Source organism: Streptomyces showdoensis (assembly GCF_039535475.1).
Taxonomy (GTDB): Bacteria; Actinomycetota; Actinomycetes; order Streptomycetales; family Streptomycetaceae; genus Streptomyces; species Streptomyces showdoensis.
Window position 1 is genome coordinate 362,135 of sequence record NZ_BAAAXG010000027.1, and the last position, 81,176, is coordinate 443,310.

69 protein-coding genes and 2 pseudogenes (1 of these 71 cut by a window edge) are annotated in these 81,176 nt (G+C 74.5%); 27 read left to right on the forward strand and 44 right to left on the reverse strand.

The features are described from left to right. Window positions 1-483, forward strand: partial view of a geranylgeranyl reductase family protein gene (locus ABD981_RS34460; RefSeq protein ID WP_240495151.1) — the 3' portion only. Its footprint begins 939 nt before the window's first position; only the last 483 of its 1,422 coding nucleotides appear in the window; its start codon lies beyond the left edge, outside the window; its stop codon occupies window positions 481-483. Window positions 484-561: 78 nt separating this feature from the next. On the opposite strand, the gene ABD981_RS34465 is transcribed toward ABD981_RS34460, so the two are convergent. Continuing rightward, window positions 562-1,035 carry a nitroreductase family deazaflavin-dependent oxidoreductase gene (locus tag ABD981_RS34465; protein ID WP_046906773.1) on the reverse strand — a complete coding sequence of 158 codons (474 nt, stop codon included), beginning with the start codon at window positions 1,033-1,035 and terminating at the stop codon, window positions 562-564. Between the two features lie 147 nt (window positions 1,036-1,182). On the opposite strand from ABD981_RS34465, the gene ABD981_RS34470 reads away from it, so the two are divergent. The 3 genes from ABD981_RS34470 (at window position 1,183) to ABD981_RS34480 (ending at window position 3,927) form a co-directional block, all read left to right on the forward strand. Then, entirely contained in the window at window positions 1,183-1,887 is a 705-nt protein-coding gene (locus ABD981_RS34470) for a TetR/AcrR family transcriptional regulator (protein ID WP_046906772.1), read from the forward strand. 157 nt (window positions 1,888-2,044) lie between these two features. Next, window positions 2,045-3,265 (forward strand): sensor histidine kinase, encoded by a 1,221-nt coding sequence (locus ABD981_RS34475; RefSeq protein WP_046906771.1) that lies wholly within the window; start codon window positions 2,045-2,047, stop codon window positions 3,263-3,265. Then, window positions 3,262-3,927, forward strand: coding sequence for a response regulator transcription factor (locus ABD981_RS34480; protein ID WP_046906770.1), 666 nt, complete (start codon window positions 3,262-3,264; stop codon window positions 3,925-3,927). The genes ABD981_RS34475 and ABD981_RS34480 overlap by 4 nt, the downstream gene beginning before the upstream one ends. 17 nt (window positions 3,928-3,944) lie before the next feature. On the opposite strand, the gene ABD981_RS34485 is transcribed toward ABD981_RS34480, so the two are convergent. Beyond that, the gene (locus ABD981_RS34485; RefSeq protein WP_382748562.1) at window positions 3,945-4,682 is read right to left on the reverse strand and encodes a maleylpyruvate isomerase family mycothiol-dependent enzyme; all 738 of its coding nucleotides are present in this window, start codon (window positions 4,680-4,682) and stop codon (window positions 3,945-3,947) included. 115 nt (window positions 4,683-4,797) lie between these two features. Next, window positions 4,798-6,018, reverse strand: coding sequence for an MFS transporter (locus tag ABD981_RS34490; protein ID WP_046906768.1), 1,221 nt, complete (start codon window positions 6,016-6,018; stop codon window positions 4,798-4,800). 208 nt (window positions 6,019-6,226) lie between these two features. Between ABD981_RS34490 and ABD981_RS34495 the strand changes: the two genes are divergently transcribed. Together ABD981_RS34495 and ABD981_RS34500 are read left to right on the forward strand one after the other, a co-directional pair. Then, a complete protein-coding gene (locus ABD981_RS34495) occupies window positions 6,227-7,462 on the forward strand; it encodes an ROK family protein (protein ID WP_046906767.1) in 1,236 nt (411 codons plus the stop codon). A gap of 175 nt (window positions 7,463-7,637) precedes the next feature. Beyond that, the gene (locus ABD981_RS34500; protein WP_046906766.1) at window positions 7,638-8,399 is read left to right on the forward strand and encodes an SAM-dependent methyltransferase; all 762 of its coding nucleotides are present in this window, start codon (window positions 7,638-7,640) and stop codon (window positions 8,397-8,399) included. A gap of 28 nt (window positions 8,400-8,427) precedes the next feature. Here the strand turns inward: ABD981_RS34500 and ABD981_RS34505 are convergent, their stop codons facing one another. After that, window positions 8,428-9,012, reverse strand: a complete 585-nt coding sequence (locus tag ABD981_RS34505) for a DUF4865 family protein (protein ID WP_046906765.1) — start codon at window positions 9,010-9,012, stop codon at window positions 8,428-8,430. 26 nt (window positions 9,013-9,038) lie between these two features. Continuing rightward, complete coding sequence (locus tag ABD981_RS34510; protein WP_046906764.1) at window positions 9,039-9,626, reverse strand: TetR/AcrR family transcriptional regulator; 588 nt, start codon at window positions 9,624-9,626, stop codon at window positions 9,039-9,041. A gap of 156 nt (window positions 9,627-9,782) precedes the next feature. Here ABD981_RS34510 and ABD981_RS34515 point away from each other — a divergent pair, with 156 nt between their 5' ends. From ABD981_RS34515 to ABD981_RS34525, 3 genes are read left to right on the forward strand one after another with little or no spacing between them, the layout of a single operon-like run. Next, window positions 9,783-10,061: an SHOCT domain-containing protein gene (locus tag ABD981_RS34515; RefSeq protein ID WP_046906763.1), complete on the forward strand. Its 279-nt coding sequence runs from the start codon at window positions 9,783-9,785 to the stop codon at window positions 10,059-10,061. Continuing rightward, window positions 10,058-10,831 carry an ABC transporter ATP-binding protein gene (locus ABD981_RS34520; protein ID WP_046906762.1) on the forward strand — a complete coding sequence of 258 codons (774 nt, stop codon included), beginning with the start codon at window positions 10,058-10,060 and terminating at the stop codon, window positions 10,829-10,831. The genes ABD981_RS34515 and ABD981_RS34520 overlap by 4 nt, the downstream gene beginning before the upstream one ends. Further along, on the forward strand, window positions 10,828-13,377 hold the full coding sequence (locus ABD981_RS34525) for an ABC transporter permease (RefSeq protein WP_046906761.1): 2,550 nt from the start codon (window positions 10,828-10,830) through the stop codon (window positions 13,375-13,377). The genes ABD981_RS34520 and ABD981_RS34525 overlap by 4 nt, the downstream gene beginning before the upstream one ends. 61 nt (window positions 13,378-13,438) lie before the next feature. Here the strand turns inward: ABD981_RS34525 and ABD981_RS34530 are convergent, their stop codons facing one another. Both ABD981_RS34530 and ABD981_RS34535 read right to left on the reverse strand, forming a co-directional pair. Continuing rightward, on the reverse strand, window positions 13,439-13,933 hold the full coding sequence (locus ABD981_RS34530; protein ID WP_046906760.1) for an ATP-binding protein: 495 nt from the start codon (window positions 13,931-13,933) through the stop codon (window positions 13,439-13,441). Between the two features lie 171 nt (window positions 13,934-14,104). After that, window positions 14,105-14,392: a hypothetical protein gene (locus ABD981_RS34535; RefSeq protein WP_046906759.1), complete on the reverse strand. Its 288-nt coding sequence runs from the start codon at window positions 14,390-14,392 to the stop codon at window positions 14,105-14,107. 211 nt (window positions 14,393-14,603) lie between these two features. On the opposite strand from ABD981_RS34535, the gene cds1 reads away from it, so the two are divergent. Next, window positions 14,604-15,734 (forward strand): L-cysteine desulfhydrase Cds1, encoded by a 1,131-nt coding sequence (gene cds1, locus ABD981_RS34540; protein ID WP_046906758.1) that lies wholly within the window; start codon window positions 14,604-14,606, stop codon window positions 15,732-15,734. Here cds1 and ABD981_RS34545 read toward each other — a convergent pair. From ABD981_RS34545 to ABD981_RS34555, 3 genes are all read right to left on the reverse strand, one after another. After that, window positions 15,694-16,194: an SRPBCC family protein gene (locus ABD981_RS34545; protein ID WP_123954325.1), complete on the reverse strand. Its 501-nt coding sequence runs from the start codon at window positions 16,192-16,194 to the stop codon at window positions 15,694-15,696. The genes cds1 and ABD981_RS34545 overlap by 41 nt on opposite strands. 61 nt (window positions 16,195-16,255) lie before the next feature. Beyond that, window positions 16,256-16,780: an SRPBCC family protein gene (locus ABD981_RS34550; RefSeq protein WP_046906756.1), complete on the reverse strand. Its 525-nt coding sequence runs from the start codon at window positions 16,778-16,780 to the stop codon at window positions 16,256-16,258. After that, window positions 16,777-17,604, reverse strand: a complete 828-nt coding sequence (locus tag ABD981_RS34555) for a DeoR/GlpR family DNA-binding transcription regulator (RefSeq protein WP_046906755.1) — start codon at window positions 17,602-17,604, stop codon at window positions 16,777-16,779. The genes ABD981_RS34550 and ABD981_RS34555 overlap by 4 nt, the downstream gene beginning before the upstream one ends. 152 nt (window positions 17,605-17,756) lie before the next feature. Here ABD981_RS34555 and ABD981_RS34560 point away from each other — a divergent pair, with 152 nt between their 5' ends. Beyond that, a complete protein-coding gene (locus ABD981_RS34560) occupies window positions 17,757-20,141 on the forward strand; it encodes a hypothetical protein (RefSeq protein ID WP_046906754.1) in 2,385 nt (794 codons plus the stop codon). On the opposite strand, the gene ABD981_RS34565 is transcribed toward ABD981_RS34560, so the two are convergent. The 5 genes from ABD981_RS34565 to ABD981_RS34585 all read right to left on the reverse strand — a co-directional run bounded on the left by ABD981_RS34565 (window position 20,111) and on the right by ABD981_RS34585 (window position 26,211). Further along, complete coding sequence (locus ABD981_RS34565) at window positions 20,111-22,516, reverse strand: right-handed parallel beta-helix repeat-containing protein (RefSeq protein ID WP_046906753.1); 2,406 nt, start codon at window positions 22,514-22,516, stop codon at window positions 20,111-20,113. The two genes, ABD981_RS34560 and ABD981_RS34565, sit on opposite strands and share 31 nt — an antisense overlap. 82 nt (window positions 22,517-22,598) lie before the next feature. Then, on the reverse strand, window positions 22,599-23,204 hold the full coding sequence (locus tag ABD981_RS34570) for an Rv1733c family protein (protein WP_046906824.1): 606 nt from the start codon (window positions 23,202-23,204) through the stop codon (window positions 22,599-22,601). Window positions 23,205-23,357: 153 nt separating this feature from the next. Beyond that, window positions 23,358-24,191 (reverse strand): MOSC domain-containing protein, encoded by an 834-nt coding sequence (locus ABD981_RS34575; RefSeq protein ID WP_046906752.1) that lies wholly within the window; start codon window positions 24,189-24,191, stop codon window positions 23,358-23,360. Window positions 24,192-24,228: 37 nt separating this feature from the next. Then, window positions 24,229-24,729, reverse strand: a complete 501-nt coding sequence (locus ABD981_RS34580; RefSeq protein WP_046906751.1) for a DUF6643 family protein — start codon at window positions 24,727-24,729, stop codon at window positions 24,229-24,231. Between the two features lie 276 nt (window positions 24,730-25,005). Then, window positions 25,006-26,211, reverse strand: a complete 1,206-nt coding sequence (locus tag ABD981_RS34585) for a glycosyltransferase (protein ID WP_046906750.1) — start codon at window positions 26,209-26,211, stop codon at window positions 25,006-25,008. A 58-nt stretch (window positions 26,212-26,269) separates the two neighbouring features. On the opposite strand from ABD981_RS34585, the gene ABD981_RS34590 reads away from it, so the two are divergent. The 8 genes from ABD981_RS34590 (at window position 26,270) to ABD981_RS34625 (ending at window position 34,986) form a co-directional block, all read left to right on the forward strand. Then, window positions 26,270-27,055: a glutamate racemase gene (locus ABD981_RS34590; RefSeq protein WP_046906749.1), complete on the forward strand. Its 786-nt coding sequence runs from the start codon at window positions 26,270-26,272 to the stop codon at window positions 27,053-27,055. A 60-nt stretch (window positions 27,056-27,115) separates the two neighbouring features. Beyond that, window positions 27,116-27,667, forward strand: coding sequence for a hypothetical protein (locus tag ABD981_RS34595; protein WP_046906748.1), 552 nt, complete (start codon window positions 27,116-27,118; stop codon window positions 27,665-27,667). Between the two features lie 46 nt (window positions 27,668-27,713). Beyond that, window positions 27,714-29,354: an apolipoprotein N-acyltransferase gene (lnt, locus tag ABD981_RS34600; RefSeq protein ID WP_046906747.1), complete on the forward strand. Its 1,641-nt coding sequence runs from the start codon at window positions 27,714-27,716 to the stop codon at window positions 29,352-29,354. 48 nt (window positions 29,355-29,402) lie between these two features. Next, on the forward strand, window positions 29,403-29,885 hold the full coding sequence (locus ABD981_RS34605) for an NUDIX hydrolase (protein ID WP_046906746.1): 483 nt from the start codon (window positions 29,403-29,405) through the stop codon (window positions 29,883-29,885). A 56-nt stretch (window positions 29,886-29,941) separates the two neighbouring features. Next, window positions 29,942-30,775, forward strand: a complete 834-nt coding sequence (locus ABD981_RS34610; protein WP_046906823.1) for a 3-hydroxybutyrate dehydrogenase — start codon at window positions 29,942-29,944, stop codon at window positions 30,773-30,775. 105 nt (window positions 30,776-30,880) lie between these two features. Then, on the forward strand, window positions 30,881-32,770 hold the full coding sequence (locus tag ABD981_RS34615; protein WP_046906745.1) for a helix-turn-helix domain-containing protein: 1,890 nt from the start codon (window positions 30,881-30,883) through the stop codon (window positions 32,768-32,770). 76 nt (window positions 32,771-32,846) lie between these two features. Continuing rightward, window positions 32,847-34,046: a CaiB/BaiF CoA transferase family protein gene (locus ABD981_RS34620; protein WP_046906744.1), complete on the forward strand. Its 1,200-nt coding sequence runs from the start codon at window positions 32,847-32,849 to the stop codon at window positions 34,044-34,046. Further along, the gene (locus ABD981_RS34625) at window positions 34,036-34,986 is read left to right on the forward strand and encodes a PhzF family phenazine biosynthesis protein (protein ID WP_123954324.1); all 951 of its coding nucleotides are present in this window, start codon (window positions 34,036-34,038) and stop codon (window positions 34,984-34,986) included. Before ABD981_RS34620 ends, ABD981_RS34625 begins: the two co-directional genes overlap by 11 nt. Before the next feature lie 7 nt (window positions 34,987-34,993). Here ABD981_RS34625 and ABD981_RS34630 read toward each other — a convergent pair whose 3' ends face one another. Next, window positions 34,994-35,929: a LysR family transcriptional regulator gene (locus tag ABD981_RS34630; protein ID WP_240495150.1), complete on the reverse strand. Its 936-nt coding sequence runs from the start codon at window positions 35,927-35,929 to the stop codon at window positions 34,994-34,996. Window positions 35,930-35,998: 69 nt separating this feature from the next. Here ABD981_RS34630 and ABD981_RS34635 point away from each other — a divergent pair, with 69 nt between their 5' ends. Further along, window positions 35,999-36,898 (forward strand): EamA family transporter, encoded by a 900-nt coding sequence (locus ABD981_RS34635; RefSeq protein ID WP_046906743.1) that lies wholly within the window; start codon window positions 35,999-36,001, stop codon window positions 36,896-36,898. Between the two features lie 198 nt (window positions 36,899-37,096). Here ABD981_RS34635 and ABD981_RS34640 read toward each other — a convergent pair. The 21 genes and pseudogenes from ABD981_RS34640 to ABD981_RS34745 all read right to left on the reverse strand — a co-directional run. Further along, window positions 37,097-38,167: pseudogene (locus tag ABD981_RS34640) on the reverse strand (AI-2E family transporter); the annotation flags it as partial. Between the two features lie 102 nt (window positions 38,168-38,269). Beyond that, entirely contained in the window at window positions 38,270-39,187 is a 918-nt protein-coding gene (locus ABD981_RS34645) for an SAM-dependent methyltransferase (protein ID WP_046906742.1), read from the reverse strand. Continuing rightward, the gene (locus ABD981_RS34650; protein WP_046906741.1) at window positions 39,184-39,834 is read right to left on the reverse strand and encodes a cysteine hydrolase family protein; all 651 of its coding nucleotides are present in this window, start codon (window positions 39,832-39,834) and stop codon (window positions 39,184-39,186) included. Before ABD981_RS34650 ends, ABD981_RS34645 begins: the two co-directional genes overlap by 4 nt. Next, complete coding sequence (locus tag ABD981_RS34655) at window positions 39,831-40,964, reverse strand: isocitrate/isopropylmalate family dehydrogenase (RefSeq protein WP_046906819.1); 1,134 nt, start codon at window positions 40,962-40,964, stop codon at window positions 39,831-39,833. The genes ABD981_RS34650 and ABD981_RS34655 overlap by 4 nt, the downstream gene beginning before the upstream one ends. Further along, entirely contained in the window at window positions 40,964-41,500 is a 537-nt protein-coding gene (locus tag ABD981_RS38975) for an EF-hand domain-containing protein (protein ID WP_046906740.1), read from the reverse strand. Before ABD981_RS38975 ends, ABD981_RS34655 begins: the two co-directional genes overlap by 1 nt. 199 nt (window positions 41,501-41,699) lie before the next feature. Continuing rightward, a complete protein-coding gene (locus tag ABD981_RS34670; protein WP_046906739.1) occupies window positions 41,700-42,350 on the reverse strand; it encodes a LutC/YkgG family protein in 651 nt (216 codons plus the stop codon). After that, window positions 42,347-43,852, reverse strand: coding sequence for a lactate utilization protein B (locus ABD981_RS34675; RefSeq protein WP_046906738.1), 1,506 nt, complete (start codon window positions 43,850-43,852; stop codon window positions 42,347-42,349). The genes ABD981_RS34670 and ABD981_RS34675 overlap by 4 nt, the downstream gene beginning before the upstream one ends. A 50-nt stretch (window positions 43,853-43,902) precedes the next feature. After that, entirely contained in the window at window positions 43,903-44,658 is a 756-nt protein-coding gene (locus ABD981_RS34680; RefSeq protein ID WP_046906737.1) for a (Fe-S)-binding protein, read from the reverse strand. A 140-nt stretch (window positions 44,659-44,798) separates the two neighbouring features. After that, complete coding sequence (locus tag ABD981_RS34685) at window positions 44,799-45,848, reverse strand: methyltransferase (protein WP_046906736.1); 1,050 nt, start codon at window positions 45,846-45,848, stop codon at window positions 44,799-44,801. A gap of 345 nt (window positions 45,849-46,193) precedes the next feature. Next, window positions 46,194-47,642 carry an MFS transporter gene (locus tag ABD981_RS34690; protein ID WP_046906735.1) on the reverse strand — a complete coding sequence of 483 codons (1,449 nt, stop codon included), beginning with the start codon at window positions 47,640-47,642 and terminating at the stop codon, window positions 46,194-46,196. Between the two features lie 33 nt (window positions 47,643-47,675). Continuing rightward, window positions 47,676-49,328 carry an FAD-dependent monooxygenase gene (locus ABD981_RS34695; RefSeq protein ID WP_046906734.1) on the reverse strand — a complete coding sequence of 551 codons (1,653 nt, stop codon included), beginning with the start codon at window positions 49,326-49,328 and terminating at the stop codon, window positions 47,676-47,678. 192 nt (window positions 49,329-49,520) lie between these two features. Continuing rightward, window positions 49,521-50,204 carry a DsbA family oxidoreductase gene (locus tag ABD981_RS34700; RefSeq protein ID WP_046906733.1) on the reverse strand — a complete coding sequence of 228 codons (684 nt, stop codon included), beginning with the start codon at window positions 50,202-50,204 and terminating at the stop codon, window positions 49,521-49,523. A 295-nt stretch (window positions 50,205-50,499) separates the two neighbouring features. After that, entirely contained in the window at window positions 50,500-51,048 is a 549-nt protein-coding gene (locus ABD981_RS34705) for a cupin domain-containing protein (protein ID WP_046906732.1), read from the reverse strand. A 78-nt stretch (window positions 51,049-51,126) separates the two neighbouring features. Next, window positions 51,127-51,786, reverse strand: a complete 660-nt coding sequence (locus tag ABD981_RS34710) for an isochorismatase family protein (RefSeq protein WP_046906731.1) — start codon at window positions 51,784-51,786, stop codon at window positions 51,127-51,129. 47 nt (window positions 51,787-51,833) lie between these two features. Continuing rightward, entirely contained in the window at window positions 51,834-52,640 is an 807-nt protein-coding gene (locus ABD981_RS34715; RefSeq protein WP_046906730.1) for a 2,3-dihydro-2,3-dihydroxybenzoate dehydrogenase, read from the reverse strand. 43 nt (window positions 52,641-52,683) lie between these two features. Next, a complete protein-coding gene (locus ABD981_RS34720; protein ID WP_046906729.1) occupies window positions 52,684-53,901 on the reverse strand; it encodes an FAD-dependent monooxygenase in 1,218 nt (405 codons plus the stop codon). Between the two features lie 76 nt (window positions 53,902-53,977). Beyond that, window positions 53,978-55,300 (reverse strand): phenylacetate--CoA ligase family protein, encoded by a 1,323-nt coding sequence (locus tag ABD981_RS34725; RefSeq protein ID WP_046906728.1) that lies wholly within the window; start codon window positions 55,298-55,300, stop codon window positions 53,978-53,980. Next, a complete protein-coding gene (locus ABD981_RS34730) occupies window positions 55,297-56,058 on the reverse strand; it encodes an amidohydrolase family protein (protein ID WP_046906727.1) in 762 nt (253 codons plus the stop codon). The genes ABD981_RS34725 and ABD981_RS34730 overlap by 4 nt, the downstream gene beginning before the upstream one ends. Before the next feature lie 12 nt (window positions 56,059-56,070). After that, the gene (locus ABD981_RS34735) at window positions 56,071-57,174 is read right to left on the reverse strand and encodes a 3-dehydroquinate synthase II (protein WP_046906726.1); all 1,104 of its coding nucleotides are present in this window, start codon (window positions 57,172-57,174) and stop codon (window positions 56,071-56,073) included. A gap of 63 nt (window positions 57,175-57,237) precedes the next feature. Next, a complete protein-coding gene (locus tag ABD981_RS34740; RefSeq protein WP_046906725.1) occupies window positions 57,238-58,065 on the reverse strand; it encodes a 2-amino-3,7-dideoxy-D-threo-hept-6-ulosonate synthase in 828 nt (275 codons plus the stop codon). 23 nt (window positions 58,066-58,088) lie between these two features. Continuing rightward, window positions 58,089-59,357: an aspartate kinase gene (locus ABD981_RS34745; RefSeq protein ID WP_276205564.1), complete on the reverse strand. Its 1,269-nt coding sequence runs from the start codon at window positions 59,355-59,357 to the stop codon at window positions 58,089-58,091. Window positions 59,358-59,638: 281 nt separating this feature from the next. Here ABD981_RS34745 and ABD981_RS34750 point away from each other — a divergent pair, with 281 nt between their 5' ends. From ABD981_RS34750 to ABD981_RS34770, 5 genes are all read left to right on the forward strand, one after another. Continuing rightward, on the forward strand, window positions 59,639-61,288 hold the full coding sequence (locus tag ABD981_RS34750; RefSeq protein WP_345530497.1) for an FAD-dependent monooxygenase: 1,650 nt from the start codon (window positions 59,639-59,641) through the stop codon (window positions 61,286-61,288). Further along, window positions 61,285-63,339, forward strand: coding sequence for an anthranilate synthase family protein (locus ABD981_RS34755; protein WP_123954322.1), 2,055 nt, complete (start codon window positions 61,285-61,287; stop codon window positions 63,337-63,339). The genes ABD981_RS34750 and ABD981_RS34755 overlap by 4 nt, the downstream gene beginning before the upstream one ends. Before the next feature lie 63 nt (window positions 63,340-63,402). Further along, complete coding sequence (locus tag ABD981_RS34760) at window positions 63,403-64,482, forward strand: hypothetical protein (protein WP_046906724.1); 1,080 nt, start codon at window positions 63,403-63,405, stop codon at window positions 64,480-64,482. Window positions 64,483-64,489: 7 nt separating this feature from the next. Further along, entirely contained in the window at window positions 64,490-65,734 is a 1,245-nt protein-coding gene (locus tag ABD981_RS34765) for a 3-deoxy-7-phosphoheptulonate synthase (protein ID WP_123954321.1), read from the forward strand. A gap of 625 nt (window positions 65,735-66,359) precedes the next feature. Beyond that, window positions 66,360-69,185 carry a helix-turn-helix transcriptional regulator gene (locus tag ABD981_RS34770; RefSeq protein ID WP_046906723.1) on the forward strand — a complete coding sequence of 942 codons (2,826 nt, stop codon included), beginning with the start codon at window positions 66,360-66,362 and terminating at the stop codon, window positions 69,183-69,185. A 42-nt stretch (window positions 69,186-69,227) separates the two neighbouring features. Here the strand turns inward: ABD981_RS34770 and ABD981_RS34775 are convergent, their stop codons facing one another. Further along, window positions 69,228-70,211, reverse strand: a complete 984-nt coding sequence (locus tag ABD981_RS34775; protein ID WP_205628129.1) for a helix-turn-helix domain-containing protein — start codon at window positions 70,209-70,211, stop codon at window positions 69,228-69,230. 205 nt (window positions 70,212-70,416) lie between these two features. On the opposite strand from ABD981_RS34775, the gene ABD981_RS34780 reads away from it, so the two are divergent. Next, window positions 70,417-71,829, forward strand: coding sequence for an aminopeptidase P family protein (locus ABD981_RS34780; protein ID WP_046906721.1), 1,413 nt, complete (start codon window positions 70,417-70,419; stop codon window positions 71,827-71,829). A 71-nt stretch (window positions 71,830-71,900) separates the two neighbouring features. Here the strand turns inward: ABD981_RS34780 and ABD981_RS34785 are convergent, their stop codons facing one another. The 5 genes and pseudogenes from ABD981_RS34785 to ABD981_RS34805 all read right to left on the reverse strand — a co-directional run bounded on the left by ABD981_RS34785 (window position 71,901) and on the right by ABD981_RS34805 (window position 78,738). After that, the gene (locus tag ABD981_RS34785; protein WP_046906720.1) at window positions 71,901-73,823 is read right to left on the reverse strand and encodes an anthranilate synthase family protein; all 1,923 of its coding nucleotides are present in this window, start codon (window positions 73,821-73,823) and stop codon (window positions 71,901-71,903) included. Beyond that, a complete protein-coding gene (locus tag ABD981_RS34790; protein ID WP_046906719.1) occupies window positions 73,820-74,479 on the reverse strand; it encodes an isochorismatase family protein in 660 nt (219 codons plus the stop codon). The genes ABD981_RS34785 and ABD981_RS34790 overlap by 4 nt, the downstream gene beginning before the upstream one ends. A 114-nt stretch (window positions 74,480-74,593) precedes the next feature. Then, window positions 74,594-75,796, reverse strand: a complete 1,203-nt coding sequence (locus ABD981_RS34795) for a 3-deoxy-7-phosphoheptulonate synthase (protein ID WP_046906718.1) — start codon at window positions 75,794-75,796, stop codon at window positions 74,594-74,596. Window positions 75,797-76,191: 395 nt separating this feature from the next. Further along, entirely contained in the window at window positions 76,192-77,427 is a 1,236-nt protein-coding gene (locus tag ABD981_RS34800) for an IS701 family transposase (protein ID WP_240495148.1), read from the reverse strand. Between the two features lie 110 nt (window positions 77,428-77,537). Next, a pseudogene (locus ABD981_RS34805) lies at window positions 77,538-78,738 on the reverse strand (IS701 family transposase). A gap of 275 nt (window positions 78,739-79,013) precedes the next feature. On the opposite strand from ABD981_RS34805, the gene ABD981_RS34815 reads away from it, so the two are divergent. Continuing rightward, a complete protein-coding gene (locus ABD981_RS34815) occupies window positions 79,014-80,003 on the forward strand; it encodes a ScbA/BarX family gamma-butyrolactone biosynthesis protein (protein ID WP_345530500.1) in 990 nt (329 codons plus the stop codon). 35 nt (window positions 80,004-80,038) lie between these two features. Here the strand turns inward: ABD981_RS34815 and ABD981_RS34820 are convergent. Further along, window positions 80,039-81,176: MFS transporter (locus ABD981_RS34820; protein WP_345530501.1), on the reverse strand; the 1,138-nt coding region annotated here is incomplete at its 5' end.

Below are 81,176 nucleotides of genomic sequence, written 5' to 3' on the forward strand. Positions count from 1 at the left end.
TTCGCGCTGCGTTCCGGACGGCTCGCCGGAGAGTGGGCGGTGCGGATCGCCGAGGCGGGCGACGCGGTGGACGCGCGCCGCCAGGCGCTGAACTACGCCTTCGCCATCAAGGCCGGCCTCGGTGTCGAGATGGCCGTGGGGCGCCGGATGCTGGCGCTGTTCGAGCGGCGCCCGGGTCTGCTGCACGCGACCATCACCGGCGTGCGCCCCGCGTGGAACGCGTTCGCGGACATCACCCGCGGCTCGGCCACCCTGGGCGGCCTGGTCCGCGGCAACGGGCTGGCGCGTCGTGCGCTCGACCTGCTGGACCGCCGCATGGACACCGCCTCGGGCGTGGGTCCCGCGGGGCGCGGGGTCGCCCGCAAGGACGGGGAGGCGGCGCGGGACGCGGTGACGGAGGACGTTCCGGAGTCCCCGGCCGCGTCGGTGGAGCCGGACGGGCGTGACGCCTCGGACGGCACGCAGGTGCCCGAGGCCTCCTGATCCGAACGGCACGGCCGAGGTACGGACGTACCGGGACGGGCATGCGCGGCGGCGGTACGGAGCGGATCCGTGCCGCCGTCAGCGCGTGACGGTGATGCGGAAGACGGGGTGGTCGGGCGCCGCCGCCGCCAGTTCCGCCTCGGAGGACTCGGCGGTGACGCCCTGGAAGTACTGGTTGACCTCCCAGCCCCAGCGCTTGAGGTAGCCGCGCAGGACCGCCGGCTTCTCGGCGTCCGGGACCTCGACCGCCGTGAAGTGACGCACCTTCCGGCCGACCCGCAGCTCGCCGCCGCCCGCCTCCCGCATGTTGCGGACCCACTGGGAGTGGCCGCGCGCCGAGACGAGGTACTGGGCGCCCCCGTGCTCGTACGGGTTGACGGGGATGCGCTGCATCCGGCCGCTCTTGCGGCCCCGGACGCTCAGCTCGGCCGAACCGAGGAGGCTGACGCCGTGGCGGGCGAGCCAGCCGACCACGCTGTTGAAGCGGATGGCGAGGGGGCTGCCCTGAAGGTAGTACGGCCGGGACTGGGGCTGCGGCTGGGACGAGGCCATCGTGGGCTCCTGGGGACGTTGTGAAGCGGTGCTCCGTTTTGTGAGCACTGCTCTCGCTCGACATCAGTGTGCCTCTTTCGCCGTATCAAGGCAAGAGCAGTGCTCTCGTTTCGGTGCGGTGCTCCAAAACATGGCACACTGCTCTCCATGACCACCGTTCAAGGAGCCCGCGCCCGCGCCCGCGTCGAGATCACCGCGGCCATCAAGGACGAGGCCCGCACCCAGCTCGCCGCCGAGGGCGCCGCCAAGCTCTCCCTGCGCGCCGTCGCCCGCGAGCTCGGCATGGTGTCCTCCGCGCTCTACCGCTACTTCCCCAGCCGGGACGACCTGCTCACCGCCCTCATCGTCGACGCCTACGACGCCATCGGCGCCGCGGCCGAGCAGGCCGACGCCGCCGCGGCGGCCACGGCCCCCGCCGACCACCTCGCCCGGTGGACCGCCGTCTGCCGGGCCGTCCGCGCCTGGGCCGTCGACCACCCCCACGAGTACGCCCTCATCTACGGCTCCCCGGTCCCCGGCTACACCGCCCCCCAGGACACCGTCGGCCCGGCCTCCCGCGTCGGCCTCGTCCTCGTCGCCCTGGCCCGCGGCGCGTACCAGGGCCGAGGCCTCGCCCTCCCGCCGCTGTCGCCCGCCCTGCGGCCCGAGGCCGAGCGGCTCGCCGCCGACCTGGCCCCCGATCTGCCGCCCGCCCTCGCCACCGCCCTGGTCGCCGCGTGGGCCCAGCTCTTCGGGCTGGTCTCCTTCGAGGTCTTCGGCCAGTTCCACCGGGTCGTCGAGGACCGGGACGCCTTCTTCACCGCCTCCGCCGAGCGCCTCGGCCGCGAGGTCGGGCTGCTGCCCGCGGCCTGAAGCGCCCGGCCCGCCCCTCCCGGCGGGACGCCCGTACCCCCGCACCCGTACCCCGCGCCCGTACCCCCGCGCCCGTACCCCCTACTCCCCCGGGAGTACGGGTGAGCACCCCGCCCGGCTGACGCCCCGGCGCCCCGGGCCCGTCTAGCGTGGCGCCATGGACGCGCACCCGACGAGGAATCCCGGCCGCGGCGGGCCGCCGTGGCCGCGCCCGTGGCGATGGGCGGCGCACGAGCCGGGCGCCGGGCCGCCCTGGCGCTCGACGCTGCTCGTCACCGTCTTCGTCCTGGTCGGTACGGGCTTCGCCGCCAGGAACCAGCCCGACCGGCTCGCGCTCGACGCCCTCGGCCGCGCGCTGCTCCTGCTCTGCTGCGCCCAGCTGCTCCTGCGTCACCGCCGCCCCGTCCCGGTGGTGTTCGGCGTGTCGGCGGTCACCCTCGCGTACCTGGCCGCCGGGTACGCGTACGGCCCGGTGTTCGCCGCCGTGGCCGTCGCCTGCTTCGCGGCCGTCGTGCACGGCCACCGCCGGGCCGCCTGGTGGGCGCTCGGGCTGCTCTGGGCCGGACACCTGCTGCTCGCGCACTGGCTCTACCGCCGGCTGCCGCCGGCCGGTGACGGCCCCGCCCCCTGGGGGCAGGAGCTGCCGGTCGCCGCGTTCGCCGTCGCGATCCTCGCCGCCTCCGAACTCGTCCGGGTCCGCCGCGAGCAGTGGGCGAAGGAGCGCGCCGAGCGGGCCGCCGCCGAGCGCCGCCGGGCCGACGAGGAACGGCTGCGGATCGCCCGCGAGCTCCATGACGTCCTCGCCCACTCCCTCTCCGTCATCAACGTCCAGGCCGGCGTCGGGCTCGCCCTCCTCGACGCCGACCCCGCCCAGGCCCGGACCGCCCTCACCACCATCAAGGCGGCGAGCAAGGAGGCCCTCGGCGAGGTGCGCCAGGTGCTCGACACGCTGCGCGCCCCCGGCGACGCGCCCCGCGCGCCGGCCCCCGGCCTGGACCGCCTGCCCGAACTCGTCGAGCAGGCCGCGGCCGCCGGACTCACCGTACGGACCCGGGTCGAGGGGCGGCCCCGGAGCCTGCCGCCCGGCACCGAGCTGGCCGCCTTCCGCATCGTGCAGGAGGCGCTGACCAACGTGGTCCGCCACTCCGGCTCGCGCACCGCCGAGGTGGTCCTCGGATACGGTCCCGATTCCCTCGCCCTCCGCGTCGACGACGCGGGCCCGGCCACCGGCGGCGACGCGGGCGGCAGTGGCAACGGACTCGCCGGGATGCGGGAGCGGGCCGCCGCGCTCGGTGGCACGATCGAGGCGGGCACCCGGCCGGACGGCGGTTTCCGGGTGCGCGCCACCCTCCCCGTACGCCCCCAGGAGTCCCCGTGATCCGTGTCGTGCTCGCCGACGACCAGTCGCTCGTCCGGGCGGGCTTCCGCGCCCTCCTGGACGCCCAGACCGACATCGAGGTCGCCGGGGAGGGCGCCGACGGCGAGGAGGCCGTCGCCCGGGTGCGCGAACTGCGCCCGGACGTCGTCCTGATGGACATCCGGATGCCGCGTCTGGACGGCCTCGCCGCCACCCGTCTGATCACCGGCGACCCGGAGCTCGGCGCGGTCCGGGTGGTCATGCTGACCACCTTCGAACTCGACGAGTACGTCTTCGAGGCGATCCGCTCCGGGGCCTCCGGCTTCCTCGTCAAGGACACCGAGCCCGAAGAGCTGCTGCGCGCCGTGCGCGCGGTGGTGGACGGCGACGCGCTGCTCTCGCCGGGGGTGACCCGGCGGCTGATCGAGGAGTTCGCGGCGCGGTCCAAGCCGCCCGCCCGCGCCACCGGCCTCGACGGGCTCACCGAGCGCGAACGCGAGGTGATGGCCCTGGTCGGCATCGGCCTGTCCAACGACGAGATCGCCCGCCGGCTGGTCGTCAGCCCGCTCACCGCCAAGACCCACGTGAGCCGCACGATGGTGAAGCTCGGCGCCCGCGACCGGGCCCAACTCGTCGTCCTCGCCTACGAGTCGGGCCTGGTCAGGCCGGGCTGGCTCGGCTGAGCCGGGCCCGTTCACGTTCAGACGACGGCCGAGTTCTCCCGCCACAGCCGGGCCAGGGCGGCGTCGCCGGTCACGGTCAGCGCGTCGTGCGGAAGCCGGTTCCACAGGGCCAGGTAGAGGTGGTCGGCGGGCCCGCTCAGCTCGCAGTCGGCCGGCCCCTCCGCGCCCGTCTCCGTGGCGGGAGCCGCCGGGGACAGGCGTACGGTCCACACGTCGCCGGTGTCCGTGGTCCGCACCCGCAGGACCCGCGGCTCCTCGGTGCGGACCCTGCTGCGGTCGCGGGCGTGGAAGCCGCGCAGCAGCTCGTCGATCCCGTCGGCGGCGACGGCCGGGCCGACCGGGCCGGGACCGGCGGTGAGCGCGGACTCGGCGTCGGCGCGGTGCACGATCGTCTCGTGCGCCTGCCGCCGCGCCCAGAAGGCGCGGGGCGACGGGGCCGGAAGGAAGGTCCAGCACTCCAGGTCCTCGGGGGCGGCGCGCAGGGTCTCGACGAGCCGGGTGTGGCCCTCGCGGGTGTACGCGAGGAGCGCCTCGCCGTCCAGGTCGGGCTCCTCGAAGCCCTCGTGGTACGTGGTGCGGCGCTCGGCGACGAGGCCGGTCGCCCAGCGGTGGACGGCGGTCGTGTGCCGCAGCAGGTCGCGGATCCGCCAGTCCGGACAGGTCGGGACCTCGGCGTCGGTCCCGGCCGCGGCGGCGGCGTCGAGGAGTGCCTTGCCCGCCGCGTCGAGGGCGTCGATGTGCGTGTCGGTGCTCAGGGTGTCCATGCAGCGGATTATGGCGTCCGGTCCGGGCCGCGCGGGCGCCGAACGGTCCGGTGCGGCGGTCCTTCGGCGCGCCCCTGCGCGCCCTCGTTGGTCCGGGCCGGACCGCTCAACCGGCGCCGTGCGCCCGGTCGTCGCGTGTCGCGTACCCCATGGCGGCCGCCCCGGCGGCGAGGACGGCGACGGTGGTGAGGGCGACGGGCAGCGAGAACCAGTCGGCGAGGAAGCCGATAGAGGGCGGGCCGAGCAGCATCCCGCCGTAGCCGAGGGTGGAGGCGGTCGCGACGCCGCTCGGGCCCGCGAGGGCGCCGGCGCGGGCGACGGCGACGGGGAAGATGTTGGCGAGGCCGAGCCCGGTGACGGCGAAGCCGAGCAGGGCCGCCCACACGCTCGGGGCGAGCGCCCCGAGCAGCATGCCCGCGGCCGCGGTGAGCCCGCCGGCGACGAGCGTGCGGGTCTGGCCGAGCCGTTCGAGCAGGGCCGTGCCGGACAGGCGCCCGGCCGTCATGGTCAGGGCGAACAGCGCGTACCCGGCCGCGGCGACGCCGGGGTGCGCGTCCAGGTCCTGCGCGAGGTGCAGCGCGCCCCAGTCGGCCAGGGCGCCCTCCCCGTACGCCGTGCACAGCGCGATCACGCCGAACACGAGGACCGCCCGGCGGGACCCGGAGCGGCGGGCGGCGGACGGGCGCGCGGGGAGCGCCTCCGGCGGCGCGGGGGAGGGGTGCCGCAGCAGTACGGGCCCGGCGACGGCCGTCAGGAGGAGTCCGGCGACGGTGAGGCCGAGCAGGTGCGCGGTGGGCGACAGGCCGCCGGCGACGAGCCCGCCGAGCCCGGCCCCGACCATGCCGCCGAGGCTGAAGGCGGCGTGGAAGCTGGGCATCACGGGCCTGCGCAGCGCGGCGACGAGGTCGACGGCGGCGCTGTTCATGGCCACGTTGATCCCGCCGTACGCGGCTCCGAACAGCAGCAGGACGAGGCCGAGGGCGAGCGGGGAGCGGGTCAGGGCCGGCAGGGCGAGCGAGAGCGAGAGCAGGACGGCGGTGACGACGGTGACGGGGTGGCTGCCGTAGCGGCGGCAGAGGCGCCCGGTGAGCGTCATGGTGACGACGGCACCGGCGGACACGCCGAGCAGCGCGAGCCCGAGGTCGCCGGCGGAGGCGCCGGTCTGCTGCTTGATGGCCGGGATGCGGACCACCCAGCCGGCGAAGAGGAAGCCGTCGAGGGCGAAGAAGAGGGTCAGGGCGGAGCGGAGGCGGGACAGGGGGAGGGAAGCGGTGTCTCCGCGAGATCCCCCCGGTACGGCCGTCCGTACTTTGTTTAGTAGCGGCACAAACTCAGGATAGGGGTGTTGGGGCTCCGGATTCAAGGCGGCGGCGGAGGGTGCTCCCCGGGTCTGCCGCGGGACGCTCGGGAGGCTGCCTGGGCGGGCGGTCCGGCGGGTCCGCCGGCGGCCGTTCCGGACGCGGTGGCGGGCGAGACCCGGCCAAAGGAGGGGCGGCGGGGGCCCGGGGCGGGTCGATCATGGGAGACTCGCCCCCATGAACGGCAAGGCGACGACGACCACGCGAACACGGCTGGACAGGGGGCGCAGCGCGCTCGGACCCGCGCTGGAACTGGTGCACACGGGCCGTGCGCCCACCCGGGCCGTCCTCACCGCCGAGCTCGGCGTGACCCGTGCCACCGCCGGAGCCGTCGCCGCCGAGCTGGAGGCGCTCGGCCTCATCCGGGTCGACTCCAACCCCGGCGCCGCCGCCGGTTCGCAGGGCCGCCCGTCGCACCGCCTGTCGGTCGACGAGAAGGGTCCGGTCGCCCTCGCCGCCCAGGTCCACGCCGACGGCTTCCGCGCCGCCCTCGTCAGCCTCGGCGGCACGCTGGTGGCCACCGCCCCCGGCTGCGTCACCGTCTCCGCCGACCCCGCCCAGGTGCTGGGCGCCGTCGTCGAGGCGGGGGCGGGGCTGCTCCGCGACACGGGCCGCCGCTGCGTCGGCGCGGGGCTCGCCGCGCCCTCCGCGGTGGCCGAGCCCGAGGGCACCGCCCTCAACCCGCTCCACCTCGCCTGGCCCGCCGGCGCGCCGGTCCGCGAGATCTTCGCCGAGCAGGTGCGCGCGGCCGGCATCGAGGGCCCCGCCTTCACCGGCAACGACGTCAACCTCGCCGCCCTCGCCGAGCACCGCCACGGCGCCGGGCGCGGTGCGAAGGACCTGCTGTGCGTGGCCACCGGCCACCGCGGCGTCGGCGGTGCCCTCGTGCTCGACGGGCGGCTCCACACGGGGAGTTCGGGCCTCGCGCTGGAGGTGGGGCACCTCACGGTGAACCCGGAGGGGCGCCCCTGCCACTGCGGTTCGCGCGGCTGCCTCGACGTCGAGACCGACCCGCTCGCCTTCCTGACCGTCGCGGGGCGCGCCCCCGGCCCCGAGGTCTCCCTGCTCCAGCAGGCCCGTGACCTGCTGCGCGACCACTCCGACGACCCCGGCGTGCGGGCCGCGACGGAGGAGCTGATCGACCGCCTCGGCCTCGGCCTGGCCGGTCTGGTCAACATCCTCAACCCGGACCGGATCATCCTCGGCGGCCTCCACCGGGAACTCCTCAACGCCGACCCGGGCCGGCTCCGCGCCGTCGTCGCCGACCGCAGCCTGTGGGGCCGCAGCGGCGGCGTGCCGATCCTGCCCTGCACCCTCGACCACAACAGCCTCGTCGGCGCCGCCGAACTCGCCTGGCAGCCGGTCCTCGACGACCCGCTCAAGGCGTTGGGCGGGGCGGTGGCGGCGGAGTAGGGCCTGCCGCGCCGGGCGTTCGGCGGGGCCGCGCCGAGAACCGGACCTCCCTCAGGCGCCGACCCGGGCCGAGAGCCGGGCGGCCCCTCGGCGGGCGGGGTTCCTCCGAGGGCCGGGCGGTGCCACCGTAAAACCACTGGTCACCCCGGGCGGGCGCCGCATAGGGTCCGGCTCCATGACCCATGATGATCTTCCGCCGCGCCTCGGCAGCGGCCTCACCTTCCACGGCCCCCTCTCCGAGGCCAGGGCCGCGCGGTTCGTCGAGCGGCTCGCGGCGGTCTCGCCCGGCACCGTGCTCGACATCGGCTGTGGGCAGGGGGAGTTGCTGCTGCGGGTGCTGGACGCGGTGCCCGGGGCCAAGGGGGTCGGCATCGACATCGACGGTGCCGAACTGGCCCTCGGCCGGGAGCTCGCCGCCGGGCGCGGGCTCGCCGAACGGGTCGCGTACGTCGAGGAGTCCGCCGTCGGCACCCCGCACGGACCCGCCGACGCGGTGCTCTGCCTCGGCTCGGGCCAGGCGCTGTGCGAAGGGGACTCGTACGACCTGCCCGTCATCCTGCGCGAACTGCGCCGCCTCGTACGGCCCGGCGGGCGGGTGATCCTCGGCGAGGGGTTCTGGCAGCGCACCCCCACCGAGGCGGACCTCGCCGTGATGTGGCCCGGCGCCCACGCCGACGACCACACGCCGCTGGCGACGCTCGTCGACCTGGCGATCGAGGCCGGGTTCCGGCCGCTGTGGACCGAGACGGCGAGCCAGGAGGAGTGGGAGGAGTTCGAGTCCGGCTACCGCCACGACGCCGAACTCTGGCTCGCCACCCACCCCGACCACCCGCAGGCCGACGAACTCCGCACCCGCGTGGACCGGCAGCGCTCCGCCTGGCTGGGCTACCGGACGGTGCTCGGCATCGCGTATCTGACGCTGGTCCCGGTGGGCTGACGGCGTCCGGCGGCGGGGACGGCCCGGGTCACCACAGCCGGCCCGTACGGAGCGCCGACCGGCCGGGGGCCGACAGGTGGAGCACCTGGAACCGTTCGCCCGCCCCGGCCGGAGCCTCCGTCCCGGCCCAGAGGGTGAAGGACAGCAGCTCCCAGTGGCGCGGGTCGACCGCGAGCGCGCTGCACACCACGCCCTCCGCCCCTGCCTCCTCGGCGTGCCGCCGCACCGCCTCGGCGACGGCCTCGCCGGGGGCGATGCCCTCGCCGAGCGGAGTCGTGCGCCGCGTCGCCGTGCGCGGCGCGCGCGGGGCCGCCGGGCCCTCCTCGTAGGCCAGCCCCGCCCAGTGCCGCACGACGGGCCGCCCGAAGTCGTTCACGATGCCCTGGAAACCGGGGCCCCAGAGGAAGGAGTTCATCCCCTCGGGGGTGCTCCACAGGTAGAAGGGCGCGTACTGCTGGACCGGCGAGCCGTCCGCCCGCTCCCGCATCAGATAGGCCTTCAGCCCCAGGCCCGGGAAGTCGTCCAGGAGGTGTCCCCGGGTCGCCACCCGCTCGCGGATGATCCCCATGTCGTAGTCGGCGGGCAGGGTGATCTCGTACTGCATGGCGTGCACGGGACGGTCTCCTCGGACGGTTCGGATCAGCGCGTACGGGGGGCGAGCAGGGCGAGCAGTCCGCGCACGGCGGTGTCGAAGGCGGCGGGGGAGCCCGCGGCGCGGGCCAGGACGTAGCCGCCCTGCACGGTCGCGACGACCGTCGCGGCCAGCTCCTCCGGCCGCAGCGGACCGGACAGCTCGCCGCTGTCCAGGCCCTCCCGGACGACGTCGGCGAGCCTGCCGCGCAGCCAGTCGAGGGTCTCGTCGACCGGCGCCCGCAGCTCCGCGTCGGCGATGACGTCGGGGTCCATCGTCAGCCGTCCCACCGGACACCCGCGCAACACCTCGCGCTCGCGCAGCAGATACGCCTCGATGCGCGCGTACGCCGAGCCCTCGCCGCCCAGGATCCGCTCGGCCGCGGCCCGCAGCTCCCCGGCCGTGCGCCGGATCGCGGCGAGCGCGAGGTCGGGCTTGCCGGTGAAGTGGTGGTACATGCTGCCCTGGCCCGCCCCGGCGGCCTGCTGGATCGCCTTGGGGCTGGTGCCGACGTAGCCGCGCTCCCAGAGGAGTTCGCGGGTCGCCTCGATCAGTCGCTCGGACGTGCTGCTCGCGGTCATACGAGGACTGTACATACCAGTAGGTACAGAGTCGAGGGGAGCAGGGCGTGCGGCGGGGGAGGGGCTTCGGTACTCCCCGTGTCGTACGGGCGGAGCCGCTGGCCGTAGGACGACCCGGAGGGGTCCTCGGGGCGAGTCTCGAAGCATCGACCACACGAGGAGCTGAGCACGATGAACACCCTCGCCCACGCAGGGCCCGGACCCTGGGTCCTCTTCTTCCCGCTCGTCTGGGCGGCGGTGATCGTCACCGCCGTCACCGTCCTGCGCCGCTTCGGCCCGCGCCGGCGCCGCGGCCCCTGGGGCCCGCGCGTCGACGAACGGTCCCCGATCGCGCTCCTCGGGCACCGGTTCGCGGCCGGAGAGATCGACGAGGACGAGTACTGGCGGCGCCTGACCGTCCTGGAGGAGCAGTTCGGCCGCGCCTCCGGCGAGAAGGGGCGGCGGTCATGAGCACCCTGACCCAGGCCGGTACGGCCGCCGCCGCGCGCGTCGTCGACGCGGTCAAGGTGTACGGCGGCGGGGACACCGAGGTCAGGGCCCTGGACGGGGTGAGCGTCGACTTCCCGGCCGGCCGCTTCACCGCGATCATGGGCCCCTCGGGCTCCGGAAAGTCCACCCTGATGCACTGCGCCGCCGGTCTCGACGGCCTGACCTCAGGCTCCGCCCTGATCGGCGACACCGATCTGTCGGCCCTGGACGACCGGCGGCTCACGCTGCTGCGCCGGGAGCGGATCGGCTTCGTCTTCCAGGCCTTCAACCTCCTGCCGACGCTCACCGTCGCCGAGAACATCACCCTGCCCCTGGACCTCGCGGGCACCGCCCCGGACCGGTCCCGGCTCGACGCCCTGATCGACGCCGTCGGACTCCGCGACCGGCTCCACCACCGGCCGGGCGAGCTCTCCGGCGGTCAGCAGCAGCGGGTGGCCGTCGCGCGGGCGTTCGCCGGGAGCCCGGACGTCGTCTTCGCCGACGAGCCCACCGGCAACCTCGACTCCCGTTCCGGCGAGGAGGTGCTGCGGCTGCTCGGCGACACCGTCCGGCGCACCGGCCGGACGGTCGTCATGGTCACCCACGATCCGGTGGCCGCCGCCCACGCCGACGAGGTCGTGTTCCTCGCCGACGGGCGGCTCGTCGACCGGATCGAACGTCCGACTCCCGATGTGGTCCTGGACCGGATGAAGTCCCTCGACCCCCGGGACCGCAGGGGAGCGGCGACATGACCACGCTGCGACTGAGCCTCGCCTCCCTCCGCGCCCACCGGCGCCGCTTCCTGGGCACCTTCGCCGCCGTACTGCTGGGCGTCGCCTTCCTCACCGGCACGCTCGTGATGGGCGACACCCTGCGCGGGAGCTTCGACACCCTCTTCGCCGACGCCAACCGCGGCACGGACGCCGTGGTGCGCAGCGCGGGCGTGGTGACGGTCGCCGGCGAGGCGCAGGGCACCCGCCGGCCCGTCGACGCGGCGCTGGCCGAACGCATCGCCCGGGTGCCCGGGGTCGCCGCCGCCGTTCCCCGCATCGAGGGGGCCGGACAGCTCGTGGGTGCCGACGGCGAGCCGGTCGGCGGCCAGGGGCCACCCACCCTCGCCGGCTACTGGATCCAGGATCCCCGGCTCAATCCGTACGCCCTCGCCGAGGGACGCGCCCCGCAGCGGAGCGGCGAGGTCGTCGTCAACCGCGGCGCGGCGAAGGCCGGTGGGCTGACGCTCGGCTCCACCACGGTCCTGCGCACCCCCGACCCGGTGCGCGTCACCGTCGTCGGCCTCGCCACCTTCGGCGGCGCGGACGGCATGGGCCAGGTCACCTACGCCGGCCTGACCCGTGCGGACGCCGAGAAGTACCTCACGCCGAAGGCCGGCGACGCCTCCGACATCCTCGTCCGGGCCGGCCCCGGGCTCTCCCAGCGGGAGCTCGTCGACGCGCTGACCCCCGTACTCCCCGCGGGAGTCGAGGCCCTCACCGGGCAGCAGGCCACCGAGGAGAGCAACGCCTCGGTCTCCGGCCGCTTCCTCACCCTGTTCACCACCTTCCTGCTGGTGTTCAGCGGAGTCGCCCTGCTGGTCTCGGTGTTCTCCATCCACAACACCTTCGCGATCGTCGTCGCCCAGCGGACCCGGGAGAACGCGCTGCTGCGCGCCCTCGGCGCCGCCCGCCGGCAGGTCCTCGTGATGACCCTCACCGAGGCCGTCGCCGTCGCGGTCCTCGCCTCCGGGGCCGGACTCCTCGGCGGCATCGGCGTGGCGGCCGGGCTCCAGGCGCTCTTCCCGGCGGTCGGCTTCCCCTTCCCCGAAGGAGACCTGGTGGTGAAGGGCCTGTCCCTCGCGCTGCCCTTCGCCGTCGGGCTCGCGGTCTGCGTCGGCTCCGCCCTGCTGCCGGCCGTCCGCGCCGGGCGCACCGCGCCGCTCGCCGCGCTGCGCGAGACGGCCGTGGACCACTCCGCCGCCTCCCGGCCCCGCACCGCCGCGGGCGCCGTACTCCTCGCCCTGGCCGTGGGCCTGGCCCTCGCCGGGGTGCTCGGCCCGCCCTCGCTGTGGCTCGCGGGGACCGGGGCGGTGCTGGCCCTCGTCGCGTTCGTCGTCCTGGGCCCGGCGGCCGCCACGTACGCGGTACGGATCCTCGGCGGTCCGCTGCGCGGCGCCAACCGCCGGATCGCGCGCCGCAACGCCCTGCGCAGCCCCCGGCGCACCGCCGCCACCGCCACCGCGCTCATGATCGGCGTCGCCGTGGTCTCGCTGTTCACGGTCTTCGGGGCCTCGCTCAAGGCGACCATGGACCGGTCGGTCGCGCGCTCCTTCGCCGGGGACGTGGCCGTCAGCGCCCCGTCCTTCGGGGCGGGCGGCAGCGGCCTGAGCCCCCGGCTCGGGCCCGCCGTGGCCGCCTTGCCGGAGGTCGAGACCGCCGTGGGGCTCGGCCGGGGCGTGGCGGAGGTCGACGGCCGGGGCCGGGCCCTGACCGTCACCGACCCGGCGGCCCTGGCCCGCACCTTCGACCTCGGCACGGTCCGGGGCTCCCTGGACGGGCTCGGTACGGACGGCCTCGCCGTGGCGGCCGCCGAGGCCGAGCGGTACGGGCTGGCGCCGGGGCGCACGGCCGTGCTGGCCTTCGCCGACGGCACCCGGCGGACCTTCACCGTCCGGGCCGTGTACCAGCAGTCCGAACTCGCCGGGGACTACGTCCTCACCCGCGCGGCCTGGGCCCCGCACCGCACCCAGGACGCCGACCGGCTGGTGGCCGTCACCTTCCGCGACGGCGTCTCCACGGACTCCGGCAAGGCGGCGGTGGAGCGGGTCGCGGAGCGGTACGGCGACCCGGAGGTGCAGACGAGGGACGCGTACGCGGAGTCGTCGGCGGCCGGCATCGACATGATGCTCACCCTCGTCTACGCGCTGCTCGCGCTCGCGGTGCTGATCGCCCTGCTCGGGATCGCCAACACGCTGACCCTCGCCGTCCACGAGCGCACCCGCGAACTGGGCCTGCTCCGGGCGGTCGGCCAGACCCGCTCCCAACTGCGGGCCATGGTCCGCTGGGAGTCCGTCCTCATCGCCGCCTTCGGCACGGCCGGCGGCCTGCTCCTCGGTGGCTTCCTCGGCTGGGTGCTGGTCCGCGCCTCGGACGGCGCGAGCGACAGCGCCTTCGTCTTCGCGCTCCCGCCGGCGCAGCTCGCGACCGTCGCCGCGGTCGGCCTCGCCGCCGGCGCGACCGCCGCCTGGCGCCCGGCCCGCCGGGCCGTCCGCCTGGACGTCCTGCGGGCGATCGCCACGGAGTGACGGACCGTCGGATCCGGGGTCCTGGGGCCTGGGTCCTGGGTCCTGGATCCGGATCCCGGGGTCACGGCACCAGCGCCGGCGACTGCAGCGGCCCCGCCGTCGTCGCCCCGTACACCACGTGGGAGCGCGGGGTGTCCGCCACCGGCGACGGCGGTGCCTGGAGCGTGAACCAGACGACCTTGCCGGAGTCGCCGTGCGGCCGGACGCCCCAACTCTCGCTCATCGCCTCGATGATGGCGAGGCCGCGGCCCGAGGTGGCGAACTCGTCGTCCGCGCCCGCGGGTTCGCCGAGGTCCGGTATCCGCGGATCGCGGTCGCGGACGGAGACGGTGAGGCGGTCGAGCAGGAGCTCGACCTCTACGGTGCACGTCTTGTCCGGCTGGGCGTGCCGGTGGACATTGGTCAGGAGCTCGGTGACCCCGAGCGCGGCAAGGTCGATCAATGCGTCGAGCTGCCAGTGGCGCAGCTGCGCCGAAACGATTCTGCGGACCTGACCGATCCGCGACGGCAGGGCCTGGAGCTCCACCGTGCAGTACCTGCTGGGCTCGCTGATCACGGCTGCGACTCCCCGAAATAGGTCCGGAAGAAGACGGAGGTTCGGATCTGTCATGCGGTGTAGCAGGACGGTGGGCCGGCTCGCAGCGTCACCGCCGGTAAACCCTCGGTGAGGTGGTTCCAGCCTGGACCAGTGGTGACCGGGTCGCAACTCGCGGCGACTCGCCGCAGGTCAGGGTCGCGAGGAGGACTTCTTGAGGGCTTCGAGGAGCCGTCCGGACGCCGACATGCCGGAGATCCGGTAGCGCGTGCCGTTCACCGTCGCGACCGCCTCGTCCGGCTTCGCGAACCAGGGCCGGCCCGCCCGGACCTTGTCCACCGGCGCGCTGTCGATCTCGCTGCCGTAGCTGGTCAGGAGGGAGAGCCGCCCGTCCTCGATGCGGACCTCGCCCGCGCGGGTCAGCGACCTGGGCCAGCGGTCGATCCGTACCCCCGTCGCCGTGAACTCGGGTTCCGTCATCTCGCTCCGCCCCCTTCGCGCAGGCACTCCCACCCCAGTGTGCCGGGCCGCCGCGCCCCGCACCAGCACGTCTTCCCGAGGGGGTGCCCCGACCCCCTCGGGAGGAGGCCTGCAAGGCACTCCTATGGACCCTCAAAGGGAACGTTTGCCCAGGTGAGAGCGGTATTGTCGGTCAGTGGGGCAAGGTTGCACATCATGAGAAGAGGCGCACATGACCAGCACCGACGACATCGCGCGCAGCGCCATGACCACCATCGACGTCGACCGCAGTGACCCCGGCTACCGGTCCTGGCTCAAGGAGGCCGTGCGCAAGGTCCACGCGGACGCGAACCGCTCGGCCGACACCCACCTGCTGCGCTTCCCGCTCCCGGAGCGCTGGGGCATCGACCTCTACCTCAAGGACGAGTCGACCCACCCCACCGGCAGCCTCAAGCACCGCCTGGCCCGCTCGCTCTTCCTCTACGGCCTGTGCAACGGCTGGATCCGCCCCGGCGCGCCCGTCATCGAGGCCTCCAGCGGCTCGACCGCCGTCTCCGAGGCCTACTTCGCCAAGCTGATCGGCGTCCCCTTCATCGCCGTCATGCCGCGCACCACCAGCCCCGAGAAGTGCCGCCTGATCGAGTTCCACGGCGGGCAGTGCCACTTCGTCGACGACTCGCGGACCATGTACGACGAGGCCGCCGCGCTCGCCGAGCGCACCGGGGGCCACTACATGGACCAGTTCACGTACGCGGAGCGGGCCACCGACTGGCGCGGCAACAACAACATCGCAGAATCGATTTACCAGCAGCTGAAGCTGGAGCGGTACCCGGAGCCCGCGTGGATCGTCGCCACGGCCGGAACCGGCGGCACCTCCGCGACCATCGCCCGCTACGTGCACTACATGCAGCACGACACCCGGGTCTGCGTCGCCGACCCGGAGAACTCCTGTTTCTTCGACGGCTGGACCCGCCACGACCCCGAGGCCGGCTCCGACTGCGGCTCGCGGATCGAGGGCATCGGCCGGCCCCGGATGGAGCCCAGCTTCGTGCCGGGTGCCATCGACCGCATGATGAAGGTGCCCGACGCGGCGAGCGTCGCCGCCGTCCGCGCCCTGGAGACGGCGATCGGCCGCAAGGCCGGCGGTTCCACCGGCACCGGCCTGTGGAGCGCGCTGAAGATCATCGCCCAGATGGTCGCCGAGAAGCGCACCGGCAGCGTCGTCACCCTGATCTGCGACCCGGGCGAGCGCTACCTCGACAAGTACTACTCGGACGCGTGGCTGGCCGAGCAGGGCCTCGACATCACGCCGTACGCGGCCACTATCGAGCGCTTCCTGGCGACGGGCGTCTGGCCGGAGTGAGCCGCCGCTCCAGGTTGCGCATCGCGTCCCGGAAGGACTTGCCGACGCCCGGCCTCGCCAGCCGCATCGCCAGCCGGCAGGGGCCGTTCCCGTCGACGGCCATGGTCCAGCGGACCCGGGTGCCGTCCGCCGTGGGGGAGAGCGCCCACTCCTCCAGGAGGGCGGACAGTCCGGGGACGTTGGTCTCGTCGACCCGATAGGCATAGCGGGCGGCCGGATCGGTCGCCAGGATCGTCTCGCGGAACTCCACCCCGCCCCGCAGCCGGACCGTCCGTCCCGCCCCGCCGTCGGTGGGCGTGGCGGACGTGACGGCGCCGAACCACGCGGGCGTGCTGGCCAGTTCCACCGCCAGCGACCGGTACACCGCCGCCGGCGGGGCGGCGAGTCCGGTGCTGAACACCAGGCGCAGCGGAGCGGACGCGGCGAAGTCGAGCTCCACCGGCCTCAGTCGGCGTGCCATGGGCCGTACCTCCCGTCGGGCGGGTCCTGGATCCGGACCCCTCACCGTAGCTGACAACCCGTCAGTCGCGCAGCAGTCCGTCCAGCGCCCGCCCGAACAACACCCGTCCCGCGAGCGCCAGTACGGGATCGAAGAGGGCCGGCACCCCGCGCAGGCTCAGTTCCTCCACCCACACCACCCGGCTGCCGGCGGCCCCGCCGGCCGCCGCCGTCCCGGCCGCCGCCGTCCCGGCCGCCGCGACGCCCGACACCTCGAACGAGGCCTCGCCCCGCACCGCCCGCCCCAGCTTCACCAGCCGGCACACCCCCGTGCGGCCCGGCGCGGGCGGTTCGAAGACCACGACCTCCATCGGGTCGTCGAAGGCGAACCGCCCCACCCCGGTCCGCGCCGTGAACCGCGTGCCCACCGCGTCCGGCCCCGGCGTGAGCACCGTCGTCCGCGTGAACGGGACCTGCGCGCCGTGCGCCGGCCAGTCCGTCAGCCGCCGCCACACCTCCTCGGGCGGCAGCGCCACGGTGCGCTCCACCCGGAACCGGCCGGGGCGGGCCCCACCCGGACCGGCCGCGCCCTCACTCCGCGCCCTCACTCCGCCTCCTCGCCCGCCACCACGAGCCCCGGCAGCCGCTCCGCCATCTCCTCGCGCACCTCCGGCGACAGACCCCGGTCCGTCACCAGGGCGTCCACCTCGTCCAGCGTCGCGAAGGAACTCAGCCCCACCGTCCCCCACTTGGTGTGGTCCGCGACCACCACCACCCGCCGGGCCGCGTGCACCAGCCGCCGGTTGGTCTCGGCCTCGGCCAGGTTCGGCGTCGACAGGCCGGCCTCCACCGAGATGCCGTGCACCCCCAGGAACAGCGCGTCGAAGTGCAGCGAGCGGATCGCCTGGTCGGCCACCGGCCCCACCAGCGCGTCCGACGGCGTGCGCACCCCTCCGGTCAGCACCACCGTCGCCGCCCCCGGCCGGGCCTCCCCGCCGGAGCCCGAGTGCTGCGCCTCGTAGAAGACGTCCGCGACCCGCACCGAGTTGGTCACCACCGTCAGGTCCGGCACGTCCAGCAGGTGCCGGGCCAGCGCGTACGTGGTCGTCCCGCCCGAAAGGGCGATCGCCGTCCCCGGCCTGACCATCGCGGCCGCCGCCCGGGCGATCTCCTCCTTCGCGCCGAGCTCCAGCGCCGACTTCGCCTCGAACCCCGGCTCGTGGCTGCTCGCCTCGACCACCGGCACCGCCCCGCCGTGCACCTTCGCGACCACACCCTGCCGGGCCAGCGCGTCCAGGTCCCGGCGGACCGTCATGTCGGAGACGTTGAGACGGCGGGTCAGCTCGTTGACCCGGACGCCTCCGCGCCGCCGCACCTCGTCGAGAATCAGGGCGCGCCGCTGTTCCGCGAGGAGGTTTTGATTGTCGCTCACCGCCGGGGCCGGTCCTTTCCGTAGGGAATAGGGGAGAGATGGGGAAAGGGTAGAAGGGGTGTCGGAATCCGGGAGGGCCGTGCCGAGGGCCCGGCCGTCCGCGATCCTGGTGCTGCCGTCGAATCCTCCCACTCAGAGAGCGAGTCACCGAAGTGTCCCCTGCCACACCCGACCCGAAGAGCGGGGGTGCGGCGCTCGAACTGCTCGTCCACGGCGTGGGCGGGGCCACCGCGGCCGACATGCTGGACGACCCGCGCACCGCACGGGTCACCGGCGACCGGACGGCCGCGATGTACCGCCGCAGGGACGATCTCGACGCCGAGGACCACCCCGAGCGCTACGCCGAACGCCCCGTACCCGAGGCCTACTGCTGGTCCAACCTCACCTCCGGCAACGGAGCGCGCGCCCTGTGGCTGCTGCTCCTGCCGTTCATGGTCGCCAACCTCGCCCACTGGATGCGCCCGCCCACCGAGGGCCGCGCCCGACTCGTCCGCCTCTACGGCGTCCTCGTCCGGCTCGTCGCGCTGACCCTCACCGTCCTGCTCACCGCCTCCGCCTGCGAGGTCGCCCTCGACCTCACCGCCTGGCAGTGCGCTGGGTCCGGCGCCTGTGCCGGGCAGCGCTCCTGGCTCGGCTTCCTCTCCGCCGAGCGCGGCGGCTGGTGGTCCCAGCCCGGCCGGCGGCTCGCCCTCGCCGCCGTCGTCCCCACCGCGCTCGTGGGACTGCTCTGGTACCTGTCCAACCGCACCTGGAGCGCGTACGAGGCCCAGCGCCCGCCCGCCGGCTACGAGACCGACCCCGGCCCGGCCCGCCCGCCCGCCTCCGACACCGAGTCCGCCGACGCCGCCACCCCCACCGAACTGCGGCCCGCGCTCGGCCGCCCCGGCTTCTGGTACGGCCGCCGGCTCGTCGCCCGGCTGCGCGCCGCGCACACCGCCGCCGGATTCCTCACCGTCGCCGCCGCCCTCGCCGGGGCGGCCGCCCGGCACGACCCCGACGGCGGCCTCCTCGGGGCGCTCGGCCGGGTCGTGCAGAGCGCGCTCGTGATCCTCGCGCTCGTCGTCGTGGTGGTGATCTGCCGCCGGGGACGCAGCGAGAACCGCCTCGACCTGCGGATCGAACGCGCCCTCGTGTCCTGGCTGCCCGCCTCCGCCCTGCTGCTGCTCGCCCTCACCGCCCTGCACACCGGCTGGTCCCGCCCCGGCTGGACCTCCACCGGCACCCTCCCGGGCGACGCCGCCTTCGGCACCCTCACCCTCGCCCAGGGCGCGCTCGTCGTCGGGCTCGGCGTCGTCGCCCTGCTCCTGCGCCGCCCGCGCCGCGACCCGCGCACCGCCCTGTTCGGACTCGGCGGCCCCGCCGTCGCCATGCTCGCCTGCGCCCTCGGCGGGGTCATGTCCGGCGGGATCGCCCAGCGGGTCGCCGACTGGCTCGACGGTCCCGGCACCCCCGGCACCGGCGAGGGACTCATCACCGGACCGCCCGTCCTGCTCAGCTGGCAGGCCTCCGTCATCCCCGTCCTGCTCCTGCTGCTCCTCGTCCCCGGCGCCCTCCTGGCCGCCCGCACCGCACTCGCCTCCCGCTCCCTGCGCGCGGCCGTCGAGTCCGACTACGCCTCCGCGGACCCCGACCCCGTCCGCACCGGACAGATCGCCGCCGGCCGGGCCCGCGCCGCCCTCACCGACTCCGCCCCCGGCCTGGTCGGCGTCGTCTCCGGGGCCACCCTGCTCCTCGGCGCCGCCTCCGTCGCCGGAGCCTGGGCCAGCGGCAACGTGCCCGGCCGCGCCTTCGACGGCGCCCACGCCGCCGTCGCCTCGGCCGCCACCGCCGCCCAGGCCCTCGGCTCCTGGATGATCGGCTTCGGCTTCCTGCTGTTCGTCACCTGGGGCCGCCGGGCCTACAAGGACCCGTCCGCACGGCGCACCATCGGCATCCTCTGGGACGTCGGCACCTTCTGGCCGCGCGCCGCCCACCCCTTCGCCCCGCCCTGCTACGCCGAACGGGCGGTGCCCGACCTCACCTGGCGGATGAGCTCCTGGACCCGCCGCACCGGCGGCCGGCTCGTCATCTCCGGGCACTCCCAGGGCAGTGTCCTCGCGGCAGCGGCCGTCTGGCAGCTGCCGCCGGCCACCCGCGGCCGGGTCGCGCTGCTGACCTACGGCTCCCCGCTGGAACGGCTCTACGGGCGCTGGTTCCCCGCCTACTTCGGCCCCGAGGCGCTGGGCGGACTGCACCGCACCGTGCACTGCTGGAGCAACCTGTACCGGGCGACGGACCCGATCGGAGGCCCGGTGCGGGTCCCCGCGGAGGGCGACCGGCCGGCCGTCGACCGTCCGGCGCTGCTCGACCCCGTCGCGTACGGGCGCACCCGCGAGCACCCGCTGCCCGAACCGATCCTCGGGCACTCCGACTACCAGGCCGACCCCGAGTTCGCCGCCGCGCGCGCCGCGCTCCTGGACCGGCTGCCGCCCGCGTTGCCCCGCCAGCGGGGCAACGCCGAGGCGGATCAGGGGAGTTCGGGGAGGTCCTCCGGGTAGAGCAGGGTCAGGTCGTCCGTGCTCGCCTCGGCGAGCGCGGCGACCCGCCCGGCGTGCCGCTCCACCATCGACTCGAAGGTCTGCCGCGCGGTGCGCCCGTTGCCGAAGGCCGGGCCCTTGGGCAGCTCGGCGAAGTACTTCACCAGCGCCTCCCCGGCACCCTCGGCCAGCCGGTACTCGTGGTCCTCCGCCTGCTGCTCCACGATCCGCAGCAGCTCCTCGGGCACGTAGTCGCTGAAGGTGATGGTCCGCGAGAAGCGGGACGCCACACCGGGGTTGACGGTCAGGAAGCGCTCCATCTCCGCCGTGTACCCCGCGACGATCACCACGACCGCGTCCCGGTGGTCCTCCATCAGCTTCACCAGCGTGTCGATGGCCTCGCGGCCGAAGTCCCGCCCCGAGTCCTCGGGGGACAGCGCGTACGCCTCGTCGACGAACAGCACCCCGCCGCGGGCCCGGTCGAAGGCCTCCTGGGTGCGCAGGGCGGTCGAGCCGATGTGCTCGCCGACGAGGTCGACCCGGGACACCTCGACGAGATGGCCGCGTTCGAGCACGCCGAGCGAGGCGAGGATCTCGCCGTACAGCCGGGCCACCGTGGTCTTGCCCGTCCCCGGGTTGCCGGTGAACACGAGGTGCCGGCGCGCGGACACCACCTTCAGGCCGGCCTCCTGCCGCCGGCGGCCCACCTCGATCATGTTGGTGAGGGTCCGCACCTCGTGCTTGACGCTCTCCAGGCCCACCAGCGCGTCCAGTTCGCCGAGCACCTCGTGCGCGGCGCGCGTCTCGACCGGTGCGGGCGGCGCCTCCACCGGGGGCGGGGCGGCGGGGGAGCGGGGCGGCGGCACGCTGCCGAGCAGCCCGCCGGTCCGCGCCGCGGTCAGGACGCCGCCGGCCTCCGGGGCGGCGGTCCGCAGCTGGCTCTCGTCGCTGGTGCAGTCCTCGACGACCGGCCCCTCCTCGGGGAACTCGTAACCGCCGCGCGCGCACCGCTCCGTACGGCACTTGCGCAGCGTGGTCCGGCAGCCGTCCATGACGTGGAAGCCGTAGCCCTCGCTGCCCGTCACCCGGCAGCCGTGGAAGGAGCCGCGGCCCTCCGCCGAGACGTAGAACCCGGCCTCGGCGGGGGAGGTGACCGTGCAGCGCTCGATGGTGGGGTCGGCGCCCTTGGTGACGATGACCCCGGTCTGCACGGCGTCGATGGTGCAGCCGCCCAGCGTGCCGCCGCTGCCGTGGTCCCGGAACCAGGCGCCTGTGGAGGCCTCGCGGATCCGGCAGTCGTCGAGCTGCGCGGTGGCCCCGTCGCTGACCGACACCGCCGTGTTGCGCACCTGCGAGAGGTCGCTGTCGACCACGTCGGCGCGCGAGCCGCGGTCGAGGACGAAGAGGGCGTCGGGCACGTCGTGCACCCGGCAGGAGTCGAGCACGGCGGTCGCCCCGTCGCTCACCCAGACCGCCGGGTAGTCGCCCGTGCTGTCGTGGATCTCGCACTGGTTGGCGTCCACGCGGGTCCCCGGGTCCCACACCGACAGGCCGTTGCGCCCGAAGCGCCGCACCGTCGAGCGGGTCAGCGTGAGCACCGAGCGCGAGCGCAGGTCCACCGCGTTCTCGGGGATGTCGTGGATGTCGCAGTCCGAGAGGGTGAGCACCGCGTCCGTGTCGAGGGTGATGCCGTCGGCGGAGGTCCGGTGCACCGTGGAGTCGCTGAGGTGGGCGGTGGCGCGCGAGGCGATCTGCAGGCCGGTGCCCTTGATCTCGTACACCTCGCAGCCGAGCGCCTCCAGGCCGCTGCCCTCGCCGTTGACGGCGATCCCGGCGCCCGAGGCGTGGTGCACCCGGCAGCGTTCGAGCCGGGGGTGGGCGCCGCCGCGCACCGTGATGCCGGACTGGCCGGCCGAGACGATCTCGCACTCCTCGAACACCCCGCCGGCCCCGTCCAGCACGGCGATGCCGACGCCGGCCGGGTTGTCCACGGTGCAGCGGCGCACCGTGGGCCGGGCCGCGCCGCGCACCTCCAGGCCGGCGGCGGAGCGGGTGCTGATCCGCAGGTCGAGGAGTTCCGGCGTGCCGTCCTCCACGAGCAGCGCGGGGGCCGCCGCGTCCTGTCCCTCGATGTGCAGGTCCCGCAGGGTGGCCGAGGCCCGCACGGTCAGCGGCACCCCGTCGGCCGGCGCGATGCGCACCGAGCCGCCGTCGCCGCCCCGCAGGGTGACGGCCCGCTGGACCACGAGGTTCTCCCGGTAGGTGCCGGGGGCCACGGTGAGGACGTCGCCGTCGCCCGCGGCCTCCAGGGCGGCGGCGAGGGAGGCGTACTCGCCCGTGCGGCGCCGCCACCGCGACGTGCCGGTGTGCGTCACCTGGACCGTGCCCTGTGCCATGGGTGTGTTCTGCCCCCGCCTCGTGCGCCGACGCTGATCCGATGCCCCACCGTAGCGCGCGCGGCGCCGCGGAGTTGACGGGTCAGCTGCCCGTCCCCGTACGGCCCCAGTCGGGACCGGCCTGGGCCCAGGCGCGGTCGAGACGGGCGTACCGCCGACGTACCAGCCGGTGTACGGCCAGGCGTCTGGCGGTCTCCACGAGCAGGCCCGCGAGGAGCGCCACGGTGAGGCCCGCGATGAGGGCGTGCGCCCGCGCGGTCTCCGGGTGCATCGGCGGGGGCACGGCCCGGCCCGCCCGGTCGGTCCAGAGCGGGAAGGCGTCGCCGGGGTGGGCGTGCTGCCGGGTGGTGTTCACGGTGCCGGTGCGGGTGCTGCCGTCGGGGGCGGTCCAGTCGGCCACCACGGCGGGCCTGAGCCGCTGCTCGCCGGCGGCCTCGGCGGTCCGCTGGGCGGGGTCCTGGTCGGCGATCCGCACCACCCGCGCGACGGTCGGCACCCGTTCCTGGTACTGGGCGCGGACGGCGCGCTGCAGCGAGGCGTTCGCCGAGAGGCCGGCGACGACGCCGGCCGCGGGCACCGCGAGGCACAGCAGAAAGGCCGCCGTGAGGGCGACCCAGGCCTCGATCAGGTCGGTGGTACGGCGCAGGGGATTGCGCCGCCAGCGCCACAGTCCGATGGCTGCCCGCACGATCCGCACCCCCTCGTTGTCGGTCCTTCCAACGAGTGTGCCCCGGGGGAGGGTTCCGCGCCCGTCGAGGACGGTCGAGGGCGGACGGGGACGGTCCGGGCCCTGACACGTGCCGGCGAGGTCTGACGGGCGCGGAGGGGTGCGGCCCGGGGGTCAGTCCAGGATCTCGACCGGGTCGCCGACCTTGATCACGCCCCGGTGCTCGGGGACCAGGTTCTGGCCGAAGATCAGGCGGTTGCCGTCCCTGCGGTGCCGGGCCAGGGTGCGCAGCGGCTCCTTGCCGCGCTCGGCGGTCCCCTGGTCGGTGGTGGTGACCACGCAGCGGCCGCAGGACTTGGCGACCCGGAAGGTGACCTCGCCGATCGCGAGGCGGCGCCAGCCGTCCTCGGCCCAGGGCGCGGTGCCGTCGATGACCACGTTCGGCCGGAAGCGGTTCATCGGGAGCGGGCCCTCGTCGGCGTGGTCGCCCTGGGCGATCAGCGAGTTGAGGGCGTCGAGGGAGGAGGTGGTGGCGGCGAGCAGCGGGTAGCCGTCGGCGAAGCTGACGGTCTCGCCGGGCAGCGCGAAGTCCGGGTCGACGGGCCGTCTGCGGGCCGGGTCGTCCATGTGGACGAGGCGGACCTCGCTGTCCAGGTAGGCGCTGAACCAGGCGTCGGCGGCGGGGTCCGCCGGGACCGCCTCCACCCTGTCGCCGAAGATCTCCACGGTGATCGTCGCCGCCGTGGACCGGGGGTCCGGCACCTCGACGGTGAGCGGCTCGGCGCCGGGCGCGGACAGCGTGACCCCGCCGTCGGGGAGCAGCGCGGCCGCCGACAACGCCAGCCGCGCGTGCTGGCGTTGGGTCACGACGTCGCCCGCGGCGTCCACCACGGTCCAGCGGCGGTCGCCGGCCAGACCCCATGGCTCGACCTCCGCCTGCGCGGGGGAGAAACCGCGCAGTGCCTTGACCGGGTGGACGTGGACGGAATGCAGGACAGGATTCGGCATGACGCCATCCTGCCAGTCGCCCGACCGGCTTCCGCGATCAGTACCCGCGGCCCTGGTACGGGCGGTTGTACGGGTCCTCGTACGTGGCGGGCGTCGGCATCGGCCGGGGCGCCGCCGGGCGCATCGCCTCGTACCCGGCGGCCGCCGGGCGCGGCTGCTGCGGCGCCTGGGGGCCCGGGTAGCCGCGCGGGGCGACGGGCTGCTGCGGGATGTACGGGGTGGGGGCGTGCTGCAGCGGCACGGGGGCCATCTGCGGCGCGGGCTGGGGGTAGCCGTACGCGCCGCCGTTGCCGCCGTAGGACGGTGCGTGCTGCTGCGGGGCGGGGGCCGCGGGGAGGGCGGGCAGGGCCGCGGGCAGCGCCGGCAGGTAGCCGCCGCTTCCGGAGAAGCCGCTGGGAGTGTCGTACGCGGAGGGCACTCGGATCGGGGCGATCTGAGGCGTGCCCCGCTCTGCGACGAGGGAGTCGTAGATCGGGGTGTCGGGGAACGACGGCGCGGTGTAGTAACCGCCTCCGTAGGTGGAGCGCGGGGAGGTCATGGCTCATAAGGTAAGCCCACGATGTGCCCTATGGGGAGCCCGGAAAGACGGTTGATTGACGGGTTCGGAGAGACCGCCGATGCCCAATGCGATCGAACGTGACAAAAACGGACGCCCGGCGGCGTATGGATCTTGTAAACCCCAAGCTCGGGAGGGGTTACCCGCGGGTCCGGCGTCAGGTTGACGTAAAGAAAACCGGCGGCGACAAAGGGGTTTCCGGAGGCATCGGCCGCCGTCTCGCGCGCACCTTAAATGACGGCGGTGTTGCGGCGGGGTTCAGTCATTACTCCGTGTGTCGGGAAAAGCGCGCTGCGGCGCGGATTTCGTCGGCCGGTCGTAAGTCCGCCCCTTCCACGCCGCACCCCGTCCCCGGTGGTGCTGCACCGCCGAGTCCACCGTCATCAGCAGATAGAGGAGCGCGGTGAAGGGGAGCAGCGGCCCCAGCGCGAGCGACTGCCGGTAGTAGCGCAGCATCGGCAGGTACGTGAAGGTCATCACCGCCCAGGCCGCCCCGCCCGCCCACGCCGCCGGGGCGTCCCCCGACAGCAGTCCGGCCGCCAGGGCCGCGGGCGGCGCCAGATAGACCAGGGCCAGGCCCGCCACCGTTCCCGCCAGCAGCAGCGGGCTGTGCCGGAGCTGGGCGTACGCGCTGCGCGAGACCATCCGCCACAGGTCGCCCAGGCGCGGGTACGGGCGGATGCTGTCCACCCGGTCCGCCAGCCCCAGCCAGATCCGGCCGCCCACACCCCGTACCGCCCGGGCCAGCGACACGTCGTCGATGACCGCCTGCCGGATCGTCTCCGGCACCCCGGCCCGCTTCGCCGTCTCCGTCCGCAGCAGCACGCACCCGCCCGCCGCCGCCGTCGCCAGGGGCCGCCGCCGGTTGATCCAGCGGAACGGATAGAGCTGGCAGAAGAAGTAGACGAAGGCCGGGACGATGAGGCGCTCCCAGGCGCTCGACACCCGCAGCCGGGCCATCTGCGACACCAGGTCCAGGTCGTGCCCCGTCGCCGCCTCCACCAGGAGCCGCAGGCTGTCCGGCTCGTGTGCGATGTCCGCGTCGGTCAGGAGCAGGAACTCCGGACCGCGCGCCCGGGCCAGCGCCGTCCCGTGCCGCAGCGCCCACAGCTTCCCCGTCCAGCCCGGCCCGGGCTCGCCCGGCGAGACGACGGTCAGCGGCAGCCCCGCCTGGCGGGCCGCCAGCTCCTCGGCGAGCCGCCCGGTGCCGTCGGTGCTCCCGTCGTCCACCAGGATCACCTCCGCCGGCCCCGGATAGTCCTGGGCGAGCACCGAGGGCAGGCTCAGCGGCAGTACCTCCGCCTCGTCGCGGGCCGGTACGACCACCACCACCCGCGGCCACACCTCGGGCGGGCGCGGCGGCGCGGGCAGGCGCTGGTCGGTGCGCCAGAAGAATCCCTGGCCCAGGAGGAGCCAGGCCCAGACGGCCAGGGAAGCGATCGCGATCCAGGCAAGCGGGCTCATTCGCCGCAGTCTGCCCCAGATCGCCGGGGATGCAAGGGGGGTCGGCTAGGGTGACCGGGTGAAGATCGCCCTGATGGACTCCGGAATCGGCCTGCTCCCGGCAGCGGCCGCGGTTCGCCGTATGCGGCCCGACGCGGACCTGGTGATCTCCAGCGACCCCGACGGCATGCCCTGGGGCCCGCGCACGGTCGAGGACCTCACCGGACGGGCGCTGGCCGTGGCCCGGGCCGCCGCCGCGCTGGAGCCCGACGCGTTGATCGTCGGCTGCAACACCGCGACCGTCCACGCCCTGCCCGCGCTCCGCGCGGCGCTGGAACCCCGCATCCCCGTGATCGGCACCGTGCCCGCGATCAAGCCCGCCGCCGTCGGCGGCGGCAAGGTCGCGATCTGGGCGACCCCCGCCACCACCGGCAGCCCCTACCAGCGCGGGCTCATCCACGACTTCGCCGACGGCGCCGACGTCACCGAGGTGCCCTGCCCCGGCCTCGCCGACGCCGTCGAGCACGACGACGCGGAGGGCGTACGGCGGGCCGTCGCCGCCGCGGCCGCGCTCACCCCCCGGGACGTCCGGGCCGTCGTGCTCGGCTGCACCCACTACGAGCTGGTCGACGAGCAGATCCGGGCCGCCCTCCGCCGCACGGAGCTGCCGCCCGTCGTTTTGCACGGCTCCGCGGGGGCAGTGGCCAGTCAGGCACTCCGGCGCATCGGGGCCGAGGCCGACCCGGAAGCGGCCCCGACGGGCACCCTGACCGTGCTCCTGAGCGGCCGCACCGGCGCTCTGCCGGCCGCGGCGCTCGGCTACCCGCAGGGGCGCTTCCTGGGGACGGCCGCCGCCGCGCGCTGAGCGCGCCCCGGATGCCGCAGCCGAGGCGCCGGGACAACGGAACGTGCGTAGGCTGTCACCATGAGGAAGCGATCCTCGCCACAGGGTCCCGAGGGACCCGCACCCGCCGTCTGGACCGGCCGGGCCACGAACCGCCTCCAGTGGCTGCCGGCGGTCGCCGGAGCCGCCTGCATGGCGCTCGGCATCACCCTCGCCGTCGAGTCCCCCTGGACCTCCGGCATCGCACCGCTGCTCATGGCCGTGATCGGCTGCGTCGCGGCGGGCTTCCTCGTCCTCTTCGGCACCCTCGCCTTCGTCCACGTCGCGGTCCGCGTCGACGACGACGCCATGGAGGTGCGCTGCGGCCACATCGGCGTACCGCGCCGCCGCATCCCGCTCTCCCACGTGGTCGGCGCCGAGTACGCCCCCTCCGTCACCCCGCGCCAGTGGGGCGGCTGGGGCTACCGCTGGCGCCCCGAGAAGGGCACGGCGGTCGTCGTCCGGCGCGGCGAGGGGCTGGTGCTGCGGCTCGGCGACGGGCGGACGTTCACGGTGACCGTGGACGACGCGGAGGGCGCGGTGCGGGCGATCCGGGTGCTGCTGGGCCGGACGTCCCCGCCGACCCCGGTGTGAAGACGCCGAGGCCGGGGGCACGAGGGCCGGGGTTAGACTCCGGCACGTGAGCGCCACCATGACCCCCGTCGACGTGCCCGAACCCTCCGCCGCGCCGGAGCGGGGCCGCGTGCTCCGACGGTTCCTGCGGCCCGGTGCGGCCGTGCTGTCCGGGCTGCTGCTCTTCCTGAGCTTCCCGCCCCGGCCGCTGTGGTGGCTCGCGCTGCCCGCCTTCGGACTGCTCGGCTGGACCCTGCGCGGCCGTCGGCCGCGCGCCGGGTTCGGCCTCGGCTACCTGGCCGGTCTCGGCTTCCTGCTGCCCCTCCTGGTGTGGACCGGCGAGGAGGTCGGCCCCGGACCCTGGCTGGCGCTCGCCGCCGTCGAGGCGCTGTTCGTCGCCGCCGTCGGCCTGGGCGTCGCCGCCGTCTCCCGGCTGCCCGCCTGGCCCGTCTTCGCCGCCGCCGTGTGGATCCTCGGCGAGGCGGCCCGCGCCCGCGTGCCGTTCGGCGGCTTCCCCTGGGGCAAGATCGCCTTCGGCCAGGCGGACGGCGTCTTCCTGCCGCTCGCGGCCGTCGGCGGCACCCCGGTGCTCGGCTTCGCCGTCGCCCTGTGCGGCTTCGGCCTGTACGAGGTGCTGCGCCTGGTCCTGGAGCGGCGCCGCTCCGGGACGCGACCGGAGCCGGAGCCGGCCCCCGTGGGCCGGGGCCCGCTCCTCGCCGCCGCCCTCGCCGTGCTCGTCCCCGTCACCGGGGCGCTCGCCGCGCTGCCCCTCGTGGACGACTCCGCGGAGGACGGCACCGCCACCGTCGCGGCGGTGCAGGGCAACGTGCCGAGGCTCGGCCTCGACTTCAACTCCCAGCGCCGCGCGGTGCTCGACAACCACGCCAACCGCACCAAGGAGCTCGCCGCCGACGTGAAGGCGGGCCGCAAACCGCAGCCCGACCTGGTGCTGTGGCCCGAGAACTCCTCCGACATCGACCCGTACGCCAACCCCGACGCCTACGAGGTCATCGACCAGGCGGTGCGGGCCATCGGCGCGCCCACCGTGATCGGCGCCGTCATCGCCCCGGAGACGGGCAAGCTCCGCAACACCCTCATCCAGTGGAACCCCGGCCGCGGCCCGGTCGCGGAGTACGACAAGCGGCACGTCCAGCCCTTCGGCGAGTACATCCCGATGCGGTCCTTCGTACGCCTCTTCAACAGCAACGTCGACCGGGTCCGCCGCGACTTCGGCCCCGGCACCAAGGTCGGCGTCTTCGACCTGGCCGGCACCAAGGTCGGCCTCGCCACCTGCTACGAGGCGGCCTTCGACTGGGCGGTGCGGGACACCGTCACGCACGGGGCCCAGCTGATCACCGTCCCCAGCAACAACGCCACCTTCGGCCGCAGCGAGATGACCTACCAGCAGCTCGCCATGTCCCGGGTGCGGGCCGTCGAGCACAGCCGCAGCGTGGTCGTACCGGTCACCAGCGGGGTCAGCGCGATCATCCGCCCCGACGGGGAGATCGTGGCGCAGACGAAGCTGTTCACCCCGGACGTGCTGGTCGAGAAGGTCCCGCTGCGCTCCTCACTGACCCCCGCGACCCGCATGGGCACCCTGCCCGAGGCGCTGCTCGTCGCCGTCGCCGCGGCCGGTCTCGGCTGGTCGGCCGCCCGGTCCGTGCGGGCCCGCCGGGCCCGGAAGGCCGCCGCGGGCGCGGACGCCTGACCGGGGCGGCCCGCGCCGGGGGGCCTGAAGATGATCTAGGGTCGGCCCATGGGCACCCCCGACTTCATCCGCGACATCCGGGCCTCCGCCGGCCACCAGCTCCTCTTCCTGCCGGGCGTGAGCGCGGTCGTCTTCGACGACCGCGGACGGGTGCTGCTCGGCCGCCGCGCCGACACCGGGATGTGGGCCGTCATCGGCGGCATCGTCGAGCCCGGCGAGCAGCCCGCCGCCTGTGCCGTGCGCGAGGTGTACGAGGAGACGGGCGTGCACTGCGTGGCCGAGCGGATCGTGCTCGTCCAGACCCTGCGCAAGCCGGTCGTGTACCCCAACGGCGACCAGTGCCAGTTCATGGACGTCTCCTTCCGCTGCCGGGCCGTCGGCGGGGAGGCCCGGGTCAACGACGAGGAGTCGCTCGAGGTCGGCTGGTTCGAGACCGACGAGCTCCCCGAGATGAAGCGGTTCTCCTACTTCCGGATCGAGAAGGCGCTGGCCGACGAACCCACATGGTTCGACACCACCTCCCAGGGCTGAACTATGGGTGAGGAACACATCGGTCGGGGGGTGGGGCGCTTCATAGGGTGCGGAGCATGAGCGCCCCCACCCCATCAGGTCCCGCACCTGCCCAGGCCCCCGCGCCCGGCCCCGTACCCGGGGCCGTCCCCCTCGACCTCACCGGGCGCACCGCGCTCGTCACCGGCGCCGCCGGCGGCATCGGCCGGGCCTGCGCGCTGCGGCTCGCCGCCGCCGGGGCCCGGGTCAGAGCCGTCGACCGGGCCGCCGAAGGGCTCGACGAGCTGGCGGGAGCCGCCCGGGGCCTCGCCGGAGCGGTCGAACCCCAGCTGCTCGACCTCACCGACCTCGACGCCGCCGAGGCGGCCGCGGCGGGCACCGACATCCTCGTGAACAACGCCGGACTCCAGCTCGTCCGCCCCATCGAGGAGTTCCCCCCGGAGGTCTTCCACACCGTCCTCACCGTGATGCTGGAGGCGCCCTTCCGGCTGATCAGGGGCGCCCTGCCGGAGATGTACGCGCGCGGCTGGGGCCGGATCGTCAACGTGTCCTCCGTCCACGGGCTGCGCGCCTCGCCCTTCAAGTCCGCCTATGTGGCCGCCAAACACGGTCTGGAGGGCCTCTCCAAGACCGCCGCCCTCGAAGGCGCCCCGCACGGGGTCACCTCCAACTGCGTCAACCCCGGCTATGTGCGCACGCCCCTCGTCGAGCGGCAGATCGCCGACCAGGCCGCCGCCCACGGCATCCCCGTCGAGCGGGTCGTCTCCGACGTCCTGCTGAAGGACTCGGCGCTGAAGCGGCTCATCGAGCCCGAGGAGGTCGCCGAGGCCGTGCTCTACCTCTGCACCCCGCAGGCCTCGTTCGTCACGGGCACCTCGCTGGTCCTCGACGGGGGATGGACCGCCCACTGACCACCGCTCGCGCCGAGCCCGTCGTCCACAGGCGGCCGTCCGCGGCCGCCCACGGTTGTCCACAGGGCTGGTGCGACCCCCCGTACGGCAGGTATCCCTGTGACCATGACCCACGAACAGGCCGTCTACCTGGAGCTCCTCGCCCGCGGCGCCGCCACCGAGGCGTACGACCGGCCCGCGCTGCTCGCCCGAGCGAGCGGCGCGGGCCCGGAGGAGCTGGCCCGGCTGGAACAGGCCAAGCAGCTCGCGCTGCGGGTCCGGGCCGAACTGGAGGGCCGGCGGCGGCGCGAGGCCGAGCTGTCCGCGCTCTTCGAGACCGCCAACGACCTCGCGGGCCTGCGCGACCTCGACGACGTGCTGCGCGCCATCGTCCAGCGCGCCCGCTCCCTCCTCGGCACCGAGGTCGCCTACCTCAGCCTCAACGACCCGGCCCGCGGCGACACCTACATGCGGGTCACCGAGGGTTCCGTCTCGGCCCGCTTCCAGCAGCTCCGGCTCGGCATGGGGGAGGGGCTCGGCGGACTCGTCGCCCAGACCGCCCGGCCCTACGTCACCGACGACTACTTCCACGACGCCCGGTTCCAGCACACCGAGCCCATCGACGGCGCCGTCGGCGACGAGGGCCTGGTCGCGATCCTCGGGGTGCCGCTCACCCTCGGCAGCCAGGTCATCGGCGTCCTCTTCGCCGCCGACCGGCGGGCCCGGGTCTTCGAGCGCGAACAGGTCGCCCTCCTCGGCTCCTTCGCCGCCCACGCCGCCGTCGCCATCGACACCGCCAACCTGCTCGCCGAGACCCGCTCCGCCCTCGCCGAGCTGGAGCGGGCCAACGACATCATCCGCGAGCACAACGGCGTCATCGAGCGGGCCTCCGAGGTCCACGACCGGCTCACCGAACTCGTCCTGCGCGGCGGCGGGGTGCACGACGTGGCCGCCGCCGTCTCCGAAGTCCTCGGCGGCACCGTCGAGTTCACCGAGGAGCCGCCCGGCCCCGGCCGGATCGCCGAAGGCCACGCCACCCGCGCGGGGGACGACTGGATCGCCGCCGTCTCCGCCGGCGGCGAGAGCTTCGGCGCCCTCGTCCTGCGCGACAGCCCCGACCTCGACCCCGTCGACCTGCGCACCCTGGAGCGGGCCGCCCTGGTGACCTCGCTGCTGCTGCTCGCCCGGCGCTCCGCGGGCGAGGCCGAGCAGCGCGTCCGGGGCGACCTCCTCGACGACCTCCTCGACGCCCCCGACCGCGACCGGCGGCTGCTGCGCGAGCGCGCCGCCCGGCTGCGCACCGACAGCGACGCGCCCCACGTGGTGCTCGCCGCCCGGATCGACCGGGCCGGCGCCGGGGCCGAACCGGACCCGGGCGGACGCGAGAGCGCCGACCGCCAGCGGCTGCGCTCGGCCGCCTCGCACCTGGCCGCCACCCGGCACGGCCTGGCCTCCGCCCGCGACGGCGGCACGGTCCTGCTGCTGCCCCTCGGACCCGGCGAGAGCGCCGCCGAACTGGCCCGGCAGACCGCGAGACACCTGGGCGGCGCCCTCCGCGAACCGGTCACCGTCGGCGCCTCCGCCCCCCTCACGGCCCCGCTCGCCCACCCCGACCGGGTGGCCCCCGCGTACGAGGAGGCCCGCCGCTGCCTCGACGCCCTCCGGCTGCTGCACCGCCAGGGCGAGGGCGCCGCCGCCGAGGACCTCGGCTTCCTCGGCCTGCTGCTCGCCGACACACGCGACATCGAGGGCTTCGTCGACCGCACCATCGGCCAGGTCGTCGCCTACGACCGCCGCCGGGGCACCGACCTGGTGCGCACCATGGAGGCCTACTTCGCCTGCGGGATGAGCCCCGCCCGCACCAAGGACGACCTGCACGTCCACGTGAACACCGTGGCCCAGCGCATCGAGCGGATCGGCCGCCTCCTCGGACCCGACTGGCAGACCCCGGCCCGGGCCCTGGAGATCCAGCTGGCCCTGCGCCTGCACGCCCTCGCGGAGGCCGTCATACGCTGACGGAGCTCCGCCCGGAGCCGCCCGCCGCGCCGCGTGCCCCCTCGTGCCGGGGCCCGTACCCCCAGGAGGCCCCTCCATGACCGCACGCCCCGACGGGCTCCCGCTCTCCGGCATCACCGTCGTCAGCCTCGAGCAGGCCGTGGCCGCCCCCTTCGCCACCCGGCAGCTGGCCGACCTCGGGGCCAGGGTGATCAAGGTGGAGCGCCCCGGCGAGGGGGACTTCGCCCGCCGGTACGACACGACCGTGCACGGCGAGTCCAGCTATTTCGTGTGGCTCAACCGGTCGAAGGAGTCCCTCACCCTCGACCTGAAGAGCGCCGCGGGCCGCGAGGTCCTGGAGCGACTGCTGGCCGGGGCCGACGTGTTCGTGCAGAACCTGGCGCCGGGGGCGGCCGCCCGGATGGGGCTCGGCGCGGAGGCGCTCGCCGAGCGCTTCCCCTCGCTGATCGCCTGCACCGTCTCCGGATACGGGACCAGCGGCCCCTGGGCCGACCGCAAGGCGTACGACCTGCTCGTCCAGTGCCAGACCGGCCTGGTGTCGCTCACCGGCAACGAGCACGGCGCCGCCCGCGCCGGAGTGTCGGTCGCCGACATCGCCGCCGGGATGTACGCCTACAGCGGCATCCTCACCGCCCTGTTCACCCGCGCCACCACCGGCGTCGCCCGCGCCGTCGAGGTCTCCCTCTTCGAGGCGCTCGCCGAATGGATGGGCCAGCCCGCCTACTACACCCGCTTCGGCGGCAGCCAGCCCCCGCGCGTCGGCACCCGGCACGCCACCATCGCCCCCTACGGCGCCTTCACCGCCGCCGACGGCAACGACGTGCTGTTCTCCGTCCAGAACGAGCGCGAATGGGTGGCGCTGTGCGAGCGCTTCCTCGGCCGGCCCGCCCTCGCCGACGACCCGCGGTTCGCCACCGGCTCCGACCGCCTCGCCCACCGCGAGGAGCTCGACGCGATCGTCGCCGCCCGGTTCGCCGAGCTCGACAGCACGACGGCGGGCGAGCTCCTCGACGAGGCGGGCGTCGCCAACGCCGGGGTCAACGACATCGCCGGCTTCCTGGAGCACCCCGTGCTCAGCGCCCGGGACCGCTGGCGCGAGGTGCCGATCCCCGGCGGCGCCCGGGTGCCCGCGCTGCTGCCCCCGGCCGATCTCGTCGGCGTCGACGCCCACATGGGCGCCGTGCCCGCCGTCGGCGAGCACACCGAGCGCATCCTGGCCGAACTGGGGTACGGGGCCGACGCCGTCGCACGGATGCGGGACGAGCATGCCGTCTGAGCCCCCGCCCGGCACACCGGGCACGACGGCCGCGGCAGGCACGCCCGGACCCACCGCCGCGACCGCCCCCGTCGGTCCCGTGCCCGTCACCCTCGTCCACGCCTGCCTGCGCGACGGCACCGGAGGCAGCCCCACCGCGGTCGTCCTGGAGACGGGCGCGCCGCTCGGCGAGGAGGCCCGGCGCGGAGTGGCCGTCGCCTCGGGCACCTCGCACGCCGTGTTCGTCCGCGTACGGGAGGAGGACGGTCCCGAACCCACCGTGGACCTGCGGTTCTTCACCGCCGAGGGCGAGCTGCCCGCCTGCGGGCACGGCACCGTCGCCGCCCTCGTCCTCCTCGCCTCGCGCGCCGCGCCGGACGGGCCGTACCGTGCCACCCTCCGTACCGCCCGGAGCGCGTTCCCCGGCCGCGCCCGGGCCGAAGGGGGCCGCGGCACGGGCCTGTTCGACCCCGGCCCCGTGGACCTGCGCCCGCCGACCGCCGCCGAGCGCGGGCTGGTCCTGCCCGCCCTGGGCCTCGCACCCGACGAGGTGGGCCCCGAGCCGCGGGTGGCCGGGGTGGGCCGCGAGCGGATCCTGGTGCCCGTGTCCTCCCGCGCCGCCCTCGCCGCGCTCGCGCCCGACCCCGGCCGGCTGCGCGCGGCCTGCGACCGGCTCGGGCTCCTCGGCGCCTACGTCCACTCCCCGCCGTCCGCCGCGGGCGCCCTCGCGGCCCGGATGTTCGCGCCCTCCATCGGCGTCCCGGAGGACGTCGCCAACGCCAACGGCACCGCCTGCCTCGCCGCCCACCTCGCCGGGCGCGGCTTCACGGACCTCGCCGTCGACATGGGGGACGCCCTCGGCAGCCCCGCGCGGATCACGGCCACGGTCGTCGACGGGCCGGGCGACGCCGGCCGGCTGGGCCCCCGGATCCTGATCGGCGGCACGGCGCGGGTCGCCTGACCGCCCGTCACACCCCCCGGTAGAGCGCGGTGAGCAGCTCGATCACCGTCGGGGCGGCCGGATGCGGGTCGTCCCGCCACCAGGCGAGCCGCACCGCGACCGGCTCGGCGTCCCGCACCGGGCGGTACACCACCCCGGGGCGGCGGTACTGGCTCGCCGTCGCCTCCGCGCTCATGCCGATCCGGCGGCCGGTCGAGATCGCCGTGAGCCAGTCGTCCACGTCGTACGTCTCCTCCGTCGCGGGGCGGGAGTCCGGCGGCCACAGATCCGGCGTGGTGGTGCCGGTGCGCCGGTCGATCAGCAGCGTGTGACCGGTGAGGTCCGCCAGCCGCACCGAACGCCGCCGGGCCAGCGGGTCGTCGGCGGCCATCACGCACAGGCGCCGTTCGAGTCCCACGATCGCCGAGTCGAAGCGCCGGTCCTCCAGCGGCCTGCGCAGCACGGCGAGGTCGCAGGAGCCCTCCGCGAGCCCGGCGGTCGCGGTGTTCACCCGCACCATCTGCAGCTCGGTCCCCGGGTGCGCGGCCGCCCACCGGCGCTGGAAGGACGGGGTGTGCCGGCCCAGCGCCGACCAGGCGTAGCCGACCCGCAGGACCCGCTGCCCGGAGGTGGCCTCCCGGACCAGTTCGTCCGCCTCCGCGAGCACCCGCCGCGCGTGCGCCACGACCCGTATCCCGTTCGCCGTCGGGGTCACCGCCCGCGAGGTGCGACGCAACAGGCGGACGCCGAGGGCCCGTTCGAGGGACGCGAGGGTGCGGGACACGGCGGCCTGCGAGACGCCGAGCGCGAGCGCCGCGTCGGTGAAGGTGCCCTCGTCGACGATCGCGACCAGACAGCGCAGCTGCCGCAGCTCCACGCCCGCGCCGCCCGCGCCGCCTCCGCCGGGCCCGTCGTCCCGGCCCCTGCCGCCGTCCCGGCCGTCCCCGCCACGCCTGCCATCCATGACTCCAGCGTATAGACGGGACGCGTTCATGCATTTTGCGCAAGGAGGCCGGGCCCCGACCATCGGCTCATGCACTCTGCTCCTGCCGCCGGAACCGCCCCGGACACGCGCACCGGGCCGACCCCGCGCGCCTCCTCCGCGGGCGTCGCCGCCATGCTCGGCAGCGGTCTGTCCAACCAGATCGGTGCCGCGACCGGCTCCCTCGCCTTCCCCGTCCTCGGCCCCGTCGGGGTCGTCGCGGTCCGCCAGTACGTGGCCGCCGCCGTCCTGCTGGCCGTCGGGCGGCCCGCGCTGCGCGGCTTCACCCGGCACCAGTGGCGGCCGGTCGCCCTGCTCGCGGTCGTCTTCGGCACGATGAACCTGTCCCTCTACACCGCCATCGACCGGGTGGGCCTCGGCCTCGGCGTGACCCTGGAGTTCCTGGGCCCGCTCGCCATCGCGCTGGCCGCCACCCGACGCCGGATCGACGCGTTCTGCGCGGTCGTGGCGGCCGCCGGTGTCGTCACCCTCATGCGCCCGCAGCCCACCACCGACTACGTCGGGATGGCGGCCGGACTGCTCGGGGCGGTCTGCTGGGCCGCGTACATCCTGCTCAACCGGACGGTCGGACGCCGGGTCCCCGGCGCCCAGGGGAGCGCGGCGGCGGCGCTGCTGTCCGCCGTGATGTTCCTTCCGGTCGGCGCCTACGTCGTCCTACACCACCCGCCGACCGCCGCCGCCGTCGGGTACGCCGTCGCTGCCGGCGTCCTCGCCTCGGCCGTGCCGTACCTGGTGGACCTGTTCACCCTGCGGCACGTGCCGCCCGCCGCCTTCGGGCTCTTCATGAGCGTCAACCCGGTGCTCGCGGCCCTGGTCGGGTGGATCGGGCTCGGCCAGGGCCTGGGGTGGACCGAGGGGGCCGCGATCGGGGCCGTGGTGGGCGCGAACGTGCTCAGCATCGCCACCTCAGGCCGCGGACCCGCCACCTGAGCCCGGACCCGGGGCGTCCGGCCCGGTGGCGTCCGGGGCCGGTCCGTCCGGGGCCGGTCCGTCCGGCCTCGGGCCCTCCGGGGCCGGGCCACGACCGTCCGGTCCTCCACCGTCCGGTCCTCCACCGTCCGGTCCGCCGTCCGGCCCTCCGCCTCCGCCGGCCGGTCCGACGCGGGCACGTCCGACGCCGGCCGGTCCCTCGCCGTCGCCCGCCTCCGCCCGGCGCGCGTCGCGCAGGGCGATGTGCACCGACCACACCACCGACACCAGCGGCACCGCCACCACCGCCCCGAGGATGCCGGCCGCGATCGACCCCGCGACCACCGAGATGGCCACGACCAGCGGGTGCAGGCGCACGGCCCAGCTCATCACGAGCGGATGCAGCAGATGGCCCTCGATCTGGCCGATGACCACGATCAGGGCGATCACGATCGCCGCCACCCAAGGCCCCTTGGACGCGAGCGCCACGACGGCCGCGACCGCGAGGGCGATCGGCGAGCCGATCAGCGGGATGAACGCGGCCAGGAACTCCAGCAGCGCCAGCGGCACCGCGAGCGGCACGCCGAGCAGCCACAGCGCGAGGCCCACGAGGACCGCGTTCGTCGCGGCCACCAGCACGATCCCGTGGGTGTAGCCGGTGAACGTCCGCCAGGCCGCCCGCCCGCCGACCCCCACCCGGTCCCGCACCGACCGCGGCAGCTGCTCCTGGAACCAGTCCCAATGCCGGTCCCCCGAGTGGATGAAGAACACCGAGCAGAACAGCGCCAGGGCCAGGGTGGTCAGCACCGCCACGACCTGGTGCGCCCCGCTCAGCGCCTGGCTCACGAGCGTCGACCGGTGGCTCGACAGGAAGTCCCCGATCTTCGACTGGAGGTCCGTGAGCGCCTGCGGGTCCAGCCGGAACGGCGGCCGCTGCAGCCAGTGCTCGATCCGCCCGATGCCGTCCCTGAACTCCCGGACCAGCGTCGTCCGCTCGCCCGCGACCGCCTCCCCGACCAGGGCGAGCACGCCGAGGACGAGGGCGATGCCGCCGAGCAGCGTGAGCGTCACGGCCAGCGGGCGGGGGAGCCGGCGCGCGACCAGGTCGGCGACCGGACGCAGCAGCGCGGTGACCACCAGGCCGAGGAAGACCGCCACCCCGACCTCGTGGAAGCGCCCCAGCACGGCGAACAGCGCGTAGACGAGGACGCCGACGACCAGCAGCCGCCACGCGTAGGCGGCGGCCGTGCGGAGGAACGGGGCGACCGTGGGCGGAGCGGCTGGCTGCATGACCGACGACGTACCACCGTGGCCGTCCCGCGCCACGGCCCGGGCCCGACATTCCCCCGACCGGGTCGTCCGGGTGACGCCGCTCGCCCGGGGAGGCCGCGGTCAGCCGGCCGGGCGTGTCGGGCGCGCGCCCGTGGCCGTCGCGAAGACCCAGCGGTTGACCGCGAGGGCGTCGTCCGGCTCCGGAAGCGGCCCGCGGCCGTGCAGGGCGGTGAAGTCGTACGGGCCGCGCACGTCCACGGCCCAGCCCCGCCGGGCGAGTTCGCCGGCCGAGTCGGGCCGGGGCCGGGTGTCGAAGAGCGCCACCAGGTCGATGCCGAGCCGCTCCCGCGCCGCGACGTACACCGGGTTCCGGCGCACCCGCGGCGCCTCCGCGACCTCCTTGACCTCGTACGCGAGGGTGCTGCCGGCCGCGCTGAGCCGGTCCACGGTGGCGACCAGCCGTCGCTCGGCCCCGGCCGGGAGGTAGAGCAGCAGGCCCTCGGCGAGCCAGGCGGTCGGCAGGCCGGGGGAGAACCCCGCGTCGAGCAGGGCCCGCTCCCAGTCGTCCCGGAGGTCCACGGCGAGCGGCCTGCGCTCGGCCACCGGCACGGCACCGGACCGGTTGAGCACCTCCTGCTTGAAGGCCAGGACCTCCGCGGTGTCGAGCTCGTGGACCGTGCACCCGGGCGGCCAGTCGAGCCGGAACGCCCGGGAGTCCAGTCCCGCGCCCAGCAGCACCACCTGGCGCACCCCCGTCCGCACGGAGCCGAGCAGATGGTCGTCGAGGACCCGGGTCCGCAGCCCGAAGTAGCGGCCGAGCCGCCCCCAGAGCGGATCGGCCGTCCCTCCGGGCACCTGGTCCGGGTGGACCGGCCAGTCCGCCGACACCGGTGTCGCGCGGACGAAGTGCTCCGCGAGCGGGTCGCGGGCCAGGCTGTCCGCGCGGTACGTCTCGATGGCGCGGGCCGCCGCCACGAGCAGCGCGGTACGGCCCACGCCCGCGGCCACACCGGCGCTCGGCCCCGGGGCGACGGTCACGGCCCCTCCTTCGCTGCCGGCACCGGCACCGGCACCGGCACCGGTACGCGTGCGGGCGAGGTCCAGGCCCCGGCGTCGTCCGCGGTGGTGGTCCGCGCGCCGTAGACGGCCCGCATGAACCGCAGCACGGAGTCGTACGGCAGGTGGAGGGAGGTGGTGCACTCCGTCAGGACGGTGACGTGGAAGCCCTTCTGGAAGGCCGTGCGGGCGGTGGAGTCCACGCACACGTCCGCGAAGAGCCCCGCGAAGACGAGGTGCCCGACGCCCCGGCCGGTGAGGTGTTCCCCGAAGCCCTCGGCGAGGAAGGCGTCGAAGCAGGCCCGCTTGGTGAAGACGCGTTCCCCGGCCACCGGGAGAGCCCCGGTGAACTCGGCCCCGAACGAGCCCTCCAGGCACTTCGGCCGCTTGCCCAGCCGCTCGTCGCGCCACCGCCAGCTCGCCCCCTGGAAGGCCGGGTCGCCGAGGAAGCGCACGAAGACCACCTCGACGCCCCGCCGCCGGGCCTCCGCCACCGCCCGGACGCTGCCGGCGACGGCGGCGTCCAGGGCGGCGGGGGAGCCCCGGAAGCGGGCCCGGGCCACCGGGGTGGCGCAGAAGTCGTTCTGCAGGTCCACGACGACCAGGGCGGTTCCCGACGGCTCGGTCATGAGCCGCCGACCAGGGCCGCCGACTGCGGAGCCGTACCGACGGCGGTCACGTCGAGCGCGTCCAGCAGGGCGTCGACCACGGCGGTGGTGGAGTGCCGCCCGCCGAGGTCCGGGGTGCCCACGCCCTGCTCGGTCAGGGCCGCCAGGGCCGTCTCGGTGGCCCGTACGGCACCGGTGCGGCCGCAGTGGCGTTCCGCGACGAGGGCCGCCGCGCGGACGGTCGCCACCGGATTGACCAGGTCCCGGCCGGCCAGGTCGTCGGCCGAGCCGTGCACGGTCTGGTACTCGACCAGGCCGCCCATCCCGGGATCGAGGCAGACGTTCTCGGTGCACCGGTTCTCCTGCCGGTCGGAACCGAACCGGTCGAGCAGCATGACGTGCATGATGTCGGCCCACTCGTTCCCGGCGATGAGCAGGGTGCGGTCCGGCAGGCCGTGGGCCAGCAGGTTGCGGTTGACCGTGTCCGGCTGGAACACCTCGATCCGTACCCCGAGCCGGTCCGCGAGCCCGTCCACCCAGGCGTCGAACGCGCCGTCCAGCAGATGGAACTTGTACGCCATCACGATCCGGCCGACGTCCCCGTCCGGCCACTCCCGGCGCGCCCGCTCCAGGGCGTGGCGGACGACCGCCTCGGTGACCTCCCGGCTGAAGGTCAGGGTGCGGACGACCTCGCCCGGCGCGTGCCGGTTCTCGCCGGTGTAGAAGCCCTGGGCCTGGTCGCGGACGAGCAGCAGGGACGTCGGCCCGGCGGTCAGCAGGTCCACCTTCACGGCACGCAGCCGGCGGCGGACCAGGTAGAGCGACTGGGCGTTGATCGCGGTCCGGAAGACGGCCCGGGTGCCGGCCGCGGACAGGGCACGGCAGAAGCGCTCGTAGTGGTCGGCGTCCTCGGCCGTCAGCTCCTGGATCCTGGCGACGTCCTCGTGTTCCCGGCGGAGCGAGACGTACGAGTGGTAGAGGCGCGGGGAGCGCTCGATCCGGACGCCGGCCGGGAGCGGCGCGGTGAGGGCGCCGAGCACCCGCTCGAAGACCCCGGCCAGTTCGGCGCCGGTGCCCCGGCCCACCGCGAGCCCGATCACGGGCTGCGCGGCGGCCGGGGTGCCCTCGGGGGACCGCTGTGCGAGGGGCATCACTCGGCCGCGGCGCCGGTCAGGTGGTCGCCGGGGATCCCGGCCTTCTCGGGCCGGTAGTAGTCCCGGATGCCGTCCGCCCAGGTGGCGACCGGGATGCGGTCGCCCTCGACGGGCTCGAAGGCGTCGAACAGGGCCTCGATGTTGGCGTGCTCGAAGCCGATCGCGGTCATCAGGGCGAGGAACTCGGGCCGGTCGACGAAGCCGTCGCCGTCCGGGTCGCCCAGGCCCGCCAGGGCCTCGGCGAACTCGTCGACGGTGGCGTCGAAGCGCTCCGGGGAGAGCACGACGGCCTGGAACTCCTCGAAGCTGATCCGCCCGTCGAGGTCGGCGTCCAGCTCGCTCTCCAGCGTCTTCCAGTACTGCTGGAACGCGTCGAGCAGCCGCGCGGTCGCGGAGTCCTGCGCGCCCGGCACCGCCGCGACGGCGCGGTTGCCCATCAGCACGAAGTCGGCGGGCTCGATGTGGCCGTTCCCGTCGGCGTCGAAGAGCTCGAAGACGAGTCGCACGCGGTCGAGGGCATGGGGGGTGGTCATGCTGATACGCCTCTGGTTTCCGGGAGGGGGAGTGCGCCGGGCGCACCCCGGCGGCTGATCCATTCTCAGGTCGCCGCCGGGGCGCACCGGTTGCAGAAACGTCCCTGCACACTCGAAGGAGTGGACCCCTCCGGAGGGTGCGTGAGGTGCCGCCCGAAGGGGAACACGGAGCCCCGCCCCCCCGGGCTCCCGGGGACGGTCAGCGGGACTCGCCGACCAGCACGACCTCCAGCGTCCGCGGGCCGTGCACCCCCTCCACCCGGTCCAGTTCGATGTCGCTGGTCGCGGACGGACCCGAGATCCAGGTCAGCGGGCGGGTCGGGTCCAGGCGCTCCAGGGCCAGCGGCACCGAGGCGACCACCTGGTCAGGGACGCGCACCACGCAGACGTGGTGGTCCGGGACCAGGGTGATGCGGCGGCGGCCCTGGTCGGCGGAGCCGTCGAGGACGAGGGTGCCGGTCTCGGCGACGGCCAGCGCGCAGCCGGTGACCACGCTGTCGACCCGGTCGAGCTCCGCGGGCGTGCTCTCCGCGCGGTCCGCGACCCGCTCGGCGTCGCTCGCCGCGAGCCAGCCGGGGTCGAGGCCCGGCGGGACGAGCACCGTCCGTGCGCCCCGCGCGGCCAGCAGCCCCGCCAGGACCGCAGGGAGTTCCCCGGCGGTGCAGCGGTGCACGAGCGCGCGGTAGTCCGCCAGGTTCTCCGCGAGCAGTTCCACGGTCCGCTCGGGGCTCCGCTCCCCGTGCTGCCGCAGATAGGCGCGCGCGACGGCCTCCTCGTACGGCACGGGGTCGGCCGGGAGTCCGGCGAGGGCGCGCCGCACCCGCCCGAGGACCCGTTCCCTGCTGCTCACTTCGTCTCCTCCGGGTCCTGCGGGGCGTCGCCTTCGTTCCGGCCGCCGTCGGTGCGTTCCCACCAGTCGCGGAAGGGCTCCGCCGGGACCGGCGGCAGCTCCCGGGTCGCGGTCCAGGCCCGGCCGGGGCCGGGCAGCGTCCGCGGGTGGAGCCGCCGGGTGCGGGCGGCGAGCCGCTGGCCGGTGCGCAGCACGCCGGGCCGGCCGAACGCCCAGCGGGCCGCGCGCATCGCCGCCCGCTCGGCGGCGTGACCCTTCGCCGGCCGCAGCACCACCTTGGTGCCCTCGCGGGTCGCCGGTCCGCCCTGGACCACGCGCTCGCGCAGGTGGACGAGGACCTCCGGGATGTCGATGGCGACCGGGCAGACCTCGTAGCAGGCCCCGCACAGCGAGGAGGCGAAGGGGAGGGAGGCGTCGATCCCGCTCGCCGTCCCGCGCAGCTGGGGGCTGAGGATGGCGCCGATGGGGCCCGGGTAGACCGAGCCGTACGCGTGGCCGCCGGCCCGCTCGTACACCGGGCACACGTTGAGGCAGGCCGAACAGCGGATGCAACGCAGCGCCTGCCGCCCGACCTCGTCCGCGAGGGTGTCGGTGCGCCCGTTGTCGAGCAGGACCAGGTGGAAGGCGCGCGGCCCGTCGCCGTCGGCCGTGCCGGTCCACAGCGAGGTGTACGGGTTCATCCGCTCGGCGGTCGAGGAGCGCGGCAGGGTCTGGAGGAAGACCTCCAGGTCCCGCCAGGTCGGCACCGTCTTCTCGATGCCGACGACCGAGATCAGCGTCTCGGGCAGGGTCAGGCACATCCGGCCGTTGCCCTCGGACTCCACGACGACCAGCGTCCCGGTCTCCGCGACCATGAAGTTGGCGCCGGAGATGCCCACCTTGGCGCGCAGGAACTTCTCCCGCAGATGGAGCCGGGCGGCCTCGGCCAGCGCGGCGGGGGAGTCGGTGAGGTCCTCCGGCGCCGGGCGGCCCCAGGCGGCCATCTCGGAGCGGAAGACGTCCCGGATCTCGGCGCGGTTGCGGTGGATGGCGGGGACCAGGATGTGCGAGGGCCGGTCGTCGCCCAACTGCACGATCAGTTCGGCGAGATCGGTCTCGTAGGCACGGATCCCCGCCGCCTCCAGGGCCTCGTTGAGACCGATCTCCTGGGTGGCCATCGACTTGACCTTGACGACCTCCGACTCGCCCGTCGCCCGCACCAGGGCGGTGACGATCCGGTTGGCCTCCGCCGCGTCCGCCGCCCAGTGGACCGTGCCGCCGGCGGCCGTCACGGACTCCTCCAACCGCAGCAGATGGCGGTCGAGATGGCGCAGGGTGTGGTCCTTGATGCGCCGGCCGGCCTCGCGCAGCTCCGCCCAGTCCGAGACCTCCGCCACGGCGGCGGCCCGCTTGGCGCGGATCGTGTGGGTGGCGTGCCGCAGGTTGCCGCGCAGCCGCTCGTCGCGCACGGCCTCGCGCGCCGCCTCGGGGAACGCCGGCATGCCGAGGAAGGTGCCGTTCACGCCACTCCCACCACTCACGCCACTCCCACCACTCCCACCGCTCACGCCGCTCATGACAGGGGGTCCTCCTCCGTGCTCGCGAGGATCTCCGCGATGTGGACGGGCCGCATGCCCGTCCGCAGCCGCGCCATCGTCCCCCCGAGGTGCATCAGACACGAGTTGTCGGCCGCGCACAGCACCTCCGCGCCGGTGGACTCGGCGCTGCGCACCTTGTCCGCGCCCATGGCCGCCGAGACGTCCGGGTTCTTCAGGGCGAAGGTGCCGCCGAAGCCGCAGCACTCCTCGGCGCCCGGCAGTTCCCGCAGGTCGAGTCCCTTCACCGCCCTCAGCAGCCGCAGCGGCCGGTCGCCGAGCCCCAGGCCGCGCAGCCCGTGACAGGTCGGGTGGTAGGTGACCGTGTGCGGGTAGGAGGCGCCGACGTCCGTCACCCCCAGCACGTCCACCAGGAACTCGGTCAGTTCGTACGTCCTCGGCACCACGGGCGCCAGGGCCGCCGCCAGCGCGCCGCCGCGGCCCTCCGCGCGGGCCCGCTCGCCCATGCGCGGATACAGCTCCCGCACCATCGCCCCGCAGGACCCGGAGGGCGTCACGACCGCCTCGTAACCGCCGAAGACCTCCGCGAAGCGCCGCGCCAGCGGTTCGGCCTCGTGCCGGTAGCCCGTGTTGTAGTGCGCCTGCCCGCAACAGGTCTGCCCCACCGGGAAGTCGACGTCGACGCCCAGCCGCGTCAGCAGCCGCACCACCGCCCGGCCGGTGTCCGGATAGAGCGTGTCGTTCACACAGGTCAGGAACAGGGCGACACGCATCGCGGCTCCTTCGGGAGGTCGGGGGCGGGGGCCGTACGCCGTGCTGGTGCCCACCCTAGACAGCCCCGGGAACGCGGGACGCCCGCCTCCCCGGGAGAGCTCGGGAGGCGGGCGTCCTGGACCGGACGGGGTGGCGCCGGTCAGCGCTTGGTGCCCTTGATCACGATGTCGCCGATGCCGACGTGCAGCCGGCCGCTGGCCTCGAAGCCGAACTCGGCGGCCCACTCCTCGTACTCCTTGGGCGTGTAGACCATGCCCTCGCCCGACGCGATCGTCAGGAAGTACGCGGACAGCGCGGCGGCCACGTCCGGGCCGGTCTCGTCGTCGTGGGCCAGCGGGGTGGCCACGAAGAGGCCGGCGCCGGGCTCGACGGCACGGGCCGCCTTCGCGATGAGCTCCTTGTTGCGCTCCGCGGACCAGATCTCCAGGAAGTGGCCGAAGAGGACGGCGTCGCAGCCCTTGGGGAACTCGTCCTTGAAGACGTCGAGGCCGATCGCGCGGACCCGGTCGCCCAGGCCGAGCGAGGCGATCTTCTGGTTGGCCCGCTCCGCCACGGTGGGCAGGTCGGCGATGGTGATCTGCAGGTGCGGCCAGCGGCGCGCCAGGTGCGTGGCGTTGACCGCCGTGCCGCCGCCGATGTCCAGCAGGTGGGTGTAGCCCGAGAGGTCCAGCTCCTGCACGAGCTCCTCGGCCATGACGCGGCTCACCGAGCCCATCATGTTGTGGAACACGGTCTCCTTCGCCGGGTCCAGCGCGAGCCGGCCGTACAGCGTCGGGGAGTCGCCGGGAACCTCCTTCTGGAGGCCGACGTTGCTGTACTCCTTGAGCGACTCGTAGAACCAGAACATCGGCCGGTAGTTGATCTGCTGCTCCCACGGCACGAACGCGGCCGGGATGTCGTCCAGCTTTCCGGCGAGCGGAGCGGAGACCGCCGTGTTGAAGTAGCCGTCGTCCTCCTTGCGGAGCAGGCCGGCGCTGGTGCAGCCGAGCAGCAGGATGCGGGCCGGCTGCTCCTCGATGCCCAGGCGCTCCGCGACGTCCTTCCGGGTCAGACCCGGCTCGCGCCCCAGCAGCTCGAAGAGGCCGAACTGGCAGGCGGCGCTCAGGTACTGGAACCTGTAGTGCCCGTAGAAGAGCTCACGCAGCGGCTCGATGGAACTCGTCGAGGGGTCGATCGAAGTGTCCGACATTGTATTTCGCTCCCAGATTCAGTGCGTGGTGAATACCCGGTCGGGCGATGTCTTTTCCGGCCGGCCGCTCAGCGGAGGCGTGAATACAGGCTGTCGTACGGGGAGACCCGGAGCATCACGTATTCATGCGATCTACGAAAGCGCGGGCTAATGCACATTCGTGATCCCGGGGACGGGTGAATTTCGGTAGCACGCGTACCGGGGTATCCCGCGGATTCGCTCGGTGTGGTAGGGCGGGAGCCGTCGTTCCGCCGTCGTCCAGCTGCCCGGAAACGCGCGAGCGCGCCCCCTGCCGACGGCGGGACGCCGTCGGCAGGGGGCGCGCTCGGGACGCGGGGGTGCGGGTCAGGCGTCGGCCGCTGCCTCCTGCTTCGGCACCAGCAGGCTGACCAGCGCGATGCCCACGGCGATCCCGGCCGCTGCGAGGAACACCAGGTCGTATCCGGAGGCGACGGCCTCCGCCTTGGACGTCCCCTCGGCCGCGTCGGCGGCCTTGGCGCCGGCGGCCGTCGCGAGCACCGCCAGACCGATCGAACCGCCGACCTGGCTCGCGGTGTTGGCGAGACCGCCGACGATGCCCGCGTACTCCTCGGGGGCTCCCGCGGTCGACGCGGCCATGAGGGTCGGGAAGGTCAGACCGATGCCGACCGAGATGAGCAGCGTCGGGCCGAGCACGCTCGCCGCGTAGCCGCTGCCGGGGCCGGCCGCGGAGAGCCACAGGAAGCCCGCCACGAAGCAGGCGCTGCCGGCCAGGATCAGCGGGCGCACACCCACCTTCGGCAGCCAGGCCGAGGCGTAGCGGGCGACCACCATGAAGCCGACGGCGGCGGGCGTCTGGCCGAGACCGGCCTGGAGCGCCGTGAAGCCGAGGACGTTCTGCAGGAAGAGCGCGGTGAAGTACCACATCGCGATGGCGATCCCGCCGAAGAGCAGCAGCATCGCGTTGCCGGTGGCGATGCCCCGGTTCCCGAACAGCTTCAGGGGCACCATCGGGTTGGCGACCTTGCTCTCCACCACCAGGAAGGCGACGAGCAGGACCAGGCCGACCAGGATCGGGCCGACGACGAGGCTGTCGCCCCAGCCGTGGTCCGCGATGTGCATGACGCCGAAGACCACCGCGGCCAGGCCCAGGGTGCCGGTGAGGGCGCCCAGCAGGTCGAGCGACTCCCGGCGGGTGGTGCGCGCGGCGGACAGCTGGGTGAGCGCCACGGTGATCAGCAGCGCGCCGATCGGGACGTTGATCAGGAAGACCCACCGCCACGAGAGGCCGGTGGTGAAGGCGCCGCCGACGATCGCGCCGGCCAGACCGCCGACGCCGCCCGAGGAGGCCCAGGCGCCGAACGCCTTGGCCCGCTCGCCCGGCTCGGTGAAGACCGTGTTGATGACCGCCAGGGTCGACGGGGCCATCATCGCGGCGCCGACGCCCTGCACCACGCGCGCCGTGACCAGGATCTCGGACGTGGACGCGAGTCCCCCGACGAGGCTCGACACGGAGAACACCACCAGACCGGCGGTGAGCACCCGGCGCGCGCCGAACAGGTCGGCCGCGCGCCCGCCGAGCAGCATGATGCCGGCGAAGGTCAGCAGATAGCCGTTCACCACCCAGGCGAGACCGGTGTCGGTGAAGCCGAGGTCCTCACGGACCGAGGGCAGGGCGACGTTCACGATGGACGAATCCAGGATCACCATGAACTGACAGGCGCACACCAGCGCCAGGATCAGCCAGGCCTTTCCGTTCGCCGTTCCCGCGTCGCCGCGGGTGTCCTTGCTCTTCTCAAACTGTTCGGTCGCCACTGAGGCCTCCATCAAACGAATCTGCCAAGCCCGTCACGAGTTCGCCGCCGCTTTCGGCGGCGGGTCCTCACCCGCCGCGCCCCTCACCCGGTCGATGACGGCGGCCGGGTCGGCGGGGGAGCGGTCCCCGCGCCAGGCGATGTGCTGGTCCGGGCGCACCAGCGCCAGGCCGCAGTCCCAGAGCTCCCGCACCCGGCCGTCCTCGGCCACGAGGTGGGTGACCGGCAGGCCGGCCTCCGCCGCGGCGGCCAGCAGCGCGTCGGCCGCGCCGCCGCCCACCGTGTCGACCAGCGTGAACTCGCGGCCGAACCGGTCGAAGAGCTGCTCGCCGTCGTCCAGGACGAGGCTCGGCGGGCGGGCGCCCGGCCAGGTGCTCGGGACGTACCGCAGCGGGTCGGCGGGCGGCTCGTCCGTGCCGTCGGGCCAGACGACCGGCGATCCGGCGTAGCGGTAGTCCAGGTAGATGCCCTCGTACGTGTTCTCGCCCGGCTGGGCGGCGAGGAACCGGCCCTGCTCCGCCGGCGTCGCACCCTCCGCGCCGAGCCGCATGAACTGGAAGTGCACGTCGAGGTGGCGGCGCGACATGGCCATGTTGCGCAGCCCGACCGGGCGCCGCTCGGCCTCGTAGCTGTCGAGCAGCCGGGACCCGCCCCACCCGTTGAGCACCGCGGCCAGCTTCCAGCCCAGGTCGACCGCGTCGCCCGCGCCGGTGTTCATGCCGTGGCTCCCGGAGGGGAACATCTGGTGCGCGGCGTCGCCGGCGAGGAACACCCGGCCGGACCGGTAGCCGTCGGCGATCAGGTACTTCGGCGTCCAGCGCGAGGTGACGTGCACCTCGTCGATGTCCAGGTCGACGTCGAGCTGCGACCGGATCCACGCCGCCGGATCGGCGGGCGGCGGGTCGAAGTCCTCCTGGCGCAGCGAGTGGAAGGCCCAGGTGCCGGCCTCGTCGAGCGAGATCAGCACGTAACGGTTGGTGAAGTAGTGCCAGAAGTAACCGTGCCGGAACAGGCTCTCGCTGTCGGAGCTGCGGAAGGTCACGGAGTACGCGGCCGGCAGGTCGTGCACCTCGCCGCCCTCGCCGTCCGCGATGCCGCCGTTGGTGAGCGCGATCCCGACGGCCCGCCGGATGGAGCTGCCGGCGCCGTCACAGGCCGCGACGTAGGCGGACCGCACGGTGCGGGTGGTGTCGCCCGCCAGGTCCCGGAAGGTGCTGGTGACGCCGTCGGCGTCCTGCTCCAGCGACTCGAAACGCCAGAGGTTGCGCACGTCGATCAGGGGGTGCCGCCGGCAGTGGTCCAGGAGCACCGGCTCCAGATCGGCCTGGGAGACGCGCTGGTACGGCTGGCTGGGCTGCCCGCCGTCCTCGCTCTCCCGGATCAGCCGCCACTTCTCGGCGACGGAGGGCTGGCGCCAGACGGCGAGCCGCTCGGCGTCGAGACCGGTCGACCAGAGCACGTCGAAGGGGTACTCGGCGGGCACGCCCGCCTTGCGGATGTCGTCGGCCACCCCGAGCCTGGCGTGGTGCTCCATGGTCCTGGGGTTGGTGAACTCCATCTTGGGATGCACGGTGGGGCCGGCGTTCTGCTCGGCGAGCACACAGGCCACACCGTGGTGGGCGAGCTCCAGTGCCGCCATCATCCCGACCGGTCCGGCACCGACCACGACTACGGGGACGTTGTCCATAGCTCCTAACCTCCGCTGCCCGAGGTGACGTGTGCAGCATCCCCGGTGGGGCGCCGCGTGCACATCACGTGTTCGAGGGATCTTGATCGACGACGGGAACCGGCCGGTCGGCCATGCGGAATCACGTCAACCGGTCGGCCGCGCCGGGGGTCCGGCAGGCCCGGCAGGCCCGGCGGGCCCCGCCGGGCCCGGTCAGCCCTGGACGCCGAGCAGGGCCGCGGCCCAGTCCCGGCTGTACTCCTCCAGCACCGGGAAGCCGCCCTCCGGGGGAGGGACGTCCTTGGACCAGTGGTAGCGGGCGCCGGGGTTGTGCAGGGGGGTCGCGTCGGCGCCGAACAGGGTGGGGCTGCCCTGGACGGAGGTGCGCCTGGCCTCCTCCCAGTCCCGGTAGACCTCGGCCCGGCCGCGGCCCTCGGCGATGGCCCGGGCCAGCGCGTCGGTGTCCACGAGCGGGCAGGTGTCGGCGGCCTCCAGGACCACCGCGGGGATGCTCACGCAGCGGCTCTCCACCAGGAAGGCGCGGCGCAGCGCGGTGTCGAGCTGGTCGCTGCCGGCCAGGCCGCCCACCGCCGGGTCCTTGGCGGCCTGCACCGCCTCCATGGCCGGGAGCATCGTGACCGGGTAGGTGGCGTCGGGCGCGTGCCACAGCCGCCAGCCCAGCTCCGGCAGCCGGCCGCCGATGGCGACGATCTCGCTGTCGATGATGTGCTTCGGCGTGGCCATCCGGTTGAAGAGTTCGAGCGGGAACGCCCGGTGGTCGACCAGCAGCTCCACGTCCAGGCGCTCCGCCTCGGCGTGCAGGGTGTGCAGCGCGAGGGTCGCCCAGGGACAGCTCAGGTCCGACCAGAGGGTCAGGGTGACGGGTCGGTCGGGCACGGATCAGGCCTCCTGCGTCGGTACGGGACGGGTACGGGGGTGGGTGCGGTGCGGGTGTCGGGACGGATGCGGGTACGGGACGGGCATCCGGACGGGTACCGGATACGGGTGGGGGCTCGCGGGTGCGACGGGGCGGGCGGGGCCGGGCGGGCGCGCGGGTATGGCGTGAACACGGCATCCCGTGGGACGCGGGGGACGCCCGGGCCCGGGCAGCACCGCGGGCCGGCCCCCGTCGGGGACCGGCCCTCAGCGCTCCGCGGCCGGAACCGCCACGGCCCGCGGCCCGGCGGCCGGGTCACATGTCCGAGGGGGCCCGGACCGCCGGAGTCAGCTGCTCGGTGTGGTTCCGGCGACGGATCTCCTCCACCGCCCGGCGCAGGTCCTCCTCGTCCTTCGGGGGCGAGGCGAGCAGGTCGGCGATCTCCTGCTGGTAGTTCTCGTGCCCGGCCGGGGTGCCGACCAGCAGGAAGCGCATCTTCACGTCGCCGGGGTTGCGGAAGCCGTGCGGGGTGCCCTTGGGCACGTACAGCACGGTGCCGGGGGTCGCCCGGGTCACCTTCTGGCCGGTCTTGGACTCCCACTGGGTCCACGAGCCCGGCTCGGAGGTGATCACCTTGGGTTGGAAGGCGAAGAACTCCACCTCGCCCTCGAGGACGTAGAAGATCTCCTCGTGGGTGGAGTGGCTGTGCGCGCCGACGTCGAAGCCCGGCGCGAACTCGCACTCGACGGCCAGCAGGTTCGGGGTGTGCTCCTGTCCCACCTTCAGGTTCACCTGGTGGCCGATCGGCCGGCCCTCACCGGGCCCCAGCGTGAATCCGTCGGTGACGTCGGAGATGAAGGTCATGACTGCGTTCCTCTCGTATCGTTCCGGGCGCGGCCGCTCGTGACCGAAACGTCCCCTTCAGCTTCCCGGGGCCGCGCGTCAGGCCGCATCACGTGTTCCTGGGATCCCGATCGCCTCGACCACCCGGGACGTGCTGAGCACCGCGGCACAGCGGTCCGCGGCCTGGCCGAGCGCCTGCCGGTGCTCGGCCGGGCCGAAGTCCGCCAGGGCGTCCGCGACCAGGAAGGGCTGGATGTCGTGGGCGAAGGCGTCGTAGGCGGTGGCCAGGCAGCCGATGTGGGCGTAGACCCCGACCACGATCAGCTGGTCCCGCCCCCGGTCCCGCATCAGCTCGGTCAGCGGGGTGCGGTGGAAGGCGCTGTAGCGCCACTTCGTCAGCACGGTGTCGCCGTCGGCCGGCGCGATCTCCGGCAGCAGCTCCCGGTCCTCCGGGGCGCTGCTCATGCCCGGCCCCCAGAAGTCGGCCAGCAGGCCGCGCTGGCGCGGGTCCATGTCCCCGGGCTGCGCGGTGTAGGCGACCGGGACGCCCCGCGCGCGGGCCGTGTCCAGGAGCAGCCGCACGTGCGCCAGCAGCGGGCCCGCGGGCTCGGCCGCGCGGTCGAACGGGGCCAGGAAGTACCGCTGCATGTCGTGGACGAGCAGCACCGCCCGGTCGGCCGACGGCAGCCAGGACACGCGGTTCCGCGGCAGCTCGCCCTCGGTGGGGAGCGGATAGGGCGGAATCGGCGGGATCGCCATCTCGGAACTCCTTCGTGGGGGACGGCGGCGGGTGCGGGCCTCGGCGGTCAGCCGAGCGCCGCGCCGCCGTCGACGTACAGGTCCTGCAGGGTGATGTGGGAGGCCTGGTCGGAGAGCAGGAACAGGACGGCCTGCGCGACCTGCTCGGCGGTGCCGACCCGGCCGAGCGGGATCCCGACCCGGAACGCCTCCAGCGAGCCGTTCACCGTGGCGTCCGTCGCCCCGTCCCCGGCCGCGTCCCACATGTCCCGCAGCATCGGGGTGTCGGTGGACCCGGGCGAGACCACGTTGCAGCGCACGCCCCGGCCGGCCAGTTCGAGCCCGAGGCACTTGGTGAGCATCGAGGACGCCGCCTTGGACGCGGCGTACGCGCCCATGCCGACCCGCGGCACCCCGCCCGCGTTGGACGCGACGGTCACGACCGCGCCCCTGCCGCGGCCCGCCATCCGGCCCGCGACGGAGCGGGAGACCGCGAACACCCCGCGCACGTTGACGCCGAAGACCTCGTCCCACGCCTCGTCGGCGAGATCGAGGACGGCGCCGGTACGGAGCACCCCGGCCACGTTCACCAGGAGCTCCACCGGGCCGAGCTCCCGCTCGACCCGCTCCGCCGCCTCCTCGACCGCCGCGCTGTCGCGGACGTCCACGCACATGGCCGTGTTCTTGACGCCGGCGGCGTCGAGTTCGGCGGCCACGCCGGTGACCGGCTCCGGCGCCGCGTCCCACAGCGCCACCTGGGCGCCGTGCACGCCCAGCAGCCGGGCGACGGCCGCGCCGATGCCCTGGCCCGCTCCCGTGACCACGGCGACGCGGCCGCTGATCCCCTCCGTACCGGTGGACGACACCGTGCTCATTGGCTCCCCCTGCCGTTGCCTTGCCTCGTTGGTGGTGGATCGCTCATTCCTGGACGGTGGTGCCGGCCGTCTCGGCCACGGCGTCGTACCCGAAGAGCCAGGCCCGCTGCCGCAGTCCGAACTCCGTGTCCAGGGCGGCGTCCCGCTCGCGCTGCCGGTCGCCGTCCTCGACGTGGTGCCCGCGCTCGTTCTCCCTGATGAAGCGGTGGACCTGCTCGGCGCGCGGCCGGCGCAGCGCCTCGTAGCGCCGCAGCGCGTCCGGCACCGTCTTGGCGGTGGCGTCCTTGAGGCAGACCGCCAGCGTCAGCGCGTCCTCCAGCCCCAGCGCGGCCCCCTGGGCGCCGAACGGGAGCATCGGGTGCGCGGCGTCGCCGATCAGGGTCACCCGGTCGGTGGTCCACTTCTCCACCGGGTCGCGGTCGTACAGCGCCCACCGCGTCACGCTCGTCGCCGCCGACAGCAGCGACCGCAGCTCCGGTGCCCAGCCCGCGTAGGCGTCGAGCAGCTCCTGCGGCGAGCCCTCCGCCGACCAGGACTCCCGCCGCCAGTCGCCGGCCGGGGCGGTCGCGGCGATGCTGACCGAGCGCCCGCCCGAGATCGGGTAGGCGACGCAGTGCTGGCCCGGCCCCATCCAGATGGACACGTGCGGCCGTTCCTGCGCCTCCGGCCAGGCCGACGCCGGGACGACCGCCCGGTAGATGGACTGCCCGGAGAACCGCGGCTCGTCGCCGACGGTCCGCCCGCGCACGGTCGAGCGGATGCCGTCGGCCCCGATGACGACGTCCGCCCGGAACTCGAAGCCGTCCGCGAACCGCAGCACCACCTCGTCGTCGAGCTCGTCCCGCTCGTCGCGCTCCTGGATCTCCACGCACTCCATGCCCAGGTGCAGGGCGGACTCCGGCAGTTGCTCCACCAGCGCGCTGTGCAGACCGGCCCGGTGCAAGGCCAGGTAGGGCGCCCCGTACAGCTCCGCACACGCCTCGCCGAGGACGGTCCGCGCCAGCGTGCCGCCGTCGGCCCAGTTGCGCACGTCGATCGACTCCGGCCGGACGCCGGTACGGTCCAGGCTGCGGCCGATGCCGAGCGCCAGCAGCAGCCGCGAACCGTTGGGCGAGATCTGGATCCCGGCACCGATCTCGCGCAGGTGCCGGGTGCGTTCGAACACGTCGCAGGTGAGGCCGCGCTTGGACAGGGCCACGGCGAGCGCGACCCCGGCGATACCAGCGCCGACAATGGCGATCCTTGGGGGTACCTCCGCCATGCGCTGCTCTCCTTTCATGCCTCCCGTGCCGCCCGTGACAGCCGGGACCCGATGTCTGACGGACTGCGGAAGTGGTTCAGTAGTAGAGGAGCGCCTTGCTCCAGTCCTCGTCCGGACCGAACAGGCTGCGCGGCTTCACGACGTCGTGGACGCCCGTGAGGGCCTCCAGCGGCACCAGCGAGCCGGGCGGCACCCCGTCGATCCGCGCCGGAACGGGCCCGTACTCGGCCTCGATCGCCGCCGCCAGCGCGGCGCGGGCGGCCTCCCGGTGCTCGGGGGCCACCTCGATCTCCAGCTCCAGCAGGTCGGCGCGGGCACGGGCCCGCCAGAACATGACGCCGTGCTCGACCGGCAGCCCGAAGACCAGCTCCTCCAGGCGTGCCTGGGTGACGGTCGCGGAGCCGACCCGGTGGCCGAACGAGGAACGCCCGAGCACCCGCACGGTCGGCAGCTGCCAGCCGCACGGGCAGGGCTCGTCCGAGACCTCGACGTTGTCCTCCAGGTTGTACCGCAGCAGCGGCATCGCCTGGCGGTAGAGCGGGGTGACGACCAACTGCCCGGCTCCGGAGGCGGACAGCGTGCCGGTCTCCGGGTCGTACACCTCGAAGACCGCCCGGTCCGCCCACAGGTGCAGATGCCCCTCCGGGCACTCGCCGGCCAGGCTGCCGGTCTCCGTGGAGCCGTACTCCTCGACCACCGGGACGCCCCAGATCTCGCTGATCCGGGCCCGCCGCGCCGGGCTGAGCGGCTCGCCGCCCACGAACACCGCGCGCAGTGCCGGGAAGTCCCGGTCCGGCACCAGACCCGCGGCCCGGGCGGCCGCCGCCCACAGCAGGATCTCCGTGGGCATCGACCAGGTCAGGCTGACCTCCAGGTCGTGCAGCACCCGCAGCACGCGCGAGTACGGCATCGCCAGCGAGCGGTTGTCGCCCGGGACCACGGTGGCGCCCTTGAGCCGCGCCGCCGCCTGGGCGAGATGACCGGTGATCATCAGCGCGTACGGGGTGCGGACCAGGAAGGTGTCCTCCGGGCCGATGCCGACCCACTTGCGGGCGTAGCGCTCGGCCAGGTCGGTCCAGTCCCGCTCCGTGTAGTACGAGGGGGTCGGGCTGCCCGCCGTGCCGCTGGACTCGTGGTAGGTGGCCAGTTCGGCCTTGGGCACGGCCAGCATCCCGAAGGGATAGGCGTCGCGCAGGTCCTGCTTGCCCGTCAGGGCCAGCCCCTCGAAGTCGGCGCGCGAGGCGGGCGCGGGCCCGCCGCCGAAACGCCGCTGGTAGAAGGGCGAGTTCCGGGCCCAGGCGAGCGTCTCGCGCAGCTGCTCGTCCTGCATCTTGCGGAGCTGCTCCTGGTCGCGCCAGTCGCCCAGCTGGGGGAGGTGCTCCGAGAACCGACGGCTCATGGTGACTCCAGTCCGAGAATCCGGTGGGCGTTCCGCCACAGCACCTGCTGCAGCAGCGGTTGCGGAAGCCCGAGGGCCTGGTACTTGGCCAGCTCCACCGAGGGAGGCTGGAGCGGGTGCTCGGCGGAGAAGAGCACCCGCTCGGCCCCGAGCCGCTCGATCGCGACCCGGACGGTGAAGCCGAACGCCCCGGACGTCTCCACGACGACGTTCGGGACGGGCTCCACCAGGCCGATCCCGTAGGTGTCGATCAGCCCGATGCCGAGGTGGCCGAGGACGAACACGGTCTCCGCGCGCTTCGCCGCCAGCGCGGCGAGATCCGACACCCGGCAGCCCTCCCGGTCGAGGCACACGACGTAGACGGGGTGCCCGAACCCCGCCGCGAGGTCGAGGAACGCGGCGGTGCGCGGATCGTCCAGGGGGACGCCGTGCACCGCCGGGGAGAGCTCCAGCGCGGCGAACCGCCCGCCGTCCGCCCGGTACCCGGCGGTCCCGCGGTGCGGGTTGCCGAACCAGAACGGCGTCAGCCGGCCGCCCGAGGCCAGCGCGGCGTCCCGTACACCGGCGTTGTCCGGGTCCGAGGTCACGTGCCCGCCCTCGATCAACTGGCGGGCCAGGACGTCCAGATCGACCACTCCGCCCGCCGCGACCCCGGCGCGCCCGATGCCGCTGCCTTCCATCACGGACAGCAGGCGGCCGAGGGCGCCGGGGCCGGCGGGCAGCCTGGCGTGGAAGTCGAATACGGGCTGCCGCTCCATCAGGACGCGTCCCTACTTCTCGATGCAGAACTCGTCGATCGCGTAGCCGACGTGCCGGTCGGCGGTCGGCAGGTAGCCGAGCACCTTGTCGCCCGGCTTCAGCTCGGTGCTGTTGAGCACCGTGCCGCCGGGGCCGAGGACCCGGACGTGCCAGTCGTCCTGGAGGATCAGGTTGGCGCTCCGCCCGTCGGGCGCGACCGCGTCGATGGAGATCAGCGGGCGGGACTCGATCTTCACCCGGCCGACCGTGACCACCCGGGTCTGGCCCTTGACGTCGACCGCCAGGACCTTGCTGCCGGCCTGCAGCTCGCTCAGGTAGTTGGTGCGGTCGTTCTCGCCGGAGATCGTGTACGACATGATCGCGCCCGCGTTGACGCGGAACGGACGGGTCGGCATGTAGGGCAGCGGGTGCGTCTCGCTGACGCACAGGATCATGCCCTTGGAGTGCGAACCGACCAGGATGCCCTCGTCCTCGCGGAAGTGCGAGCAGGTGTCGACACAGGCCCGCTCGCCCATGCCGATGTGCTCGGTGCGCACCACCTCCAGCTCGGTGAGCTGCAGTTCGGCCGGCTGCGCCTCGGCGGCGGCCTTCAGCGCGGTGGCGTCGCCGACCGTCTTCGGGGCCATCATCACGCCGTCGGAGCCGTGCTCCAGGACGCCGAAGATGATGGTGGCCTCCTCCACGTCCGCGGCCACGGTGATGATGCTGCCGTCGGCCTTGGCCGCGGCGGCGAGCACGATCTCCAGCGGGATCTTGGTGGGGTCGCGGAAGAGCAGCAGCGCCCACTTCTCCTCGCGGGAGGCCACGCAGGCGTCCTCCAGCGTGTCGGCGTCGACGATCTCCACGAAGCGCCCGAACTCGACCGTCGGGTGGGCCTTGGCGAGCTCGCCCGCGTCACCCTGACGGTCGGAGAGGATCACCACGTCGGCCGGACCGAACTCGGCCGGGAGTTCTTTCCCCTGCGGAAGGAAGACCTTCTTCACGGTCGGCGGCAGGCCCTTGAGGTCCGAAAGGCTGGAGCTGACGACACCGTCGATCCGCTGGTGCACGGCCTCTTCGATGACGGCCTTCTTGGCGCTCTTCAGGGAACGGACGTCGATCCAGGTGAGCTTCACGGGTAAGGCTCCTTCTCTGTGGCACGTAAAAGGGTTCCGGTTGAGCGGCGGCGGGCCGGAGGGCTAGAGCGCGCCGGAGACGAAGGCCTCCCGGCGGGCGGAGTGCGTGCCCGGGCCCTCGCTGGTGCTGTGCACGATCTGCGAGATCTTGCGGGCCATCGCCCCGGGGTCGGGCGCCTGGAAGACGTTGCGGCCCATGGCGACCCCGGCGGCACCGCCGCGGATCGCGTCGCCCACGAAGTCCAGCACCTGGTCCTCGGCGTCCACCCGGACGCCGCCGGCCACGATCACGGGGATGGGGCAGGCCTCGACGATGTCGGCCATCTCGTCGGAGGAGCCGGTGTAGAGGGTCTTGACGATGTCCGCGCCCAGATCGGCGGCGAGCGTCGCGGTGTGCACGACCAGCTCGGGATCGCGCGGGTTGCTGATCTTGGGGCCGCGCGGGTACATCATCGCGAGCAGCGGCACGTTCCAGCGGTCGCACACGTCCGCCACCGCGCCGAGGTCGGCGATCTGCTGCCGCTCGTCCCGGGAGCCGAGGTTGACGTGCACGCTGACCGCGTCGGCGCCCTGCCGCAGGGCCTCCTCGACCCCGGTGACCAGGTACTTGGCGTCCGGGTCCGGCGCGTGGGCCGTGCTGGCGCTCAGATGCATGATCAGCGACATCCCGGTGAACCGGTCGGTCCGCACATGGCGCAGGCTCCCCTTGTGCAGCACCACCGCGTCCACCCCGTTGCCGACCAGCTGCCCGACCAGGGCGTCCAGGCCGCCCCGGGCGGTGAGCGGGCCGTCCGCGATCGAGTGGTCCAGCGGCACGACCATGAGTCTCTGGTCCCGGTGACGGAACAGGCGCCGCAGGCGCAGACTGCGCGCGGAATAGTTGACTGACACGACTGACCTCCCCAACTGGTGGCTCAGAGCGCCACGGTCTGCTCGGTACCGGCTCCGGACAGGTCGAACTCCTTGTGCAGCAGGCACAGCGCCTGCACGCGACGGTCCGCGGGCACGGTGACCGAGGCCCGTAACTGGGAGGAGGAGACCCAGCTGGTCGCGATGCCGGCGGCGGCGAGCGCCGCGGTCATCCGGGCCACGTACTCGGGCCGGTTGAGCAGCCCCATGCCGATCAGCGAGACCTTGGCCACGTCCGAGTCCACCCGGACCTCGCCGCCGTGCACGGCCACCGCCTTGTCCAGCGCGGGCCCGACCTCGGACACGTGGCTCCTGCGAATGGTGAACCCCATCCGGAACTCCTCCTCGTGGGGCCCGGACCGGGCCACCAGGTCCATCGGCACGGCGTGCCGGGCGAGGATCGACAGCACCTCGGCCGCCAGATCGCTGCGCCCCCGGGCGTGCACCAGGACCCTGGCCACATCGGGGTCCGACGTGACGGCGACGACCGCGCCCCCCGTTTCCAGCGAGGTCATCTCGCCCCCCTCTTCCTCTCCTTGTCCGACAACGGTTCCCTCCTGAGTTCCGAGCGAGGTACGGACGTGCAGCTCGACCCCGTGCAGCGCGGCGAGTTCCACCGCACGCGGGTGCAGCACCTTCGCCCCCGCGAACGCCATCTCCGCCATCATCGAGGCGTGGACGAACGGCAGTTTGCGGGCGTCGGGGACATGGGTGGGGTCCGCGCTGTAGACCCCGTCGACGTCGGTGTAGATCTCGCAGCGCCGCGCCTTCAGGGCGGCCGCCACGGCGACCGCGCTGGTGTCCGAGCCGCCCCGGCCCAGCGTGACGGTGTCCCCGCGGTCGTTGCGGCCCTGGAACCCGGTGACCACGGTGACGCTGCCCTGCTCCAGGTGCCCGTTGATCCGGGTGGTGTCGATCCGGTCGACGATCCCCGAGCCCGGCTTGCCGACCACCGCGATGCCCGCCTGGGCCCCGGTCAGCGAGACCGCCGGCACCCCCAGCCGCAGCAGGGTCAGGGCCAGCAGCGCGGCCGAGGCGCACTCCCCGGTGGCGAGGAGCTGATCGGTCTCGCGCAGGTGCTCCGTACCGAGGCCGGAGCCGCCGGCCGCGGCGGCCTGCGCGAGGAGCTCGTCGGTGGCGCCGCCCCGAGCGGACACGACGACGACGGTCGACGCTCCGCCGCGGTGCGTCTCGGCGATTCTCGCGGCCACCGCGTCGAGGCGCTCCGTGCTGGCCAAGGAGCTGCCACCGTATTTCTGAACCAGCACGCCCATGTCAGGAGCCCCCGTCGGCTGTGTCTGTCGGCTGTCAGATGCCTCCGGGTCGCGATGACCTGAAGGCGGTCTCACCCATCTGTTCGAACGGCAGGGCCAGCCTGGTCCAGCACACGGTTTCGGTCATCGCCGTTTCACGGGATATCCGGGCGACGGCGTGACGGCGCGAGATCACCGGGATCACGCGAAGTCGTGATCCCCGGGCCCCGTACGCCCCGTGAGGATGGTGGCAACGTCGCGTGTCCAAGGGGGCCGTGCAGGAGCCGAAGGAGCCGTCCGACGTGGGTGTGCAAGAGCTGCGGAGCCGCACGCGGGACGAGGCGCGCGTGCTGGTGGCCGGCGCAGGACCGGCGGGCGCGATCCTCTCGCTGGAACTGGCCCGGCACGGGATACGGAGCAGGGTGGTCGACCGGGCCGCCGCTCCGCCGCTGTTCCCCAAGATGGACTACATCAACGCCCGCAGCATGGAGCTGCTGCGCAGGCTCGGCCTCGCGGACCGGATCCGGGCGGGCGCGGTGCCCGCCGGATTCGACGCGGACTTCGTGTTCCTGACCGGCGTGGACGAGCCACCGGTCGCCGTCTGGCGCCAGCCCTCCCCGCGCGCCCAGGCCGAGCGGTACGCCGCCGCCGCCGACGACGGTACGGGGGCGGTCGAGCCGTACCTGCGGATCACCGGCTCGCTCCTGGAGGACGTGCTCCGCCAGGCGCTGCGCGAGCACCCGCTGGTGGACTTCGAGGAGAGCGTCGAGCTGACCGACCTGGAGCAGGACCCGGACGGGGTCACCGTCGCCCTCGCCGACCGCGCCGCCGCCCCGGCCGGCCGGGGCCGTGAGCTCCGGGTGGAGTACCTGGTCGGCTGCGACGGCGGGAACAGCGCGGTGCGCCGGGCGCTCGGAGTGGACCAGCCCGTCAGCGGCCCGTCCAGCAGCCGCTGTTCGGTCTACTTCCGCAGCTCCGACCCGCTGCTGCGGCGCCACGGGCGGGCGTTCATCACCACCAGCGCCCGGGGCATCACCCTGGTCTCCCGGGACGAGGGCGAGCTGTGGACGGCCTCGTTCCAGATACCCGACGGCACCCGCTTCGACGGCGATCCGGTCGCCGCGATGGGCGAGAAGCTCGGCGAGGCCTTCACCGTCGACGAGGTGCTGACGGTCAGCCACTGGACCGGCACCCTCGCCGTCACCGAACGCTACCGGGAGGGCCGGGTCTTCCTGGCCGGCGACGCCGCCCACCAGTTCTACCCCTTCGGCGGCCACGGGGCGAACACCGGCATCGCCGACGCCGTGGACCTCGGCTGGAAGCTCGCCGCCCGCCTCGGCGGCTGGGGCGGCGAGGACCTCCTCGCCAGCTACGAGGAGGAGCGGCGACCCGTCGCCCTGTTCAACAAGGAGATGTCCGCGAACCTGCTGGAGGTCTGGCGGCGCTTCGGGCAGCTCGCCCGCGACGGCGCCTCCCGCGAACACCTGGCCGGCTTCCTGGAGCGCGAGGCGTACCAGGTCGACAACTCCGGCATCCACTTCGGCCACCGCTACCACCGCTCCCGGGTCGTCGCGGCCGAACCGGGACCCGCACCGCGCTGGGACTGGACCGGCATCACCCCGCGGGTGTGGCCAGGCGGCCGGGTGCCCGCGGTGCGACTCGCCGACGGGACCCCGCTCTTCGACCGCCTGGGCCCCGGCCTGACCCTGGTCGACCTCTCCGGCACGGGCGCGGGCGCCCCGCTCGCCAAGCTCGCCGCCGAACAGGGCGTGCCGCTGGAACACCTGGCCCTCGAAGGCGCCGAGGGTGCGGCGGTCCGCGCGGTGTGGGGCGCCGGCCTGGTCCTCGTACGCCCCGACCAGCACGCCGCCTGGCGCGGCGACCGCCTCCCCGAGGACGCCCCGGCGCTGCTCGACCTCGTGCTGGGCCGCGCGAAGGCGGTCGGGGCATGAGCGAGCTCCTCGACCTGCTGCTCGACCGGGCCGTCGCGAACGGCCGCCCGGCGGACCCGGACGGCCCGCCCGCACCGGAGGCGTTCGCCCTCCTGTACCGCCCGGAGCGGACCGGCGACCGGGTGGAGATCCTGCTGGGCGACCCCGGAACCGCGGACCTGCTCTCCGAACTCCCGCTGGGGGAGCCGGGACCGGCCGGACCCGGCGAGCCCCGCCACGAACTGCTCGCCCTGATCCCGTACCGACAGATCACCGAACGCGGCTTCGTCTGCCGGGACGACCACGTGCCGATCCGCACCCTGACGGTCCGCCGGCAGGGGACCGTCGCGGTCGAGGAGGTGCTGCGACGGCTGCCGCGCGGCCCCGTCGAGCTGCGCGAGGCCGGGTTCGACCTGGACGACCAGGAGTACGAGGCGATCGTCCGCGACGTGATCAAGCAGGAGATCGGCACCGGCGAGGGCGCCAACTTCGTCATCCACCGCACCTTCACGGCCGAGCTCCCCGGCTTCGGGCCCGCGCAGGCCCTCTCCGTCTACCGCCGGCTGCTCGCCCAGAGCCAGGGCGCCTACTGGGTCTTCCTGGTGTGCACCGGAGGCCACATGATGCTCGGCGCGACCCCGGAGCGGCACATCAGTCTGGACGCCGGCACCGCGGTGATGAACCCGATCAGCGGCACCTACCGCTACCCGCCCGCGGGCCCCGGACTCGCCGACCTCGCCGCGTTCCTCCGCGACCGGAAGGAGGCCGACGAGCTCCTCATGGTGGTGGACGAGGAGCTGAAGATGATGGGCGGCTTCTGCCCGGACGGCGGCCTCGCCCGGGGCCCGTACCTCAAGGAGATGGCCCGGCTCGCGCACACCGAGTACCTGATCGAGGGCCGCACCCGGGCCGGGGTCGACACGATCCTGCGGGGCAGCATGTTCGCCCCGACCGTCACCGGCAGCCCGCTGGAGAACGCCTGCCGGGTCATCGCCCGGCACGAGCGGGCCGGCCGCGGCTACTACAGCGGCGTGGCCGCGCTGATCGGACGGGACGCCTCCGGCGAGGTCGCGCTGGACTCCGCGATCGTCATCCGCACCGCCGAGGTCGACGCCGAACGCCGGCTGCGCCTGGGCGTCGGCGCCACCCTGGTCCGCCTCTCCGACCCGGCCGCCGAGGCCGCCGAGACCCGCGCCAAGGCGGCGGGGCTGCTGGCGGCGTTCGGGGTGGAGGAGGAGGCGGACGCGCAGCACGCGGCGGAGACCTCGGAGGCCGCGGAGGCGGACCCGGCGGGTGCCGGTCCGGCGGCCGGGCCGGAGCCGGACGGGCGGGCCGTCCCGGGCCCCCGCACCGCCCCCGTACGCCTCGGTGAGCACCCCGAGGTCCGCGCGCTGCTCGGCGAACGGAACCGCTCGCTCGCCCGCTTCTGGCTGGAGCCAGGGCGCGGGGCGGCGCACCGGCCGCCGGAGCTCGCCGAGCGGCGCGGACTGGTGATCGAGGCCGAGGACATGTTCACCGCCATGCTGGCCCGCCAGCTGGAGGCCCTCGGCTGCCGCGTCGAGGTGCGCTCCTGGCGGGAGCACCCCGACCCCACGGAGTACGACTTCGCCGTGGTCGGCCCCGGTCCCGGCGATCCCCGGGACCTGGCCGACCCGAAGATCGCCGCCCTGCGCCGCGCGGTCCGCGGCCTGCTCGCCAAGGACGTCCCCTTCCTCGGGGTCTGCCTCGGACACCAGGTGGTGTCGGGCGTGCTCGGCCTGGAACTGGTGCGCAGGGACCGGCCCAACCAGGGCGTCCAGCTGCCGGTGCGGCTGCCGTGGGGCGAGGAACGGGTCGGTTTCTACAACACCTTCGCCGCGGTCGCCCCGGCGGACGCCTTCACGCTCCCGGGCCTGTCCCGCCCGGTGGAGGTGAGCCGGGACCCCCGCACCGGCCAGGTCCACGCGATGCGCGGCCCCGGCTTCGCGACCGTGCAGTTCCACCCCGAGTCCGTGCTCACCGAGCACGGCCCCGGGATCCTCAGCGAGCTGCTGTGCGGAGTCCTGGCCCCGGTGGCCCCCGTGGCCGTCTGAGCCGACGCCCGCGGCACCGCCCCGGAACCCCTTGCCCACGGACGAGGACGACGAGGAACCCCCATGCCACAGAGCCCATCCGACCGCGCCGACCGGCCGCCCGGCCGCCGGCCCACCCAGCCGGAACTCCTCCGCCACTCCGCCGTGCGGTGGCTGGCCCGCCACCTCCTGGACCGGCGGGAGGGCGGCGTGCACAGGGCCGCCCCGGCGGCCGGCGGCAGCCCCCTCACCGGGGACAAGCACCTGGCCGACCAGTCCGCGGCCGTACTCGCCCTGGCCGACAACGCGCCGGACGAACTGCCCATCGCGCTCCAGGGCCTGGAGGCCCTGCTCGACCGGGACGGCCGGCCCGGCTTCGCCGAGGTGGCGGACCGCTCCTGGCAGGTCCGGCCCGAGGGCCGGGCCCGCACCCTGCGCCACCAGTTCCACGCGGCCACCGCACTGCTCGTCGGCAGCCGGCACACCGCCGACCCGATCGCCCGGGTCAGGGCGGTCGACCTGCTCAACCGCTGCCTGAGCACCTGCCGGGACGGCGCCTTCCCCGGCGCCCTCAGCGAGGACTGGAAGCGGACCCACGACGACACCCCCTCGCCGCTCACCGCGGCCGCCGCCCTGCGCGCGCTGGCCATCGCGGACGCGCTCGGCGAGTCCGACGTGGACACCGAGCAACTCCCGCACATGGCGAACGCCCTGGGGCGGGTCGCCCACGAACTCCCCACCCCCGGCGGCGAACCGCGGATCGCGCTCGCCCTGGCCCATGCCGCCCGGCTGCTCGACTCGGCGGAACACGCCGACACCGCTCACCGCACGATGGCCCTGACGGTCCGTCATTTCACCTCCAGGGAGGCCGGGGTGGGGATCAGCGGGGGTGACGCCGGACATCTTCTGCTGGCCGGGGCGGTGCTCCGCTCGCGCGGCCACGACGACTGCGGGGCCACGGCCGTCTCCCGGGCCGCGATCGACCGGCTGGCCGACCGCCGGCACGGTGGCTTCCACACCGTTCCGGGGCAGGCCGGGGACGCGTCGGCGGTCAAGTACGCGCAGGTCCAGTCCGTGCTGGCCGGCGCCCTGTGCGCCGCGTCCGCCCTCTACCCCTCCCACCAGGGCCGGCCCGTCGGGGACGCCCGTGACGCCGATGAATGAGTCAGTGATGGCCACCGCCCCGTCCGCCGTCCCCTCCACCGCCCCTTCCGTCCGGGCGCACGCCGGTCCCCACCGCTGGACCGGGCAGCCGGCCGCCCAGAACCCGCAGTGGCGGGACCACCCGGCCTACGAGGCCGCCATGGACGCCCTCACGGCGGCACCCGCCCTCGTCCGGCCCGACGAGCTGGTGGTCCTGCGGGACGCCCTCGCGAAGGTGGCGCTCGGCGAGTGGCTGGTCGTGCAGGCGGGCGACTGCGCCGAGAGCTTCTACGAGTGCGGCCCCGAGGCGATCGGCGCCCGGCTGGAGATGCTGGACCGGTTCGCCGGGGCGCTCGGCGCCCGCACCGGGCGCCCGGTGCTGCGCATCGGGCGCATCGGGGGCCAGTACGCCAAGCCCCGGTCCAAGCCGGTGGAGCGGTACGAGGACCGGACGCTGCCCTCGTTCCGGGGGCACCTGGTCAACTCCGAGGTGCCCAGCCGGGCCGCCCGGCAGCCCGATCCGCGTCGCATGCTCTGGGCCTACCGGGCCGCTTCCCGGGTGCTCGCCCAGGTGGACGGGCACCGGTCCGCGCGGGCGGCCGCCGACGGGGCCGCGGGCCACCGGGGCCCTTCGCTCGGGCCGTGGTCCAGCCACGAGGCCCTGGTGGTCGACTACGAGGCGGGCCTGCTGCGGGAGGACCCGCGCCTCGGGACGTACCTCGCCTCCACCCATCTGCCGTGGATCGGCGAGCGCACCCGTGATCCCGACTCCGTCCACGTGCGGATGCTCGCCTCCCTCGCCAACCCGGTCGGGTGCAAGGTCGGGCCGACGGCGGACCCGGCCGCGCTGCGGCGGCTGTGCGCGATCCTGGACCCGGAGCGCACGCCCGGCCGGCTGGTCCTGATCGCGCGGATGGGCCGGGACCGGGCGGCGGAGGCCCTGCCCGGTCTGGTCGCCGCGGTGCGGGACGCCGGGCACCCGGTGGTCTGGCTCTGCGACCCGATGCACGGCAACACGGTCACCGCGGCCAACGGCCTGAAGACCCGTCATCTCGACACGCTCGTCGAGGAGGTGCGGATCTTCCTGCGGACCCTGGCCGAGCAGGGCGTGCCCGCGGGCGGCGTCCACCTGGAGGCCGCGGGGGAGCCGGTCACCGAGTGCGTCGGGGGCGCCGTCACGAGCGAGCGGGAGCTGACGCGGCGCTACACCACGCTGTGCGACCCGCGGCTGAGCCCCGAGCAGGGGCTGCGCCTGATCGACAGCTGCTTCTGAGGCGCCCCGCACCCGTCCCGCATCCGTCCGGCACCCGTCCCGCATCCGTCCGGCATCCGTCCCGCATCCGTCCGGTGTCCGGGGCGCCTCCGTCCCGGATGCGTCCCGGATGCGCCTCGGGCATGCCCAGGGCGTGCCCTTGGGGTGTCCGAAGTGTGTCCGGGGTGTGTTCGAGACGTGTACTAAGCAGCTTCGGAGAGTGTCCGAATAGCTTCCTTGGCCGCTTTCGTCCGGCGGGGACCTGATGGATTCCTCTCCCCGGCGGCGCGATTCTTTCCCGCCACGCCGACGCGTCCCGGACCGCTCCCGACGCCCCGTCAGGCCTCCGGCGTGCGGCGCGAGTTCGGCGACGGTGGGACGCGGGTGCGCCGGCGCGCGGCGACACCATCGGATCGGCGTGAAATGTCCGCGATCCGATCACGCCACAGGTGCGAGGATCGGTCATGGCCGGGCGTCGCGTGGTATCGGCTCGATCGAGGGAGACTCGCCCGGTCGCAGTTCAGAGGTTCGAACAGTAGCCTGGCGCCGTGTGCGACGATGACGGCGCGACGTGAGTGACGCAGCTCACGAGGCGTGCTGGGTGCATCCATGAGAAGTGGTGCGTGAGTTGGGGGAGGACACGCATATGCCCGTGGGACGCATGGTCGGCAGAGACGCCGAACTGGCCCGCATCCGCACAGCGCTCGACAATACGATGGCCGGCGTCGGTGAATGTTTGATTATTGAAGGTTCACCCGGAATTGGGAAGAGCCGGCTCCTCACGGCCGCCAGCGACTACGCCACCGAACTCGGCATGGCCACGGCCGCCGGACGCGCCACCAAACTGGACCACGTCGCCCCCCTGAGCACCCTGCTCGGCGCCCTCAGGAACAGCTGCCCGCTGGTCGTCGACAACTTCGACCAGCTCGGCGACCCCGCCTCCAACCGCTTCTGGCTGATCGACCAGCTCGGCGACCGGCTGGAGCGCTACGTCGCCGAACGGCCGCTCCTCATCACCCTCGACAACGTCCAGTGGGCCGACGAACTGACCGCGCTGGCGCTCCGCCTGCTCGTCCCCTCGCTCACCTCCTCGCCCGTCCTGTGGCTGCTCGCCTGCCGCACCGCACCCTCCCGCTCGCCCGGGCGCAGCGCCGTGGAGCTGCTGCTCCAGGAGGGCGTCGAGCGCATGGAGCTGCGGTCCCTCGACGACGACGCGGTGCACGCCCTGTGCCGGGAGATCCTCGGCGCGGAACCCGACCGCGAGCTCCTCGCCCTGGCCCGCCGCAGCGCCGGCAACCCCTTCCTCCTGGAGGAGCTGCTGAGCGGACAGCGCGCCGGCGGCGCCCCGCTGCCGGCCGTCGGCGGCCTGCCCGGCGGCGGCTTCGGCGACCGTCCGGCCGGCGTCGACCTCTCCGCCGGCTTCGTCGACGCGGTCCAGCGGCACCTGCAGAGCCTCTCGCCGGACGCCCACCGATTACTGGAGGCGGGCGCGGTCCTCGGCCGCCCCTTCACCGTGCACGAGGCCGCCGGCCTGTGGGGCCGCCGGGCCGTGGAGCTGGTGGCCGCCGCCGAGGAGGCCATGCAGCAGGACGCCCTCATGGAGACCGGCACCGAACTCGCCTTCCGGCACGACCTGATCCGCGAGTCCGTGCTGAGCGCCCTCCCCGGCCCGGTGCGCAAGGTGCTGCACCGCGAGGCGGTCACCGTCCTGCGGGCGGAGAACCGCCCGGCCAGCGAGATCGCCGAACACCTCATCCGCGGCAGCTCGCACTGGAACAGCCAGACCGTCGACGCGCTGCGCACCACCATCACCCAGCTCGCCCGGACCTCCCCGAGCACGGCCGCCGACCTGGCCCTGCGCACCCTCAAGGCGATCGGCGAGGACCACCCCGTACGCCCGCGGCTGGCGGCGGAGGCGGTCGGCCTGCTCTCCACCGTCGGACGGCTCGCCGAGGCGCAGGAGCTCGGCGAATCCGCGCTCAAGACCGGCATGCACCCCGAGACCGAGGCCATGCTGCTGTACGGACTCGCCTCCGCGCTCAAGCACGCGGGTCAGGACGTGGCGGCCGTCCGCTACACCGAGCGGGCGCTCGCGCTGCCGAGCGTGGCCGACGCGGTCCGTGCCCGGGTGCTGGCCATCCAGGCCCACGCCCTGCTCAACGCGGGCGGGCTGCGCGAGGCGACCGTCGCCGCGGACCAGGCGGTGCTGCTCGCCCGCAGCGCGGCGGAGTACCCGTCGATGGCCCTCGGCATCGCCGCCCAGAGCATCGCCGCCCAGTCCTCCGGCGACATCTCCGGCGCCATCACCCTGGCCGGCGAGGCGGTCCAGATCGCCGACGAGTACGGCGGCGAGGCCGCCCAGCTCCACCCGCGGCTCTGGCTCGGCTCCGCCATGGCGGCGGCCGACCGCTTCACCGAGGCCGCCGCCGTCTACGAGTACGGCCAGCGCGAGGCCCACCGCTTCGGCACCGCCTGGTCGCAGCCGCTGTGGCACTACCACCGGGCCGAACTGTGGCTGGCCCGCGGCCTGATCGACGACGCCTTCGCGGAGGCCGAGGCCGGACTGCGGATGGCCGAACAGCTCACCACCATGGCCATGGGCGTCCCCCTGCTCGCCACCCTCGCCCGTCTGGCGCTCTGCTCCGGCGACCTGGAGACGGCCCGCAGCCGCCTCGACCACGCCCGCCGGCTCGACGCGGACGGCATCGGCTCCCGGATCGAGGACCTGGCGTGGTGCACGGCCCTGCTCCTGGAGGCCGAGGGCCGCCCCGAACAGGCCCTGGAGGCGCTGAAACCGCTGCTCGACAGCCTGCCGGGCCGGCTGCTGCTGTTCACCCAGGAGCCCGGCGCCGCCCCGCGCGTGGTCCGGCTGGCCCTGCGCGCCGGGGCCCGTGACCTCGCCGGCGTCGTCGCGGACGCCATCAGCGGGCTGGCCCGCCGCAACCCGGGCTTCGTCTCCCTGTCCGCGGCCGACACCCACACCCGCGGACTGCTCGAAGGGGACCCGGCGATGCTGCGGGCCGCCGTCGAGGCGTACCAGGACAGCCCGCGCACCCCGCTGCGCGCCGAGGCCCTGGAGGACCTCGGCGCGGCGATGCAGACCACCGGCCACCGGCACGAGGCCACGGACCTGATCCGCGAGGCCTTCGACCTGTTCACGACGGCGGGCCTGCGCATGGACGCCGACCGGGTCTCCGAACGCCTCGGCCGGCCCCCGGGCGTCCGGACGGCGGCGGGCCCGCCGCAGCTCGCCTCCCTGGCCTGGAGCCAGCTGACCCGCTCCGAGATCAAGGTCGCCCGGCTGGTCGCCGAGGGCCTCACCAACCGCGAGGTGGCGGCCCGGCTGTTCCTCTCCCCGCACACGGTGGACAGCCACCTGCGCCACATCTTCTCCAAGCTGGGCCTGTCCAGCCGTGTCGCCCTGACCCGCTGGGTCCTCAAGCAGGACGCCGCCGCGGAAGCGGAGGCCTGACCGGGCGGGCGGGGGAGCCGCCGCGGCCGTCCGGGCCGCGGCTCACAGCCAGCCGGACCGCTGCGCCTGCAACGCCATCTGGAAGCGGTTCGCCGCCCCCAGCCGGGCCATCAGGATCTGCAGGCGCCGGAAAAGGGTCCGGCGGCTGATCCCCAGCTCCCGGGCGATCACCTCGTCGCCCGCGCCGCCCGCCAGGAGCCGCAGCAGCCGCCGGTCCGCCGGCGCGAGTCCGCCCGGGCGGGCGTCGTGCCCGTGGAACGGCAGCGCGTTCCGCCAGCACTGCTCGAACAGCGCCACCAGCGCGGACAGCAGCCCGCACGGCTGCACCACCAGCATCGTGTTGACGACGTCCGCCTCCTTGATGGACAGCGACACCAGCGCGTACGCCTCGTCGATGATCAGCAGCTTGACCGGCACCGACGGCAGCACCCTGGCCTGCTCCCCGGCCTCGATGCACGGCTCGATCACGTCCTTCAGATGGCCCGGGTGCTCCAGCGACTCCCGCGAGTACACGACCCGCTGCCGCACCCCCCGCGCCAGCGTGGCCAGCGAGTCCTCCGTCGCCCCGACCAGCGGCACGTACGGCGGGGACTCGAACTGCCGGATCTGCTCCCGGGCGCTCGCCCAGGCGTGCCGCATCCGGCGGCCGATCGCGTCGCCGGTGACGACCTCCACCAGATCGTCGTTGTACGCGGCGAGCCGGTGCCGCCGGAACGAGTCGAACGCGCCGCCCACGGCGATCCGCGACTCCTCCAGCTCCGCCGCCCGGTGCCGGGCCAGGATCTCCAGCCCCGCCGCCGGGGGCACCGGGGCCACCACGTCCCCGGCCCCCTCGGCGGCACTCGCCAGACCGGCGTCCACCAGCTCGTCGTAGGCGGCGGCCAGCGCCGCGCCGCCGAGCCCGGCCGCGCTCCCGATCTCGCCCAGCGGCGCGGGCGCCCGGTCCAGCAGGGCCAGATAGACCCGGACCGCCGTCTCGTCGATGCCCAGCAGCCGGAGCGCCTCGCCGAGTCTCGCGTTCGTCATGCCTCGCATTATCGACCCTCCACGCCCTCCGGTGGCCGATCAGTGCCACTGGCACTCTCCGGCCCCCACGGCCGTCGCCGAGGACTACCGTCCAGGACGACGCCGAGCACGGCGGCGCGGGCGCGCCCCGGAGCACGGGGGCGGGGCGCGCCCTGCCCCGCGCCGCCCGGCGCGACCAGCACCCACCGCGAAGAAGGGACACATCGTGGCCAAGGGCCGGAAGAACGGTCTGTACGACGGGATCTCCGAGGAACTGTCCGCGCTGATGCGCACGGGCTGGGCCGACACCGAGCGGCACGACCTCGAACCGGACGCGCAGGCGCCCTACGCGGCCCGCCGCCGCGAGGCGCTGTCCGCGCGCTTCCCGGGCGAGCGCCTGGTCGTCCCGTCGGGCAGGCTCAAGGTCCGCTCCAACGACGACACCTACCCCTTCCGGCCGTACACCGGCTACGTCCACATGACCGGCGACCAGGCCCGCGAGTGCGCCCTGGTGCTGGAGCCCCGCGCCGAGGGCGGCCACGACGCCGTCCTGTACACGCTGCCGCGCGACGGCCGGGACACCGACGAGTTCTGGATCGGCTACACCGCCGAACTGTGGATGGGCCGCCGCCGCTCGCTCGCCGAGTCCGAGCGCGTCCTGGGCCTGCCCTGCCGCGACGTGCGCACGCTCGCCGCCGACCTGGCCGCCGACACCGAGGTCCCCACCCGCGTCGTCCGCGGTCTCGACCCGGCCCTGGAGTCCGCCGTCACCACCGACGAGGACCGCGACGACGAGCTCGAAGAGGTCCTCAGCGACCTGCGGCTGGTCAAGGACGCGTGGGAGCTCGCCGAGATGCGCAAGGCCGTGGACTCCACGGTCCGCGGCTTCGACGACGCGATCCGCGAGCTCTCCAAGGCGATCGCCACCTCCGAGCGCTGGATCGAGGGCACCTTCTACCGCCGGGCGCGCCTGGAGGGCAACCACGTCGGCTACGGCACGATCGCCGCCGCCGGCGAGCACGCCACGATCATGCACTGGACCTCCAACGACGGCCCGGTGCGCCCCGGCGAGCTGCTGCTCCTCGACGCCGGCGTGGAGACCCACAGCCTCTACACCGCCGACGTCACCCGCACCCTGCCCATCAGCGGCACCTTCACCGAGGTGCAGCGGAAGGTGTACGACGCGGTGTACGAGGCCCAGCAGGCGGGCTTCGACGCCGTGAAGCCGGGCGCCGCCTACCGCGACTTCCACGTCGCCTCGCAGCGCCACCTCGCGGAGAAGCTGGTCGAGTGGGGCTTCATCGAGGGCCCGGCCGAGCGCGCGTACGAGCTCGGTCTGCAGCGCCGCTTCACCATGGCCGGCACCGGCCACATGCTCGGCCTGGACGTGCACGACTGCGCCCACGCGCGCAACGAGGAGTACGTGGACGGCGTCCTGGAGCCCGGCATGGTCCTCACCGTCGAGCCGGGCCTCTACTTCCAGCCCGACGACCTGACCGTGCCGGAGGAGTGGCGCGGCATCGGCGTCCGCATCGAGGACGACCTGGTGGTGACGGCCGACGGACACGAGAACCTGTCCGCGGGCCTGCCGCGCACCGCCGACGAGGTCGAGGCCTGGATGGCCCGCACCGCGGGCTGACTCCGCGGCACGTGAGCACCCGAGGCCCCGGGGTCCGGCCGGACCCCGGGGCCTCGCGCGTCCCGCCGGCGTCACCGCCGGGCGCCGAGCACCTCCCGCAGCAGCCCGCCGGACAGCCGCACCCCGTCCTCGGTGAGCAGCGACTCGGCGTGGAACTGCATCGAGGCGAAGTGCGGGCCGCGCAGCGCGTGCACCTCGGAGGTGACCGGGTCCCGGCTCACCTCCACCGGGCCCACGCCCTCGCAGTCCAGCCTGTCCTCGGGGCTGCGCGCGGCGAAGGTGTTGTAGAAGCCGACGCGTTCGCGGGCGCCGAAGAAGTCGATCTCCTGCTGGACGCCCTGGTTGGGCACGTCCCTGCGCACCAGGGGGAGGCCGAGGCGCAGGCTGAGCGCCTGGTGGCTGAGGCAGACCGCGAGGAAGGGACGCCGCTCGGCCAGCAGCGTGTCGATCGCCCCGCGCAGATGGGCGATCTTCGGGTGGGCCGTCTCCCGCGGGTCGCCCGGACCCGGGCCCATCACGACGAGGTCGTGGCCGTCGAAGGCGTACGGCTCGTCGAAGCGACGGACCGTCACCTCCAGGCCGAGGGAGCGGAGCTGGTGGTCGATCATCGAGGTGAAGGTGTCCTCGGCGTCCACCACCAGGACCCGCTTGCCCGCGAGGTCCGGCACGGACCGGTCCCGCTCCGCGTGGCCGGTGAACCAGAAGCCGGCGAGGGGGGAGTTGCGCCGCTCCAGCGTGGCCCGGACCTCGGGGTGGTGGTCGAACCCGGCGGCACCCGCGCCGGGCCCGCGCCCGCCCGCCGGGCCCGGCTCCTGGAGCGCGGCCAGCAGCCCGGCCGCCTTGGCCCGGGTCTCGGCCACCTCCGACACCGGGTCGGAGTGGCGCACGAGCGTGGCGCCCACGCCGATCCGCACCCGGCCGGACCGGTCGATGTCGGCGGTGCGGATGAGGATCGACGAGTCCAGCGCCCGCTCGCCGCGGGCGTCGCGGCCGATCAGGGCCACCACGCCGCTGTAGTAGCCGCGGCCCTCGGGCTCGTACCGCTCGATGACCCGGCAGGCGCTCTCCAGGGGGCTGCCGGTGACCGTCGGGGCGAACATCGACTCCCGCAGGATCTCGCGCGGGTCCCGGGTCGTGTGTCCCTCGATGAAGTACTCGGTGTGCGCGAGCCGGGCCATCTCCTTGAGATAGGGGCCCACCACCCGGCCGCCGCCCTCGCAGATCCGCGCCATCATCTTGAGCTCTTCGTCGACGACCATGAAGAGCTCGTCGGCTTCCTTCCGGTCCGAGAGGAAGTCCATCACCCCCGGCAGGGTGGGGCCGGAGGGCGGATACCGGTAGGTGCCGCTGATCGGGTTCATCACCGCGTTGCCGCCCCGCACGCTGATGTGCCGCTCGGGCGTCGCGCCCACGAAGGTCCGCTCGCCGGTGTGGACGACGAAGGTCCAGTAGGCGCCCGACTCGCCCCGCAGCAGGCGCCGGAAGAACGACAGCGCGGTGTGCGGGGTGTAGCCGGTGATGTCGGTGACGAAGGAGCGCTTGATGACGAAGTTGGCGCCCTCGCCCGTGCCGATCTCGTCGGCGATGACCCGCCGGACCGTCTCCGCGTAGGTCTCGTCCTCGACGTCGAAGTCGCCTCCGGCGAGGTCGATGGGCAGGTCGGGGAGCCTGCGCAGGACCTCGTCGAGGGGGACGACGGCCTGCTCGGCGACGCTCATCGCGATCAGCGGCTCGCCGTCGTCCGGCGCGGCGAAGCCGCGCTCGGCGATCTGCCGGTACGGGACCAGGGTCAGCAGCTCGTGCCGCGGACCCCCGCCCGGGGCCGGCGCCCGGTCGGGCAGCGGGAGGTCCGCCAGCGTCGCCGGGGTCGAGATCCGGCCGAGCAGGACGTCCACGGTGCCCGCTCCGGCGCTCTCCGGGCGGTGCAGCAGCGCGTAGGGGGGCGGGTCGGCGGCGAGCACCGCGGCCAGCAGGTCGGCGGGCGCGTCGGTCATGCGGTGGCTCCCGCGGTACGGGCCGCCCCCAGCTGGGCGAGCACGGTGTCGGTGGTCGTGACGACGGCGCAGCGCTCGGCCGCGTACGTGACCGCCTGCCGGTGGTACGCGGCGGAGAAGTCGGCGACCGCGTCGGCGACGAAGAAGGGCTGGATGTCGTTGGTGAACGCCTCGACCGCCGTCATCAGCACACCGACGTGCGCGTACACCCCGCACACCACCAGCTGGTCGCGGCCCCGCTCGCGCATCCACTCCAGGAGCCCGGAGCGGAAGAACGCGCTGTAGCGCCACTTGGTGAACACCTGGTCGTCCGGCCCCGGCGCCAGCGGCTCGACGACCTCGCGGTCGGCGGGGTCGACGCGCATGCCCGGACCCCAGAAGTCCTTGAGCAGCCCGCGCTGTTCGTCGTCCATCCCACCGGGCTGCGCCGTGTACGCCACCGGCATCCCCGTCGCCACGGCCCGCTCGCGCAGCAGGGCGGCGTTGCGCACCAGCGGCTCGCGCAGGGGAGCGGGGAACGGGCGCAGGAAGTAGCGCTGCATGTCGTGGACGAGCAGCACCGCGCGGTCCGGATCGGCGGACCACCGGGCGGTGTTGCCGGGCAGTTCGTCCGCGGACGGCAGCGCGTACGGCTCGATGGGGGGTATGCCCGCCATGACTGATCTCTCCTTGGGGGGAGGTGGGGTGGGGTGCGTGAGGGGTGGGTGCCGGGGGCGCCCCCGTGGGACCGCCGGGGGTCGGGGGGCGCCGCGCGCGGCGGGCCGTCGTGGCTAGGCGGCCGCGGGCTGGGCCGTCCTGGCGGCCTTCCACCAGGACGAGACCACGGACAGGGCCTGGCCGGGGTTGAGCCGCGGGTCGCAGCAGCTGGTGTACCGGGTGGGGACGAGGTCGACCTCGGAGGCGTCCAGGACGCACTCGGTGACGTCGTCGGGGGTGGTCTCCAGGTGGAGTCCGCCCGCCACGCCGCCGCCGGCGGCCACCGCGTCCCGGAACTCGTCGGCCTCCCGCGAGACCGTCTCCAGATAGCGGGACTTGAGGCCCGTGGGGGTGCTGACCGTGTTCCCGTGCATGGGGTCGGTCAGCCAGATCACCGGGTGCCCGGCGGCGCGCACGGCCGCGACCAGGGAGGGCAGCCGCTCGGCTACGGTCCCCGCGCCCATGCGGGCGATGAGGGTGAGCCGGCCCTCCTCGCGCCCGGGGTCGAGCCGCTCGCACAGGGCCAGCAGCTCCTCGGCCGTCATGTCGGGTCCGACCTTGCAGGCCACCGGGTTGACGACCTCCGCGAGCAGGGCGACGTGGGCGCCGTCGAGCTGCCGGGTGCGGTCGCCGATCCACGGCAGGTGGGTGGAGGTGAGGAGGAGGCGGCCGTCGGGCTGCCGGCGCAGCATCGGGACCTCGTAGTCCAGCAGCAGCGCCTCGTGACTGGTCCACACCGGCGCGCCGATGCGGGGGCCGGCGTGGGAGTCGAGCCAGCCGAGGCCGGCCATGACGGCGCGGGCGGCCTGGTAGCCGGTGAGCAGCCGCTCGGGATCGGGCCGCCGGGACTCGGGGTCGGGCTCGGGGCTGTTGACCATGTGGCCTCGGAACACCGGGAGTTCGAGCTCGCCGACCCGCTCGGTGGGCCGGGAGCGGGGCTTGCCGTACTGGCCGGCCATCCGGCCGATGCGGACGACCGGTCTGGTCGTGGCCATCTCCAGCTGTCCGGCGAGGACGTTCAGCAGGCCGGCCTTGCGGGCGACGTGGCCGGGGGTGGACTCGGCCGTGTCCTCGGCGCAGTCACCCGCCTGCACCACGTGGGCCTCGCCGACCGCGACCCGCGCCAGCATGGACCGCAGGGTGCGTACGTCCTCGGCGTCGACGAGGGCGGGCAGCGCGGCGAGTTCCTTGCGGACCCGCAGCACGTGCGTCTCGTCCTCCCACGGGGGCTGCTGCAAGGCGTTGTCATAGCGAATGTCGAGCAGGGCGTCGTCCATCGGATTCTCCAATCGCGAGGCGGCACACGGCGGTGCGGGACGCGAAGAAGGGAATGGGAAGAGGGAAAGGCGAAGCGGGGAAGAAGCGCGCCGGGGGCGTGAATAGGCAGGGCGGGTATTCCTGCTCGCACTAGATCGTCCGACGGATTCCGGGGCGCGGGCGGAAACGGGATCGGTATCCGTCAGGTGACGCGCTATCCGTCAAGTGGCCGACGATCCGTCAAGTACGTTTGTGCGCACCGACATTGATAAGGCGGCGTGAACGCGAAATGACCGGCGGGCCGACGGTGGGGAGTCCGTCGGCCCGCCGGTCGCGGGAGGGGAGAAGGGGAGAAGTCGAGAAGGGGAGAAGTCGAGAAGTGGGGAAGGGGAACGGGCGAACGGGGAGGCGCGGGTCAGGCGACCTGATGGGCGCGTGCGTCGCTCCTGGCCAGGGCGACGATCGCGTGCGCGGCCGAGGCGAGGGTGATGTGCCGGTGCCAGCCGCCGAAGGACCGTCCGGAGAAGTCCCGGATGCCGACCCGGTCGGCGATCTCGGTGAAGTCCCGGTCGACGCGGTCGGCGAGGCGGGTCAGCCGCACCAGGGAGGCCGGCGAGGTCGTGGTGAGGTTGGTCAGCCAGAGCTTGGCGGGCCAGCGGCCGCTCTCGTCGCCCACGCCGAGGAGGAGCACCTCGCCCTGCCCGGACGGGGCGCCGGGCAGCGCCGGTCCGGTGACCCGTACGGTCGCGGCCCAGTGGGTGCGGGGCCGGCCGCCCGGCTCGGAGGAGGTGATCGTGACCGGGCGCCGGAGGTCCTTGGCCATGATCATGATCTGTTCGGCGGTCAGCGGCGCCCGCCCGGCGGCGGGCAGGGCGGGGTCCGCGACCGTCAGCGGCTGGTCCTCGCAGACGCTCACCAGCAGGGGCATGCCGGTGGCGTGCAGCTTCTCGAAGATGGGTACGGCGTGGACCTCGCAGGAGTCGAGGACGAACGGGCGCACCGGTAACTGCCAGCGGGTCACGGCCTCCAGGCACGCCTCGACCACGGACTCGCTCAGGGTCTCCACCGGCACGTCGTCGGGGATGGCCACCTGGCTGCGGCGCAGGTCGTCCTTGAGCCAGGCCTGGGGGAGGTGCAGGCGCCAGTTCACCGGGGTGCTGGAGGTGTCCGAGGCGGCCCACACGCCCACCGCGCGCTGGGCGTTGAGCATCTGGCCCAGGGTCGGGAAGAAGTGCTTGTCCACGCCGACCGAGTGGCGGCCGGTCTTCGGGATGATGACCGGCTGCACCACCCAGGCCTGCGGCGGGCGGGCGTCGACCCAGTGGTCGGCGAGGGCCCGGCGGATGGGGATCCAGTCCCAGGTGGACGCCGAGATGAAGTGGTGGAGGTTCTGCTCGGAGGCCTGCTCGCCGAGCAGCGCGGCGATGTTGCGCACGGACTTGCGGCCCGGTGTCTCCAGCAGGCCGCGCAGGTACTGGACGGCCTTCCTGCACTGGTCGTTCCGGGACAGCGAGGTGAAGAGCGTCGAGGAGAACTCGGAGAGGACGGCGTCATGAGTGCCGGCCGGGAAGGCGCTGGGGCTGGGTGTGGGGGCGGGGGCGGGGTGGGTCCCTCGTGCCGGGGCGGCGGGACGCGGGTCGACGCTGAGCATGAATCTCCTCACTACTGATCCAGCCCGTGCTCGCGAACATCGACTCTGATCGAACAGGAGCACGGGGTGAGCCCGGCTCGACAGTAAGGGGCGGTGGGCCGGGTGATCCATCACGAGCAGGAGGAGAGTGTCAGGTTACCGAACGGTAGTCCCGTTGATGTGGGTGACATCACCGCCGCGGTCCCGCGCCGGGCCCGGTCCCGCGCCGTCGCGACGGCCAGATGGGCCACCGAGGCGAGCGTGATGTGCCGGTGCCATCCCGGGAACGAGCGCCCGGCGAAGTCCCGTAACCCCACGTCGTCCGCTATCTCGGCGGAATCCCGCTCCACGACGCCGGGCATGCGGGTGAGCCGCAGGGCGGGGGCGAGCAGGGAGGAGGAGAGGTTGGTGAGCCAGAGCCGGCGCCCACCGGGCCCGTCCGGGTGCCACTCGCCGAGGAGGGTCATGCGCGCCCGGCCCGACCGTGACACCACCACCGGGACCGCGGCAGCCGTCGTGCGCCCGTCGCCGGGATCCACCCGCTGCCGCAACTGGGGCAGGGACTCGGCCAACTCGCCCGCCGTGCAGTGCAGATCCCCGTACCGGGGAAGGGACGAGCGGTCCAGTCGTACGGGCGCCGCCGGATCGACCCGCACCAGGAACGGCAGCCCCACGGCCCCCAGGGACCGGGCGACCGCGATGCCGTCCGCCTCCGCGACGTCCACCACCACGGGGAGCCGCGCCGTGCACCGGATCTCCGAGAGGGCGGCGACGGCCTGGCGCACGCACTCCTCGACGCCGCAGGCGACGGCGTCCGCCGGGACGCTGGCCCGTTCGCGCAGGGGTTCGGCCGTCCAGCGGTGGGACAGGCACAGCTGCCAGTCGACCGGCACCGCGGAGCGCTCCGAGGCCAGCCAGGTCCCCACCGCGCGCTGGCCGTTGACCGTGCCGAGCGGGGTGCGCTGCGGATCGGCGCCCACCGAGTGCGGTCCGGCCTTGGGGATCAGCGTGGAGCGGATCACCCAGGCCTCGGGGCCCAGGGTCCGCTGCGCCTGCCGGGCCAGCGCGTGCCGGATCGGCGTCCCACTCCCAGGGGGAGGTGGTGATGAAGTGGTGGACGCTCTGCTGTGCCGACGCCCCCTCGAACTGTGCCGCGAGGCTCCGCAGCGTCTTGCGCCCCGCCACCGACAGCAGTCCGCGGACGTACTGTTCGGCCTTCACCCGCTGCCCGTTGCGGTGCAGCGAGCCGAACAGCCGGCGGCAGGACTCCTCGTCGAGCCCCGCCGGCGGCCGTCCGGTCGCCGCGCTCCCGTCTTCCCTCGGGTTCCCCATCGCGCGCCGTGACCCCCTGCCCAGAGAAAGAGGACTTCCGTCCGGTTTCTTTATACGACGCGCTCGCGGGGGGACCGCACATTCGCGCCAAACCTGACATGGCGTTCGAGGGTGGCAAGGCCCGGCCGGAGGGGGTCCGGGAGGGTCGCAGGTGACAACAGGCCCCGCTTTACTGTTGCTTGGGCTTACATTTACCTATGACCAAAATCGAACGTACATCCCGTAGTTCAACGGTGCACCGGGTATGTCTGGACCGAACCGAACCAGGGGGAACCTTGTCCGACGCCGCGCTCGCCCCGACCGCCTCTCTCGTCCCTTCCACCCCTCTGACCTCCCTCCCGCCCGCACCCCCGACGGCGCCGCTCGCCGCCTACGCGCACCTGCGTCGGGAGGAGCACCTCCTCGTGACCGGCTGGGAGAGACGGTCCCCCGGCGAGGTCGTCCTGGGCGTCAGATGGCCCGCGGTGCAGGGGGAGTTACCGTACGACCCGCGCGTCCTGGCCCAGACCGTCCGGCAGTGCGGACTGGTCGTCGCGCACGCCGTGCACGAGGTCCCGCTGACCCACCAGACCATGCTCAGCACCCTCGACCTCGCCATAGCCGCCGGCCTGTGCGTCCCCCGCGGCCAGGCCACCGCCCTGGACGTCCACGTCGCCGTCCGGGACGCCGGGGCCGGCCGGCGGACGGCCGGATCTCTCCACATGACCTTTCGGATCCTTGCGGGCGGAACCATCGTGGCCCGCGCCGAGAGCGAGTTCACCTGGATCTCGGAACGGGTGTACGCGCGGGTCCGCGGTCCCCGCCGGGACGTGGCGTGGGGCGGCTGGGAGCTCCCGCCGCCCGTGGACGCCCGGCTGGTCGGCCGGGCGTCGCCGGGGGAGGTGATGCTGGCCGCCGGGGACCGGCCGGACCGCTGGCTGCTGCGCAACGACCCGGGGGACCGGCTGCTCTTCGACCACCCGGTCGACCACGTGCCCGGCCTCGCGCTGCTGGAGGCCGCCGACCAGGCGGCCCGCGCCCTGCGGGCCCCGGCCCCGTTCGAACCCGTCGCGATCGAGGCCTCCTACCGCAGGTACGTCGAGTTCGACCGGCCCTGCTGGATCGCGGCCGCGCCGCTGCCGGAGCCGGGCGCGGTGCGGGTCCTCGGGACGCAGGAGGGGGAGGAGGCCTTCCGCGTCGACTTCCGTACGGGGCGGCTGACCGTACGAGCGGCGGCGTCCCGGCCCGTACGCACGACTCGGCCCTGCGTTCCGCCCCCGTGGTGAAGGGGCCGGTCCGCAGGGCCGGGAGTGTCCGTGCGTTACGGCGCGGCCGTCAGGCTCTCGGCCTCCGCCGGCTCCTCCTTCGTCTCCTTCGGGACCCAGCGCAGCGCCAGGACGCCGAGGGCCAGGCAGAGCAGGCTCGCCACGCCGACCGCCACGTGCAGACCGGTGAGGAAGGCGTCCTCGGCCTCGGCGACGACGGCGGGGGAGAGGCCCGGCTTGTCCAGCGTCTCGTTGAGCGTGCCCGCGATGTCGGGGCCGAACAGCCGGAAGCAGACCGCCGCCAGCGAGCCGAGCAGCGAGATGCCCAGCGCGTTGCCCAGCTCGTTGCTGGTCTCGGCGAGCGAGGCGGCCGAACCCGCGCGCTCCGGCGGGACCGCCGCGACGGCGGTGTCGGCGACCAGGCTGAAGGAGAGGCCGTAGCCGACACCGGCGACGATCGTGGAGGCGATGAACGCCGCCACGCCGTGTTCGGTGGTGGTCGCCAGGAGGAGCAGCAGGCCGACGCCCATGAAGAAGTGGGAGGCGATGAGCGCCGACCGGGTGCCGATCCGCTCGGCGATGACGCTCGTCTTGATGCACACGACGGTCAGGACCGCCGCTCCGGGCAGGGCCAGCAGGGCCGCCGCGAGGACGCTGTAGCCGAGGACCGACTGGAGGTAGATGCCGCTCAGGTAGCCGGCGGCGGCCCAGGCGACGAGCGTCAGCAGACCGGTGAGGATGGCCACCGTGAACACCCGGTCCTTGAACAGCCGCAGGTCGAGCAGCGGGTGCTCCAGGTGGAACTGGCGGCGCACGAACCACACCAGGAGGGCGACGCCGACGACACCGGTGACGGCCTGCACGGGGGAGAAGCCCTCCGCCGCGGCCGTCTTGATCGAGTAGACGGCCAGCAGGATGCCGACGGCGGACAGGGCGACGCTGAGGGCGTCCACCCGGCCCGGGTTGGTGGTGCGGACCTCGCGCAGCAGCACCGGCGCGAAGGCGAGGAACAGCACGACGACCGGCAGGTTGATGAGGAAGACCGAGCCCCACTCGAAGCGGCTCAGCAGCAGTCCGCCGATGACCGGTCCGGCCGCGAATCCGGCGGCGAACGTGGCCGCGAAGATGCCGATGGCCTGCGAGCGCTGGCGGGCGTCGTGGAAGAGGTTGCTGATGATGGCGAGGCCGGCGGGC

Bases quoted from the DNA above. Each gene is read 5' to 3' on its own strand.
- ABD981_RS34465 (WP_046906773.1), bottom strand. From the start codon at position 1,035: ATGGCCTCGTCCCAGCCGCAGCCCCAGTCCCGGCCGTACTACCTTCAG.
- ABD981_RS34470 (WP_046906772.1), top strand. From the start codon at position 1,183: ATGACCACCGTTCAAGGAGCCCGCGCCCGCGCCCGCGTCGAGATCACC.
- ABD981_RS34475 (WP_046906771.1), top strand. From the start codon at position 2,045: ATGGACGCGCACCCGACGAGGAATCCCGGCCGCGGCGGGCCGCCGTGG.
- ABD981_RS34495 (WP_046906767.1), top strand. From the start codon at position 6,227: ATGAACGGCAAGGCGACGACGACCACGCGAACACGGCTGGACAGGGGG.
- ABD981_RS34500 (WP_046906766.1), top strand. From the start codon at position 7,638: ATGACCCATGATGATCTTCCGCCGCGCCTCGGCAGCGGCCTCACCTTC.
- ABD981_RS34510 (WP_046906764.1), bottom strand. From the start codon at position 9,626: ATGTACAGTCCTCGTATGACCGCGAGCAGCACGTCCGAGCGACTGATC.
- ABD981_RS34515 (WP_046906763.1), top strand. From the start codon at position 9,783: ATGAACACCCTCGCCCACGCAGGGCCCGGACCCTGGGTCCTCTTCTTC.
- ABD981_RS34520 (WP_046906762.1), top strand. From the start codon at position 10,058: ATGAGCACCCTGACCCAGGCCGGTACGGCCGCCGCCGCGCGCGTCGTC.
- ABD981_RS34525 (WP_046906761.1), top strand. From the start codon at position 10,828: ATGACCACGCTGCGACTGAGCCTCGCCTCCCTCCGCGCCCACCGGCGC.
- ABD981_RS34535 (WP_046906759.1), bottom strand. From the start codon at position 14,392: ATGACGGAACCCGAGTTCACGGCGACGGGGGTACGGATCGACCGCTGG.
- cds1 (WP_046906758.1), top strand. From the start codon at position 14,604: ATGACCAGCACCGACGACATCGCGCGCAGCGCCATGACCACCATCGAC.
- ABD981_RS34545 (WP_123954325.1), bottom strand. From the start codon at position 16,194: ATGGCACGCCGACTGAGGCCGGTGGAGCTCGACTTCGCCGCGTCCGCT.
- ABD981_RS34565 (WP_046906753.1), bottom strand. From the start codon at position 22,516: ATGGCACAGGGCACGGTCCAGGTGACGCACACCGGCACGTCGCGGTGG.
- ABD981_RS34575 (WP_046906752.1), bottom strand. From the start codon at position 24,191: ATGCCGAATCCTGTCCTGCATTCCGTCCACGTCCACCCGGTCAAGGCA.
- ABD981_RS34580 (WP_046906751.1), bottom strand. From the start codon at position 24,729: ATGACCTCCCCGCGCTCCACCTACGGAGGCGGTTACTACACCGCGCCG.
- ABD981_RS34585 (WP_046906750.1), bottom strand. From the start codon at position 26,211: ATGAGCCCGCTTGCCTGGATCGCGATCGCTTCCCTGGCCGTCTGGGCC.
- ABD981_RS34595 (WP_046906748.1), top strand. From the start codon at position 27,116: ATGAGGAAGCGATCCTCGCCACAGGGTCCCGAGGGACCCGCACCCGCC.
- ABD981_RS34605 (WP_046906746.1), top strand. From the start codon at position 29,403: ATGGGCACCCCCGACTTCATCCGCGACATCCGGGCCTCCGCCGGCCAC.
- ABD981_RS34610 (WP_046906823.1), top strand. From the start codon at position 29,942: ATGAGCGCCCCCACCCCATCAGGTCCCGCACCTGCCCAGGCCCCCGCG.
- ABD981_RS34615 (WP_046906745.1), top strand. From the start codon at position 30,881: ATGACCCACGAACAGGCCGTCTACCTGGAGCTCCTCGCCCGCGGCGCC.
- ABD981_RS34620 (WP_046906744.1), top strand. From the start codon at position 32,847: ATGACCGCACGCCCCGACGGGCTCCCGCTCTCCGGCATCACCGTCGTC.
- ABD981_RS34625 (WP_123954324.1), top strand. From the start codon at position 34,036: ATGCCGTCTGAGCCCCCGCCCGGCACACCGGGCACGACGGCCGCGGCA.
- ABD981_RS34630 (WP_240495150.1), bottom strand. From the start codon at position 35,929: ATGGATGGCAGGCGTGGCGGGGACGGCCGGGACGGCGGCAGGGGCCGG.
- ABD981_RS34635 (WP_046906743.1), top strand. From the start codon at position 35,999: ATGCACTCTGCTCCTGCCGCCGGAACCGCCCCGGACACGCGCACCGGG.
- ABD981_RS34650 (WP_046906741.1), bottom strand. From the start codon at position 39,834: ATGACCGAGCCGTCGGGAACCGCCCTGGTCGTCGTGGACCTGCAGAAC.
- ABD981_RS34655 (WP_046906819.1), bottom strand. From the start codon at position 40,964: ATGCCCCTCGCACAGCGGTCCCCCGAGGGCACCCCGGCCGCCGCGCAG.
- ABD981_RS38975 (WP_046906740.1), bottom strand. From the start codon at position 41,500: ATGACCACCCCCCATGCCCTCGACCGCGTGCGACTCGTCTTCGAGCTC.
- ABD981_RS34680 (WP_046906737.1), bottom strand. From the start codon at position 44,658: ATGCGTGTCGCCCTGTTCCTGACCTGTGTGAACGACACGCTCTATCCG.
- ABD981_RS34685 (WP_046906736.1), bottom strand. From the start codon at position 45,848: ATGTCGGACACTTCGATCGACCCCTCGACGAGTTCCATCGAGCCGCTG.
- ABD981_RS34695 (WP_046906734.1), bottom strand. From the start codon at position 49,328: ATGGACAACGTCCCCGTAGTCGTGGTCGGTGCCGGACCGGTCGGGATG.
- ABD981_RS34705 (WP_046906732.1), bottom strand. From the start codon at position 51,048: ATGACCTTCATCTCCGACGTCACCGACGGATTCACGCTGGGGCCCGGT.
- ABD981_RS34710 (WP_046906731.1), bottom strand. From the start codon at position 51,786: ATGGCGATCCCGCCGATTCCGCCCTATCCGCTCCCCACCGAGGGCGAG.
- ABD981_RS34715 (WP_046906730.1), bottom strand. From the start codon at position 52,640: ATGAGCACGGTGTCGTCCACCGGTACGGAGGGGATCAGCGGCCGCGTC.
- ABD981_RS34720 (WP_046906729.1), bottom strand. From the start codon at position 53,901: ATGGCGGAGGTACCCCCAAGGATCGCCATTGTCGGCGCTGGTATCGCC.
- ABD981_RS34725 (WP_046906728.1), bottom strand. From the start codon at position 55,300: ATGAGCCGTCGGTTCTCGGAGCACCTCCCCCAGCTGGGCGACTGGCGC.
- ABD981_RS34730 (WP_046906727.1), bottom strand. From the start codon at position 56,058: ATGGAGCGGCAGCCCGTATTCGACTTCCACGCCAGGCTGCCCGCCGGC.
- ABD981_RS34745 (WP_276205564.1), bottom strand. From the start codon at position 59,357: ATGGGCGTGCTGGTTCAGAAATACGGTGGCAGCTCCTTGGCCAGCACG.
- ABD981_RS34755 (WP_123954322.1), top strand. From the start codon at position 61,285: ATGAGCGAGCTCCTCGACCTGCTGCTCGACCGGGCCGTCGCGAACGGC.
- ABD981_RS34760 (WP_046906724.1), top strand. From the start codon at position 63,403: ATGCCACAGAGCCCATCCGACCGCGCCGACCGGCCGCCCGGCCGCCGG.
- ABD981_RS34765 (WP_123954321.1), top strand. From the start codon at position 64,490: ATGGCCACCGCCCCGTCCGCCGTCCCCTCCACCGCCCCTTCCGTCCGG.
- ABD981_RS34770 (WP_046906723.1), top strand. From the start codon at position 66,360: ATGCCCGTGGGACGCATGGTCGGCAGAGACGCCGAACTGGCCCGCATC.
- ABD981_RS34775 (WP_205628129.1), bottom strand. From the start codon at position 70,211: ATGACGAACGCGAGACTCGGCGAGGCGCTCCGGCTGCTGGGCATCGAC.
- ABD981_RS34785 (WP_046906720.1), bottom strand. From the start codon at position 73,823: ATGACCGACGCGCCCGCCGACCTGCTGGCCGCGGTGCTCGCCGCCGAC.
- ABD981_RS34790 (WP_046906719.1), bottom strand. From the start codon at position 74,479: ATGGCGGGCATACCCCCCATCGAGCCGTACGCGCTGCCGTCCGCGGAC.
- ABD981_RS34795 (WP_046906718.1), bottom strand. From the start codon at position 75,796: ATGGACGACGCCCTGCTCGACATTCGCTATGACAACGCCTTGCAGCAG.
- ABD981_RS34800 (WP_240495148.1), bottom strand. From the start codon at position 77,427: ATGCTCAGCGTCGACCCGCGTCCCGCCGCCCCGGCACGAGGGACCCAC.